This window comes from Pseudomonas bubulae, from assembly GCF_037023725.1.
GTDB lineage: Bacteria > Pseudomonadota > Gammaproteobacteria > Pseudomonadales > Pseudomonadaceae > Aquipseudomonas > Aquipseudomonas bubulae.
Window position 1 is genome coordinate 1,959,741 of sequence record NZ_CP146077.1, and the last position, 112,677, is coordinate 2,072,417.

The window sequence follows — 112,677 nt, forward strand, 5'->3', positions numbered from 1 at the left end:
CAAAACCTTGTCGTAGCGAGCAGGCTCGATGTTGAAGTTCTCTTGCTCGCGCCGAAGCGGCCTACAAAAAAGGCGACCCGAAGGTCGCCTTATTGTTCATTCACTCAAACGTTGCAGATCAGAAATCGTGATCGGCGTTGTCCGGGTTCAGGTCGCTGATGCCCAGCTTGCCAGCGGCTTGCTCGATGGCACCGGTCTGCTTGACCAGGGCAGCGATGGCATCACGCACAACCTGGTTGCCCGCAGCGTTGTCAGCTGCGATCAACTGGTCGTAGTGCTCGCCCTTGTTGGCGCGGTCAACCATGACCTGGATCTTGGCTTCGGTGTCGGCCAGATCGGATTTGAGCGTGGCGTCGGTAGCCGGGTCAATGACCACCACCAGCGACGACAGGCTTGGGCCGGTCATTTTTGTGCCGTCAGCACGCACGTACTCACCCAGATACACGTTGCGAATGCCCTTGGCATCGTAGAAGTGCGAGTTGTGGGTGTTGTCGCTGAAGCAGTCCTGCTCATCTTCAGGGGAGTTGGCTTCCAGGGACACTTTCATCCGCTCGCCGGCCAGTTCGCCCAGCGACAGGCTGCCCATGCCGAACAGCATTTTGCGCAGGCCGTTTTGTACCGGCTCGGCTTCCAGCGTAGCGCGGTAGTTGTCAGCCACGTTTGGTGCCCAGTTGCCGACCATTTCGTTGAGGTCGTTGACCAGCAGTTGGGTCACGGCTTTCAGATAGGCGCGACGACGATCGTTATGACCACCGGTGGCGCCTTCGCCTTCCAGATAGTCCGAAGCAGGACGGTTGCCTGCACCCGGGCCCGTACCGTTGAGGTCCTGGCCCCACAGCAGGAATTCGATGGCGTGGTAGCCGGTGGCTACGTTGGCTTCGGAGCCGCCCAGCTCGTTGAGGCTGGCCAGGGTTTCCGGGGTGATTTCGGTTACGTCGACCTTGTCTTCACCAATCTGGATCTGGGGGTTGGCGATGATGTTGGCGTTGGCACCCGGGTTGCCCAGTGCGCCGGCGTAGTTGGCGTCAACGTAGTCGATCAGGCCTTCGTCCAGGGGCCAGGCATTCACCTGGCCTTCCCAGTCATCGATGATGGTGTTACCGAAGCGGAACACTTCGCTCTGCAGGTAAGGCACGCGAGCTTCAACCCAGGCGGCACGGGCAGCTTTGAGGGTCTCGTCGTTGGGCTTGGCCAGGAATGCATCGATGGCGGTTTGCAGTTTCTTGGCAGTGCTTTCGGCATCGCTGTACACGGCGTGAACCATGTCGGCGTAATGGGCAACGACGGCCTTGGCGGCAGCTTCGTCGACTTTTGCCGCCGTGATGTCAGTGGCAGGCGTCGCGGTACTGGTGGCGGCTGCTGGCGTAGGGGTTGCTGCGGTTTTTTCCTTGTCCTTGTCGCCACAGCCGGCGAGTGAGATAGCAATGGCCAGCAGACTGGCGGTAGCCAGAGGCATACGAATCATGGCGAAAATCCTGCTTCGAGAGGTGGGACAAGCGTGCGGCTGCACGCGAAACTGCCACATGATGCGAAAGATATGCATTTTCTGTAAAGGGCTACTGTTGGAAATATTTCTTATTTACTTCAGCTCTGCCCCGGGTCTTTCGTGAATCTCGAAATAAGGACTTACATAATGACGGCCTTGTTACGTCGGGCCTGCTTGAGATAAGCCACCAACTCCCGTGCCCCAAGGGGTTTGCTGTACAGGTAGCCCTGGCCTTCATGGCAGCCCTCGGCGATCACATAGGCTTCCTGTTCGACCGTTTCGACACCTTCGGCGATGACCTGCATGCCAAGGCTTTTACCGAGCTGGATGATGGCGCGCACGATGGTGGCATCGTCACCGTCATCGATGAGGTCCTGCACAAAGCTTTTATCAATCTTGATTTTGTCCAGCGGCAGGCTTTTGAGGTAACTCAGGGATGAATAACCGGTACCGAAATCATCAATCGCAATCAATGCACCGGAGCGTCGCAGGCTCAGCAGGTGCTGGGCGGCGGTGCTGATGTCTTTCATCAGGCTGGTTTCAGTCACTTCCAGCTCAAGGCTGCGCGGGGCCAGGCGGTGGCGTTGCAGCAGGTTGTTGACCACCCGGGGCAGGTCTATGTGGTGCAACTGCACGGTGGACAGGTTGACGGCCATGCGCAATTCACTGAAACCCAGGTCGTGCCATTCGCGCAGCTGGCCGCAGGCCTGGTCCAGCGCCCATTCGCCAATGGCAATGATGCTGCCGTTTTTCTCGGCCAGCGGAATAAACAGGTCGGGCGGCACCATGCCGTGCTCCGGATGTTGCCAGCGCAGCAGGGCTTCTACGCCGACCACGCGGTGATCGCTGTAGCGGATCTGCGGTTGATAGACCAGGTAAAGCTGGTTGCACAGCAGGGCTTCGCGCAGGTCTTTTTCCAGTTCGCGCATGCGTCGCATCTCGCGGTCGACGCTGGCGATATAAAACTGATAACGGCTGCGCGAATAGCTTTTGGCCAGGGTCATGGTCTGTTCGGCTTTTTGCAGCAACTGCTCAGTGGTATCGCCGTCTTCAGGGAACAGGGTGATGCCGATGGTGGCGCGCAGGCGGATATTTTGCTGGTCAAGGCTGAACGGCGATTCGAGGTCGTCGAGAATGCTCTGGGCCAGTTCGGCAGCCTCATAGGGCTGTTCGATATGGGCCTGAACCAGGGCAAACTGATCGCCGCCCAGACGGCCAAGCGCACCGAGGCTGCCGCTGTGGGCGCGCAAACGGTCGGCCAGGGCCTGGAGCAACTGGTCGCCGGTTTGATAACCAAACTGTTCGTTGATGCCCTTGAAGTCGTCCAGGCCCACGCACAGCACGGCGACGCGGCGTTGCAGGCGGCCTGCATCGGTGAGGATCTTGCCCAGTTGCCCCTGCAATTGCTGGCGGTTGGGCAGGCCGGTGAGAAAGTCGTACTGGGCCATGCGCAGCAACGAGCTTTCGGCTTCGTGGCGCAAACGGTTGTTGCGCTCGATCGAGGCCAGCAACTGGTTGGATGTATTGACCCACACCCCTAGCTCGTTGTGCTCGTGGCCCTTGAGCAGAGGGATCACATGTTCGCTGGGGCGATCGGGATTGATGCTGGTGAGGTGCCCGATGATTTTTGACAGCGGCTTGGTCAGCAGCCAGTGATAGACCAGATACAACACCAGCCCCATGAGCAGAGCGCGCAACAGGCCGGAAAACAGCATCACCGCCGAATCGGTCAACAGGCCCAGACCGTAAGTTGCGGTGTCGAGGGTGATGCTCAGGTCGCCGTAGTACTCGCTGTATGGGCCTTGGCCAACTAACGGAATGCGGAACCTGTGCTCCTGACCCAGTATCAGGTCGGTCACCCAGCGGCTCGATGAGCTTTGCAACTCGCGGTTTTTTTCGGCCAGCGGCGCTTCATTGGGATGGCCGATGGCAGCCTTGCGCACCGCCGGATCCTGGAACAGACCTTCGATAACCTGCATGGCCATATCGCGATCCAGGCTGTAAAGCGCCTGGGTTGAGGGGTCGCGAAACATGTCGAGGATTCGTTCGGCATCTGCCGTAACGGCTTGTCGGACTTTGTAGGCGTCGAACACGATCTGTGCGCAGCTCAGCACGCCTCCAACGACCACTGCTGAAAGCAGCACGATGCGGAGCAACTTGAGTGACAAGCTGTTTTTGAATTGCCGCTTCAAAGCGCTATTCCCTGTTCCTGCCATTAATGCCTGTGGCCTTGTATGTGAACGATTTTTTGCCAGAGTGCAAGTGACCAATGTGCAGCGCTTGTAACGGCTACTGTGTCGGTATCTTCACCTTGAACTTGAGGCGCAGCCTGAAAAATTCCCGCCGCTTTCATACTAGCTGGCCCGGATTGGATGGGCTTTTTAGCAAGCCAAAAAAAACCCGGCAATGCCGGGTTTTTTTATCTGGAGCGAGACTTAGGCAGTGAAGGGTTTGCCTTCGAACTGCTCAGCAACGAACTTCCAGTTAACGAGGTTCCAGAACGCTTCTACATACTTCGGACGCACGTTGCGGTAGTCGATGTAGTAGGCGTGTTCCCAAACGTCGCAGGTCAGCAGCGGGGTGTCGCCGCTGGTCAGCGGGTTGCCGGCGCCGATGGTGCTGGCCAGGGCCAGGGAACCGTCAGCTTTCTTCACCAGCCAGCCCCAGCCGGAGCCGAAGGTGCCGATGGAAGTCTTGCTGAATTCTTCTTTGAACTTGTCGAACGAACCGAAGGCAGCGTTGATGGCATCAGCCAGCGCGCCAGTCGGTTGGCCGCCGGCGTTTGGCGCCAGGCAGTTCCAGTAGAAGGTGTGGTTCCAGACCTGAGCGGCGTTGTTGAAGATACCGCCCGAAGAGGTTTTGACGATCTCTTCCAGGGTTTTGCCTTCGAACTCGGTGCCTGGCACCAGGTTGTTCAGGTTCACGACGTAGGTGTTGTGGTGCTTGTCGTGGTGAAACTCCAGGGTTTCTTTGGAGATGTGCGGCTGCAGGGCATCGTGTGCGTACGGCAGCGGCGGCAATTCGAAAGCCATGATGATTCTCCTAATCAGGTCAGTTGCGATGAGCGCAAGGCCGATCACGGGCGGCCAAACACGCGCCGATGAGTTTTTACTCTTTGCGGCGCAGGGTCAGGATCATAGCACCGGGGTGACGGCATAACCACGCGACAACTGTGTGGGATAGACGTTTCAGCACATGTGGGACTATTTTTTTTTGCCTGTGGGAACAGGGTTATGCTCAGCCCGAAACAATTAACTGCAGCGCCACTGCATACATCATCACCGCTACCAGCAAGTCCAGGATGCGCCAGGTGTTTGGCCGTGCCAGCCACGGTGCAAGCCAGGCAGCACCCAGCGCCAGGGTGAAAAACCACATCAGCGAAGCACTGGCCGCGCCCACCACATAAGCGCCGGGCACGCTTTGCTGGGCGCCAAGGGAACCGATCAGCAACACTGTATCAAGGTAAACGTGGGGGTTGAGCAGGGTGACGGCCAGTGCGCTGAGCATCACTGCCTTGAGCGAGCGGGCAGTCTGGCTGGCAGAATGCTCAAGGCTCGATGTGGAAAACGCCCGGCGCAGCGCCTGGGTGCCGTACCAGAGTAAGAACACCGCCCCGCCCCAGCGCGCAACACTGAGTAATAGCGGGTTTTGCGCCAGAAGGGTCGCCAGGCCAAACACCCCGGCCGCCACCAGCAGGGCATCGCACACTACGCAAAATGCCGCCACGGGCAGGTGGTGTTCACGGCGCAGGCTTTGCGCCAGCACAAAGGCATTCTGGGTGCCGATGGCCATAATCAGGCCGAACGCGACCAACAGGCCATTAAGGTAGCTTTGCCACATAAGGATTACTCGTTGTACTGCAGGCGGGGTTGCTGCTGGCTATTCTCCTGCCCTTGGATGTATAAGAAAAACCAATATTGCTGATCGCTCATTAGGAAAACTGATGTTCGACTATAAGTTGCTCTCGGCCCTGGCCGCCGTTGTGGAACAGGCCGGTTTTGAACGGGCGGCGCAGGTGCTTGGGCTGTCCCAATCGGCCATCTCCCAACGCATCAAATTGCTTGAAGCCCGTATCGGCCAGCCGGTGCTGGTACGCGCCACGCCGCCAAGCCCGACCGAAATCGGCCGGCGCCTGCTCAACCATGTACAGCAAGTGCGTTTGCTGGAGCGTGACTTGCAAAGTGCGGTGCCGGCGCTGGACGATGAAGGTTTGCCCGAGCGCCTGCGCATCGCCTTGAATGCCGACAGCCTGGCCACCTGGTGGGCGCCGGCCGTGGGGGATTTTTGCGCCGAGCAGCACCTGTTGCTGGACCTTGTGGTTGAGGATCAGACCGTTGGCCTCAAGCGCATGCGCGCCGGTGAAGTGGCTGCCTGCCTGTGTGCCAGTGAACGGCCGGTCGCCGGGGCCCGCAGTGTGCTGCTGGGCGCCATGCGTTACCGCGCTCTGGCCAGCCCGGCGTTTATCGCCCGGCATTTTCCGGGTGGCGTCAGCGCCGCGCAGTTGCCCAAGACCCCTGCGCTGGTGTTCGGCCCGGATGATTTTCTGCAACATCGTTACCTGGCGGCACTGGGGGTGGACGGCGGCTTCGAGCACCATTTGTGCCCATCCTCAGAAGGCTTCATTCGTTTGACCGAGGCCGGTCTTGGGTGGGGGCTGGTGCCTGAGCTGCAAGTGCGCGAACAATTGGAAAATGGCAGCCTGGTGGAGCTTTTGCCAGATAAGCCCATCGACGTGCCATTGTACTGGCATCATTGGCGCAATGGCGGACAACTGCTGGGGCAACTGACCGAACATTTATCGCGTTCGGCTAGTGCCTTTGGCCTGATAACCGGCGTTTAAAGAGCAAGCAGCACGAATTACAGCATTTGGAGTGATTGATGAAGATTCTGGTCACCGGCGCAAGCGGCTTCATTGGCGGACGCTTTGCGCGTTTTGCCCTGGAGCAGGGCTTTGACGTACGGGTCAGCGGGCGTCGGGCCGAAGGTGTCGAACATCTGGTGCGACGCGGCGCTGAATTTATCCCGGGTGATTTGACCGATGGCCTGCTGGTGCGCGACTTGTGTGTGGATGTCGATGCGGTGGTGCATTGTGCGGGGCACGTGGGTGCCTGGGGGCGTTATCAGGACTTCCACCGCGATAACGTGCTGGTGACTGAAAACGTAGTTGAAGCCTGTCTGAAACAGCGGGTGCGGCGCCTGGTGCATTTGTCATCGGCAGCGTTGTACTTCGATGGTCGCAACCACACCGACCTGACCGAAGAACAGTTGCCCAAGCGCTTCAGGCACCCTTTTGCCGCCACTAAAAACCTGGCGGAGCAGAAGGTGTTTGGTGCCCAGGAGTTTGGCCTTGAAGTGATTGCCCTGCGCCCGCGTTTTGTGACGGGGGCAGGGGACATGAGCCTCTTCCCGCGATTGATCAAACAGCAGCGCAAAGGTCGTCTGGCCATTGTTGGCAACGGTTTGAACAAGGTCGATTTCACCAGTATGCAAAACCTCAACGAAGCGCTGATGAGCAGCTTGTTGAGCAGTGCAGCGGCGTTGGGCAGGGCCTACAACATCAGTAATGGCACGCCGATACCGTATTGGGATGTGGTCAATTATGTGATGCGCCAGATGAACGTGCCCCAAGTGACCCGTTATCGTGGTTACGCCACGGCCTACAGCCGTGGCGCGCTTAACGAAGCTGCCTGCAAGTTATGGCCGGGGCAGCCCGAACCGTCACTCTCGCGTTTGGGGGTGCAGATCATGGATAAAGACTTTACCCTCGACATCAGCCGCGCCCGGCACTACCTCGACTACGATCCCAAGGTGAGTCTGTGGTCCGCGCTTGATGAATTCTGTGGTTGGTGGAAAGCTCAGGAATCCCCTTACCGCTAACCACTTGCCGCCATTTTTAAAGGTTTACGATGCGTAACGATGCCCGCGACGACTTTGACAATGTGCCGACCCTTCGCGCCGATACCGATGACCATGACGAACCGGCGTCCAGCTTTGGTGCCCGTGAGCGCACTACGGTGTATTCGCGCAATACCCCGGTGATCAAGGTCAAGGGTCCGAGTACCGGGCCTTTGTGGGCCATGATCTGCGCCTTGCTGGTGGCCGTTGGCGGGCTGGGCTGGTGGAGCTTCCAGCAGATTTCGCTGATGGAGCAGCAGTTGGTGGCCACCCAGGAGAGCTTTGCCCGTATCAGCGAAGAGGCAGCCGGGCGCCTGCAGGCCATATCCGGCAAGGTGGTTGCCAGTGAATCGACAATCAACAATGGCAGCGAAGCCTTGAAGTTGCAGATCAAGCAGCTAGAAGAACAGCTGCTTGAGCAGAGCAAGCGTCAGCAAGGGCTGGTGGCGGGGCAGCAGGGGGATCTGGATCAGCGCTTTGAGCAAATCAATGCCGCGATGTTGATGCAAGTGACTGCCCAGAAAGAAAGCCAGGCCAGGCTCGAAGCCGATATCAAGAGTCTGGGTACTGAACTGGCCACGCTCAAGGCAGGTGTCGCCCAACAGGCCACGGATGTGGCGGCCTTGAAGAAACAGGGCAACCCGGGCGCGGCGGTGGAGCGCCTGGAGCAGGATATGATCGTGCTCAAAAGCGAACTTGAGAACCGTCCGGCACCAGCTCAAGGTGCCAATGCTGCCGAGTTCGATGTGTTCCGTGCCCAGATGACGCGCAACATCAACACCCTGCAAAGCCAGATGCAGAACCTGCAGAAGCAGATCAGCGCTCGACCTTGAGCCTGTGCTGAGGGTTTGCCCCTCACCCCGGCCCTCTCCCGCAGGGAGAGGGGGCTGATGTGTGGCGTCAGTCATACCTGCATGTGCCTGTCGGCGGATTTCCGCTTATTGCAACGCTGAAAATCAGCGGATTCCCGCCTACCCATCTCCCGCAAGCCATGTAAACCGTGGTCTCAAGCGTTGGCACAAGTTCTGCTATAGCCCAGCAAGCTCGCGTTTTGACGCGCTATAAAAAAACAATGAAAGAAGGATCCATTCAATGGATAACTCCAGCACCCTGCCTGCCGGGGCCGTGTCTGCGGCGCCTAAAGAAAAGACCACCTCCAGCCGTATCAAATCGATTTTCAGCGGTTCCGTCGGCAATATGGTCGAGTGGTACGACTGGTACGTTTACGCCGCGTTTTCGCTGTACTTCGCCAAGGCCTTCTTCCCCAAGGGCGACACCACCGCACAACTGCTCAACACCGCCGCGATCTTCGCCGTGGGCTTTTTGATGCGCCCGATCGGCGGCTGGCTAATGGGCCTGTACGCGGATCGCAAAGGCCGCAAGGCCGCGCTGATGGCTTCGGTCCTGTTGATGTGCTTCGGTTCGCTGGTAATTGCCCTGTCGCCGGGATACGAAACCATCGGCGTGTGGGCGCCTGTCCTGCTGGTCTTCGCCCGCTTGCTGCAGGGCCTGTCGGTGGGTGGCGAATACGGTACCTCGGCCACTTACCTGAGTGAAATGGCGACCAAGGAACGTCGCGGTTTCTTCTCGAGCTTCCAGTATGTAACCCTGATCTCGGGGCAGCTTATCGCTTTGGGCGTGCTGATCGTGCTGCAACAGACCCTCACCGAAGAGCAACTGTACAGCTGGGGCTGGCGCGTACCGTTCGTGATCGGCGCCCTGTGTGCCGTGGTCGCGCTGTATCTGCGTCGAGGCATGGAAGAAACCGAGTCGTTCAAAAAAACCAGGGTCAAGCCTAAAGAAAGCGCCATGCGCACCCTGCTGCGCCACCCCAAAGAGCTGATGACCGTAGTTGGCCTGACCATGGGCGGCACGCTGGCGTTCTACACCTACACCACCTATATGCAGAAGTACCTGGTGAACACGGTGGGCATGAGCATCTCGGATTCCACCACCATCTCGGCCGCCACGCTGTTTCTGTTCATGTGCATTCAGCCGCTGGTGGGCGCGCTTTCCGACAAGATCGGCCGTCGTCCGATCCTGATCGCCTTCGGTGTACTGGGTACCCTGTTTACCGTACCGATCCTGACCACTCTGCACACCATTACCACCTGGTGGGGTGCGTTCTTCCTGATCATGGCCGCGCTGATTATTGTCAGTGGCTACACCTCGATCAACGCCGTGGTGAAAGCGGAACTGTTTCCCACGGAAATTCGCGCACTGGGTGTTGGTTTGCCTTACGCACTGACCGTGTCGATCTTCGGCGGTACAGCTGAATATATCGCTCTGTGGTTCAAGAGTGCAGGTATGGAAACCGGTTACTACTGGTACGTGACAGCTTGTATTGCCTGCTCGCTGGCGGTGTACGCCACCATGAAAGACACCCGCAAGCACTCGCGCATCGAGACTGACTGATCGCGCAGTAACACTCGTGGGAGCGAGCCTGCTCGCGAATAAACTTCGCGAGCAGGCTCGCTCCCACCATACCGGTTTACGGTCAGGACAGCTCAGCCACCCCAGGCTGGGTTTGTTTGTTTTTCAGATACGCCGCCCCGGCGATCATGGCCACCAATATCCCCGCCAATACCAGCGAAGAGCCGATGGTGCCGAAGTCCAGCCCACCCTTGTCCAGGGGTTTGGTCAGAAAGTCGCCCAGGGTTGCGCCAAACGGGCGTGTCAGCACGAATGCGATCCAGAACAGCAGCACCGACGAAATTTTGCTGAAGTAACGTGCCAGTACCACGACCCCGATGGTCGCCCCGATAAACAGTGCGCCGCCAGCAAAGCCCAGCCCCGAATCATCCGCCAGGTAGTCACCCAAGGCGGTTCCCAGGGTGTTGGAGAACAGAATCGCCATCCAGTAGAACATCTCGCCACGCCGGCTCTGCACCTGGCTGACATTGAGTGACTCGCCGCTCCATTTCCATAACGCGAATATCGCGATCAGCATCGACACCAGAATCAGCGAGCCAGTGGCATAGCCCAGGCCCAGCGTGCGATCCATAAAGTCCGACAGGGTGGTGCCGGCCGTGCTGGTGGACAGAATAACCAGCCAATACAGCACGGGGTTGTAGGTTTTGGAGAACAGCTGAGTCAATAAGGTCAGCACGAACACGCTGATCAGGATCATCGAGCTGATGGCATAGCCCACATTGAGAGTCATCGACAGCAAGTCGCCGGCGGTTTCGCCCAAGGTTGTGGCGCAAATTTTCATCACCCAAAACGCCAGGGTGATCTGAGGAAGTTTGTTCATTCGGTCAAAGCTCCAGTTTTCGAGGGGTGCAAAGCCGTTTTGATATCGGCTTTTTTGCCGGCTGAAGACTGGTGCTCGCGCAGCAAAAAATGGGTAATGGACTGATGAAAGCCTGTCTGTGAGTGCGATTTATTTGAATTAATAGTCAGTTAATTCTGTTAGCCCACTATCAATCTCAGCAACACCTCTATGGCCGGCAGAACATGTGTGCCGCCCCACAGGGAGCCGGACAGCGTCAGAAGCCTGGCTTTGCGTCGGCGTACACATCGAATTAATCGATTCTTTAGCGCTATTTTTTGCGCTTTTTAATCGAATTAATCGGCGTAGTCTTAAACCCATACCCACTGAACACCCCAAACACGAAACAAGGAGCTTTATCATGAAAACCAAACTTATCCTCGCTGCTGCTTTTTCTGCCCTGGCCTTCAACGCTTTTGCCGCCGATGGTTTCGATAAAACCCATTCGTCGAGCTTTGCTGAAGATGGCTACAGCCGTACAGGTTCTGCTGCAGTTGCTGCTGACGGTTATGACCGCACAGGTTCGGCTACGTTTGCAGAGGACGGCTACGACAAAACCGGCTCGGCCATCTTTGCAGAAGACGGTTTCAGCCGTACCAAATCGGACACCTTCGCTGCTGATGGCTACGATCGCACTCACGGCGCCCATTTCAGCTAACACCTGAACCAGGCACTCCAGCCCGGCCTTGGCCGGGCTTAGTCGTTTTTGGGGGTAAGACAGTGGAGATCCAATCCTTAGCAGCCTCGTTCCTACGGCAGTTGCTACAAAACCTCGCAAGCTTTTGTAATCCCGGCAAATGCCTTGCACTATAGGCCCTCTATCTCAGCCGTTTGCGGACACTTCCCATGCATGACGATATCCATTTCTATGAACCTTCCCAGGGCCACGGCCTGCCCCATGATCCGTTCAATGCCATAGTCGGCCCGCGACCTATCGGCTGGATTTCGTCACAGGATGCCCAGGGCCGTCTGAACCTTGCGCCTTACAGTTTTTTCAACGCGTTCAACTACATCCCGCCGATCATCGGGTTTTGCAGTGTGGGCCGCAAAGACAGTCTCAATAACATTGAACAAACCGGCGAGTTTGTCTGGAACCTCGCCACCCGGCCGCTGGCCGAAGCCATGAACCAGAGCTGTGCCATGGTTGGGCCCGAGGTCAATGAGTTCGAGCTGGCCGGGCTGAGCACCGTACCGTCACGGGTGATCAGCGTGCCACGGGTGGCCGAGACGCCGGTGACGTTCGAATGCAAGGTCACCCAGATCATTCAGTTGCAACGGGCAGACAAGGAGCTGGTGCCGAGCTGGCTGATTCTGGGGGAGGTGGTGGCGGTGCATATTGCCAGGCACCTGCTCAAGGACGGGATTTACGATACCGCGGCCGCCGAACCGATCCTGCGTGGTGGCGGCCCGGCGGACTACTTCCAGCTGGGCCCTGAAGCACTGTTCAAAATGCATCGCCCACGCTGATTACCAAACCAGTTCGGCGTCATCAGTGACGCCTTGCAGGGCTTCAAGTTGCTCGGCCGCGGCGGCATCGGCGGCGGTCGCAGTCTTGAAGGTGTGCTCGGTGAGAATTTTGTGAAAGCGCGGCGCTCCACCTTCGTACAAGGCTTTGACCGCAATCGCTGCGTGATAAACGCCGGGCTCAACCGGAACTACAGCTGATACCGCTTCAAACTGTGCAAATTCTTTACGCGCCATGCTTCAACTCCCGGCCTATGGAAAAACCGGCATTCTACCTGTTCAGCCCGCCCACATCGCTGAAGGTCTGAAAATCGAGACTGTCCACCACTTGCTGGTGCACCAGCGCGCCGTATATTTCCATAAGCGATGAATTGAAATACGCGAGCATCGAGGGTTCATCCTGCCAGTAGCCCGCCACCTGCCACAGCTGCGGGTCGTTATCACAATGCTGCAAGGCAAAGTGCAGGCAGCCGGGGGTCTGGAGCGTCGGTTCGATCAACTGGCTCAGGCAAGCCTCGACCCGGGCCGAACACCCTGCGCGGGCGCGAACCAGTGTCAAATGACTGACGGCATTAAGCTGGGGCATGCAGGCCTCCACAAAGCAAAGTGGTGTTGGGGGGAGGTTCAAAGCTTAGGGGCCGGCCCCTGTACGCCGTTAGTCGATTCCTGCCCCAGGCTTGCACGATTCTGCAAAAGCGCACCGAACCGCTGCCTCATGGCATCATCGGGCAAAGGGCCAGTTCATCAGGGTTTCGAGCAAGGTCAAGCGTCTGTAACGGCTTGGGCAGGCCTGTTCCTTCAGGCAATGACAGGATCAGGCAAGACAACGACAGAAATCAGCTACCCCTTGGCCTTGCACAAACTTAAGCTGTGCCTGCCCTGTTGCTTTGATGAGGATGCAACCCATGTCACTGCTGGAACCGCCGCGACCCGCGCTCGAGCCCGCGCTTGAAAAACAGCGCGTGGAACTGGCTGACCTGATTTTTCGCCATGCCCCGCAAGACGGTTCGTTCACCACCGGTGTCGACGCGCTGTTTGTGTCGCGCCACAGTCATCCCAGCGATTTCGCTCCCAGCCTGCCAAAACCCGCGCTGTGCATCATGGCCCAGGGGCGCAAGGAGGTGCGTCTGGCGGACGAGTACTTTGCCTACGACCCGCTCAATTATCTGGTGGTGTCCGTGTCGATGCCGATCAGTGGCCGGGTGCTGGAAATCTCCCCCGAACACCCGGTACTGGCCTTGCGTCTGGATATCGATCCGGTGGAAATCACCACGTTGATCAGCGATGCCGGCCCCCTGGGCGTGCCGTCGCGACCCACCGGGCGCGGGCTGTATGTTGAGCCTATAGACCAGCCAATGCTCGACGCAGTCTTGCGTCTGACACGTCTGCTCGACACACCCAAAGACATTGCCATGCTGGCGCCATTGATTCGCCGTGAGATTCTGTATCGGTTGTTGCGCAGCCCCCAGGGCTATCGCTTGTATGAAATCGCCAGCCAGAACAGCCAGAACCATCGCGTCAGCCGAGCTATTTCCTGGCTTAACGGCAACTTTGAGCAGCCGCTTCGTATCGACAGCCTGGCGCGCGAAGCCAATCTCAGCGTGTCGACCTTGCACCACAGGTTCAAGGCCATGACCGCCATGAGCCCGTTGCAGTACCAAAAGCAGCTGCGTCTCAACGAAGCCCGGCGACTGATGCTCAGCGAGGGGCTCGATGCCTCGGCGGCGGGTTACCGTGTGGGTTACGAAAGCCCGTCGCAGTTCAGCCGCGAGTACAGCCGCCAGTTTGGCGCGCCCCCGGTTCGAGACCTGGCGCGCCTGCGCATGAGCCTATAGCGCCAGCAATTCTTGCCAGCGCGCCTCGTCGATTTCAATCACGCTTGGCCCCAGGCGGTCGGCGGCACTGGCCAGGGCGGCGCGCAATTGCGCCTCGCCCTCGACCACCTGCGCGGCGCAGCCCAGCGCCTTGGCCACAGCGATAAAGTCCGGGGTGTAGATATCGACCCCCACGGGTTCGATGGCGCGATTGAGCATGTATTTTTTGATCTCACCATAGCCCTGGTTATTCCACAGCAGTACGATGATCGGGGTTTGCGCTTCCACTGCGCTGGCCAGTTCGGCGAGGGTAAATTGCAGTCCGCCATCACCTATCAGGCACAGCACCGGGCCACCCGTTTTGCCATTGGCCCGCCGCCCCAGCCAGGCCCCCACTGCCGCGGGCAGGGCGTAGCCGAGGGTGCCGTAGCCGGTCGAGGAGTTAAACCAGCGCCGTGGCTGCTCGGGGTTAAACGTCAGGTTGCCGGTGTACACCGGCTGAGTCGAATCGCCGACGCACACGGCATCCGGTAGAACATCGAAAACCGCCTGCAAAAAACGCGTCTGGGCGCGGGTCGGGGCATCCCATTCGGTGGCCAACTGCGTCTGCAGACGGCTGACCCGCACAGCGCCCCACTGCGGATCCCGTGCTGGCAACTGCGCAAGACTTGCCACTAATGCCTCGCTCGCCAGGTTGGCATCGGCCACCAGCGCCAGGGTCGGCGGGTAATTGCGTACGGTCTGGTCCGGGTCGATATCAATACGCAGCAACGCGCCCGGGATCTCGAAGCCGCCAGCAAAAGTCACATCGTAATCGGTCTCGGCCAACTCGGTGCCGATCGCCAGCACCACATCCGCTTCGGCCACCAGCGCGCGGGTGGCGACCAGGGTTTGGGTCGAGCCGATCAACAGCGGGTGAGAGGAGGGCAGTATGCCCTTGGCGTTGATGGTCAGGGCCACCGGCGCGCCCAGTCGCTCGGCCAGTTGCAACAGGGCTGGCGCTGCATCGATGGCGCCGCCACCCGCCAGAATCAGCGGGTGTTTGGCCTGGGCCAGAAGCTGGCCCATCTGTTCAATGGCAGCAGGCGCGGCGCCGGGGCGGGCAATGCTCACCGGTTGGCTGGCGAGCAGGGCGTCGGCATTCTCCACCAGCACGTCCAGAGGTATTTCAATATGCACCGGCCGCGGTCGGCCGGCCTGAAACAGGGCAAAGGCCCGGGCCAGTACGCCTGGTAGTTCCGTCGCCGACATCAGCGTATGGGAAAACGCCGCCACCCCGGCCACCAGCGCGCTCTGGTTCGGTAGCTCGTGCAGCTTGCCGCGCCCGCCGCCCAGTTGGCTGCGCGACTGCACACTGGAAATCACCAGCATCGGGATCGAGTCGCCATAGGCCTGGCCCATTGCGGTGGTGATATTGGTCATTCCCGGCCCGGTGATGATAAAACACACCCCCGGTTTGCCGCTGGTGCGTGCATAGCCGTCGGCCATAAAGCCAGCACCCTGCTCATGACGCGGGGTGATGTGGTTGATCGTCGAACCGGCCAGCCCTCGATACAGCTCAACGGTATGCACTCCCGGAATGCCGAACACCTGTTCGACCCCGTACGCCTCCAGCAACTTGACCAATACTTCGCCGCACGTCGCCATGTGTCCTGTTCCTTTTTTGTTCTGGAAAAGACCATTGAAACGGCCGGCTGTGGTACGCACAACGCAAACGTGCTCATACTAGCCATGTCCTGGACTCATGGCTGACCATTGATGAAACGCCTTCCACCACTTCCTGCGCTGCATACGTTTTTGATCACGGCCCAGTGCTGCAACTTCACCCGTGCCGGCGAACAGTTGCATATCACCCAAGGGGCGGTGAGCCGACAAATTGCCGGGCTGGAAGAGCATCTGGGTTACCCGCTGTTCCACCGCCAGGCCCGTGGCCTGAGCCTGACCGAGCAGGGCCAGGCGCTGTACCCGCGTATCGAACAGGTATTCGACCTGATTGGCGAGGCCGTGGAATACGCCAGCATTCGCCGTACCCCGCTGCAGATCAAGGCACCCACCTGCATGCTGCGCTGGCTGCTACCCAAATTGCTGCATTGGCAAACATTGCGCCCGGATGTGCCGGTGGAACTGACCAGTAGTGTGCAGCACGGTGTGGATTTTCGCCGTGAGGCGTTTGATGCGGCAGTGGTGTACAGCCCGCAGCCAGGGCCCAAGCGACAGGGCAGGCACCTGTTTGACGAACAACTGACCCCGGTGTGTGCCCCGCAGCTGCTGGAGGGTCGCGATGCCATCAACCAGCTGGGCGATCTGACGCAGCACACCCTGCTACATCCCAGCCGAGACCAGCAGGACTGGACCCAGTGGCTGAATGCGGCGGGGGGCGAGGTGTCGGCGATCCGCAAGAGCCAGTACTTCGACACCCTGGACCTGGCCATGACCGTTGCCGCCCAGGGCAACGGTGTTGCGATAGGCGACTGGTCATTGATTGGCGACGACCTCAAGGCAGGCCGACTGGCCATGCCTTTCGATTTCAAAGTGCATACCGGCGCCGCCTACCTGCTGGTGTGCTCACCACGCCACGAGGCGTCGGCGCCGTTGCGCGAGTTGCTGGACTGGCTGGTGGAGCAGACGCGCTGCACGGATTAACCCTGTATCGATACAGCCCATTCTCCTGGTGCGGAAAAAATCGCTGTAACAGTTTAAAGGGGGTATTTCTTGAGTAAATGGGGTAAAAACAGTCAATAAAGCCCCATTTAATCCTTTGGATTACCCTATTTAAGGACGTTTATGCACTCGCTCACCGTCGAACATCTGACCCAACTTCGCTTTGACGGCCTGCAGCTTTCAACCCTGAGGGCGCTGGGCGAGTACAGGGGCAAGCAAAAGCTGTTTGTCGCCCAATCGGCAGAAGCGCTCGCAGATCTCAAGCAGCAGGCAGTAATTGAGTCCGCAGAATCATCCAGCCGTCTGGAGGGCGTAATCGTTTCGCCCAGCCGCCTGAAATCCTTGATGATCAAAAATGCCCAGCCTAAAAGTCGCTCCGAGCAGGAAGTTGCCGGCTATCGGGATGCGCTGTCGCTGATACACGAAGCCTGCGATGCCATGCCTTTCTCGGAAGGCACGGTACGCCAGTTACATACGATTCTTTATCGATACTTGCCACAAGAGGGAGGCAGCTGGAAATCAACCAACAACGACATCATCGAGCGTCATCCTGATGGCAGTCTCAGGGTGAGATTCACACCCACTCCCGCTCATCTGACGCCGATGGCCATGAGTGATCTGCTAAGCCGCTATTACAGCGCAAATCAGCAAAAACTTGCCGATCCACTGGTTTTGGTTCCGTTGTGTGTTTTGGACTTTTTGTGTATCCACCCCTTTGCAGATGGCAACGGTCGCGTTGCACGCCTGCTGACTCTCTTGCTGCTCTATCAGTTTGATTACGTCGTAGGCCGTTTCATCAGCCTTGAGCGGATTTTTGAAGACAGCAAGGAGAGCTATTACGAAACCCTGGAGGCCAGCTCTGTTAATTGGCATTCAGGCACTCACGATGCAGGGCCTTGGCTCAATTACTTTTGGGGCGCGCTGATCAAAGCCTATAAAGAGTTTGAAGCGCGGGTTGGAACCATCGAGAAAAAGTACGGTAACAAGAGCAGCCGCGTTCGCATAGCCGTACTGAACCGTTCACTGCCTTTTTCAATCAGCGAGATTGAGCAGGCATGCCCCGGTACGAGCCGAGACACGGTGCGCCTGGTGTTACGCGCTTTGAAATCCGAAGGTTTGATTGAGTCCACCGGCAAGGGGCGAAGCGCGAAATGGCGCAATCGCCCCGTACCCTGAAACTTAATACCCCACCGTAAAGCGCTGGCGGGAATGCTTGGGCTGTTCGACCTCATCGAGCATGGCGATGGCAAAGTCGGCGAAGCTGATCCAGCTTTTGCCTTCGCTGTTGATCAGCAGGCGGTCGCTGCCCAGACGGAACTTGCCCGTGCGTTCGCCTTCGACAAATTCGGCCGAGGGTGACAGGAAGCTCCAGTCCAGGTCTTTTTCGCCGCGCAAGGTGTCGAGGTAGACGCCGCCCGCCGTGGCTTCAGGCCGGTATTCGTCGGGGAAGCCCGGGCTGTCGATGACTTTGGTGTCACCCGGCAGCATCAGTGAGCCTGCACCGCCCACAAACAGCAGGCGTTTGACCCCGGCTTTTTTTACCGGCTCGATAATGGCCGAGGCCGGCAGGGTCGAGAAATGCGCGGCGCTGAGCACCGCATCATGGCCAGCAACGGCGTCCTGCAAGGCCTGGGCGTTGTTGACATCGACATCCTTGACCACCACCCCCGCACGCTCACCCAGTTTTTTCGAGGCATTGCGGGCAATGGCCGTGACGCTGTGACCACGACGCAGGGCTTCTTCCAGCAGTTGGCTGCCGGCACGACCGGTAGCCCCGATGATTGCGATTTTGCTCATGATATTCTCCAGTGAGTAGGTAGTAGCGTTCACCACTGCATTTCGCCTTTGGCCACCTTGGCACTCAGTTCCAGCGAAGATTCTTCGCCCAGGTCCGGGTAGCGTTTTTTCATGGCCGCTATCAATTCGCCCGAGTTGCGGGCCTTGAGCGCCTCTTCGTCAAACGCCTTGATGTAGTCGCGGGTGAAGTACACCGCTTTCAACGAGCGGTCGCTGTCACCCAGGTAATGGCCCGGTACCACGATTTTCGGTTGCAGGCTGTCGATACGTTTAAGGGTGGCCAGCCATTGCTTGTGCGATTGCGGTGTCTGGGTGTCGGCCATCCATACGTGCAGGTTGTCGGCCACTACCACTCCGCCCACCACCGCCTTGATGGAAGGGATCCATACAAAGGTGCGGTCCGGTTGACGTCCGCTCAGGCCGACGATATCCAGTTCACGCCCTTCAAGGTCCAGGGTGTTGCCCTTGAGCACCTGCGGCACGATCAACTGTTGCGGCATATCGGCCCCCATCTGCGGGCCCCAGAACGCCAGCTTGGCGTCTTTGGTCTGGTTGATATGCTCAACCACCGGCCCCGGGGCCACCACCTTGGCGTCAGGGAACGCCTGGGTCAGGGTCTCCAGGCCGAAGTAGTAGTCCGGGTCGCCGTGGCTGATATAGATGGTGGTCAGGTGTTTGCCGCTGGCGCGAATCTTGTCGACCACCTGGCGGGCCTGGGCCTTGCCAAATTGGGCATCGACCAGGATGGCGTCCTTGTCACCACTGATCAGCACCGAAGAAACCGGGAAAATCGCCGCTGCACCGGGGTTGTACACGTCAAGGGTCAAAGGCGCCGGGGCCGCCGCCGCATGGGCTGCAAAACCCAGCATTGCAGCGCTGAGGGCAAAACGGCGAAGGGTGGAAAATCCGCTCATGGGTGATTCCTGAATCAGTGGCCAGGGTTGGCGATGGACAGAGCTTAGTTGCCCGATCGCGAACTAAAAATGCGATGCTTGAACATAGTTTGTTTCAGATATCGGGCAGATCATGGATCGTCTTATTGCAATGCGGGTGTTTGTCACCGTCGTCGACCTCGGTAGCCAGTCTGCGGCAGCCGACCACCTGGATCTGTCGCGCCCCGTGGTGTCGCGTTACCTGGCCGAACTTGAAGAGTGGGTGGGCGCACGCCTGATGCACCGCACCACGCGCAAGCTGAGTCTGACGGCAGCGGGCAATGAAACCCTGCCGCGCTGCCGGCAGTTGCTGGAACTGGCCGACGACATGCAGGCCGCGGTGGATGTGCCCAGTGATGCGCCGCGGGGGCTGTTGCGGATCAGCGTCAGCACCTCGTTCGGCCAGGCGCAATTGGCGGCGGCAGTCACCGACTACGTACGGCTTTACCCCCAGGTCAGCATCGACCTGCAGATGCTCGATCGTACCGTGAACCTGGTGGATGAACGCATCGACCTGGCAATTCGTACCAGCAATGACCTGGATCCGAGCCTGATTGCCCGCAAGCTGACCGTTTGTCGCTCGGTGCTGTGCGCATCCCCGGCCTATTTACGCCAACACTCGGCGCCGCAGCAGGTCGATGACCTTAGTGGGCACAACTGCCTGACCCATTCCTACTACGGCAAGAGCATGTGGCATTTCACCTGCGAGGGTGAGGAGGTGTCGGTACCGGTGCAGGGCAATATCAGCGCCAATGAAGCCAGCACCCTGTTGAGTGCCACACTGGCTGGCGCGGGAATTTCGCTGCTGCCCAGCTATCAGGCCGGGGTGTTTGTACAGCGCGGTGAGCTGGTGCGTCTGTTGCCCGAAGCAGAACCGCGCCTGATGAACATCTACGCGGTGTACGCCTCACGTAAACATATGCCGGCCACGCTGCGCAGCATGCTCGACTTCCTCGCCGAGCGCTTTACCGACGAACCGGTGTGGGATAAATATCTATAGATACGCTGTTGCAGATCAAGCCCTATTGTGGGAACGAGCCTGCTCGCTCCCACAAGTGCAGTTTTCCCTCGCTGCAGCGGCTACAGGAATTATATGTCTAGTCCATTTGAAGGATGAAATCGGGCACGACCACTCGTACAACTGGCATGGCAAGAACCTGTGTCTGAACTAGCCTCAAAGCTGTGACGTCAAGGGAGCCAATGCCATGACTACCAAAACAAAAACAACATGTATGACTGTTTTTATCGTTTTCGCTGCCGCTGTCCTGTTTGCAAGCGCTTGCTACCGCGCCGAGCAAACCCGCCAGGCAGCCGGATTGATCGCCAGTTGCAATGGCGCGCACTGCAATGCCATGTTCAGCGCTCTGAGGTAGGATGCCCCGGAGTGTCAGGGCGGGCTGATTATGTCAGTCCGCCCGGTTCGAAAAGTACTGGGTGATGTCCCACTCAGGCGTCGGAAAAACCGCGCAAAGTACGCCGGATCTGCAAAACCCAGTCTATCAGCCACTTCGCTGATGGTCATCGGTGTATAAATCAAATGACGCTTGGCCTCCAATAACAACCGCTGGTGAATGATCTGCAACGCCGACTGTTCCGCCAGCTCGCGGCAGATGCTGTTCAAGTGCGCCACTGAAATCCCCACCTGATGTGCCAACTGCTCAACACTGGGCTGCTGGCGAAACTGCGCCTCGACCCGTTGATTGAACAGGCCCAGATACTCGTGCCCCCGTGGTAGCAACTGTCGCGCCTCACGCCGCTGGAGCACCTGGCGTGCCACCCACACCAACAGCACGCTGACCAGCGACTGCAGCAGCATTTCGCGGGCAGGGCGTACGCTGTCGTATTCGCTTTGCAGCTCACTGAACAGGTTGTTGAGGTAATCACTGTCCTTGCCTGCGGGGTAACTGGCGACCCGCTGCAACAGACTGATGTTGTCGCCCAGCTGGGCTTGCAACTGCGCCACCAACGGCGCGGCCAGGGTCAGGACAAAGCCTTCTACGTTGGGCGAAAACTCAAACCCGTGCACGCACAAAGGCGGGATAACCTGAACCGCCGATTGCTCCAGGATATGGCGCTGCCCCTCGACCTCAACCTGCGCCCGACCCTGGTGGACATAGAGCAACTGGCACAGGTCGGCGTGCCTGTGCGGGCGGATCTCCCAATCGTGGACGCGGCTGCGCAGCGATATGGTTTCGCAGTGCAGCAGATCGGGGCCAAGTCGGTCTTGCTGCTCGCCATAAAGCTTGAACACCGGGACTGAAGGAATCATTGGCGTCGTACCTGTTGTCGTATCGTCGGCCGATAATCGCACTGATTGGCGAAAAGTACCGGTAATCCCAGGGTTATCACCTTCAATTGCTGCTCTCGCAAGCGAAAAATACAGGCACTAACCTATAAGAATCTACTCACCCCTTGGGGTCGAGTCTGCGAGAGACAACAATAATGAGAACTCAAGTCGCTATTATCGGTGCCGGTCCTTCAGGGCTGCTGCTTGGCCAACTGCTGCACAACGCCGGGATTGATAACGTCATTATCGAGCGCCAGACCGGCGAATATGTCCTCGGGCGGATTCGCGCCGGGGTGCTGGAGCAGGGCATGGTCGACCTGTTGCGCCAGGCCGGTGTCAGCCAGCGCATGGACGCCGAAGGGTTGGTGCATGCGGGCTTTGAGCTGGCGCTGGATGATCGCCAGGTGCATATCGACCTCAAGGGCCTGACCGGCGGCAAGACCGTGATGGTCTATGGCCAGACCGAAGTCACCCGCGACCTGATGGACGCTCGCGAGGCCGTCGGCGCACAAACCCATTACAGCGCCAGCAACGTCCAGCCCCACGATATGAAAACCGATACACCTTATGTCACCTTCGATAAAGAGGGCGAAAGCTGGCGCCTGGACTGCGATTACATTGCGGGCTGCGATGGTTTTCACGGGGTGGCGCGCCAGTCGATTCCGAGTGATGTACTGAAAATTTTCGAACGGGTGTATCCCTTCGGCTGGCTCGGTGTATTGGCCGACACTCCACCGGTCAATGACGAACTGGTGTATGCCCGCCACGAGCGCGGTTTTGCCCTGTGCAGTCAGCGCTCGGCCAGCCGTAGCCGTTATTACCTGCAGGTTCCTGCTGGGGAGAAGGTCGAGGACTGGTCCGACCAGCGCTTCTGGGACGAGCTGAAAACCCGCCTGCCCACGGCTCTGGCCGAACGCCTGGTGACCGGGCCTTCCCTCGAGAAAAGTATCGCGCCGCTACGCAGTTTTGTCGTTGAGCCGATGCAGTACGGGCGCCTGTTTCTGCTGGGGGATGCCGCTCATATCGTGCCGCCGACCGGGGCCAAGGGTTTGAACCTGGCGGCCAGCGATGTCAGCACCCTGTTCACTATGTTGTGCAAGGTCTACACCGAGGGCCGCACCGACTTGCTGGAGCGCTATTCCGAGGTGTGCCTGCGGCGTATCTGGAAGGCCGAGCGCTTCTCGTGGTGGATGACCTCGATGTTGCACCGTTTTCCGGACAGCGACGGCTTCAGCCAGCGCATTACTGACAGCGAGCTGGCGTATTTCGTCGACTCCGAGGCAGGCCGCACCACCATTGCAGAAAATTACGTCGGGCTCCCTTACGAAGCTATCGAATAGGATCCTATCGAGTACACTGAGGGCCATCCGATACAAGCTTCGCCTACAGGTGTTCACGTGACCAGTCTGAACCAGCCTCCCCAGGCCAAACCGGCCATTCGCAGCATTTTGATTGCCCTGATGCTGGCGATTTTTCTGGGGGCGCTGGATCAGACCATCGTCGCCGTCTCCATGCCCGCCATTTCCGCCCAGTTCAAGGATGTCAGCCAGCTGGCGTGGGTGATTTCCGGCTATATGGTGGCCATGACCGTGGCGGTGCCGATCTACGGCAAGCTCGGTGACCTGTACGGGCGCCGCCGCCTGATGCTGTTCGGCATGGGCCTGTTTACCCTGGCTTCGCTGTTTTGCGGGCTGGCACAGAACATGGAGCAGTTGGTGCTGGCGCGGATCATTCAGGGCATTGGCGCCGGCGGGATGATTTCTGTCAGCCAGGCGATCATCGGCGATATCGTCCCGCCCCGTGAACGCGGCCGCTACCAGGGGTACTTCAGCAGCATGTATGCCCTGGCCAGCGTTGCCGGGCCGGTGCTGGGCGGTTATATGACCGAGTACCTGTCATGGCGCTGGGTATTCCTGATCAACCTGCCGCTGGGGCTGGCGGCCTGGTGGATCTCTCACCGTACCCTGGTCGGCCTGCCGGTGCCGCAGCGCAAACCCGTGATTGACTACCTGGGCACTATGTTGATGATCCTGGGCCTGACTTCACTGCTGCTGAGCATCACCTTTATCGGTCAGGGCCAAAGCTGGCGTGACCAGCAGGTGGCAGGCTTTCTAGGGGTGGCGCTGATTGCCCTGGCGCTGTTTGTCTGGCATGAACGACGCACGCCAGAGCCGCTGCTGCCCATGCACCTGTTTGCCAACCGCAATGCAGTGCTGTGCTGGTGCACGGTATTTTTCACCAGTTTTCAGGCTATTTCGCTGATTGTGCTGATGCCGCTGCGCTATCAGAGCATCACTGGCGCCGGTGCCGACAGCGCGGCCCTGCACCTGTTGCCGCTGGCCATCGGGTTGCCGATGGGGGCTTATTTTGCCGGTCGCATGACTTCGGTAACCGGGCGCTACAAACCGATGATCTTGAGCGGGGCGGCGCTGATGCCCCTGTCCATTTTGGGCATGGCATTCAGCCCGCCAGGCGCCGAGTTGTTGAGCGGGGTGTTTATGCTGTTCAGCGGGATAGCTTCCGGCATGCAGTTCCCGACGTCACTGGTGGGCGCGCAGAACTCGGTGCAACAGCATGATATTGGCGTGGCGACCAGCACCACCAACCTGTTTCGTGCCCTGGGCGGGGCGATGGGGGTGGCCTTGATGTCGGCCCTGCTGCTGGCATTGCTGCATGACTCGTTACCGGTACCGGTCATGGGCCAGCCGCTGATTGGCGAAGGCAGCTCGGGCAATGTACTGCTCGACAGTCTGAGCGCGGTTCAGGGGCCGGCGCTGCAAAGCCTGAGAGCAGAACTGCTGCTGACCTTCCGTCATCTGTTGAGCATCAGTGCGGCAGTGTCATTGCTGGGGCTGGCGGCGGCGCTGGCGATGCCCGACCAGGTACTGCGCGGGCGTGAGGACAAGGCGCGCTAGGGCTGAACAAAAGCCCCGCGTCCCTCTCCCGAAAGGCCAGGGGGGTGGTTTATTCGGCACTTAAAAATGCTTCACGCGCCAACCCGTGGCGTTGCATTTTCTCATTCAGGGTACGTCGCGGCAGCTGCAGCTCATTGAGCACTGCCTTGATATCACCTTTATGCCGGGTCAGCGCCGCGCGCAGGCACTGCGCCTCGAAGGCTTCCTGTTGCGCCACCAGTGATTGCCCCGCGTCGGTGTCGGGCAATTGCGGCTCGCCCAAACCCAGCACATCCCGCTCGGCTACGTTGGCCAGCTCGCGCACATTGCCTGGCCAGGCATGGCTGAGCAGACGCGACAGCTGCGGGCCGCTCAGCACTTGTGCACTGCGCCCCAGGCGTTCAGCGGCATTGCGTGAAAAGGCGTCGTACAACAAGGGAATATCCTCGCGCCGCTCACGCAGCGGCGCCAGGCGTAATTCGGCCACGGTCAGGCGATAGGCCAGGTCTTCACGAAAGCGTCCGGCGCGAGCTTCGTCGAGCAGGTCGGGTTTGGTGGCGGCAACCACCCGCAAGTTCACGTTGATGCTCTGGTTGGAGCCCAGACGCTCGAGTTTTTGCTCCTGCAGCACTCGCAGCAGTTTGGCTTGCTGGGCCAGTGGCATGCTTTCGATTTCATCCAGAAACAAGGTGCCACCATCGGCGTACTCCAGCTTGCCGATGCGCTTGCCCTGGGCGCCGGTAAAGGCGCCGCTTTCATGGCCGAACAATTCGGCTTCAAACAGTTGCTCGGGGATTGCCGAGCAGTTGAGGGCCACAAAGGGCTTGTCGGCACGTGGGCCAAAATCATGCAGGCAGCGGGCGACCAGCTCCTTGCCGCTGCCGGTCTCGCCGCGAATCAACACATTGACGGGCAGAGGCGCCAGTTCCAGGACCTGACGGCGCAAGGTCTGCAAGCTGCGCGATACCCCAAGCAGGCGCCCGTCGATCTGCTCACGCAGGTCTGCCTGCTCATGCAAGCGGCGGTTTTCCAGTACCAGTTGGCGCTTTTCCAGCGCGCGGCGCAGGCTGCTGAGCAGGGCTTCGGGGCTGAAGGGCTTTTCCAGAAAGTCGTAGGCGCCATCACGCATGGCTTCTACTGCCATGGGTACATCGCCATGGCCGGTCAGCAAGATCACCGGCAAATCCGCGTCCAGTTGCTGCAACCGGGTCAGCAGGGCCAGGCCGCCCATACCCGGCATGCGCACATCGCTGACAATCACTCCGGCAAAATGCGCAGGCAACCGGTGCAGACAGTCTTCGGCGTTGTTGAAAAGCTGCACGTCAAAGCCGCTCAAGCTCAACCACTGTTCGACGGCATTGCGAATACTGGCCTCATCATCGACCACGATCACCGAGTTGAGCATGTCTCAAGATTCCTGTGCGATGGGCAGTGTCAGCGTGAATTGCGCGCCATCAACGTGATTGCAAGCAGTCAGGCGACCACCGATTTCATGAACAATGGCGTATGACACCGCCAGGCCCAAGCCTAATCCATCGCCCACGGGTTTGGTGGTGAAGAACGGGTCGAAAATTTTACCCAAATATTCATCGGCAATTCCGCCGCCGCTGTCAGTGACGGTCAGGCGCCACAGTTGCTGGTCGGCTTCGATACGGATCTCAAGGTGTTTACGCGGTTTGTCGCCCATGGCGTCCAGGGCATTGCGCAGCAGGTTGATCAGTACCTGCTCCAGGCGAATTGCGTCGCCACGCACCCAGGCCGGACGCTGCAGATTGACGCGCAAGTCGATCTGTTCGTCCTTCAGGCGCGGCTCCAGCAGTTGCAGGGACTGATCCACCACATTAGCCAGATCCAGTTTTTCACGCAGGCCGCTGGGGCTTTGCCTGGCGTAGGTTTTCAGGTGGCCGGTGAGGGCGGCCATACGTGTGAGCATCTGCTCCAGGGGTTCCAGGGCTTTGTAGGCGTCATCGATACGACCGTGATCGAGCAACAGGCGCAAGGTCGCCAGCTGCATGCGCTGGGCGGTGAGGGGCTGGTTGATTTCATGGGCCAGCGCCGCTGACATTTGCCCCAGCGCCGCCAGTTTGGCGGATTGCACCAGGCCATCCTGGGCGGTGCGCAGATCCCGGGTACGGGCCTCGACCAGTTGTTCAAGTTCTGCCCGATTGCGCTGGCGCAAACGGGCGAGCCGCCAGCGCTGGAGTAAAAACAGCCCCAGAAATACCAGCGTCAGCCACAGGCCGATTGCCGCCAGGGCGGCATTGCGGCTGTCTTCGGCCGGTATTGCCGGGCGACGCAGCAAGTGCAGCGTCCAGCCCTCGATGTTCAGGGGTTGCGAGCCCCACAGGTAGTCAGCCTGGCCCTGCGGGCCATTGACGCGGCTCATGTAGCTGTTGTCACCAAAACTGTGCAAGGTCTGCGAGGTCATCAGCGTTAGCGGTTGCTTGTCGTATTGTCGCGTCACGCTGATGGCGCTGCGGTCGCGGTCGTTCAGCTCGCGCAGGTGGCGATAGCGCCAGCCGGGCTGATTGGCAATAAATACAATGTCCCGGTTGTCACTGACCAGCAGCGTGTCGCTGCCGTGGCTCCACTCGCGCTCCAGTTCCGGAAACTCCAGTTTGACCACCATGGCGCCCAGAAACCGGCCGTCAGCACCCTGTACCGCGCTGGACATAAAGTAACCCGGTATGCCGCTGGTTACGCCCACGGCATAAAAGCTGCCGGTACCCTGGCTGCGTGTCTGGCTGAAATACGGGCGGAACGCGTAGTTGTGACCGACGTAACTATTGGACGTGTTCCAGTTGCTGGCGGCTACTGCCAGGCCGGTGCTGTCGAGCAACTCCAGTGTCGAAGATTGTGCTGCACCGTTGATACGTTCCAGCTTGCGGTTGAGCAGCGCCTGCACCTGCGGCGTCATGGGGTGCGCCAGTGCGTCCGACAACTCCGGGTCCAGTGCCAGTACGGCTGGCAGGGCGCGATAGCGTTCGATCACCGTGTACAGCGAATTGGCATACAGGCTCAATTGTTCAGGCCCGCGCCTGGCGCTCTCTTCCAGTGCGTGCTGTTTGGCCTGACGCATCGCCCAGCCGCCAGCCAGAATGGCTCCGGCCAGGATCAACAGGCAATACAGCGCCAGACGCAGGGCGCGAGACGTCACAGGCATGGTGGCAAACCGTTTGAACAGGGGCGCGCACGATAGCATGGCGGGCGTATCCCGCGGCCACAGGGCAACGGGGTCAGGCTTTTATCGCCACCACGCTGAGCAGTTGCCCGTCCAGCAGGCAAAACTGCGCATCCAGCTCACTGCCATGTTGCCACTCAGGTGACAAGTCGGTGAGCAGACGCAGGCGTACATGCCCTTGGGGGGTCCAGTTCAACACTTCGGCGTGTTCAAAGTAGAAGCGTTTTTGCACCAGCGGGTATAGCGCCTTGAACAGGCTTTCCTTGACCGAAAACGTCAAGGTGACCAGCAGCGCAATCTGATCTGCAGGCCCGGCGGCCATACGCACAAGCTCATCGGGAGTAAGGATTTCCTTGGCCAGGCGCCTGGCGCGTTCGAGACTGAGCAGGGTTTCCAGGTCGATACCCAGGGCCTGCCAGTCACGTTTAAAGGCTACCAGTGCCCCGGCGCGGCCGTTGCTGTGGGTGATGGCGCCGCTGATATGGTCTGGCCACACGGGCGCGCGGTCTTCACCCAGGCCGGGAGCCACGCAAGTGCCATCCAGTTGCCGCAGCGCTGCGCGGGCGCACAGGCGCCCGGCCAGAAATTCGGCTTGGCGTTTGGCCACTGAGCGTTGAATACTCGCAGGCATATCGATTGCACTGCGGGCAAAGTCGTCGTCTTCAAGCTGTGCCGGGATAAAGTCTGTGCTCAGCCACACACTGGCGGGCAGGACCTCTGGCAAGGGCCAGTCGTCACGCAATGGCGTGCAGCAGGCAGGCAGGGCGGGGAGTCGGTTCATGCCGGGCATTGTGCCGGGGCTTGGCCCGGCTGTGCAATTGTTCAGAGTATGTTCAGGGCACACAACTTACTGTGTGGCTAGGCTGTATGGGACACACGTCCTTCGAGACGCGGATTGGCTTGGGAGAGCGCGATGAAATTGCTGGTGGTTGAAGATGAGGCGTTGCTGCGCCATCACTTGCAAACCCGTCTGACAGAAAGTGGCCATGTGGTCGAAGCGGTGGCCAATGCCGAAGAGGCGCTGTACCAGACCGAACAGTTCAATCATGACCTGGCGATGATTGACCTGGGTTTGCCGGGGCTCGGTGGCCTGGAACTGATTCGCCAGTTGCGTGCCCGGGGCAAGACGTTTCCGATCCTGATTCTCACCGCCCGTGGCAATTGGCAGGACAAGGTCGAAGGGCTGGCAGCGGGCGCTGACGACTATGTGGTCAAGCCCTTTCAGTTCGAAGAGCTGGATGCGCGGCTCAATGCCTTGCTGCGCCGCTCCAGTGGCTTTACCCAGCCGACGATAGTGGCGGGGGCGCTGGTGCTGGACATCAACCGCAAGCAGGCGGTGCTCGACGGCGAGCCGCTGGCGCTGACCGCTTATGAATACCGGATTCTTGAATACCTGATGCGCCATCACCAGCAAGTGGTGGCCAAGGACCGACTGATGGAACAGCTGTACCCGGATGACGAGGAGCGTGATCCGAATGTGATCGAGGTGCTGGTCGGGCGCCTGCGACGCAAGCTGGAGGGGGCAAACGGCTTTAAGCCAATCGATACGGTGCGCGGCCTGGGGTACTTGTTTACTGAGCGCTGCCGATGATTCGTTCGCTTCGCGTTCGATTGATGCTGGCGGCAACCCTGTTGGCCGTGTTGTTTATGCTGGCGCTGTTGCCGGCGATGCAGGGAGCGTTCAGTCTGGCGCTCAAGGACGCCATAGAGCAGCGCCTGGCGTCAGATGTCACCACGCTGATTTCAGCGGCAAAGATGGAAAAGAACCGCCTCAAGATGCCGGCGTTGCTGCCCGATGAGCAGTTCGATCTGCCGGACAGTCGCCTGCTGGGTTATATCTATGACCGCGACGGGCACCTGGTGTGGCGCTCGCGGGCCACTCAGGAAGAAACCATCAATTACCGGCCGCGCTATGACGGGCGCGGCAACGAGTTTGCAAGTATTCGCGAAGATAACGGCGAAGAGTTTTTTGTCTACGACGTTGAGGTCAAGTTGCTCGGTGGCAAAAGTGCTGCCTTCAGCTTTGTCGCCCTGCAACCGATGCGCGAATACAACCGCACACTGGAAGGCCTGCGGGAAAATCTTTATCTGGGGTTCGGCGCAGCTTTGATTGTGCTGCTGGCATTGCTATGGATTGGTCTGACGTGGGGGTTACGTGCCTTGCGACGTTTGAGTCAGGAACTGGATGAAATCGAAACCGGCGAGCGCGACAGCCTCAGCGAGCAGCACCCGCGTGAGCTGCTGCGCCTGACCGGCTCGTTGAACCGCTTGCTGCAAAGCGAGCGCGAACAGCGTTCGCGTTATCGCGATTCCCTTGATGATCTGGCCCACAGCCTGAAAACCCCGCTGGCAGTTTTGCAGGGTGTGAGCGAAAGCATGGCCCAGCGCCCAGCCGACCGTGAGCAGGCCTGGGTCCTGCAAAGCCAGATCGAGCGCATGAACCAGCAAATCGGCTATCAGTTGCAGCGTGCCAGCTTGCGCAAGAGTGGTCTGGTACGTCACCAGGTCGAACTGCTGCCGGTGGTACAGAGCTTGTGCAATACGCTGGACAAGGTCTATCGCGACAAGGGGGTCAAGGTCAGCTATGACATCCCTGAGCTGAGCCATGTGCCGATTGAGCAGAATGCCTTGTTGGAATTACTGGGCAACTTGCTGGAAAACGCCTACAGGCTGTGCTTGAGCCAGGTACGTATCAGTCTGCACCGTAACGTTCACGGCATTGAGGTCTGCGTCGAAGATGACGGTCCTGGAGTGCCGCCGGATCAGCGTGCGCGCATCCTGCAGCGCGGCGAACGGCTTGACCGCCAGCATCCGGGGCAGGGCATTGGTCTGGCGGTGGTCAAGGACATCATTGAAAGCTATGACGCCACCTTGACCCTGGAAGATTCCTCGTTGGGCGGCGCGGCGTTCAGGATTTATTTCCCGGCGGGCTAATCGACGAACCCTGGTAGCTGCTACGGGAGTACGTGGGGTTCAGGCGGATATCCGCCACCTTCTGCGTTTCAACACGCCCAATGGGCGGAATCCCGCCAAACCCTGACCTGCAAAATATATAAGAATTTTCCTTCAAACTCAGGCGCCATGGGCTATTGCGCGGCATTTGCGCAATGTGGCCCACGGCTTGCATTAAGTGCGAGAGGGCTGCCGTAAGAGCAGCCCCAAAAACAAATCCCTCCAAGTACAGGAGGGTTCGCGCTTTAGGTGTCACCAGTCTCAGACGGAATGATGATTGAGTGATGCACTTGAGGAACTTTGCAATGACGACTCGTCAGCCACTGTACAAATCCCTGTATGTGCAAGTAATCGTAGCGATCGCTATCGGTATCTTGTTGGGCCATTACTACCCGGAAACCGGTGTTGCCCTCAAGCCGTTGGGTGATGGCTTTATCAAACTGATCAAGATGGTCATCGCGCCCATTATTTTCTGTACGGTGGTGAGCGGTATTGCCGGCATGCAGAGCATGAAATCGGTCGGCAAGACCGGCGGCTATGCCTTGCTCTACTTCGAAGTCGTGTCGACTATCGCGCTGTTGATCGGCCTGGTCGTGGTTAACGTGGTTCAGCCTGGCGCAGGCATGCATATTGACGTGTCGACCCTGGATGCCAGCAAAATTGCCGGTTACGTGTCGGCAGGTGCAGACCAGAGCATCGTAGGCTTTATCCTCAACGTGATCCCGTCGACCATTGTTGGCGCCTTCGCCAATGGCGATATCCTGCAAGTGCTGATGTTCTCGGTGATTTTCGGTTTCGCCCTGCATCGCCTGGGTGCCTACGGCAAGCCGGTACTGGACTTTATCGATCGCTTCGCTCACGTGATGTTCAATATCATCAACATGATCATGAAGCTGGCGCCCCTCGGTGCGCTGGGCGCAATGGCCTTCACCATCGGCGCTTACGGCGTAGGCTCGCTGGTTCAGCTGGGTCAGTTGATGATCTGCTTCTACATCACTTGCGTGCTGTTCGTGCTGATCGTGCTGGGCGGTATTGCCCGCGCTCACGGTTTCAGCGTTTTGAAGCTGATCCGCTACATCCGTGAAGAGCTGCTGATCGTACTGGGTACGTCCTCGTCGGAATCGGCCCTGCCACGCATGCTGGTGAAAATGGAGCGCCTGGGCGCGAAGAAATCGGTAGTGGGTCTGGTGATCCCGACCGGTTACTCGTTCAACCTCGACGGTACTTCGATCTACCTGACCATGGCGGCCGTGTTTATCGCCCAGGCGACTGACACCCATATGGATATCACGCATCAGATCACTCTGTTGCTGGTGCTGTTGCTGTCGTCCAAAGGTGCTGCTGGCGTCACCGGTAGTGGTTTTATCGTACTGGCGGCAACCCTGTCGGCTGTAGGGCACTTGCCGGTAGCCGGTCTGGCGCTGATCCTGGGTATCGACCGCTTCATGTCCGAAGCCCGCGCCCTGACCAACCTGATCGGTAACGCGGTAGCAACCCTGGTGGTGGCCAAGTGGGTCAAGGAACTGGACACCGACACCCTGCAAACCGAGCTGAACTCTGGCGGCCGTCCGCTGGAGGATACCCGTCCGCAAGATGATCTGGGTGTGGCTGAAGGCCCGGCCCCGGTGTTGCTCAAGTAAGTTTGAGTGCATAAAAAAACCCGTCTTCGGACGGGTTTTTTTATGCCTGCTCATTCGACCCGGGTCAGGCCGCTGAACACCAGGGGGTTACGGCAGCGTCGACACAGGTAGCCGCGGCCTTGTTTGACCAAAGCGTGACGCTGGGCCGAGAACGGGAAGTCGCTGTCAGGGCAGGGGCAACGGTAGATATAGCGGGTGGCGCTGCGACGCTTGATGGCGTAGGTATGACAGCGATTGGGCGGCAGTTCGTACACCCCGCGCATGATTAATTGCCATTCTTCGCCGTGGGGCGAGATGCGCTCGCCAAACAGTTGATGGGCAACCAGGTGCGCCACTTCATGGGGGACGGTCTGCTTGAGGAAGTCTTCGCTGTTTTCACGGTACAGCTGCGGGTTGAAGCGCAGCAGGTTTTCATGCAAATGGGCGACCCCGGCTTTTTGCCCGCGCAGTTTGAAACTGACGACGGGGCGTTTGAAGGGGCGTTTGAAAAACACTTCGGCCTGTTGGAAACAGTCTTCGACGCGGGTATTGAGCAGCTCGGGCATGCGGTTCGGTTCTCCAGAGCCGGCGATTATGCCGCAAGCGCTGGGGTTGCGAACCTGTTGGCGCCCAATGGTCTTCATGAGCCCGTGGAAGCGAGCCTGATCGCGAACAGCAATCACGAGCAGGTTCGCTTCCACGGGTTGTGGCCTAGTTGGTGTAGATCGGCCCGACGCCCAGGCCCCAGACGATCACGGTGAATGCCATGATCGCCACCAGCACCACCAGGCCCACCGCCAGCACCGAGCTGGAAAACAGGAAGCCTTCGTCCGGGTCGATGCTCATAAAGGTAGGCAGGCCCACGTACAGCAGGTACACCGTGTAGCAAATGGCAGCGGTGCCCACCATCATGCCCAGCCACATATGCGGATACAGCGCCGCCAGCCCGCCGATAAACAGCGGGGTGGCCGTGTAGGTGGCAAAGGCCACGCATCGCGGCAGGCTGGGTTGTGCATCGTAGGTACGGGCCATCCAGTGAATGAATGCGCCCATCACGGCCACGCCCACCAGCATGGCGGCGTAGGACAGCAGGGTCATCCACAGGGCGCTGTCCAGAGTCAGCATCACCGGCGCGCGGTTACCGATTACCCAGCCCACCTGGGTAGTGCCAATAAATGCAGAAATGGCTGGAATCGCTGCCAGAATTAACGTGTGCGTGAAATACATATGGCCGATGCTTTCTTCGGCATCACCACGGATTTCGCGCCACTCTTTATCGGGGTGGGTGAAAAGGCCCACAACGTGATGGATCATGGCTGTCGCTCCTGTATAAGACGCATCGCCCCCAGTGGGACGCGTGCCGGTCGCGCAGCCAGAACGTATTGAGAAGCAGACAGGCGTGCGGCCTTGATGACAAGTATAGGAAACCTGCCGCCCCATAACCTCGGCTCCTTAGAGCTTATTGTGCTGTCAGAGGCGGTCTTATCGCATTGGCGTCTTTAGGCAGGCAAGGGGTTCGTTGACCGGGTATTTTTCGGTAAAATCCCCGGCTTTTGGTCTTAACTCGCGGAATTGAAGCGCTATGGGCACTCACTCGGTCTCTCAAATCAAACTCCAGAAACGCCTGCGTCGATTGACCGGTGAGGCAATTGCCGATTTCAACATGATCGAGCATGGCGACAAGGTGATGGTCTGCCTGTCGGGCGGCAAGGACAGCTACACCCTGCTTGATGTGTTGCTGCACCTGCAGAAAGTCGCGCCGATCCAGTTCGAGATCGTGGCCGTGAACATGGACCAGAAGCAGCCGGGTTTCCCCGAGGACGTGCTGCCGGCTTATCTAAAGTCGCTGGGTGTGGAATACCACATCGTTGAAAAAGACACTTACTCGGTGGTCAAGGAGCTGATCCCCGAAGGCAAGACCACCTGCTCGCTGTGTTCGCGCCTGCGTCGCGGCACCCTGTACACCTTTGCCGATGAAATCGGTGCGACCAAGATGGCACTTGGGCATCATCGCGATGATATCGTCGAAACCTTCTTCCTCAACATGTTCTTCAATGGCAGCCTCAAGGCGATGCCGCCCAAGCTGCGCTCAGATGACGGGCGCAATGTGGTGATTCGTCCGCTGGCGTACTGCAACGAGAAGGATATCCAGGCCTATTCCGACTGGCAGCAGTTCCCGATCATCCCGTGCAACCTCTGTGGCTCCCAGGAGAACCTGCAGCGCCAGGTGGTCAAGGACATGCTCCAGGAGTGGGACCGCAAGACGCCGGGCCGCACCGAGAGTATCTTTCGCAGCCTGCAGAACGTGATCCCGTCTCAGTTGGCGGACCGTAACCTGTTTGATTTCGCGAGCCTGAAGATCGACGAAAGCGCAACGCCGCGTTTCGTCAACCTGCTCAATCTGTAAATTGCCGAGAGGAGAGGGCATGCGCGACTACAAATGGCTGCACGAATACTGTCTGAACCGCTTTGGTTCGTCAGCCGCACTTGAAGCCCAATTGCCTGTCCCGAGAACTGCGGAACAGTTGCGCCATATCAGCGATGATCGCTACCTGTCGACCCTGGCCCTGCGGGTGTTCCGTGCCGGGCTCAAACACAGTGTGGTTGATGTCAAGTGGCCGGTATTTGAAGAGGTTTTTTTCGGTTTCGACCCGGAGAAAGTCGTGCTGATGGGCGCCGAGCATCTGGAGCGGTTGATGCAGGATGCGCGGATCATTCGCCATCTGGGCAAGCTTAAAAGCGTGCCACGCAATGCCCAGATGGTGCTCGACATTGCCCACGAGTACGGCAGTTTTGGCGCGTTTATCGCCCAGTGGCCAGTGACTGATATCGTCGGTTTGTGGAAGTACCTGGCCAAGCATGGGCATCAGTTGGGTGGTTTGTCGGCTCCACGCTTTTTACGCATGGTTGGCAAGGACACCTTTGTGCCAAGTTATGACGTGGTGGCCGCGCTGAACGCGCAGAAGCTGGTGGACAAGGCACCCACCAGCCTGCGTGACCTGGCGATTGTGCAGAACGCCTTCAACCAGTGGCACGCCGAAAGTGGCCGGCCGATGTGCCAGCTGTCACAGATGCTGGCGTTTACGGTGAATCACTAAGCCGCCGAGCAACTTCAATTGTGGGAGCGAGCCTGCTCGCGAAGGCCGTTCGCGAGCAAGCCCGCTCCCACAACAGCTGCATCACTCGCCGCTCAGGCGTCGATCCAGCTGGTAGCGCCAGCGCACAAACAGCAATGCACTGACAAATACCGCCACGCTGGCCGCGATCTCCATCAGGCCGAACACCTGACGGTTCGGGTCGAATGCCGCCAGCGCGCCCTTGATCAGGTACAGGTTGACCACATAGCAGGTGAACGAGTGCCCACGGGGGCTGCCCATCAGCATGCCGGGTACCACAAACATCAAGGGCACCAGCTCGATCAGCAGGATCACCCACGGGCGCGCGCCGTGCAGGTTGGCAAACATCAGGTAATAAACACACAGCAGGGCGATCAGGCCAAAGAAGCACGCCAGGCTCACTACCCGCATCAGCCTTACCCGCGGCTGCAGCCACTCGATGGGCGGCAGCACTTTTGGCTTTTTAGCCACGGTTGCTCTCCAGTTTGCGGGCAATGGTGGCCAAACGCTGACCCAAGGCCCGGCACAGGGCGATTTCGTGCTCGTCCAGCCCGCGTTTGCCGTCGGCACCTGCGTGATGGCTCGGGCCATAGGGCGTTCCGCCTGCCGTGGTGTGCAGCAGGGCCGATTCGCTGTAGGGCAGGCCGGTGACCAGCATGCCGTGGTGCATCAGTGGCAGCAGCATCGACAGCAAGGTACTTTCCTGGCCGCCATGCAGGCTGGCAGTGGAGGTGAACACACCGGCCGGCTTGCCCACCAGCGCGCCGGTCAGCCACAGGTTGCTGGTGCCATCCAGGAAGTACTTGAGCGGTGCGGCCATGTTGCCGAAACGCGTCGGGCTGCCCAGGGCCAGCCCCGAGCAGTTTTTCAGGTCGTCGAGGCTGGCGTACATCGCGCCTTCGTCCGGAATGGCAGGGGCCACGGCTTCACATTCGGCAGAAATGGCCGGCACTGTGCGCAGGCGCGCCTCGAGGCCGCCCTGTTCGATGCCACGGGCAATTTGCCGGGCCATTTCGCTGGTCGAACCGTTGCGGCTGTAGAACAGAACCAGAATATAAGGCGCACTCACGACAGGATCTCCAGGACTTTTTCCGGTGGGCGACCAATCACGGCTTTGTCGCCTGCGACCAGGATCGGCCGCTCGATCAACTTGGGATGTGCAGCCATGGCGTCGATCAGTTGCGCGTCAGTGAGACCGCTGTCTGCCAGGTTGAGGGCCTTGTACTCGTCTTCGCCGCTGCGCAGCAATTGCCGTGCGCTGATGTTCAGCTTGGCCAGCAGGTCGCGCAGTTGGGCGGCGCTCAGCGGCGTTTCGAGGTAGCGCACCACGGTAGGGGTCAGGCCGCGGGCTTCGAGGAGTTCGAGCGCACCGCGGGATTTCGAGCAGCGCGGGTTGTGATAAAGCGTCAGATCGGTCATGTGCGGGTCGCATCTTGCGTAAGGTGGCGGCTATTCTACCTGCCTGACGGGCGCGCCTGAACCGTATGCGGTAAATGGCCGCTCGCTGATGTATTTTTGTATGTATTTACCGGGAAGGATCAACGCATGTTTAAGCGACTCATGGCAGCAGTTACCGTCTGCGCCACATTATTGCTGGCCGGCTGCGGAAATGATTATGGGGTCGATCAGCACGGACAGAAGATCGCCTCGGAGCGTCTGGACAAGCAATGGAAGGTCATCAACTACTGGGCCGAGTGGTGTGGCCCGTGTCGTATCGAGATTCCTGAACTCAACTCGCTGGAAAAACAGCTGCAGGGGCAGTCGGTGGGAGTGTTCGGGGTCAACTACGATGGTTTGCAGGGCAAGGAGCTGAGCGACGCGAGTACCGCGCTGGGCATCACCTTTACCGTGCTGGCGCAGGATCCGGCGGAGGTGTTCGATTTGCCACGCAGCGAAGCCTTGCCGGTGACTTATATCCTGGATGAGAAAGGCAAGGTGCGGGCAACGTTGATGGGCGAGCAGACCGCGGCCGGTGTGTTGGCGAAGATCAAGGAATTGAGAGGGGCCTGAGTCGAAGCCATCGCGAACAAACCCGCTCCCACAGGCTGGCACCAGTCTGTGGGAGCGGGCTTGCTCGTGATTCAAGCGCCGCGGTATCAGCCTTCTTCAGGCCAAAGCCGCAGCGGCTTGCCCTGTTCAGGCCAGAATCGCACCTGCTCGATCGGCGATATGTCCCAGCGCTGTACGGTCTGCAAGGCCTCGAAGAATCGCTGCTCCTGCTCCATCAACGCCGGCGCACAGGCCTTGCGGGTACTGCCTACGCCACCAAAGGTCAGCTTGTCGCCGTCGAGGGTGTAAGGTGCGAACCAATGGTTGCAACCGCCACTGCCATAGGCCCGGCCAGCATCGTCCAGGGTGACGGTCAGGTGGCTGTTGTCGATCAGCGGTCGTTCGCCGATCCACTCCAGCACGTAGGTGTGGTTTTGCTGCAACTTCACCGGATCACCCGCACACCCCGTCAGGCTTGCGCCCAGCACGGCCAGCAGGATCAAGCGTTTCATTGCGCGGCCTTTTGGCATTGCGGGCACAGGTGCTTGCTGCCTTCAGTGCTCCAGCCCAGCTCGGCAATCCGCGCCGTGGCTGCGGGCTTTTGCGCCTTGGTGCCGAGTTTGGCGTCGACTGCGAACTCGAACTTCAGCTCTTTGGCGCAAGCATCGCAGTTGACCTGCCATTCATGAATCGCCAATTCGCCGAACACCGGCCCTTTGGTGACTGCAACCCACTGGCCACGCGGGTTGATCAGGTGGCGCACCTTGTCGACGCTCAAACGCATGGACAAGGTCTTGCTGCCCTTGAGGGACACAATCAGCACGTCACCGGCTTGAATCGAGCCGCCGTTGCCGGTGACTTGATACAGGCCCGGCGCCAGAGCGCGGCATTCAATCAGGGTGTGCTGCGGGTTAAGCAGGCTGTAGCGGAAATCGTGTTCGACCATGGGTCCTCCAAGTAAGTCGCTATGCTAGCACGCAGGCATCAAAGTCCAGACTCAACCTTCGATCAGGTTTTGCGCCGTACCGTTTCTCCAGGCTGCGATATTGCTCAGGGTCGTGCTGGCAATTGCATTCAACGCCTCGCGGGTCAGAAACGCCTGATGGGCCGTGATGATCACATTGGGGAAAGTCAGCAGCCGGGCCAGCACGTCATCCTGCAAGGGCAGGTCGGAGCGGTCCTCGAAGAACAGTTGGGCCTCTTCTTCGTACACATCCAGCCCAAGATAGCCCAATTGGCCACTTTTCAGCGCCTCAATCAGCGCCGGCGTGTCGACCAGCGCCCCCCGTCCGGTGTTGATCAGCATGGCGCCGTGCATGAGGGTGGCCAGGCTGGTGGCGTTGATCAGGTGCTTGTTGTCTGCGGTCAACGGGCAGTGCAGGGAAATGATATGCGAACCGGCCAGCAGTTCGGGCAGGCTGACGTAGCGAGCGCCCAGCGCCAGCAGTTCGGCGTTTGGATAAGGGTCGAAGCACAGCAGCTTGCAGCCGAAACCGGCCATGATCTTGCCGAACGTGGCGCCGATCTGGCCGGTGCCCACCACGCCCACGGTCTTGCCCACCAGATCGAAACCGGTCAGCCCGTGCAGAGTGAAGTCGCCTTCGCGGGTGCGGTTGTAGGCGCGGTGCAAGCGGCGGTTGAGCGCCAGGATAAGGGCCACGGCATGTTCGGCGACGGCGTGGGGGGAGTACGCGGGGACGCGCACCACACTCAGGCCCAGGCGTTTGGCGGCGGGCAGATCCACATGGTTGTAGCCGGCCGAGCGCAGGGCGATCAGGCGGGTGCGGCCAGCAGCCAGTTGCTCCAGCACCGGGGCGCTGAGGTCGTCGTTGATAAACGGACAGATCACTTCGTAGTCATGGGCCAGTGCTACGGTGTCCAGGGTCAGGCGCGCGGGCTGGAAATGCAGCTCGTTACCGTCGTCTTGTGCGGCCGCGATGAAACTGTCGCGGTCGTAGGTCTGGCTGCTGAAAAGAATCGTGCGCATGGGGTCTTCCTTGGTCTGTAACTACAAATCGGCTTTTGTGGGAGCGGGCTTGCTCGCGATGGCATCACGGCGGTTTACCTGACATACCGCGCCGCCCGAATCGCGAGCAAGCCCGCTCCCACACCATGATTTTGCTATGCCGTACTCCGTGCCTCTTTGGCCAGACGGGTGATGGCCAGGTCCAGTTCGTCGAGGGCGGCATCGGCGTTGGGGCTGGTTTGCTTGAGCAGGGTCTCGCTGCGCTGGCAGGCCGCACGCAATTGCGGTACGCCGCAGTAACGGGTTGCGCCGTGCAAGCGGTGGACGCGCTCGATCAACGCGTTGTTGTCTCTGGCCTCACGGGCCTGGCGGATAGCGTCGCGGTCGGCTTCCAGCGAAGCCAGCAGCATGGCCAGCATGTCGATGGCCAGGTCCGCCTTGCCTGCCGCCAGTCGCAGCCCCTCATCGTGGTCGAGGACGAGCAGTTGCGTGGTGTGACGGGCCGGTTCGTGCGAGTTGTCGCTGGCCTGATTGCGCAAGGCCAAGCCCGTCCACTTCAACACCACTTGGGCCAACTGCCGTTCGCTGATCGGTTTGGTCAGGTAGTCGTCCATGCCGCTTTGCAGCAAGGCGCGTTTTTCGTTGGCCATGGCGTGGGCTGTGAGTGCAACGATCGGCAGCGGCGTACAGTGGCGCTCGCTTTCCCACTGGCGCAGGACTTCGGTGGTCTCGCGCCCGTCCATGCCGGGCATTTGCACATCCATCAGCACCAGATCGAAATCGTGTGCCTTGACCGCATCAATGGCGGCATAACCGCTGTCCGCTGCAGTCACCTTGGCGCCCATGCCTTCAAGCAGGGTTTGCACCAGCAGCAGATTGGCCGGGTTGTCATCCACACACAGAATGCGCGGCGCGCGGCTGGCCAGCGGTTCGCCGGGCTCGCTGCGGGTTTGTCGCGGGCTGACCAGGTCGGCCAGGGCCCGACGCAGTTTGCGGGTGCAGGCGGGTTTGGCCTGGAGCTGGCTGTGGGGGTTGTCCACCACCGCGTTGAACAGGCCCTGCTCGGTGGTCGGGCACAGAACCAGTACCTTGCAACCCAGGTGCTCGAGATCCCAGATGTGCTGGTTGAGACGCTCTGGCGGGGTGTCATTGGCCGTTACGCCCAGAACTGCCAGATCAATAGCCTGGGCGGTCTGGTGAGCGCCGGTCACACAATTGGTGAGGTTTTCCAGAGTAGTGCAGGGCGTGACTTCCAGGCCGCAGTCTTCCAGTTGATGGTGCAGGGCCTGGCGGGCCAGGTCGTGTTTTTCCAGGATGGCTACGCGCCGGCCCAGCAGCGGCGCGCCGGGCAAGTCTTCGACATCATCGCGAGCCTTGGGCAGCCTGACGCTGATCCAGAACACCGAGCCTTCGCCAGGGGTGCTTTCAACGCCGATTTCGCCGCCCATCTGTTCGACCAGTCGCTTGGAAATCACCAGCCCCAACCCGGTGCCGCCGGGCTGGCGAGACAGTGAGTTGTCAGCCTGGCTGAAAGCCTGGAACAGGGCGCGGATATCCTGGGCGGTCAGGCCGATGCCGGTGTCCTGCACGCTGATGCGCAGTTGCACACTGCCGTCGGTTTCATTTTCGTCCTGGTCTTCAAGCATGGCCCGCACCGCGATGGTGCCCTCGCGGGTGAACTTGATGGCGTTGTTGATCAGGTTGGTGAGGATTTGCTTGAGCCGCAGCGGGTCGCCGATCAGCGACAGCGGGGTGTCGCGATACACCAGGCTGACCAGTTCCAGGCCTTTGTCGTGGGCCGAAGGGGCGAGGATGGTCAGGGTGTCCTGCAGCAGGTCGCGCAAATTGAACGGAATGCTGTCGAGCACCAGCTTGCCGGCTTCGATTTTCGAAAAATCGAGAATCTCGTTGATGATGCCCAGCAGGTTGTCGGCCGATTTTTCGATGGTGTTCAGGTAGTCGAACTGGCGCGGGGTCAACTCGCTTTTTTGCAGCAGGTGGGTAAAACCGAGGATACCGTTGAGCGGGGTGCGGATTTCGTGGCTCATGTTGGCCAGAAACTCGGACTTTATACGGCTGGCCTCCAGGGCTTCCTTGCGGGCCAGATCGAGTTCAAGGTTCTGGATTTCGATGGTTTCGAGATTCTGGCGCACGTCTTCGGTGGCCTGGTCGACGCTGTGCTGCAGTTCTTCCTGGGCATTGTGCAGGGTTTCGGCCATGCGGTTGATGCCCGAGGCCAGTTCGTCAAGTTCGTGGCTGCCCAGTGGCGGCAGGCGGGTTTCCAGATGCCCGTCCTTGAGCTGGGCCACGGCTTGTTTGATTTGCCCCAGCGGTGCGTTGATGGTGCGGCTCATGCGCAAGGCCAGCAGGGTGGTCAGCACCAGCCCGGTGACGATCAGCAACAGGCTGGCAAACAGGTTGCGATAGCTGCGCAGCAGCATGCCGTTATGGGACAGCTCCAGTTCGACCCAGCCCAGCAGGCGATGGGCTTCGTTAGGGATCACATCCCCGGCCAGGTTGCGATGGCGGCCAAATACCGGCAATAAATAGCGCGTGGCATCGTTGTCGGTACGCTGTTGCAGATGGGTACTGCTGCCCAGTGGAGCCTGATTGAGCATGATCGGCCCGGCATGGGCCAGCGGTTCGTGGTTGGCGTTGAGGAACGCCACGGCGCGCACATCCTGTTGTTCCAGAGATTCGGTGGCGATACGGGCCAGCAATGCGGTGTCGTGGCGCCCCATGGCGGGGGCGACCAGGGGGGCGAGTTGTTCGGCGATCATTTCCCCGCGCTGCAACAGTTGCGATTGCAGTTCGGACTGTTGCAGCCAGGTGAAATAGCCGCCGAGCACGCTTGCCATCAAACTGACGGGCAATAGCGTTAACAGCAATACGCGGCCTTTGATACCGAGGTTTTTAAGCACACAACTCTCCAGCCCTGCATTCTTTTAAGAGTGATCCGGGCTTCCCGCCCGGATCAGGTGGCAGTGTAGCCATATGGTGCCCGGCAAATCTTTGAAAATTTGCCATCAATTTCGGTTTATCAGACGGGGTAAAGCCCGTGCCGGTTGCCCGCAGGGGCTCAATCTTGAATAATCGCCGATTGAGAATTACTTGCAGACGCTAATGAATCCCGTAGCTGTTAGCCCCTCGCGCCTACTGACCATTGAAGACGACCCCGTTCTGGGCGCCTATCTGCACGAGCAACTGGGGCGTTGCGGGTTTGACGTTATCTGGTGCCAGAATGGCCTGGAAGGTCTGGCCCGTGCCCGCCAGGAGCACTTTGACGTGGTGCTGATGGATATCCTGCTGCCCGGCATGAATGGCTTGCAGGTGCTGACGCAACTGCGTCAGACCCACGCTTTGCCGGTGATCCTGATGTCGGCGCTGGGTGCCGAGGCCGACCGTATCAGCGGTTTCCAGCTGGGCGCCGATGATTATTTGCCCAAGCCGTTCAGCATGGCCGAACTGCGGGTGCGCATTCAGGCCATCCTGCGTCGCGTGGCCCTGGATCGCATGCCTGGCGCCCCAACGGTGCAGGAACTGCCACCGGCCGAGAGCGGTTTGCTGTTCGACGACGAGGCGTGCGATGTGCGCCGGGGCGAGCAATGGGCCGGGTTGACCCGCAGCGAGTTCCGTCTGCTCGATACCCTGCAGCGCAATGCCGACGAAGTGTTGAGCAAGGCCTTTCTCTATCAGCAGGTCTTGCAGCGCGGCTATGCAGCCCATGACCGCAGCCTGGACATGCATATCAGCCAGATCCGGCGAAAGCTCAAAACTATCGGCTATTACCAGCATGAAGTACGCACGGTGTGGGGCAAGGGCTATGTCCTTAGTGCCAGCGATGCCCCGTAAGGTGCCCGGCAAGAATTCGGTGTTCTGGAAGCTGGCGTGTTTGCTGGTGGTTTTCTGCTTGCTGATGATCTGGCTCAGTTGGTCCTGGGGTCGCTATATGGACAAGCGCACCGGCTTTTTGTCCGAGCAGGCCCACGGCACCCTGGTGCGCTATGCCGGTGAGGCCGAGCGCGCCTGGGAGAGCGCTCAGCAAGCCGGCGTCGACCAGTGGTTGCAGGGCATTGGGCACAGGGAGCCGGGCTGGGTCGGGGTGATTGGTCAGGACCTGCAGTCGCTGAGCAGCTACCCGCTGAGTGATCGAGAAAGTGAGCGGCTGACCTTTTTGCGCGGCCTGGACTGGCCCATCAGCCATATCAAGACGGCGCGGCCATGGATAAAGGTGCCCTTTCCCCGCGACCCGTCGGCGGGCAGCCTGGTGATCGAGTTGCCGCAACGCTTTATGCCCGGGCGCTCCCAGGTGATCTGGCGGATTGTCACCAACGGCGTAATTCCTGGCTTGTTGACCCTGTTGCTGTGCGTGGGCCTGTACCGCGTGCTGATCGTGCCGCTTAACCATCTTCGCGAACAGGCCAATGCCTGGCGGGCTGATCAACTGGGGGCGCGGCTATCGAGCCAGATCACCAGCCGCCAGGACGAACTGGGTGAGCTGGCGCGGGCGTTCGATCAGATGTCCGAGCGCTTGCAGAGTACGGTCTCGCAACAGCAGCAATTGCTCCGCGACTTGTCCCATGAGCTGCGCACGCCCTTGAGCCGTTTGCGGGTAGCCTGTGACAGCGAGCAGGGGGGCGAGGCCTTGCGTGAGCGCCTGGGCCGTGAAGTCGACGGCATGCAACGGCTGGTCGAAGACACCTTGCAACTGGCCTGGCTGGATGCCGAGCGCGGGCCGCTGCCGGTGGAAGACATTCAGGTGCAGGCGCTGTGGGAGATGCTCACCGAAAACGCCCGCTTTGAAAGTGGCTGGCCGCAATCGCGACTGCCTTGTCTGGTGGATGAGCATTGCTGGGTGCGCGGGCATCTCAACAGCCTGGCTCAAGCCATGGAAAATATCCTGCGCAATGCCATTCGCCATTCACCACCCGAGGGTATCGTCAGCCTTGATGGCCGGCGCGAAGGCAATATGTGGCACCTGTGGCTCGATGACCAGGGCGCAGGTGTGGCACCTGAAGAACTGGAGCGGATCTTTGCGCCTTTTACCCGCCTTGATGGCTCGCGTCCCGGCGATGGCGGCTTTGGTCTGGGCCTGAGTATTGCGCGCAATGCCCTGCGGCTGCAGGGTGGCAGTTTGTGGGCAGAGAACCACGGCGGCGGGTTGCGGGTGCATGTTCGTTTGCTTGCCGGACATGCCGCGTAAACGCTCAGGCCGCGGCTGTATAGACATCCCTGTGGGAGCGGGCTTGCCCGCGATGGTATCAGTCCGTTTTACCTGACAGACCGCGGCGTCAGAATCGCGGGCAAGCCCGGCTCCCACAGGAATTATTGTGATGGGCTTGCGGCGCTTATAGCCTTTAACCATAAGCACCGTACTTTGCGTGATATGGGCTGTCGGCGTTTGTCGGTATGATGTGCGACCCCGCGGTCTGGATTGCGAATACGCCATGACATTGCAGTACCCAACTATCGCCGATTGCGTCGGCAACACTCCACTGGTGCGCTTGCAGCGCCTGGCTGGAAACACTACCAACACCTTGTTGCTCAAGCTCGAAGGGAACAACCCTGCAGGCTCGGTCAAGGACCGTCCGGCTCTGTCGATGATTGCCCGCGCCGAAGCGCGCGGCCAGATCCAGGCTGGCGATACCCTGATTGAAGCCACCTCGGGCAATACCGGGATTGCCCTGGCCATGGCCGCGGCGATCAAGGGCTACAAGATGATCCTGATCATGCCCGACAATTCCAGCGCCGAGCGCAAGGCTGCCATGACCGCCTACGGTGCCGAGCTGATCCTGGTCAGTCAGGAAGAGGGCATGGAAGGCGCCCGCGACCTGGCCGACAAGATGCAGGCCCAGGGCCTGGGCAAGGTGCTCGACCAGTTTGCCAACGGTGACAACCCCGAGGCTCACTACACCGGTACGGGCCCGGAAATCTGGCGTCAGACCAACGGTACCATCACCCACTTCATCAGTTCGATGGGTACTACCGGTACCATCATGGGCGTGTCGCGCTACCTCAAGGAGCAAAACCCGGGCGTGCAGATCGTCGGTTTGCAGCCGATGGAAGGCGCTGCCATTCCGGGCATCCGCCGCTGGCCGACCGAGTACTTGCCCAAGATCTACCAGGCCGACCGCGTAGACCGCATCGTCGACATGGCCCAGCGCGAAGCCGAAGACGTCACCCGCCGACTGGCCCGTGAAGAAGGCATTTTCTGTGGTGTGTCCTCGGGCGGGGCGGTGGCAGCGATGCTGCGCCTGAACCAGGAAGTCGAAAACGCGGTGATGGTCGCGATCATTTGTGACCGAGGCGACCGTTATCTGTCGACCGGCATTTACGATGCGCCCAACTGATGGCCAAGCAAGAGAGAGGCCTGCGCTTCCAGCCTGCTGGCGGCACCAAGGCTGCGCAAGTGCCTGCGGGCAAGAAACAGCGTTTGAATATCGAGCGCCTGGCCAACGACGGCCGCGGTATTGCCTTTATTGAAGGGCGTACCTGGTTTGTTTCGGGGGCTCTGGCCGGTGAAGAAGTCGAAGCCCGGGTGCTGGGTGCCCATGGCAAGGTCGTTGAAGCCCGTACCGAGCGTGTTTTCAAGGCCAGCGAGATCCGTCGCCAGGCACCCTGTGCCCATGCGGGCAAGTGCGGCGGCTGCAGCGTGCAGCATTTGCCCCATGAAGAGCAGCTTGCACTGAAACAGCGCATGCTCGCCGAGCAACTGTCCCGCGTGGCCGGTGTCGAACCTCAAGAGTGGGCAGCGCCGCTGACCGGTCCCGAGTTTGGCTACCGCCGCCGGGCACGTATCGCCGTGCGCTGGGATGCGCGGGCCAAGCACCTGGACGTGGGTTTCCGTGCTGCTGGCAGCCAGGACATCGTCGCCATCGATCACTGTTTGGTTCTGGTACAGGCTTTGCAACCTATCATGACCGGGCTGCCCGCCATGTTGCGTCAACTGGGCAACCCCAAGGCACTGGGCCACGTGGAGTTGTTCAGTGGTTCGGCGATTGCGGTTTTGCTGCGCCATATGGCGCCGCTGAGCGCTGCCGACATGCAGGTCCTTGAGGCATTTTGCATTACCCATAACGCCCAATTGTGGCTGCATGGCGAAGGCGAGCCACAGCCGGTCGATTTGACCCGGGCCTTGGGCTATCGTCTGGAAACATGGGATTTGCAGCTGGCGTATCGCCCCGGGGATTTTGTCCAGGTCAATGCCGGCGTCAACGAAGCCATGGTGGCTCAAGCCATAAAGTGGCTTGCGCCACAAGCTGACGAACGGATTCTTGACTTGTTCTGTGGGCTGGGTAACTTCGCATTACCACTGGCACAAAAAGCGCGTGAAGTCGTGGCTGTTGAAGGTGTTGCGACCATGGTCGAACGCGCCGCGCAAAACGCGGTCAGTAACAGCCTGCATAATGCAGTGTTTTTTCAGGCCGACCTGTCACAGCCGCTGGTGGATGCAACCTGGGCCAAAGCCGGCTTCAGTGCCGTACTGCTTGATCCGCCTCGCGACGGCGCTTATGAAGTGGTACGAAAGTTGTCTGGCCTGGGTGCCAAACGTTTGGTGTATGTGTCGTGCAACCCGGCCACTCTGGCGCGCGACACGGTTGAACTGATTAAACAGGGTTACCGGTTAAAACGTGCCGCAATCCTCGACATGTTCCCGCAAACAGCGCATGTCGAGGCGATGGCGTTATTTGAAGCAGACTAGGATGTCTGTCTATTTCAACGGGCCCGCAACCCGCGACGCTATGCCCTGTAGCGCGCGGTTGGGATCAGGGCCTGTGATTTCGGCGCATTGAACCTGCGCTGTAGGGAAGGTAAGCAAGATGGTACAGGTCAGAGCACACCAGCCGATCAACACCGACGGCAGTCTCAACCTCGAGGCATGGCTGGATCATGCGGTGAGTGTCGATGTGGCGCTGGACCGTGAAGCCTTGAAAGAAGCGTGTGAGTTTGCACGCGAGGCCGAGCAGCAAGCCAATGCGGCGAAAAACCTGTGGGCCGAGGGCACCTCAAGCTTTCGTACCGGGTTGGAAATCGCCGAGATATTGGCCGATCTGAAACTGGATCAGGATTCCCTGGTTGCCGCGATTCTCTATCGTTGCGTGCGCGAAGGGCAGGTGCTGTTGCCTGCCGTCAGCCAGCGCTTCGGTCCGGTGGTGGCCAAACTGATTGATGGTGTACTGCGCATGGCGGCCATCAGTGCCAGCCTCAGCCCCCGTCAATCGATGGTGCTGGGCACCCAGGGCCAGGTCGAAAACCTGCGCAAGATGCTGGTTGCCATGGTTGATGACGTGCGCGTGGCACTGATCAAGCTGGCTGAACGTACCTGCGCGATTCGCGCAGTCAAAAATGCCCCGGACGAGAAGCGCAACCGCGTCGCCCGCGAGGTGTTCGATATTTATGCGCCATTGGCGCACCGCCTGGGCATCGGCCACATCAAGTGGGAGCTGGAGGACCTGTCCTTCCGCTATCTGGAGCCCGAGCAGTACAAGCAAATCGCCACCTTGCTGCATGAGCGCCGCCTCGATCGAGAGCGCTTTATCAGCGATGTGATGAACCAGTTGCGTACCGAGCTGGAAGCCACCGGCGTGACCGACGCCGACATCAGCGGCCGGGCCAAGCACATCTACTCGATCTGGCGCAAAATGCAGCGCAAGGGCCTGGCCTTCAGCCAGATCTATGACGTGCGTGCCGTACGGGTACTGGTGCCGGAAATGCGCGACTGCTATACCGCGCTGGGCATCGTCCACACCCTGTGGCGACATATTCCCAAGGAGTTTGACGACTATATCGCCAACCCCAAGGAGAACGGCTACCGCTCGCTGCATACTGCCGTGATCGGGCCTGAAGGCAAGGTCCTGGAAGTGCAGATTCGCACCCATGCCATGCACGAAGAGGCCGAGCTGGGGGTTTGCGCGCACTGGCGCTACAAGGGCACTGACGTCAAGGCCGGGTCCAACCAGTACGAAGAGAAAATCTCGTGGCTGCGCCAGGTGCTGGAGTGGCACGAAGAACTGGGCGATATCGGTGGCCTGGCCGATCAGCTGCGCGTCGATATCGAGCCGGACCGGGTGTATATCTTCACCCCTGACGGGCATGCCATCGACCTGCCCAAGGGGGCGACGCCGCTGGACTTTGCCTACCGGGTTCACACCGAGATCGGCCACAACTGCCGTGGTGCCAAGATCAACGGGCGCATCGTGCCGCTCAACTACAGCCTGCAGACCGGTGAGCAGGTCGAGATCATCACCAGCAAGCATGGCACACCGAGCCGCGACTGGCTGAACCCGAACCTGGGCTATGTCACCACCTCGCGGGCGCGGGCGAAAATCGTCCACTGGTTCAAGTTGCAGGCGCGCGATCAGAACGTCGCAGCCGGCAAAACCATGCTCGAGCGCGAACTCGGCCGTTTGGGCCTGCCGGCGGTGGATTACGAGAAGCTCGCCGACAAGGCCAACATGCGAACCGCCGAGGACATGTACGCGGCGCTCGGGGCTGGCGACTTGCGCCTGGCGCAGTTGATCAACCTGGCCCAGCAACAGGTCGAGCCTGAGCGCGGCAGCGAGCAGATGGAGCTGATCCCGCGTAAGGCCACGGGCTACAAGCCGGGCAAGCGTGGAGACATCCAGATCGAAGGCGTCGGCAACCTGCTGACCCAGATGGCCGGGTGCTGTCAGCCGCTGCCGGGGGATGCGATTGTCGGTTACATCACCCAGGGCCGTGGCGTCAGCATTCACCGCCAGGACTGCGCCTCGGTGCTGCAACTGGGCAGTCGTGAGCCGGAGCGGATGATTCAGGTCAACTGGGGGCCGATCCCGGTCTCGACCTATCCGGTGGATATCGAAATCCGCGCCTACGATCGTTCGGGCTTGTTGCGTGATGTGTCGCAGGTGTTGCTCAACGAACGGATCAACGTGCTGGCGGTCAACACCCGCTCGAACAAGGAAAACAACACCGCGTTGATGACCTTGACCATCGAGATCCCGGGGCTGGATGCGCTGGGGCGTTTACTGGGGCGGATCTCGCAACTGCCGAACATCATCGAAACCCGTCGGATCGGGCGTAGTGAGCCGCGCTGATCCTTTGTGGTAGCGGGCTTGCTCGCGATTGCATCTCCTCGGTGAGTCAGCTGTACCGGGGTGTTCATATCGCGAGCAAGCCGCTCCCACAGGGTGTGGTTAGCGTGTGCCAAAGGATTACAGATGTACAACCTCGACGACCTGCTGCACCTCATGGCCCGCCTGCGTGACCCGCAGTACGGCTGCCCGTGGGATATCAAGCAAACGTACGCCACTATCGTGCCTTATACCCTCGAAGAGGCCTACGAGGTCGCTGACGCCATTGAGCAGGGTGACTTCGAGCACCTGCAGGGCGAACTCGGCGATTTGCTGTTTCAAGTGGTGTATTACAGCCAGCTGGCTCGGGAAGAAGGCCGTTTCGAGTTTGCCGGGGTGATCGACAGCATTACCCGCAAGCTGATCCGCCGTCACCCCCATGTCTTTCCCACCGGTGACCTGTATGCGCCGCTGGATGTGCCGCGCTTGAGCGAAGAACAGGTCAAGGTACGCTGGGATGAGATCAAGGCCGAGGAGCGCGCAGAAAAGTCTACCGCCCCCGAGCAGTTGTCCTTGCTTGACGATGTGCCCGTCGCCTTGCCTGCCCTGTCCCGCGCCGCCAAGCTGCAAAAGCGCGCCGCCCAGGTCGGTTTTGACTGGCCAGCGGCATTGCCGGTGCTGGACAAGGTGCGTGAAGAGCTGGATGAAGTGCTGGAGGCCATGGCCGACAACGATTCGGCGGCCATTCATGACGAAATCGGCGACCTGCTGTTTTCCGTGGTCAACCTGGCCCGTCATCTTAAAGTGGACCCGGAAACCGCCTTGCGTGGTGCCAATGCAAAATTTGATCGACGTTTCCGGTTTATCGAGCAGGCATTGCGCGATACCCTGCGTCCCATTGAAAGTTGCACCCTTGAAGACCTGGACGCCCTGTGGGGTGAAGCCAAGCGCCAGGAAAAGAATTTGCCCAGCTGCGGCTGAGTTTGCCTAAGTGAGTAAGTAGATGAGCATTTCCCTACGCGACCAGTTGCTCAAAGCCGGACTGGTCAACGAGAAGCAGGCCAAGCAGGCCGGCAAAGAAAAACAGAAACAACAGCGTCTGGCCCACAAAGGCCAGATCGAACTGGACGACACCCAGCAGCGTCTGGCTGCCGAAGCCAAGGCCGAGAAGGTCAAGCGCGACCAGGAACTGAACCGCCAGCAGCAGGAGAAGGTCGAGCAAAAAGCCCGTGCTGCGCAGATCAAGCAATTGATCGAAGTATCACGTCTGCCCAAGCTGACCACTGAGGACTACTACAACTTCGTTGATGACAAAAAGGTCAAGCGCCTGTCGGTCAACACCCTGATGCGCAACAAGCTGGCCAATGGCTCGCTGGCGATCGTGCAGCACCAGGGCGGCTACGAAGTCATCCCCCGTGAAGCTGCACTGAAGATCCAGGAGCGCGATCCGCGCCGGATCGTGCAGCTGAATATCCTGGTTGAGCCGAAAACCCCGGAAGAAGACGATCCGTACGCGGCCTATCAGATCCCTGATGACCTGATGTGGTAGTGCTGGCATAACCTGTGGGAGCGAGCCTGCTCGCGAAAGCGTTCGCTGCTCTTCGCGAGCAGGCTCGCTCCCACAGAGTGTTGCGTTGGCGCATAACAAAACAAACCCCGCTTCGGCGGGGTTTGTGTTTTTCAAGACAGTAGTTTCTTCTGCTCAGGCCTGGCGTTTCTGCGCTTCCAGCTTTTCCAGCTCAGCCTTGTAGCTGTGAGCGTCGCTTTCGCGGTGGAACATGCCTACCAGTATGTCTTCTTGATGCACATCCCATAGGTGTACACCGTGGGCTACCAGTTGGTGGAACATACGTGAATCGTCGCGCTCAGTTACTTTGATAGTCATCTGCTTGCTCCAAATTCTGATGAGGGCCTGCGGCAAGGCGTCGCAGGACTTCTTTATAGAATCTGTTAGCTTCCTAAGTAAATAGCTGATTGTCGCGCTGTCATCTTGCAGAAAATCCTTAAACCCTGCAGCCCTTTAAGCACGGGGTGTTTACGGATTTGTTTAATAGTTTTATGAAAAATGTTTCATGTTTTTGGTGTGTTACAGACCAAAAAAACCTCGCCGAAGCGAGGTTTTTTTGAGGCTTGCAGCTAAAGGCTTGTCGCTTAGTTGCCCTTGACCGTTTTGCCATCCACCGTGCCGTCCAGCAGCATGATGTTGTATTCCTTGCCGTCTTTTTCGACCTGGCGCAGTTTGACCAGCAGCGAACCCCAGTTCTTGGCGAACCACATTTCAGTGATGCGCTTGTTCTGTGTCGGGTCGCGTACGCGCTCAACCTTGATTGCGTCGACCTTGCCAGCCTTGGTTTCAACCACTTCAGGGCCGATCACGCGAAAGTCATAGGTGTCGACGTCATTGCCATCAACCACCTGGTAGCTCATGGACTTTTTGCCGGCTTCTACGTCACGCTGCAGTGCCAGCTGGTAGGTGGACTTGTCGAGCATGCCGCTGAGCAAGGGTACTTTGACAGCGTCGCCCTGATCGGTGCCGGTGACCATCTTGGCCGCCCAGTCGAAATCCAGATCGATCTTCTTGGCTTTTCCCAGGCCGCCACGTTCAAAGTGGTAGGTCAGCGGGATCAGCGTGTTTTTCTCGATTTTGAGGGTGCTTTCTTCGTTCAGGCTGGCTACCAGCATTGAAGCCTTGAAATTCAAGGTCCAGATACCATTGTCACCCTTGGTCAGGCTGCGCTCGGCAGAACCGCTCATGGGCAGCTGTTTCCAGTCTGCGGTGTAGCTGGCCTTGAAAGGCTGAAGATCGGCCGCTTGGACTGCTGGAATAGCCAGCAGGCTAAGGGCGAGAAGCAGGGCACGACGCATAAGTTCTCCTAGGTTCGTATCAAGTGGCCGCTGGCCGCAAGTAATTGACCGTCCAATAATGCGCCTCGCTCGTCAAGTGACAAGCGACCTTCGGCAAACCAGCGCACTGCAAGCGGATAAATCCGGTGTTCCTGGGCGTGAACCCGTTGCGCCAGGCTATGTGGCGAGTCATCGGACTCTACCGGTATCACTGCCTGTACGACCAGAGGTCCGCCGTCGAGTTCCTCGGTCACAAAGTGCACGCTGCAGCCGTGCTCACCGTCTCCTGCTTCCAGCGCCCGCTGGTGCGTGTGCAAGCCCTTGTATTTGGGGAGCAGGGAAGGGTGGATATTCAGCAGGCGACCCTGATAGTGACGCACGAATTCTGCGCTGAGAATGCGCATGAACCCGGCCAGAACCACCAGTTTCGGTTTGAATTCGTCGATGACTTTGATCAATGCAGCATCGAAGGCCTCGCGGCCCTCGAATGCCTTGTGATCCAGTACGCGGGTATCGATACCCGCGTCTTTGGCGCGTTGCAGGCCGTAGGCATCTGCGCGGTTGGAGATCACCGCGCGGATTGATGCCGGGCTGGCCTTGACGTCATCGCTGTCGATCAAGGCCTGCAAGTTGCTGCCGGTGCCGGAAAGCAGCACCACTACATCACAGGTATCAGGCATTAGTGCGCCTTGATGTTTTGCAGCTCAACTTGCGCAGCGCCTTCAGCGGCGGTTGCGATCTGACCGATGACCCAAGGCTGCTCGCCCGCTTCACGCAGTACGTTCAGCGCAGTTTCAACGTCAGCCTGAGCTACGCAGATGACCATGCCAACGCCGCAGTTCAGCACGCGGTGCATTTCGTGCTCGTCCACGTTGCCTTTTTCCTGCAGCCAGTCGAAGACGGCAGGGCGCTGCCAGCTGGCAACGTCAACCACCGCTTGTGCACCTTTTGGCAGTACGCGCGGGATGTTGTCGAGCAGGCCGCCACCGGTGATGTGGGCCATGGCCTTGACTACGCCGGTTTCCTTGATCAGCTTGAGCAGCGGCTTGACGTAGATGCGGGTCGGCGCCATCAGCAGGTCGGTCAGTGGCTTGCCGTCGAGCTGGATGTTTTCGATGTCGGCACCCGACACTTCGATGATCTTGCGGATCAGCGAGTAGCCGTTGGAGTGCGGGCCCGAGGACGGCAAGGCGAGCAGGGCGTCGCCGGCAGCGACCTTGGAACCGTCGATGATCTCGGATTTTTCTACAACGCCAACGCAGAAGCCGGCCAGGTCGTAGTCTTCGCCTTCGTACATGCCTGGCATTTCAGCGGTTTCGCCGCCAACCAGCGAGCAACCGGACAGTTCGCAGCCAGCGCCGATACCGGTCACCACCTGGGTCGCGGTTTCAACGTTGAGCTTGCCGGTGGCGTAGTAGTCAAGGAAGAACAGAGGCTCGGCGCCGCATACGATCAGGTCGTTGACGCACATGGCAACCAGGTCGATACCGATGCTGTCGTGCTTGTTCAGGTTCAGGGCCAGGCGCAGCTTGGTGCCGACGCCGTCAGTGCCGGAAACCAGAACAGGCTGCTTGTAGCCAGCCGGAATTTCGCAGAGGGCGCCAAAACCGCCGAGGCCGCCCATCACTTCCGGGCGTGCAGTGCGCTTGGCCACGCTCTTGATGCGTTCGACCAATGCTTCACCGGCGTCGATGTCTACACCGGCGTCTTTGTAGCTCAGGGATGGTTGCTTGCTCATAATCCAGGCCTTTAGGGGGGATTCGGGGGTATCGACCGAGTTCAGGGGGCAGGCTTGCAAGTGCTCAAGGATTGCACCAGAGCATTTGCAGGGTGCCCGGCTGTTGGCGGTCTGCGAAGGCGCGCGATTTTATCAGGCTTGAAGGGCAGCGGCCATCCTCGGGCCGACAGGCAGGGTTATATCTGGCGAAAAAAACCTTTTTTAGTCGTACTTGGGTCTGCGAACAGGCCTGTATAAGGTATAGAGAGGTTGTGTGACCGCGTGAAAACGCGAAACGGGCGTGAATGATTTGGCCGTGGCCGTGTCAGAAGTCTGTTCGAGTGTTTTTATGGCGTCCTTAATAGGCTGCTTTTTGTCATCGGGAATCTTTCATGCGTTTTAGCCAATTTTTAGCCGTGGGCTGTCTGTCTTTTTTCAGCCTGGCCAGTCATGCCGAAATCCTCACCGGTCTTTATCAGGTGCTCGAGCCAGTCACCACCCAGTCACCTGATGAGCGCACCCAGGCTACGCAAAAGGCCCTGGAAACCCTGGTGTTGCGTCTGACCGGAGATGCCGCGGCGATTAAGAGTCCGGCGCTGGAGGCGATTCGCAAAGATCCGCAGCAAATCATCAGTCGCTACGGCTATGACGCCGGCCCGCCGCAAAGCCTGCAAGTGGACTTCGATCCGGTGAGTACCGATCGTGCGTTGCATCAGGCCGGGCTGTCGCTGTGGGGCAGTAATCGCCCTGCGCTGCTGGGCTGGTGGCTGAATGACTCGGTCGAAGGTTCGAGCCTGGTGGGGGACGGTCAGTCAGTGGCCGAGCCGTTGCGTCGTGCCGCGCAGCATCGGGGTTTGCCATTGCGCTTGCCGTTGGCAGATTTGAGTGAACAGCTTGTGGGTACGGCTGAAAATCTTGAGGGCAGCAATCCTGCGCCTTTAAAAGACGCTTCCGAGCGTTATGGTGCGGACGCATTGCTGGCGGTGCATGCTCGTGAAGATGACGGGCAGTGGAGCGCCAAATGGCGTTTGTGGGTAGGTGATCAGCAGGAGCAGGGCAGCGCTCAGGCTCCTGATCAGGCAGCGCTGGCCGATGCCGTGATGCTTGCGGTCAGCCAGCGTCTGGCGCCGCGCTATGCGGTCAAGCCCGGGGTTTCTTCCGAGCAGTTGCTCGAAGTGCAAGGCATGACGTTGCAGCGATATGCGCAGCTGGGGCATTTGCTTGAGCCTTTTGGTGCGCAACTCAAGAGCGTTGACGGTGATCGTGTTGTGTACCTGGTAAACGGCAGCGCCGAGCAGTTGCGTTCGCAATTGGGGCTGGCGCAGTTGCAGGAAGTACCGGCGGGGCAAGTGCCTGTTGCGGCTGATGGGGGGCAGGCGTCAAGTGTTGCCTCAGGCCCTGCGGCGCAGTTGCGGTTTCGCTGGTAGGTTGATGTCTTCTTTATATAAGGATGGGGTGGCTCATGGCTGATTCGCGACGGTGGGTGTGGTGGGGCGTGGCGTTGGGATTCGCCCTGTTCGTGTATTTCCTGCATCCGATACTCACGCCTTTTCTGGTCGCCATCGTCCTGGCCTATATGTTCGACCCGGTGGTCGATCGACTGGAAAGGTTCGGACTTTCAAGAACCTGGGGTGTGGTTGCGGTCTTTACCGTGTTCACTGTCATTTTGATGACATTGCTGCTGGTACTGGTGCCGCTGCTGGCCAAGCAACTGTTGAAGCTCTATCAGTTGGCACCGCAGATCCTCGACTGGCTGCAGCACACGGCTATGCCGTGGGTGCAAGCCAAGTTCGGCTTGAGTGATAGTTTCTGGAAGTTCGACAAGATCAAGGCGGCGATCACCGAGCATATGGGGCAGGCCACTGACATTGTCGGAATCGTCCTGTCCAAGGCCACGGCTTCCAGTCTGGCGCTGATCGGCTTTTTGGCCAATCTGGTGTTGATTCCGGTGGTGGCGTTCTACCTGTTGCGTGATTGGAACATCATGATGGCCAAGATTCGCGGTCTGTTGCCGCGGGCTCGGGCAGATCAGATCGTATCACTGGCCAAAGAGTGCCACGACGTGCTCGGCGCGTTTGTGCGCGGTCAGTTGCTGGTGATGCTGGCGCTGGGGGTGATCTACTCGGCGGGCCTGATGCTGGTCGGCCTCGAGCTGGGGTTGTTGATCGGCTTGATGGCGGGTATAGCGGCCATCGTGCCGTATATGGGCTTTATTGTCGGCATCGGTGCGGCGTTGGTTGCCGGGTTATTCCAGTTTGGCGGGGATCTGTACCCGATGCTCGGCATCGTGGCGGTGTTTATGATCGGCCAAGCCCTGGAGGGCACCGTGCTTACCCCGCTGCTGGTGGGTGACAAAATCGGTATGCACCCGGTGGCGGTGATCTTTGCGATTCTGGCTGGCGGTGAGCTGTTCGGTTTTACCGGTGTATTGCTGGCCTTGCCGGTAGCGGCCGTGATCATGGTGCTGGTGCGCCATGTGCAGGATTTGTATAAGGATTCCCAGGTCTATAAAGGCAGTGAGGATCCGCAGTTGTAGAGGGTGGGTTGTGAAGCGGCGGGGTTGTCGCGAGGCGGCCCGGCCTTCTTTGTGCGTTCGAGGCGGCTCGCAGGCGCCAGAAAAAGCCCAATCAATCCAAGACCTTAACGCAAACCTTTGATTTTGCTCGTGGTCTGTTACATTGTGTGCCCGGCGACACGGGTATAAACTTTTCAAACCTTACACAGAGGCCACTAACGGTTCGCTTGAACTGTTCAGTCAGCATGAAACCGATTCAGCTGCCCCTAGGTGTGCGTCTGCGTGATGACGCTACCTTCATAAACTACTATCCAGGCGCCAATGCCGCTGCACTCGGCTATGTCGAACGTCTGTGCGAAGCCGACGCCGGCTGGACAGAAAGCCTGATTTACCTGTGGGGCAAACATGGCGTAGGGCGTACGCACCTGCTGCAGGCCGCTTGCCTGCGCTTTGAGCAGATGGGCGAACCGGCGGTTTACCTGCCGCTGGCCGAGTTGCTGGATCGCGGCATAGAAATCCTCGATAACCTTGAGCAGTACGAGCTGGTTTGCCTGGATGACCTGCAGGCGGTGGCCGGGCGTGCTGATTGGGAAGAGGCGCTGTTCCATCTGTTCAACCGGCTGCGTGACAGCGGCCGGCGCCTGTTGATTGCAGCCTCCACCTCGCCTCGAGAATTGCCGATCAAACTGGCAGACCTCAAGTCCCGCCTGACCATGGCGCTGGTTTTCCAGATGCGCCCCCTGTCCGATGAGGACAAGCTGCGGGCTTTGCAGTTGCGTGCTTCACGCCGTGGCCTGCACCTGACTGACGAAGTCGGGCATTTCATTCTCACGCGCGGTACCCGCAGCATGAGTGCCTTGTTTGATTTGCTCGAGCGGCTCGATCAAGCGTCCTTGCAGGCGCAGCGCAAGCTGACCATTCCCTTCCTGAAAGAAACCCTTGGCTGGTAGCTCAGCCCTTCAAAAATAAGGGTTGTAGCCGGTTTTGACAGTTTCCAGGCGCCAAAAATCCTGCGCGGCCAAAGGGCTGTGGGCGCAAAATCTGTCGTCAGGGGTGTAAAGCCTTAGATGTCACGACAAAACCATCAAGTCACATTTAGATCGATTGAATTTGCAAATGAGGATCATAGAAGGCATAGTCGCGGCTACTTTTTCTAATAAGCCACGGTCGTGCCCATGCTAAAGCGCTTCGCACCCCTCGTGCCCCTCGCACTCGTTACCCTGTTGTTTGGTTGTGCTGCTCACACGCCAGTGTCGCAGCAAGTCGTCCAGGCTCAGGTTCAAAAGTCATCTTCGGTCTCGCAAACTTCCGCTCTTTATCAGGAAGAACTGGCAACCGAAAAAGAACTGGCTGAGTTTTCTGCCAACAGCAAGCCTTATGAATTGCCAGCTCTGGCTGACAGCATTCTAGAGCGCGGTATGTCCTTGATCGGTACCCGTTACCGTTTTGGTGGCACCTCCGAGGCAGGCTTCGATTGCAGCGGCTTTATCGGTTATCTGTTCAAGGAAGAGGCGGGCATGCAATTGCCGCGCTCAACCCGCGAAATGATCAACGTAAAAGCACCGCTGGTCGCACGGAATAATTTGAAACCGGGTGATTTGCTGTTCTTCAGCACCAATGGTCGTGGCCGTGTGAGCCATGCCGGGATTTACCTGGGTGATGACCAGTTTATTCACTCCAGCAGCCGCCGCAGCGGTGGTGTGCGGATTGATAACCTGGGTGACAGCTACTGGAGCAAGACCTTTATTGAGGCCAAACGCGCCCTGGCGATGGCCCCTGCGAGCGTCGTAGCCCGCAAGTAAAGTTAATGTGTTACTTGAAGTTCTGCAGCTAAGAGCTAGAATTAAGTCGCAATGTTAAATTTCTGAAGCCGCGAAGGTGCCCCCTCTCGCGGCTTTGGGGTTCGCGGCCTGAGTTGCCGTATCCAGAATCAGGAACATTCTGTTTATGTCGATCATGGCCCGCGTTGCTCTCCTCACTTTAGCAGCACTGCTCAGTGCCTGCGCCAGCCGCACCCCGCCAGCCCCCGTGGCACAAAAGCCGGTTGTGTTTATCACTCATCCCGAAGAAACCTCGCCGGTTGCCGCAGATGTGCTTTTTCGCGCCCTTGGTCTGGTAGGTACGCCTTATCGCTGGGGCGGCAATACCCCGGATTCGGGGTTTGATTGCAGTGGCCTGATCAAGTACGTGTACAACGACGCCGCGGGTATTTCGTTGCCGCGCACTACGCGCGAGATGATCGTGATGCGTGCGCAGAGCATCGGCCAGGACAAGCTGCAAACCGGTGACCTGCTGTTCTTTGCAACCAATGGTGGCTCCCAGGTCAGTCACGCCGGGATCTACGTAGGCGAAGGGCGCTTTGTCCATGCGCCGGCCACGGGCGGTACGGTCAAGCTGGACAGCCTGAACAAGGCCTACTGGCAGAGGGCTTATCTGAATGCCAAGCGCGTGTTGCCGACCGAGCAGCATTTGGCACGTTTGCCCTAGAGCCCCTCAGCCCAGCCCTCTCCCTCCGGGGAGGGCTAGGGTGAGGGCGGCTCTTGATTAGAAAGCCTATTTTCCCGACACCCGCCAAACCTTGTTGCCTACATCATCGGCCACCAACAAGTCACCTTGCTTGTCGATCACCACGCCCACTGGCCGGCCCATGGCTTTTTCGTCGGCGTTAAGAAAGCCGGTCAGCACATCGATCGGCATGCCCTCCGGTTTGCCGCCGGCAAAAGGCACGAAAATCACTTTGTAACCACTGTGGGGTTTGCGGTTCCAGGAGCCGTGCTGGCCGATAAATGCACCCTGGGTAAAGCCGGGTAAATGGCTGCCTTCGGCAAACGTCAGCCCCAAAGACGCCGTGTGTGGCCCAACGGCGTAATCCGGGGCAATGGCCTTGGCCACCAGTTCAGGGTTTTGCGGGTTGACCCGCACATCCACATGCTGGCCGTAGTAGCTGTAGGGCCAGCCATAGAAGCCGCCATCCTGGACTGATGTGATGTAGTCGGGCACCAGGTCACTGCCGATTTCGTCACGCTCATTAACTGCTGTCCAGAGTTTGCCGGAGGTGGGCTCCCAGTCCATGCCATTAGGGTTGCGCAGGCCCGACGCAAAAATGCGGTGGCTGCCGGTGGCCGGGTCGACTTCCCAGATCGCGGCGCGACCTTGCTCCTTGTCCATGCCATTTTCGCCCACATTGCTGTTGGATCCGACGGTCACATATAACTTGGTGCCGTCCTTGCTGGCGATCACGTTTTTGGTCCAATGGTGGTTCAGAGGCCCGCCGGGTAAGTCCACCACCTTGACCGGTTTGGCGCTGATGCTGTTTTCACCGGCTTGATAGGGGAAGCGCAACAGCTTGTCGGCATCTGCCACATACAGATCGTTACCCACCAGCGTCATGCCAAAGGGAGAGTTCAGGTTCTCGATAAACACGGTGCGGGTTTCGGCGACGCCATCGTGGTCCGCGTCGCGCAGCAGGGTAATCCGGTTTGCACTTGGCACTCCGGCCCCGGCGCGGGACATGACCTTGTCTGCGATCCAGCCCTTGATGCCCTTGCTGTCATCCGGCTTGGGCGGCGAATTGGATTCGGCCACCAGCACGTCGCCGTTGGGCAGTACATAGAGCCAGCGCGGGTGGTCGAGGTTCTGGGCGAAAGCGGCGACGTGCAAGCCGTGGGCAGCCACTGGGGTGGCATTATCGGGCCAGCCGATGGCGGGGGCGATATTGACCGTTGGAATCAGGGTTTTATTGGGTTCGGGAAGCTTGGGTGATGGGCCGGTTCCCTCACTGACTTGCAGGGTCGAGCTTTCGCCGCAAGCGACCAATCCTGCGGCAAGAACAATAACAACGGCGTGCTGGCGCTTGAGCATGTGGTTCTCCATAAGATCTTGTCTGATAGTAGAGAAGCGTAGCTGTTTAAAGGTTCAGCCCGGGCGCCGGATAAAGCCTTTAGGCGCCGGCTTTAATTGACGCTCCACCCCCAACCCTCTAACCTTCGCGGCTTGTTTCAGGTGCTCTGTGGCCATGGGTCGACAGAGTGAAACAGGGAAGCCGGTGAGGGCGTGTTGGACCTACACAACCGCCACGATCCCGGCGCTGCCCCCGCAACGGTAAACGAGTCAAAGCCACGCTCAGTGCCACTGTGTTTTTTGCACGGGAAGGCGCGTGGACAAGGGTGCACCCTACAGGTGCCGCCCGCTTGTGAGCCCGGAGACCGGCCTGATCCATCCACCACTCTCGCGGCGGGCGATGCAGTGTGTTTTTTTAATTTCCCCCGCCTCCCGTTTGCATCATCGAACCCAACGGAGAGTTGCCATGAATGAATCCCCCGAACGCGACGAACGCCATCAGGCGCGCATGCTGCGCAAAAAAGCGGTTATGGACGAGCGCATTGCCAGCTCGCCCAATGAATGCGGACTGCTGCTGGTATTGACCGGCAATGGCAAAGGCAAGAGCAGTTCTGCGTTTGGCATGCTGGCCCGCGCCATGGGCCACGGCATGCAGTGCGGCGTGGTGCAGTTCATCAAGGGTCGCAACAGCACCGGTGAGGAGATTTTCTTCCGCCGTTTTCCCGAGCAGGTGCGCTACCACGTGATGGGTGAAGGCTTTACCTGGGAAACCCAGGACCGCCAGCGCGATATCGCCGCCGCCGAAGCCGCGTGGGAAGTGTCCCGCGAGATGCTGCGCGATCCGTCCATTGGACTGGTGGTGCTCGATGAGCTGAATATCGCGCTCAAGCACGGCTACCTCGATCTGGAACAGGTGCTCGCCGACCTGCAAGCCCGTCCGCCCATGCAGCATGTGCTGGTCACCGGCCGTGGCGCCAAACCTGAATTGATTGATCTGGCTGATACCGTGACTGAGATGGCGGTGGTCAAACACGCTTTCCAGGCCGGGATCAAAGCCCAGAAAGGCATCGAATTGTGAGTGTTGAAGTATGAGAGCGTCACGTCATTGCCCGGCGGTGCTGATCGCCGCGCCGGCTTCCGGTCAGGGCAAGACCACGGTTACAGCGGCTTTGGCCCGGTTGCATCGCAATCAGGGGCGCAAGGTGCGGGTATTCAAGTGCGGCCCGGATTTTCTCGACCCCATGATCCTGGAGCGCGCCAGCGGTGCGCCGGTGTATCAGGTGGATTTGTGGATGGTGGGCGCCGAGGAAAGCCGTCGCCTGCTGTGGGAAGCCGCCGGTGAGGCGGACCTGATTTTGATTGAAGGTGTGATGGGGCTGTTTGACGGCACGCCTTCCAGCGCCGATCTGGCACGGCATTTTGGCGTGCCGGTGTTGGGGGTGATTGATGGCACTGCCATGGCCCAAACCTTTGGTGCGCTGGCCCTTGGTTTGGCGCGATATCAGCCGGATCTGCCGTTTGCCGGGGTGCTGGCCAATCGAGTTGGCACCGTACGCCATGCACAGTTGCTCGAAGGCAGCCTGACCGAAGGCTTGCGCTGGTACGGCGCGCTGTCCCGCGAAACCGGCATCGAACTGCCAAGCCGTCATCTGGGACTGGTGCAGGCCAGCGAGCTGAATGATCTGGATGCGCGCCTGGATGCGGCGGCCAATGCCCTGGCCAGCACCTGTGAGGTAGCGCTGCCACCGCCGGTTGAATTCGCTGCGCCTGAGCCGGTGGCCGTCGAGCCGCTGCTGGCAGGTGTGCGAATTGCCGTGGCCCGCGACGAAGCCTTTGCCTTCACTTATGGCGCCAGCCTCGCGTTAATACGTGATATGGGCGCCGAACTGCTGTTTTTCTCACCGATCCGTGACAGTCAGCTGCCTGAAGCAGACAGCCTGTATTTGCCCGGTGGTTACCCTGAACTGCATCACCTTGAGCTGTCGCGCAACGTGCCGATGCTCATGGCGATTCGCGCACACCACAGGGCCGGTAAACCGCTGCTGGCCGAGTGCGGTGGCATGCTTTACCTGCTCGATGCCCTGACCGATGTCGAGGGCCAGCGCGCCGAACTGGTTGGCTTGCTGGCAGGGGAGGCGACGATGCAAAAGCGCCTGGCTGCCCTGGCGCTGCAAGCTGTGGACATGCCTGAAGGGCTGTTGCGCGGCCACACCTACCACCACTCGCTGACCAGTACCGAACTTGAGCCTGTTGCTCGCGGCCTGAGCCCCAATGGCGGGCGCGGCGCCGAAGCGGTGTATCGCGAAGGGCGAATGACCGCTTCTTATGTACACTTTTACTTCCCGTCCAATCCTCAGGCCATTGCCGCGTTGTTTGCGCCATGTGCCGTGAAGGTGCCATGAGCGATAACGCATTCAGCCCGCAAGAACGCGCCGCCGTGTACCGCGCCATCGCCGAGCGTCGTGATATGCGCCACTTCAGTGGTGGCACTGTGGCACCCGAGTTGTTGTCGCGTTTGCTGGAAGCGGCGCATCAAGCCCCGAGCGTGGGCTTGATGCAGCCGTGGCGGTTTATCCGCATCACTGACCGCGAGCTGCGCGGCAAGATCCAGGGTCTGGTGGAAGAAGAGCGGGTACGCACCGCGGATGCCCTGGGCCAGCGCTCCGATGAATTCATGACGCTCAAGGTCGAAGGTATCAACGATTGCGCTGAGGTGCTGGTGGCTGCGTTGATGGATGACCGCGAAAAGCACATTTTTGGTCGACGTACGCTGCCGGAAATGGACATGGCGTCCTTGTCCTGTGCCATTCAAAATCTGTGGCTGGCGGCCCGGGTCGAAGGGCTGGGCATGGGCTGGGTGTCATTGTTCGAACCGCAGGCACTGGCTGATCTGCTGGGGTTGCCTGCCGGCGCCAAGCCGCTCGCTGTACTGTGCCTGGGCCCGGTCGAGGCGTTTTATCCGGCGCCGATGCTGGTCCTGGAAGGGTGGGCGCAAGCGCGTCCGCTCAGTGAACTGGTGTACGAGAATTATTGGGGAGTGAGTCCATGAGTGTGGCGTTGCTGTGCGTTGCCGGGGTGGCGCTGGATGCGTTGCTCGGCGAGCCCAAACGCTGGCATCCGCTGGTTGCCTTTGGCCGTATGGCCGAGCGTATTGAGCAGCGTTTCAATTCCGGCGGCCGTGGCTGGCGCAGTCATGGTGTCACGGCCTGGGTACTGGCAGTGCTGCCGCTGACGATCCTGGCCACGGCCCTGTCCTGGCTGCCTTATATTGGCTGGCTGGTGGACATTGTGGCGCTGTATTGCGCACTGGGCATGCGCAGCCTCGGTGAGCACGTACAACCAGTAGCCGAGGCATTGCGCGCCAATAACCTGGATGAGGCGCGCACGCGGGTGGGTTATCTGGTCAGCCGTCAGACCAGTGAGCTGGATTCTACCGAAGTGGCCCGCGCCGCCACCGAGTCGGTGCTGGAAAACGGCAGCGATGCGGTATTTGCCGCGATTTTCTGGTTTGTGGTCGCGGGTGCGCCAGGGGTGGTGCTCTATCGTTTGAGTAATACCCTGGATGCCATGTGGGGCTATCGCAACGAACGCTTTGAGCGTTTTGGCTGGGCTGCGGCGCGGATCGACGATGTTCTTAACTATATTCCTGCAAGGTTGGTTGCGCTGACCTATGCCGCTTTGGGTAAAACCCGACTGGCCCTGAAGAGCTGGCGCAAGCAGGCACCGCTGTGGGACAGCCCCAATGCCGGCCCGGTCATGGCTGCTGGTGCCGGAGCGCTGGGTGTTGAGTTGGGTGGCCCGGCGATTTATCACGGCGAACTGCATGAGCGCCCGCAATTGGGCGAAGGTGCACCGGCGGACGCCGAGTCGATCGGCCGTGGCTGGCAACTGGTGCAGCGTGGCGTATGGCTGTGGCTGCTGATCCTGTGTGTCTGGAGTGAATTCTATGCTTGAGCACGGTGGGCGTTTGCGCAAGGCGGCGTTGCACTACGGCATTGCCGAGGCGGACTGGCTGGACCTGTCCACCGGCCTGGCGCCCTGGCCCTTTGCTATCCCCCAGGTGCCCGAACGTGCCTGGGCGCGCTTGCCTGAGGCCGATGACGGCCTTGAGCAAGCGGCCTGCGCCTATTACGGCGCGCCGCATGTGCTGGCGGTACCGGGTTCACAGTGTGCCATTCAGTTGCTGCCGCGTTTGCGCCGTAGCGGCAAGGTTGGCGTGCTGTCGCCGTGTTACGCCGAGCATGCCCATGCGTGGCGGCGCAGCGGGCATATCGTGCGGGAAATCATGGAGCAGGAAATCGACTTCTACATCGACACACTGGATGTGCTGGTGGTGGTCAACCCCAACAATCCCACGGGCTTGAGTCTGACCCCGGAACGCCTGCTGGAGTGGCATGCGCGGCTGATGCAGCGCGGCGGCTGGCTGGTGGTGGACGAAGCCTTTATGGACAACACGCCGCAACTGAGCCTGGCCGCGCATACCCAGCGTACCGGGTTGATCGTATTGCGCTCTTTCGGCAAGTTTTTTGGCCTGGCGGGCGTTCGGCTGGGTTTTGTGCTGGCTGAACTCAAGTTACTCAAGTTGCTGGCCGAGCAAGTCGGTCCCTGGGCGGTCAGCGGCCCGACGCGGATTGTCGGCCAGGCCTGCCTGCTCGACTCCGAGGCCCAAGCTCGTCAGCGCGAACGCAGCGAACTGGCCAGCGGGCGTCTGGAACGTCTGTTGGGCTTGCATGATCTGCCGCCGCAAGGGGGCTGTGCGCTGTTCCAGTGGTTGATCACCTCCCATGCCGATAGCCTTTACGAGTTTATGGCGCACCGCGGCATTTTGCTGCGCCTGTTTACCCACAACAGCAGCGTGCGTTTTGGCCTGCCAGCCGAAGAAGCTGACTGGCTGCGCCTGGAGCAGGCTCTGGCGGCGTACACCAAGGAATCCTTATGAGTACGTTGATGGTGCAGGGCACCACGTCCGATGCCGGTAAAAGCACCCTGGTGACGGCCCTGTGCCGCTGGCTGACCCGTCAGGGCGTGGCGGTGGTGCCGTTCAAACCACAAAATATGGCGCTCAACAGTGCCGTGACTGCAGAAGGCGGTGAAATCGGTCGCGCCCAGGCAGTACAGGCACAGGCAGCCGGGCTGGCACCGCACACGGATATGAACCCGGTGCTGCTCAAGCCCAATAGCGACACCGGAGCCCAGGTAATCATTCATGGTCGTGCTGTCACCAGCATGAATGCCGTGGCGTATCACGATTACAAGGCCATCGCCATGCAGGCCGTTCTGGCCTCGCACCAGCGTTTGAGTGCGGCGTACCCGGTGGTGATGGTAGAAGGCGCCGGTTCGCCGGCCGAGATCAATCTACGGGCCGGTGATATCGCCAACATGGGCTTTGCCGAGGCGGTGGACTGCCCGGTGGTGCTTATCGCCGATATCAATCGTGGTGGCGTGTTTGCTCATCTGGTCGGTACTCTGGAATTACTCTCGGACACCGAGCAGGCGCGGGTCAAGGGCTTTATCATCAACCGCTTTCGCGGCGATATTGCGCTGCTCCAGCCCGGCCTCGACTGGCTGGAGCAGCGCACCGGCAAACCGGTGATCGGTGTGCTGCCCTATGTTATGGACTTGCACCTCGAGGCCGAAGACGGCATCGACCAGCGCCAGACCGACAAGGCCGACCAGGTGCTCAAGGTGGTGGTGCCGGTGCTGCCGCGCATCAGCAACCACACCGACTTCGACCCGCTGCGCCTGCACCCGCAAGTGGACTTGCAGTTTGTCGGGCCGGGGCAGCCTATCCCGCCTGCCGACCTGATCATCCTGCCCGGTTCCAAAAGCGTGCGCAGTGATCTGGCCTATTTACGCGCCAATGGCTGGGACACGGTCATCAGCCGTCACTTGCGCTATGGCGGCAAGCTGCTGGGCATTTGCGGCGGTTTGCAGATGCTTGGTGAGCAGGTGCACGACCCGCTGGGCCTTGAAGGCACTGCGGGCAGCAGTGCCGGGCTGGGCTTGCTGGCATTCAGTACCGAACTGGCTGCCGAAAAACAGTTACGCAATGTGCGCGGGCACCTGGCCCTGGAAAACGCCGAGGTCATGGGTTACGAAATCCACGCGGGCGTGACGACGGGAGCTGCTCTGGAGCAACCGGCAGTGCATCTGGATGACGGACGCCGTGAGGGTGCACAAAGCGCGGACGGGCAGATTCTCGGTACTTACCTGCATGGCCTGTTCGAATCCCCTGCCGCTTGCAGCGCGTTGTTGCGCTGGGCCGGTTTGCAGGATGTGCAGGCCGTGGACTACCACGCCCTGCGCGAGCGGGATATCGAGCGGCTGGCGGATCTGGTGGAAAACCACCTGGATACGGCGTACTTGCGCGAACTGTGCGGAATTTGAATCGTGTGGGAGCGAGCCTGCTCGCGAACAATGCCACTTCGCGAGCAGGCTCTCTGCCACAGTGGACTTGCCGCATTTCCAGAGGTTAATTGACATGCTGCAACTGATTTTGGGTGGCGCCCGTTCGGGCAAGAGCCGTCTGGCTGAAAAGCTCGCGGCCGAGTCTGGCTGTGCTGTTACCTATATCGCCACCAGCCAGCCGCTGGACGGCGAGATGAATGAGCGCGTGCGTCATCATCGCGAACGCCGCCCTGAACATTGGGCGCTGATTGAAGAACCGATCGAATTGGCCCGCGTACTGCGCGACAACGCGCGCGCCGATGCTTGCCTGCTGGTTGATTGCCTGACGCTATGGCTAACCAACCTGCTGATGCTTGAAGACCTTCAGCGCCTGAACGCCGAGCGTGATGCGCTGCTGGAATGCCTGGCTGAGCTGCCGGGCGAAATCCTGTTTGTCAGCAACGAAACCGGAATGGGTGTCGTACCGCTGGGCGAATTGACTCGCCGCTATGTCGATGAAGCCGGTTGGTTGCATCAAGCCCTGGCCGAGCGCTGTCAGCGAGTCGTGTTGACAGTGGCTGGCCTGCCCCTGACGTTGAAAGGAACTGCACTATGAGCACCCCCTGGTGGCTGAAGCCCTGCAAACCCGTTGATCGTGACATGCAAGCTGCTGCGGGCGAGCATCAGCAACAACTGACCAAACCCGCGGGCTCGCTAGGTCAACTTGAGGCGCTGGCAGTGCAACTGGCCGGGTTGCAAGGGCGGCTCAAGCCCCGTGTCGATCAACTTTGGATCGGCATTTTCGCCGGCGATCACGGCGTGGTTGCCGAGGGTGTCTCGGCTTATCCGCAGGCGGTGACCGGGCAAATGCTGCATAACTTTGTCAGCGGCGGCGCGGCGATCAGCGTGTTGGCCCGTCAGTTGGGTGCGCAACTGGATGTCGTGGACCTGGGCACGGTCACGCCGATGCTGGAGCTGGCCGGGGTGCGGCACCTGCAGTTGGGTGCGGGTACGGCCAATTTCGTCCAGGCCCCGGCGATGTCTGACAGCCAGGGTTTGAGAGCCCTGCAGGCCGGGCGCGACAGCGTGCTGCGGGCGCAGGCGGCAGGCAGTGAAGTGTTTATTGGCGGTGAAATGGGCATCGGCAACACGGCGTCCGCGAGTGCGGTGGCCAGTGCGTTGCTCGCTTGTCCGGCTTCGCTGTTGACCGGGCCGGGCACTGGCCTGGATGCGGCGGGAGTGAGCCACAAGGCACGGGTGATTGAGCGGGCGCTGGCGTTTCACGAGGGGCATCTCGATGATCCGCTGCAGACCCTGTTTCGTCTGGGTGGCTTTGAAATTGCAGCCCTGGTCGGTGCTTATGTGGCCTGCGCTCAGGAGGGGATTGTAGCGGTGGTCGATGGCTTTATCTGCACCGTTGCGGCCATGGTCGCCGTGCGCCTGAATCCACAGTGTCGTGAGTGGCTGGTGTTCAGCCACCGCGGGGCAGAGCAGGGCCATCGTCATGTGCTCGAGAGCCTGCAGGCCGAGCCATTGCTTGATCTGGGATTGCGCCTGGGCGAGGGCAGCGGTGCTGCGCTGGCGGTGCCGTTGATGCGTCTGGCCTGCGACCTGCACGGGCAGATGGCGACGTTTGCCCAAGCCGCAGTGGCAGATCGCCCGGCATGACCGTACAGCTGGATTTGCTGCGTCATGGCGAAACCGAGCTGGGAGGCGGTTTGCGCGGCAGCCTGGACGACGCCTTGACGGCTCTGGGCTGGACGCAAATGCGTGATGCGGTCCAGGGCAAAGGGCCGTGGGATCGTATCGTCAGCTCGCCGTTGCAGCGTTGTGCATTGTTTGCCCGGGAGTTGAGCGTGCAGCTCGATATTCCCGTGTCTTTCGACAAAGATCTGCAAGAGCTGCATTTTGGTGCGTGGGAAGGGCGCAGTGCTGCGGCGCTGATGGAAACCGACGAGCAGGCCCTGGGCTTGTTCTGGGCTGACCCCTATGCTTTTACTCCGCCCGAGGGTGAGCCAGTGCTGGCGTTTTCGGCGCGTGTGCTGTCTGCCGTCAGCCGTTTGCAGCAGCAGTTCGCCGGTGAGCGGCTGCTCGTGGTGTGCCATGGCGGGGTGATGAAACTGTTGCTGGCCCGGGCCCGTGGCTTGCCCCGTGAGCATCTGTTGCAAGTGCCTGTGGGCCACGGCGCGCTCATTGGTTTGCGGGTCTGTGCGGATGATCAGTTGCTCGAGGTCGGCGAGTGATGTTGCCGTTCTGGATTGCCCTGCAGTTTTTAAGCAGCTTGCCGATTCGCTTGCCCGGGATGCCCCAGCCTCAAGAACTGGGGCGCTCTTTGTTGTTTTACCCACTGGTGGGATTGTTGTTCGGCCTGCTGCTGTACGGCGTTAGCGGGCTGTTGTCCGATGCGCCGTTGATGTTGCACGCCGCCTTGTTGCTGACCCTTTGGGTGTTGCTCAGTGGCGGTTTGCATCTGGACGGCCTGGCTGATAGTGCAGATGCCTGGTTAGGCGGTTTTGGTGATCGTGAGCGTACGCTGACCATCATGAAAGATCCGCGCAGCGGGCCGATTGCGGTGGTTGTGTTGATTCTGGTGCTGTTGCTCAAGTTTTGCGCGCTGCTGGCGTTGCTTGAGCAGGGCAACGGTACTGCCTTGCTGATTGTCCCTTTGATCGGGCGCAGTGCTTTGCTGGCAGTATTCCTGACTACGCCCTATGTGCGCGCGGGTGGCTTGGGGCAGGCGCTGGCTGATCATCTGCCACGCAAGGCAGGCTGGTGGGTGCTGGGGCTTAGTGCCCTGGTTTGTGTACTGTTGGTCGGTTATTCGGGGTGGTGGGCGCTTGGCCTGGCAGCGCTGGGGTTCGTTTGGTTGCGCAGGGTGATGATCCGTCGTTTGGGCGGCACTACCGGTGATACCGCCGGGGCGCTGCTGGAACTGCTCGAAGTGCTGGTGCTGGTAGGATTGGCGCTGATCTGACGGTGCACGTGCCCGCTCCCACAAAAAACCGGGCGGGTGGCGTTACATAAATCTTGATTGTCTTTTATTGCGGGTATATACATACAAAATGTTACCAACCCAGTGTTTATGTACCAATCTGCGACGTGCTGCACGTGGCGTGAGCAGGCATTACGACGGCGCTCTCGATGGCTTCGGGATCAACGTCGCCCAGTATTCCTTGCTGTGCAATCTCAAGCGGCTCGATCAACCGAGCATTTCCACCCTGGCAGAAGCCATGGGGCTGGATCGCAGTACCTTGGGGCGTAATGTGCGGGTGCTTGAGGGCGCCGGGTTGCTGAAGATGACTGAGGGCGCAGACCAGCGTAACCGGCTGGTGTGCCTGACTCGGGCAGGTGAGGACTGCCTTGCGGCTGCCTTGCCGGCCTGGGAGGCCGCCCAGCAGCGCTTGATGGACCGTTTGGGCGAAACCAGGCGTGCGCAGCTGTTGCAACTGTTGGATGAGCTGGCGGGTAAAGACTGAAACTCAGTCGTTGGACTTTAAATGGGTATATACCCGCTTCCGGAGAATAATAATGACAACGGTGTGGCGCAACAGCGCTTGGGTTCTTCTTGGCAGTGCGCTCATTCTGGCATTGTCGTTGGGTGTCAGGCATGGCTTCGGGTTGTTTCTGCCGCCCATGAGCGCGCAGTTTGGCTGGGGGCGCGAGGTGTTTGCATTTGCCATCGCCCTGCAAAATCTGATCTGGGGCTTGGCACAGCCCTTTACCGGGGCGTTGGCTGATCGCTTTGGCGCGGCGAAAGTGGTGATCGTTGGCGGCGTGCTGTATGCCGTAGGGCTGTTGCTGATGGGGTTGGCAGACTCACCGCTGTCGCTGTCGTTGAGTGCGGGGTTGCTGATTGGTATCGGCCTGTCGGGCACATCGTTCTCGGTAATTCTGGGGGTGGTTGGCCGTGCCCTGCCTGCAGAAAAACGCAGCATGGGCATGGGCATCGCCAGTGCCGCAGGGTCTTTCGGTCAATTTGCCATGTTACCCGGCACCCTGGGCCTTATTGGCTGGCTCGGCTGGTCGACGGCGCTTTTGGTGTTGGGCGTACTGGTAGCGATGATTGTGCCATTAGTGGGCATGCTCAAGGATCGTCCGCTGCCAAGCCTGGGCGGTGAGCAAACCCTCAGGGAGGCCCTGCGTGAGGCCTGCTCGCATTCGGGCTTCTGGCTGCTGGCGTTGGGTTTTTTTGTTTGCGGCTTTCAGGTGGTGTTTATCGGTGTCCACCTGCCAGCCTATCTGGTGGATCAGCATTTGCCGGCGACAGTTGGCACCACGGTGCTGGCGCTGATCGGTCTGTTTAATATCTTCGGTACTTACACGGCTGGCTGGCTCGGCGGGCGCATGTCCAAGCCGCGCTTGCTGACGGCCTTGTACCTGGCGCGGGCGGTAGTGATCGTATTGTTTTTGTGGGCGCCGATCACACAACTCAGCGCTTACCTGTTTGGCATGGCCATGGGCTTTTTGTGGTTGTCGACGGTACCGCTGACCAATGGCACGGTGGCGACCCTGTTTGGCGTGCGTAACCTGTCGATGCTGGGCGGGATCGTATTTCTCTTCCATCAGCTGGGGGCTTTTCTGGGCGGCTGGCTGGGTGGCGTGGTCTATGATCAGACAGGCAGCTATGATCTGATCTGGCAAGTCTCGATTTTGTTGAGCCTGTTGGCGGCTGCCTTGAACTGGCCCGTGCGCGAGCGCCCGGTGGCCCGTTTGCAGGCGCAAGGGAGTTTAGGATGAGTGCAAGCTGGATCTGGTTGGGTGCAGTCAGTGCCGGTGCCTTGTTGCTGGCTCTTGTCTGGTGGGGCTGGCATCAGGGTGGGCTGGCCTTGATGCAGTTGGGTATGGGTGCTTGCTAGTGTAGCGGCGGATGAGTAAGTTCTGAGCTTGCCTCTTTCTCAAGGACACCGATGATGCTTAAGCGCTGGATTGCGATGCCTGTATTGCTGTTGGCCTGCGCCGGTTCGGTCTGGGCGGCGGATTGCCCGCCTTTACTGGAGGGCTCGTTGCCCAAGTTGCGGGCCAAGGAATCGATTGATCTGTGCCAGCGCTTTGCCGGTAAACCGCTGTTGATCGTCAATACCGCGAGTTTTTGCGGATTTGCTCCGCAGTTCAAGGGGCTTGAGGCGTTGAACCAGCGCTACAAGGGCCAGGGGCTGGAGCTGATCGGCGTGCCTTCAGACGACTTCAAGCAAGAGGCCAAGGATGGTGAGGAGACGGCAAAGGTCTGCTACGTCAATTACGGCGTGACCTTTACCATGATCGATCCTCAGCATGTGCGCGGGCCTGATGCCGCGCACCTGTTCAAGGTACTGGCCGAGCAGAGTAACGCGCCGAAGTGGAACTTCTACAAGTATGTGGTGGATCGCCAGGGCAATGTGATTGCCAGCTTCTCCAGTTTAACCAAGCCCGACAGTCCTGAATTGATCGAGGCCATCGACAAGGCCATTGCTTCAAGGCCTTGAATCGAAGCCATTAAAAATCCCCGCCTCGGTAACGAGAGCGGGGATTTTTTTGATTCAGCTGGCGAGGGGATTACCCTCGCGGAGAATCAGAACTTGTAGGTTGCACCTACAGCAAAACCGTTAGCACTGTTTTCATATTTGGAGCTGTAGTAACTACCGATCTGAGGTTTGGCGTCATCAACCTTGACGGACTCTTCCTTGAGGTAGGAATAAGCCACGTCAATGTTCAGGTTGTCATTGACGGCATAACCGGCACCCAAGCTGAAAATTGTACGGTCGCCGGTAGGGATACGTGGCGAGCGATTTTCATTGTTGGTAGGCGACTGGTCCCAGGTCAGACCGGTACGCAGTACCCACTGCTTGTTCAACTGGTACGAAGTACCGATGGCGTATGCCCAGGTATCGTGCCAGTTCTGCTCTTCCTTGATGGTGCTGAACAGTGCGGGCGATGCGGCGCCGCCGGCAGCGGCAGTTACGCCTTCGTTCTCTACGGTGATGTCTTTCAGGCGGCTCCAGCGAGTCCAGGTAGTACCTGCATAAACCTTCCACGCGTCATTGATTTCTTGTGTAACCGACAGGTCCCAGGATTCAGGGGTGTCGATTTTCAGCGAGGCGTCATAACGGTTGCTTTTCAGGCGGGCAGCCGTGAACGGGTCGCTGCTGGCCGTGACGTTAGTGTGGCCTTCGAGCTTGTATTTAACCTTGGAGTGGTAAGTCAAACCAACGCGAGTGGTATCGGTAGCCTGTACCAATACACCAACGTTAAAGCCCAGAGCGGTATCGTCGCCCTTGATTTTTACATTGCTGTCGCCTGCCCCGGCCAGTGGGTTCGGGGTCAGTCTGACTTCGGACTCGAGTGTACCGGCGATGCGGTTAATGGTCGGGCCAAAGCCGATCGATACCTTGTCGTTGAATGCATAGCTGACGGTAGGTTGCAGGGTTACAACTTTTACTTCGCTTTTGCTGCCGAAGCCGCGGCCCTGGAAGCTGCTTTCGTAGTCGGTCACAAGGCCGAACGGAGCATAAACACCGAAGCCTACGGCCCACTCGTCATTGAGCTTGTTGGTGTAAAAGCCCATAGGGACGGCAGTAAATGGAACCATGTCGCCTTTATTGGTACCCGAGATGCTGCCACGGGCATCCTTGATATCGGTCGAAGCATCAATAACAGCGATACCGCCTGTTACTTGCTGGCCGCTGAGGCGGGACATACCGGCAGGGTTACCGAAAACGGTACTTGCATCGTCGGCAGAAGATGAACGACCTGCGAAGCCGGTCCCCATACCGCTGACGCTTTGTTCGTTGAGTGCGAAGCCGCTAGCGAAAATCTGGCTGGAAGCCAAAGTGACGGCGAGGCCAAGTGTGGTCTTGAGCATTACTTTTTTCATTATTAGAACTCCTTATGATCACCGGACGAAAACTACCAACATTTTTGTGGTTGCGCTATAGGCTAAATCGAAGAAGATAGCGATGTTTTGTAGGACAATCCGACCGGTTTTAAATCATTTACACGTTGTTATAGTAGGTGGGAATCTCAAGCAATCTGGTTGAGAGGTGAGACGCAGCTGTGCCAGGCGTGGGCAAAATCGCGCAAACGTCCATGTGGTTCAAAGGCTTGGCGCCAGATCCTTGCCATGCCCAATAAATCGTCAGCCGCGGGGACAACGACTTTGTGTTGCTCTATCAACAGCCAGGCAATGGCGGTGGCGTAGCGCAAATTAACCGTGAGCTCGATATGAGGGCTGCACAAAAACGCATGCTGACTGGCCAGCCCGCGAACCAGGCTCGCCAGATCCGGGTCGTGGGCCAGGTATTGGTCCCACAGGTCCGCATGGCGTATCTCACGTATGCAATAAAGGCCGTGACCGTGGCGATCGTGCAGGGCCGAGCCCAGGTGCGACTGGCTGACCGCAATACCTAGCAACAAAGCTTCTGCATCCGGGTTGTCTTGCCCCAGATACAGAAGCGTTGGCCGGATCACGTAATGGCTCAACTCTCTGGCAGCGATACCCATAAAGTCCTCGAGGCCTGAAAATGACCAGCGAGGCCCATGCGCTTGGCAGCAGTGGATCGGAAGGGGTCGCTGGAAGCGGATCATGCCGCTTGAGTTGAAGTGTAGTGTCAGATTCTCGCTGTAAAGTTATGTTTTTAAAACATTTAAAGCTTCGGTCAGCGGGCTATATATCCGCAAGTAATTAAACAATGCCGGATATTTCTTAAAGTGCAGGCAATAAAAAGCCCTGCTAATCAGGCAGGGCTTGATGTGTAGCGCTCAAGCTGTCAGGCAATCAGGGCCTGACGGGTACGCTCGATCACAGCTTGCAGAGGTTCTGCGCTGGAATACTGGTCGGGGTACAGGCGTTCGCTGTGACGGGCAATACCGTGTTCGTTGACCAGGGTGAAACTGAAGCATCCTTTGCGAGCGGCCATAATCAGGCAGTTCATTGGGGCAAAGGCGTTGGTTAGGGTGCGAATGGCATCCTGAGTATGGATTTGAGTAGACATAGTTATTAGGTGTTCCTACAAATGACACGGAATCTGATCCGTGCTGCGTTAAAACGTTCCAGTGACGTCGAGCCATTCTTTGGCTGGACGAAGAACCTGACTGGAACAAAGCCGCCAGTTGGAGCGCATTAAGTATGTGGCGCTTGGGCTGGCAGGTAGGTACTTAGGAGGGCAGGCAGTCACAACAGGAGCTAAGGTTCCGTGCTCCGGGTGAAGATCCTGATCAATTTGCAGGTTGGTTCGGTCAGAGTAAAAGAACTTCGCGATACCCTGTGCGTTTGTGCAGAGGCCGTATCGTCGCAAGATTTACCTGGAAACCATCGAGGGGGTCGATCCCGTTTGTTCAGCTTACGTTCGCTTTTTGCGAGGTGCTGGAGGGATTTGTTCGGCCCGAATTGACTTTCAGCTTGGTACTAACGCTGCGGATACTAACGGGTTGAATTTTTAAACGCAAGTATGCTAGCAAAAATACTTTATGTGGCCATGCCGCAACCTCAGGTTGGCGTGTGGCGCTGACTAGTACATTTCAGCGGTTTCGCCAGTAGCGCGGTGTGTGTGTTCTGTCGGCAACAAGCCCCTTGAATGAAGCGCCGCAGCGGTGCGTCAGCGTGCAAGCCGTGCCCGGTAAAGGCCCGATTTTTTGCTCTGAATGTGAGCTTGTGCACATTAACAGTGCTGGTGGCAAAATCAGCGCAGATACCCGTGTTTTGCTCTTGCTAGCCTGCCTTGTAAATTTAAGTCAATGAAAAACATCGTTTTTTTTAATTGGTGAAAAAATCGACAGTTTGACCTGAGGCCGCGCGGGGTGGGCGTTTGCGGGGGTTAAAGCAAGGTTGTCCACTGACTTATCCACAGGATCTGTGGATTGTCCAAAGCGCTTGCTCTAGATCAAGGGTATCGACTTTTTTGGGCTTTACCCGGACGAAAAAAGGAGTAGAGTGGCGCGCCTTCTGTTCTGCCCTACAGTGTCGTATGAAGTTCCGCACCGCTACTTCCTCTGTTGCTCGTCCCAATACATCCACTGAAGCACCCAAACGCTTTTCTTTGCGGGTCGCGATCTGGCTGCTGGATAACCCGCGCCTGAGCGCCAGCCCCAGCGTCAAACACGTTGCCGGTCATTTGCTCAAGCAACCTGCCCGCCAGGGCGTGGTGCTGGCGCAAAGCCGTTTGGGCCAGTTGATGTGCCGTGAATGCGGCAGCGCCCGCGATCAGCGCATTGGCCACGAACTGTTGCGTCAGGCCGCTCGCGCCGGTGATCGTCTGGCCCAGCAGGAATTGAACAAGACCCAAGACTGAGCTGTCTTCGGCGCGGCCTGTTGGTTAACCTTGTTCTTTTACCTCGTGCGGAGGGTTTATGGCCCTGGATCTAAGCAGCCTGTTGCTTGGCCTGGCAGCAGCGGGCGTGCCGTTGCTGGCGTTAATCTGGCAGTTGCAACGCAAACTCGGCAGCCATCCCGCTGAGCTGGCGTTGCTCAACGAGCGTTTGAATACGGCGCAGTTGGCCCAGGAAGGTCTGGGCGCCCAGCTGGATGCCTGTCGCGACGAGGTCAGTGACCTGGGTCAGGCCAATGCCGCCAAGCAGGCCGAGCTGGCAGCATTGAGCCGCGAAGTAGAGCTCTTGCAGGTGGAGCGCGACAATGGGCGCGACGCCGCCCATGCCTGGAACCTGGAGCGCAACCAGAAAGAAGTCGAACTGCGGCGCCTGGATGCCCATGCGTCTGGGCTGGCTGCAGAGTTGCGTGAACAGCAAGACAGCCATCAGCAACGACTGAACGACCTGCAGGGTTCCCGGGACGAGCTGCGGGCCCAGTTTGCCGAGCTGGCGGGCAAGATCTTTGATGAGCGCGAGCAGCGTTTCGCCGAAACCAGCAATGAGCGCCTCGGGCAGTTGCTCGATCCGCTTAAAGAACGCATTCAGTCGTTTGAAAAGCGCGTCGAAGAAAGCTATCAGCAGGAATCGCGGGAGCGCTTTTCCCTCGGCAAAGAACTGGAGCGCCTGCAACAGTTGAATTTGCGCCTGAGCGATGAGGCGACCAACCTGACTCGCGCCCTCAAAGGCCAGAAGACCCAGGGTAACTGGGGTGAGTTGATTCTGGAGCGGGTGCTGGAGCACGCGGGGCTTGAGAAGGGCCGCGAGTACCAGACTCAGGTCAGCCTCAAGGGGCCGGACGGAGAGCGTTTCCAGCCAGACGTATTGATCATGTTGCCCGGTGACAAGCAGGTGGTGGTCGACTCCAAGGTCAGCCTGACGGCTTATCAGCAATATGTGGGGGCTGACGACGACGTGATCGGGCAGGCGGCGCTCAAGCAGCATGTGCTATCGCTGCGCAATCATGTGAAAGGGTTGGCCAGCAAGGACTACAAGCGTCTGGAGGGGTTGCACAGCCTGGATTTCGTGTTGTTGTTCGTGCCCATCGAAGCGGCTTTTTCGGCGGCGTTGCAGGCCGAGCCCAACTTGTTTCAGGAAGCATTTGATCGTCATATCGTGATCGTCAGCCCAACCACGCTGCTGGCCACCTTGCGGGTAATCGACAGCCTCTGGAAACAGGAGCGCCAAGGCCAGAACGCCCGCGAAATTGCCGAGCGTGCCGGTTGGCTGTACGACAAGTTTGTTTTGTTTATTCAGGATCTGGATGAAGTGGGCAATCGCCTGCAGCAGCTGGACAAGGCCTACAGCTCAGCTCGTAATAAGCTGACGGAAGGCCGCGGCAATCTGGTCAGCCGCAGCGAACAGCTCAAGCTGCTGGGGGCCCGGGCCAGCAAGAGCCTGCCAGCCGACCTGCTGGAGCGGGCCATGACCGACGAAGAGGGTGTCGCCCACCCGGCGGAATAAGCGGTGTGCAAGGCTTTGTGGGGGCGGGCTTGCTGCGATGGCATCAACCAGGCTCTGCAAGTAAACCGAGTTGGCACTATCGCGAGCAAGCCCGCTCCCACAAGGGCGCTCAGCTAGAGCGGCACATGCCTGCTCAGCAGCGCCCGCAGCACGGCGGGCTTGACCGGCTTGGGCAGATACTCAAGACCGGCCGCATGCACCTCGGCGATCATCTCGGGGCGGCCATCGGCGCTGATGACCACGCCCGGTACAGGCTCGCCCAACTGGGCTCTTAGCCAGCGCATCAGCTCTGTCCCGACCTCGCCATCATCCAGATGGTAATCAACCAGTACCAACTGCGGCCGCACGCCTTCATTGAGCAACGCCGCGCATTCTTCGCGGTTGCGCGCTGTCCAGACCTGGCAGCCCCAGCGTGTCAGCAGGCTTTGCATGCCGATCAGGATGCTGTCTTCATTGTCGATACACAGCACTCGGGCGCCTGTTAGCGGTTGGCCATTCTGCTCGGCGACCACCGGCTGCGGTGCGGCCTGGCTCTTTGCCATCGGCACGCGCACGCTGAATACGCTGCCAAAGCCGGGCCATGAGCGCACTTGCAGGCTGTGCCCAAGTACGTGGCACAAGCCGTCGGCGATGGCCAGGCCCAGGCCCAGGCCTTTTTCGGCGCGGGTCTGGTGGCTGTCGAGGCGTTTGAATTCTTCAAAAATGACCTGCAGTTTGTCTTCCGGGATGCCCGGGCCACGGTCCCACACCTCAAGGCATAGCTCACTGCCGCGTCGGCGTACGCCCAGCAATACCGGGCCCTTGGCGTAGCGGAAGGCATTGGTGAGGAAATTTTGCAGGATCCGGCGCAGCAGTTTGATATCACTGTTGACCCGCACGCGGCTACCGTGAACCCGGAAGCTCAGGCCCTGTTCCTGGGCCTGTGCAGTGAACTCATTGCCCAGGGTTTCGAACAGGTCATTTATGGCAAAAGGCTTGATGTCGGGCGTGATCTTGCCGTTTTCCAGGCGGGAAATATCCAGCAGGTCGCTGATCAGGTCTTCAGCCGAACGCAGTGAGCTGTCCAGATGCTGCACCAGCTTGCGGGCTTCGGCGCTCAAGCCTTCCTCTTGATGAGAAAGAGCAGACGAGAACAGGCGTGCCGCGTTCATGGGCTGCATCAGGTCATGGCTGACTGCTGCCAGAAAACGGGTTTTCGACTGGCTGGCTGTTTCAGCCACGCCTTTGGCTTCGGTTAACGCCTGATTCAACTGCGACAGTTCAAAGGTGCGCTCGGCAACACGTTGCTCCAGGCCTTCATTGGCTTCGGTCAGGGCCTGTTCAGCTTCGCGGAACGCGGTGATGTCGGTGAAGCTCATGACGAAACCGCCGCCGGGCATCGGATTGCCGATCAGCTCGATGACGCGGCCATTGGGGAACAGGCGCTCGGAGGTATGCGCCCGACCCTGGCGCATCCAGTGCAGGCGCCGGGCCACATGCACTTCGGCTTCGCCGGGGCCGCACAGGCCGCGTTCAGCGTTGTGGCGGATAATGTCAGCAATCGGGCGCCCCACGCTGATCAACCCCTCCGGGTAGTCGAACAATTCCAGATAACGTCGGTTCCAGGCCACCAGCTTAAGTGACTGGTCGACCACGCTGATGCCCTGGGTGATGTTTTCAATGGCGCCCTGGAGCAAGGCGCGGTTGAACTGCAGTACTTCGGACGCTTCGTCGGCAATCCGCACCACGTCTTCCAGCTGCATTTCCCGGCCTTCAATCGCCGCTTTTACTACCGCACGGGTAGAGGACGCGCCGAGCACACCGGCCAGTAGCCGTTCGGTGTGGGCGATCCATTCGCCATTGGCGTTCTGGTTAGGGTTAAAGCCCTTGCCCTGACGGTAGGCGAAGCGAATAAAGCTCTGGTGCGCGCGTTCTTCGCCGACAAAGCGTGCGGCGAGGGCCAGCAGGTCATTGATCTGTACCGACAGCATCGAACGACCGCTGGGGTGGCTGCTCAGCTCCTGGCCGATAAAACGTCCGGCCTGCCAGTGTTCTGACACGCGGGTTCGCGACAGCACCGAAACCCAGGCAAACAGGGTGAAGTTGCCTGCCAGTGACAGCACTACACCCTGTGTCAGCGGGGTGATCGAAAGGCCCAGCGGGTTACTGTGCAGCCACGCCAGCCCAGGGAAGTGGCTCAGGTGCCAGCCAAAGCTGTGGGCGATGATCGGCAGTACCAGGGTGTAAAACCAGATAAAGGTGCCCGTCGCCAGTCCGGCGAAAACCCCCCGGCGGTTGGCCTGCTTCCAGTACAGGGCGCCGAGCATGGCCGGCGCCAGTTGGGTGACGGCAGCGAAGGCAATCTGGCCAATGGTGGCCAGGCTGGCGGTCGAGCCCAGCAGGCGGTAGCTGACATAGGCCAGCAGCAGAATCACCACAATCGACACGCGCCGCACCGAAAGCATCCAGTGGCGGAACACCTCGAACGGGCGCTCGGCGTTTTTGTGGCGCAACAGCCATGGCAGCAGCATGTCGTTGGAAACCATGGTCGACAGCGCCACGCTGGCCACGATGACCATGCCGGTGGCCGCCGATGCACCGCCGATAAAAGCCAGCAAGGCCAGCGCCGGGTGGGCCTGGGCCAGGGGCAGGCTGATCACGAATGAATCCGGTAATACCGAGCTTGGCAGCAACATTTGCCCGGCCAGGGCGATGGGCACTACAAACAGCCCGGCCAGAATCAGATAGGCCGGGAACACCCATTTGGCCAGTTGCAAGTCCTGGGGTTCGATGTTTTCAACCACGGTAACGTGGAACTGACGGGGCAGGCAGATAATCGCCATCATGGCCACGCCAGTCTGGACGATCATCGAGGGCCAATTGACGGTTTCTTTCCAGTACTCCTCAAGCCGCGGTGCGAGCATGGCTTGATTGAACAGATCGTCGAAGCCGTCATACAGCCCATAGGTTACGAAGGCGCCGACGGCGAGAAAGGCGAACAGCTTGACCAGCGACTCAAAGGCAATCGCCAGCACCATGCCGCGGTGGTGCTCGGTGGCATCGAGGTTGCGGGTACCGAAGAGGATGGTGAACAGCGCCAGCACCAGGGTCACGATCAGCGCCGTGTCCTCGACCCTCGAGCCGGTTGCATCGGCGCCGGCGCCGATCAGCAGGTTGACCCCCAGCACAATGCCTTTGAGCTGCAGGGCGATATAGGGCAGTACGCCCACCAAGCAGATCAATGCCACCACAATGGCCAATGACTGGGACTTGCCGTAGCGGGCGGCAATAAAGTCGGCAATCGAGGTGATGTTCTCCTGTTTGCTGATCATCACCATCTTTTGCAGCACCCAGGGCGCGCATACCAGCAGCAGTACCGGCCCCAGGTAAATCGGCAGGAATGCCCAGAGTTGTTCGGCGGCCTGACCAACGGCGCCGAAGAACGTCCAGCTGGTGCAGTACACCGCCAGCGACAGGCTATACACCCACGCGCGAACCCGCGGCGGCAGTGGTTTGCTGCGCCGGTCACCATAAAAGGCAATGGCAAACATAATGGCCATATAGGCCAGGGCAACGGCGGCAATCAGCCCGCTGGACAACGACATGGACGCTCCTGAAGGTATAAGGCCGCAAGCAATCCCGCTTGAGACAGCTAGTCTCGCATGATGTTCGGAGCGCGTCAGTGTCGACCATGGTCTGAGCGCGGCCTGGTGTCGCAGGGTTTGAAGTTGGTCGATATGATCTTATATAGGTGTAGTAGATAACAGTTAGAGAAATTACCCGTTATATAGATATTCGATTTGGTTCTACTCTAATTGCACCTCAAACGAGGCTCAGGAGGAACCCATGACTTGCCCAAACAAAGCCAAAGCCGCTTTTCGGCCATTTAGCCACTTGCAGCACCCTCGCGAAGTGATCCGCCAGTTCACCCCGAACTGGTTTGCCGCGACCATGGGTACGGGGGTTTTGGCCTTGGCCCTGGCTCAATTACCGGTGCATATTCCCGGTGTACATGCCTTTGCCGAAGGGTTGTGGTTGTTCAATATCGGTCTGTTTATTCTATTCAGCGTGCTTTATGGCGCGCGCTGGATGTTGTATTTCGACGAGGCGCAGCGCATTTTCGGGCACTCCACAGTGTCGATGTTCTTTGGCACCATCCCCATGGGCCTGGCCACCATCATCAACGGTTTTCTGGTGTTCGGCGTGCCGCGCTGGGGTGACGGCATGGTGCAGGTGGCCGAAGTGCTGTGGTGGATCGATGTGGCCATGGCGCTGGGCTGTGGCGTGCTGATCCCCTACCTGATGTTTACCCGTCAGGATCACAGCATCGACCAGATGACTGCTGTCTGGCTGCTGCCGGTGGTGGCCGCTGAGGTTGCGGCAGCCAGTGGCGGTCTCTTGGCACCGTATCTGAGCGATACCGTCACGCAGTTTCATGTGCTGATTACCAGCTATGTACTGTGGGCGTTTTCGGTGCCGGTGGCATTCAGCATCCTGACCATTTTGATCCTGCGCATGGCGCTGCATAAACTGCCCCACGAGAGCATGGCTGCATCCAGCTGGCTGGCGTTAGGCCCTATCGGTACGGGTGCACTGGGCCTGCTGTTGCTGGGTGCCGATGCCCCGGAAATTTTTGCGGCCAATGGCCTGGCACGAATCGGTGAGATTGTCGAAGGTCTGGGCCTGATCAGCGGGGTGATTCTGTGGGGTGTGGGCTTGTGGTGGATTGTGATGGCGGCATTGATCACTATTCGCTACTTCCGCTCGGGCATCCCGTTCAACCTGGGCTGGTGGGGCTTCACCTTCCCGCTGGGGGTGTACTCGCTGGCCACCCTGCGCCTGGGCAGCATGCTGCACCTGAGCTTCTTTGATGTAGCCGGTTGCATCCTGGTGCTGGCACTGGCGCTGATGTGGCTGTTGGTCGGCAAGCGCACCGTGCAAGGGGCTTATCGCGGCGAGTTGTTTGTCTCGCCCTGCATTGCCGGGTTGAAGAAGTAAAACGTACCCTCGGGTTCTGTGCGCCTTTGCACAGAACCCGAGCAAGGTTGTGCCCTGAGTGTTACAACGGCCCTCCAAAGAGAAAGCCCTTCAGCGCAACGTGAGTACATGGATGATGAGTCACCCCTCGCAATTCAGCTTGCTAGGCAAGCGCCGCTTCCTGCCTTTTTTCGTGACCCAGGCCCTGGGCGCGCTCAATGACAACCTGTTCAAGCAATCGCTGATTCTGGCCATCCTTTATAAGCTCAATATCGAAGGTGACCGGGGTATCTGGGTCAATCTGTGCGCGTTGCTGTTTATCGTGCCTTTTTTCCTGTTCTCGGCCCTGGCCGGTCAGTTTGGTGAAAAGTACGCCAAGGACCGTCTGATTCGTCTGATTAAGCTGGGCGAAATCGCCATCATGGTGGTTGCAGCCATTGGCTTTGCATTCGACCACCTGGCATTGATGCTGGTCGCATTGTTCGCGATGGGCACCCATTCGGCGCTGTTCGGCCCGGTCAAGTACTCGATACTGCCGCAGACCCTGCGGCCAGAAGAGCTGGTGGGTGGTAATGGCCTGGTGGAAATGGGCACTTTTCTGGCGATTCTGGCGGGCACCATTGGCGCCGGGATCATGCTGTCCTCCGGCAATTACACGGTTATCGTTTCGCTGGTGATTATCGCGGTCGCAGTGCTGGGGTACCTGGCCAGTCGCGCCATTCCGTCTGCGCCGGCAGATACGCCGCAGTTGCGGCTGAACTGGAATATTTTCAGCGAATCCTGGGCCACTCTGCGCCTGGGTCTGAATCAGACGCCTGCGGTATCCCGTTCCGTGGTGGGCAATTCGTGGTTCTGGTTTGTTGGTGCGATCTACCTGACGCAGATCCCGGCCTACGCCAAGGACTGGCTGTCTGGCGACGAGACCGTTGTGACGTTGATCCTTACAGTGTTTTCAGTGGGTATCGCACTGGGGTCGTTGTTGTGCGAGAAACTGTCGGGGCGCAAGGTCGAAATTGGGCTGGTGCCCTTTGGTTCGTTTGGCTTGACCGTATTTGGCCTGTTGCTGTGGTGGCATTCGGGGCTGATGCCGCAAAACATCCAGGCCAACGACTGGCTGGGCGTGCTGGGTTTCAGCCAGGCCTGGTGGGTGCTGCTGGATATTCTTGGGCTCGGCGTGTTTGGCGGCTTCTATATAGTGCCGTTGTATGCGCTGATCCAGTCGCGCACCTCGGAGAGCGAGCGGGCGCGGGTGATCGCGGCCAACAATATCCTCAATGCGCTGTTCATGGTGGTGTCGGCACTGGTCACCATCCTGTTGCTCAGCGTGGCCGGGCTGACGATCCCCGAGTTGTTTCTGGTGGTGTCGTTGATGAATATTGCGGTCAACGCCTACATCTTCAAAATCGTGCCTGAATTCAGCATGCGCTTCTTGATCTGGCTGCTGGGCCATTCCATGTACCGCGTGCAGCACAAGCACCTGGAGCTGATCCCGGATGAGGGTGCGGCGTTGTTGGTGTGCAACCATGTGTCATATGTCGATGCATTATTGATAGGCGGCGCGGTACGTCGTCCGATTCGCTTTGTCATGTATTACAAAATTTACGATTTGCCGGTTCTGAACTTTATCTTTCGTACTGCGGGGACCATTCCCATTGCCGGTCGGGGGGAAGATGAAGCAATCCATGATCAGGCATTCGACAGGATTGCCCGCTATCTGGCTGACGGCGAACTGGTGTGCATCTTCCCTGAGGGCAAGCTCACCACGGACGGACAGATCGACGAGTTCAAGGCGGGGGTGATGCGGATTCTGGAGCGCACGCCGGTGCCGGTGATTCCGATGGCGTTGCAGGGGCTGTGGGGCAGTTTTTTCAGTCGCGATCCGCACAAGGGCTTTTTCCATCGCCTATGGTCGCGGGTGACGCTGGTTGCCGGTGCGCCGATAGCGGCTGATGAGGCTACGCAAAAGCTGTTGCGTGAGCGGGTGATGGCGTTGCGCGGGGCTGTGCAGTAAATCAAAAACACTGTGGGAGCGAGCCTGCTCGCGAAGGGGGACTTGAATACCAGGTCGGCCCAATCGCGAGCAAGCCCGCTCCCACAGTTTTTCGTGCTATGTGCTGACTTTAAGGCCCACCAGGCCGGCAATGATCAGGGCAACACTGGCCAGCCGGAACAATGCCATGGATTCACCAAACAGGATGATCCCGGCAATCACCGTGCCCACCGCGCCAACGCCCGTCCAGATGGCGTAGGCAGTGCCCAGCGGCAGTTCTTTCATGGCCAGGCCCAGCAAGCCAAGGCTGATGATCATGGCGCCTACAGTCAGGGCCGTCGGCAACGGGCGGCTGAAACCGTCGGTGTACTTAAGGCCTACAGCCCAGCCAACTTCAAACAGGCCGGCGAAAAACAGAATGATCCAGGACATGGTCTTCTCCATCAACTGATGGGGTCGTCCCCGGAATAATCACTCGATGAGTCGCGAGGTCGTCCTCGCAGTGCGCAGTATATTGCACATGATTATTCCCGCAGGCAACCCCGATTTTTCACTCAATAGCAGCCTTGGCTGCTGCCAGGCGATCTTCTTTTTCGCTCATGCGCCGGAAATAGGTCGACAGCAGCGCTCCCGAAATATTGTGCCAAACGCTGAACAGCGCACTGGGCACGGCCGCCAACGGCGAGAAGTGGGCGCTGGCCAGAGCCGCGCCCAGCCCCGAGTTCTGCATGCCGACTTCCAGGGCCAGGGATTTACGCTGGGCCAGGGGCAATTTGAACAGACGGCCGGTAAAGTAGCCGAGCAAATAGCCGAAACTATTGTGCAGTATCACCACGGCCATAATCAGCAAGCCGGACTTTGCGATTTGCGCCTGACTGGCCGCCACCACGGCGGCGACGATAATCACGATGCTGACCACTGACACCAGCGGCAGCACATCGACGGCAAAGCGCACCCGTGCGCCAAGCAGGCGCTGGGCCAGTACGCCGAGCACAATCGGTAGCAGCACAACCTGCAGGATCGACCAGAACAGCTCCATAAACGAAACCGGCAGCCAGGCCGACGCCAGCAGCCAGATCAGGGCCGGGGTCAACAAGGGGGCGAGGAGGGTGGTTACGGCGGCAATCGCCACCGACAGCGCCAGATCGCCCCGGGCCAGCCAGGTCATGACATTGGACGAGGTGCCGCTTGGGCAGCAACCGACCAGGATCACCCCAACGGCGATTTCCGGTGGCAGGTGGAACACCTGGCAAAGCAACCACGCCACGCCGGGCATGATCACGAAATGTGCAACCACACCCAGCGCCACACGCCAGGGGTGACGGGCGACTTCGGCGAAGTCATCGAGTTTGAGGGTCAGGCCCATGCCGAACATCACCACGCCAAGCAGCGGCACGATGTAGCCTTTAAGGCCAACAAACCAGGCTGGCTCAAGAAACGCCAGCACGGCAAAAATCAGAACCCAGTAAGCAAAGGTATTACCGACAAAGCGGCTTAAGGCAGCAAGTGCGCGCATGGTGGTCCTTATTGTGGTTGTTCTGGTGGATATGATTGTGGGAGCGAGCCTGCTCGCGAAGATCTCGTGAGCGCCGTGGCGCTACTTTCGCGAGCAGGCTCGCTCCCACAAAAAAACGATTGCAGCGGGTGTTTAGATGCCCTGTGGGATCTCTTCGCCGCCCAGTGCTTCAAACAGCTGTGGCAAGAACTCGCCGAAGGTCAGCATCATCAGGGTGAAGCTGGCGTCCTGCTGGCCCAGATCGTCATCACCGCCGTCCTGTTCGGCCTGGTCTTGCAGCAGGTCTTCGAATTTCAGGCGTTTGACCACCAGTTTGTCGTCCAGTACGAACGACAGTTTGTCCTGCCAGGCCAGCGACAGCTGGGTTACGACTTTGCCAGTGCTCAAGTGCAGCTGGATTTCGTCGCTGGTCAGGTCCTGGCGCTTGCAGCGGATGATGCCGCCATCTTCATGGGTGTCGCGCAGCTCGCATTCGTCGAGGACAAAGAAGTTGTCGGCGGCTTTCTGGGTCTTGACCCATTCCGTCATCACCGCACTTGGTGCAACCTTGACTGCCAGTGGGCGAACCGGCAGCGAGCCGATCACTTCACGCAGGGTGGACAGTAAATCCTCGGCGCGTTTCGGGCTGGAGGCGTTGACCAGGATCAGGCCCTGTTTTGGCGCGATGGCGGCAAAGGTGGCGGAGCGGCGGATAAAGGCGCGGGGCAGAAACGCCTGGATGATTTCATCCTTGAGCTGATCGCGTTCCTTTTTGTAGACCTTGCGCATTTGCTCGGCCTCGATCTCTTCGACCTTCTCCTTTAATGCATCACGCACCACGCTGCTCGGCAGGATGCGCTCTTCTTTGCGGGCGGCAATCAGCAGGAAGTCCTGGCTGACGTGAACCAGCGGGGCGTCTTCGCCTTTGCCGAACGGGGCAACGAAACCGTAGGTGGCTACTTCCTGGCTTGAACACGGGCGGGCCAGTTTGGTGGCCAGTGCAGTTTCCAGCACCTGTGCATCAAATGGCAGATCTTGGGTCAGGCGATAGATAAGCAGGTTTTTGAACCACATGGGGTGAATCACTCCTATATACAAAGACGCATTATTCGCTTGATAACCTTAATAGGCCAACCCTGCGCTAAGCCTTTGTAGTGCTTGGGAAAATTATTTTAAAAAGTACTTGCCAGACTATAAGTCGCTCCGTAGAATGCGCGCCACACCGAGAGTGAAAGGGTGATTAGCTCAGCTGGGAGAGCATCTGCCTTACAAGCAGAGGGTCGGCGGTTCGATCCCGTCATCACCCACCATTCGCTCACAGTGTTACGCGCAGCGGTAGTTCAGTCGGTTAGAATACCGGCCTGTCACGCCGGGGGTCGCGGGTTCGAGTCCCGTCCGCTGCGCCATTTTTGTTGCCATAAGCCCCTTGAACGCTTGTGGTTGGGATAAGCCTGATAAATGCAGGTTTACCCGAAAGGCTTCGGTTTGGCAGTTCGCTGCGAAATCAAAGATGCAGGGCGATGGAAACGGATGTTTTTACAAGGTTTTGAAAAAAACCAAATAAAAACAACCACTTACACAAATAGTGTGAGAGAATGCGCCCCGCAACGAAAGCGAAGTACAAGGGTGATTAGCTCAGCTGGGAGAGCATCTGCCTTACAAGCAGAGGGTCGGCGGTTCGATCCCGTCATCACCCACCACTTGCTTTCAATGTTACGCGCAGCGGTAGTTCAGTCGGTTAGAATACCGGCCTGTCACGCCGGGGGTCGCGGGTTCGAGTCCCGTCCGCTGCGCCATATTCTGAACACAAGCCCCTTGAACGCTTGTGATCAACAAAAAGCCTGCCTTGTGCAGGCTTTTTTGTGTATGCATGTTTTCTTTGATTGATAAAAAATTCAAATAAAACAACCACTTACGCAAATAGTGTGAGAGAATGCGCCCCGCAACGAAAGTGAAGTACAAGGGTGATTAGCTCAGCTGGGAGAGCATCTGCCTTACAAGCAGAGGGTCGGCGGTTCGATCCCGTCATCACCCACCACTTGCTTTCAATGTTACGCGCAGCGGTAGTTCAGTCGGTTAGAATACCGGCCTGTCACGCCGGGGGTCGCGGGTTCGAGTCCCGTCCGCTGCGCCATATTCTGAACACAGGCCCCTTGAACGCTTGTGATCAACAAAAAAGCCTGCTTAGTGCAGGCTTTTTTGTGCGCGGGTGTTTTGTGGTGTGTGGGGTTTAGAAATCCCAGCGCGTGGTCACCATCACATTGCGAGGGTCACCGTAGTACGACGAGTTATAAAAACCGATATTGGTGTAATACGACTTGTCGAATGCGTTGTTCAGATTGACCGTGGCCGACAGGTTTTTCGAAATCTGATAGCGCGCCATCAGATCAACCAGCCAGTATGGGTCCTGGGAGAATTTTTCCACGGTGCCGCCCTTGTTCCAATTGGTCAGCATCTGCCAGCCGGTGCTCTGCCAGCGAACGCCGCCGCCCAGGGTCAGTTTGTCCAGATCGCCGGTCAGCTTGTAGCTGGTGTACAGGTTGATCTGGTCTTCCGGTTCCCAGGTCGAGACCTTTGTGCCGCTCTGGTCACGGCTGACCTTGTGGGTGTACCCCGCCTGCAATTGCCAGCCTGGCATCAGTTCACCGGAGATCTCTGCTTCGTAACCCTTGGTCGTGGCCTTGATACCCTTGTAGGCGTAGTCGATGTCCGGGTTGGTCGGATTGCCGTTGTAGGCCATGTCTGCTTCAGGACGGTTGTCCTGATGCACTTCAAAGTAGGCCAGGCTTGAATTCAGGCGGCCATCAAAGAACTCGCCTTTCAGCCCCAGCTCGTAGTTGGTGCCTTCATCCGGCTCAAGCATCTTGTTGTCGCGATCGCGGTAATACGACTGCGGCAGGAAAATCTCTGTGTAGCTGGTATAGGCCGAAATATTGTCATTGATGTCGTAGATCAGGGCTGCGTAGGGCAGCACTTTGCCCGTGTCCTTGGCCTGGCTGGTGCCGGTCAGGGTGTAATTGGCCACCCGGGTGCCCAGCATCAGTTTGAGGTCGTCGGTCAGGCTGAAGCGGCCGGTCACGTAGGTACCGGTCTGGCGTGTTGTTTCATCGTTGTATGAAGTGACATTGCCCCAGTCCGGCTCAAGGCTGTTGCCTTTCCAGTTGTAGTAGTCGTAGGCGTTGTTGACCATATTGGCATTGGTATAGTCCTTGCCAGTCCAGTGCGATTTGGACACCGAACCACCGACGACCAGTTCATGTTCGCGCCCCAGCAGGCTGAACGGACCGGTGGCAAATAGGTCACCGCTGTCGCTGACGTATTCGCCGGTGTATTTGCGGGCGAGCATTTTTGCCAGCCCGGTAGTGGCGTCCGGGTCAAGCAGGGCGCCCAGCGGGGCGTTATAGCCGTTGATCTGGTGGTTGTACTGGCCTTTGACTACCCAGCCGTTGGCAAAGTTGTGTTCCAGGGTTGAGAACACCGTGCGGGTGTATTGCTCCCAACTGCTCCATTTGGCGCCATTGTTGAATGAGCGCGGGGTGCTGATCCGGTCACCTTTGGAATTGAACAGTGATGCGCTGCCTGACCAGCTGGAACCTTTGGGGTTGTTGTCCTGATAATCGGCACCCAGGGTCAGCAGGGTGTCGGGGCTCAGATCCACTTCAAGAATGCCGTAGTAAACCTCGCTGTCACGCTTGTAGTGATCCATGAATGAGTGCTTGTCCTGGTAAGCCGCCACGGCCCGACCACGCACATTGCCGCTCTCGGTTAATGGCCCGCTGACATCGATTTCGGAGCGGTAGTTTTCCCAGGAGCCTGCGCCCACATCGATATGGGCCTTGAATTCGCGGGTCGGTTTTTTGCGCACCATATTGATGGTACCGCCCGGTCCGCCAGCGCCGGTGAGCAGGCCGGTTGCGCCTTTCAGGATTTCGACCCGGTCATAGATGGCGGTGTCAGTCAGGGTGTGCCCGGCCGAGTACTGCGGGTCCTGCAAGATGGGGATGCCGTCGTACTGGAAGTTCTTGATCGCAAAACCACGGGAGTAATAGCTGGTGCGATCACTGTCATAGGTGGCCACGGTGATGCCGGGAGTGTGGCGCATCACGTCATCGATGGAGTTCATGCCGAAATCGTCCATGGCCTGGCGGGTCACCACGGAAATGGACTGGGGGGTTTCCCTTGGCGTCAGCACCATGCGTGTTGCTGTCGCGATGGAGCCGGGGGTGTAGGAACCGGTGCCTTCGGTGATAGTCCCGAGCTGGTTGGCGCTGACCTGGGTGGCGCCCAACTCCAGTGCGCCGCCTGCCGCGGGCAGGGCGTCGAGCCTGTAGCCGTTGGCGCCTTTGACCATGGTATAGCCGCTGCCCCGCAACAAGGCTTCGAATCCGTCATGTTCGTTGTAGGCACCCTGCAGGCCCGGAGTCGACAGGCCTTCCAGGTTGCTCGACTGAAAAATGATCGCCACGCCGGCTTGTTGCGCGAAGCGGTTCAGTGCGTTGCTCAGCGGGCCTGCGGGTATGTCGTAGCTCTGTACGGCTGCAGTTTGTGCCTGGGCAGTGGCGGCGTATGCCACGCCAGCCGCCGACGCAACGATCAAGTGAATCGCCAGCGCAAGGGGTTTGTAGGAGGTCAGCATGGAAGACGTAGTCCTTTATGAGTCGTTGTTACCTACCTTGACGGCTGACTCGACAAAAGCGGAACGAATGGGAATTATTATTTTTCAGGGGGGTGCAACTGGCTGATCACAACCAGCCAGGGTGTGTAGGTTTTGATCTGCAGGGGCAAGGTGTCGGCGATCAGTTGCAACGCCCGGTCGGTATCGTCCAGAGGCAGTACAGCCGAGACGCGCAGGCCGGCCAGGGTGTTGCGATCAAACTGCAGGTGCCCGCGTCGATGGCGGGAAATTTCATCAAGCACCTGAGGCAGCGGCTGATCTTCAACCACCAGTTGATGGCGCTCCCAAGCCCGATCGATGCTGGCCGGGGAGATGCTGCCAGCCAGTTCGACCGAGCCCTGGCGAATCAGCGCCCGGGAGCCTGCACTCACCTCCAGGGTTTGCTGCTCGTTCGCGCTTTGCGCGGCGACGCGAGACTGCAACATGCTCAATACGGTGGTGTCACCCTGGCGCTTGACTACAAAGCGGGTGCCCAGGGCGCGCATGCTGCCTTGGGCTGTTTCCACGAAAAATGGCCGGGCGCTGTCATGGGCGACGTCGACCAGTACTTCACCTTGCAGTAGTTCAATGCGCCGCGCCTGGCCGTCAAAATGTACATTGAGCGCGCTGGTGCCGCTGAGGGTAATGCTCGAGTTGTCGGCCAGGCGCTGTGTTTTCCAGTCATTGGGGCCGGTGCTGATATCGGCCAGCCATTGCTCGGGATAATGGTTTTGCACCAGCAGGGTGGCCGGCAGGGCCAGGCAGCCGGCAATCAGCAGGGCGCGCAAGGCATGTTTGCGTCGGGTGACTGCCTTGCGCCCGGCAAATGCGGCATTGAGCGCTGCCTTGGCTGGCGTCGACTGCTGGCGCAACGCCTGTAGGCGGTTGATGACATCTTGCATGCGCCGGGCTGCGGCGGCGTGTTGCGGGCTTTGCTGTTTCCAGCGCTCGAATTCCAGGCGCAAGCCCTCGCTGAAGCCTTCTTCGTGCAGGCGAAGGATCCATTCGGCGGCTTGTTCGTCTATTGAATCGGGCTGTTCGGGCATGCGGGCTCAGGTGTTCAGGCTGTGGCTGCAATGCAGCAGGGCCTGGATAAGGTACTTGCGCACGGTGCGGTCAGACAGGCCCAGTTGCCGGGCGATTTGGCACTGGGTCAGGCCGTCCAGGTAATACAGCACAAAGGCCTGGCGGGCTTTGTCCTGCATGCCTTCAAGAATAAAGGCGATCTGCTCCAGGGCTTCCAGGGTGGTAAGAATTTGCTCGGGTGATTGATAGCCTTCGAGTGCCTCGGCGGTCAGCGCAAGTTCTTGCAAGTAGGCGTTTTCTATCTGTTTGCGGCGCACCTGATCGATGATCAGGCGGCGTGCCGTGGTGCTCAAAAAGGCCCGGGGCTCGCGCAGGGTGGCTACCGACTCGCGGGCATTGAGAATTCGGGCGAAGGTGTCCTGGGCCAGATCGGCGGCATTTTGCGCGCAACCGAGCTTTCTGCGTAGCCAGCCAAACAGCCAGCCGTGATGCTCGCAGTACAGTTCGGTAATAGCGCTCTGGTAGGACGGTTCACCCGAAGACATAGGACGCTGCCTAAATGTTATTGAGAATAATTACCAATTCTCAACGAAAGTCCGGGGTAAACGCAAGGCGGGCGATGAAATGTAACGGTCACTTGCAACTGTGGGAGCGGGCTTGCTCGCGATGGGATCGCCTCGGTGTGGCAGGTACACCGCGTTGTATCCATCGCGAGCAAGCCCGCTCCCACAGAGTGTGGAGGCGGGTGTTTTAGTTCTTCGCGATCAAATTGCCGGCATGCAGCCCGCATTCTTTTTGCGTGGCTTCTTCCCACCACCAGCGGCCTTCGCGCTCGTGCTGGTTGGGCAGTACCGGACGGGTGCAGGGCTCGCAGCCGATGCTGATAAAGCCGCGTTCATGCAGGCTGTTGTAAGGCAGCTCCAGCATGCGGATATAGCCCCAGACTTCCTCGCTGGTCATTTGTGCCAACGGGTTGAACTTGTACAGCGTGCGCTCGGGTGTGGAGAACGCGCCGTCAATTTCCAGGGCGGCAACCTGGCTGCGGGTGCCGGGGCTCTGGTCGCGGCGCTGGCCGGTGGCCCAGGCCTTGACCGTCGACAGCTTGCGTCGCAGCGGCTCGATCTTGCGTATGCCGCAGCATTCGCCATGGCCGTCTTTATAGAAGCTGAACAGGCCTTTCTCTTTGACGAAGGGTTCGAGCTTGCTTTGATCCGGCGAGATCAGCTCGATCTGGATCTTGTAATGTTCACGTACCTGTTCGATAAACCGGTAGGTCTCGGGGTGCAGGCGGCCGGTGTCGAGGCTGAACACCTTGACGTTCTTGTTGAGCTTCCAGGCCATGTCTACCAGCACCACGTCTTCGGCGCCGCTGAAGGAGATCCAGAGTTCGTCGCCAAAATGTTCAAAGGCGAGTTTGAGAATATCTTGCGGGGACTTGCTGGCGTATGTCGCGGCGAGTTCGGCGACGTCAAACGGATGGCTCATCAGGCGGCTTCCTGCAGTGAATGGCGCTGGGCGCTCTCTAGTCTCGTGATCTTATCAAAAAGCGCGGGCTACAGGGTTTGCAGCGTATCGAGCAGTACCTTCACTTTGGTGATGGATTCCTGGTATTCATCCTGCCAGTCGGAGTCGGCCACAATGCCGCCGCCGCCCCAGCAACTGATGCGCCCGTCCTTGACCAGCAGGCTGCGGATGGCGATGGAGCTGTCCATTTCGCCACGCACGTCGAGGTACAGCAGAGAGCCGCAGTAAATGCTGCGTCGGGTGGGTTCCAGCTCGTCGATGATCTGCATGGCGCGGATTTTCGGGGCGCCGGTAATCGAGCCGCCCGGGAAGCTGTCGCCAATCAGGTCCAGGGCGTCTTTGCCATCGGCCAGTTCGCCGATCACGCTGCTCACCAGGTGATGGACGTTGGGATAGCTTTCGAGTGTAAACAACTGCGGCACGCTCACCGAACCGGTGCGGCAGGTGCGCCCCAGGTCGTTGCGCAGCAAATCGACGATCATCAGGTTTTCTGCGCGATCCTTGGGGCTGGCCAGCAGTTCGGCGGCGTTGGCTGCATCTTCGCGGCTGTCTTTGCCCCTTGGGCGGGTGCCTTTGATCGGTCGGGTTTCCACTTGATTCTGACTTATCCGTACAAAGCGCTCAGGAGAGAGGCTCAGGATCGCGTTGTCGCCCGCCAGGCTCATAAAGCCGGAAAAAGGTGTGGGGCAGGCCGCGCGCAATGCGCCATAGGCACTCCAGGCATCGCCCTCGCACTGGCCGCTGAAGCGCTGGGTGTAATTGACCTGATAGCAGTCGCCCGCCTGGATATACCGATGGATCTGTTTCAGAGCCTGCTGGTACTGGCTGGCGCTGATATCCGGTTGCATCGGTTGCTTGAGATTGAATGGCTTGTTGTGCGACGGGGCAGGCTGGCTGAACAACTGGATCAGGCGCTGGCGCTCTGCTGTTTCGAGGTTTGGGTGAAATACAAGCTGGCTGGTGGCTGCATAATGGTCACTGATCAGCGCCCAGGCATACAGGCCCAATTGCGCTTCGGGCAGGTGCAGGTCATCCCGGGCGTTGGCGGGCAGCTGTTCGAGTTGTCGGCCAAAGTCGTAACTCAGGTAACCGATCAGACCGCCAGCAAACGGCAGCTCGTATTCGTCCGGGAGGCTGGCAGCGCCCAGTTGCTTGAGGCCTTCACGCAGGCGTTGCAGAAAGTCTCGTCCCGACTCGTCTGGCTGCAGGGTCAGTTCTGCCTCAGGCCATGCGCTCATCAGGTCAAAGCGACCACGGTCTGCAGTGGGGCGGCCACTGTCGAGCAGCACGGCGCCGGGTGCATTGCGAATGGCCGAAAAATAGTCGGCAGGGTTGGCGAGGTAAGGCAGCGGGTGTACGGAGCAGGTCAACATGCGCAGCAAATCAGCCATCGGAGCGGGGGGCTGATTGTAGTCCTGTGCAGGGTTGCAAATCTATGCGGCTTGTGGGAACTGCGAGAACTGTGGGAGCGGGCTTGCTCGCGATAGAAGTGACGCGGTTTAGCAGGTAAAACGCGTTGATAGCATCGCGAGCAAGCCCGCTCCCAAAGGTGTGAAAACGCTTATTCGGGCGGGTGAATATGGCCGAACAGTTCCTGGGCAAAGCGCACGCGCTCTTCCGGTGTTTCCTTGATGCCTTTGGCGGCCAGTTCTTCGAGGTGGGCCTCGACTGCGTGGGTGCGCAGGGTCAGGCCGCAATCGTTGGCAATCTGGATATTCAGCCCCGGACGGGCGTTGAGTTCCAGAATCAGCGGGCCTTTATCCTGATCGAGAACCATGTCCACGCCGATGTAGCCCAGGCCGCACAACTCGTAGCAACCGGCCGCCAGCTTCATGAAACCGTCCCAGTTGGGCAGTTGCACGCCGTCCACCGCGTTGGTGGTGTCGGGGTGCTTGCTGATGATGTTGTTCAGCCAGGTGCCACGCAGGGTCAGGCCGGTGGCCAGGTCGACGCCAACACCGATGGCGCCCTGGTGCAGGTTGGCCTTGCCGCCCGATTGCCGGGTAGGCAGGCGCAGCATGGCCATTACCGGGTAACCCATCAGCACGATGATGCGGATATCCGGCACGCCTTCGTAGCTGATGCTTTTGAAGATCTGGTCCGGGGTTACCCGGTATTCGATCAATGCCCGGTCCCGGTGACCACCCAGGGAGTACAGGCCGGTGAGGATGCTGGAAATCTGATGTTCGATCTCTTCATGGCTGATGATCTTGCCCGAGACGGTACGGAAGCGGTCTTCGAAGCGGTCCGCGATCACCAGAATGCCGTCACCGCCCGCGCCTTGTGCGGGCTTGATCACGAAGTCGTTGCGGTCACCGATGATGTCATCCAGCTTTTCGATTTCTTTCTCGGTGGAAATCACGCCGTACATCTCAGGTACGTGAATGCCCGCTTTGATTGCACGTTCCTTGGTGATGATCTTGTCATCCACAATCGGATACAGGCTGCGTTTGTTGTACTTGAGTACGTAGTCCGCATTGCGCCGATTAATGCCCATGATGCCCCGGGCTTCCAGGGCCTTCCAGGTCTTCCAGAAGCCGAACATCAGGAGTCAGCCTTCAAGAATGCTTTGAAACGCACCAGTTCGGTCAGGCGGTAGCCACGATAGCGACCCATTGCCAGCATGAAGCCCACCATGATCAGCAGGATCGCCGGGAAGGTGAACACGAAGTACACCAGTTCCGGCACGCTCATGACCAGATACGCCAGGGTGGCTGCGAACAGGGTGCCGATCGCGACCTTCATGGCATGCCCGCCACCGCGCTCTTCCCAGGTGATCGACAGGCGCTCGATGGTCATCGTCAGAATCACCATCGGGAACAAGGCGACTGAAAGCCCGCGCTCCAGACCCAGCTTGTGGCTGAACAGGCTGATGGCCGCGATCAGGATAACGACAAAGGTCAGTACTACAGACAGGCGTGGCAGCATCTGCAGCTTCAAGTGTTCAAGGTAGGAACGTAGCGTCAGCCCAAGTGCGGTGATCACCGTAAAGAGGATGATGCCGAAGCCCAGTTGGGTCTCGCGGAAGGCCAGGGCAATCAGTACCGGGGTGAATGTGCCCAGGGTTTGCAGGCCGATCAGGTTGCGCAGAATCAGGATCACCAGTACCCCGATCGGGATCATGACCATGATCATGAAGGTTTGCTGGGTCTGCAGCGGCAAGCCGTACAGTGAGTATTCGAGGAAGTTGGCGTCGGTGTTTTCGTCGGTCAGCTTGGCCAGGCGAATGGCGTTCATTTCGCTGTTGTTCAGGCTGAAAGTAACGTTGGCTTTTTTGCCGCCATCGACGGTTACCATCGGTTCGTCGCCGATCCACCACAGCAGGCGGTCGGATGGCAGGCCCTGTTCGCCGGTTTCCGGGTTGAAGTACAGCCAGTCGTTGCCGTTAAAGCTGCGCAGCCACAGTTCCGGGGTTTGCGGCTGATCGGCTACCAGGCGGATGGTGTGGACTTTTTCCATTGGAACGTGGGCAATCGACAGCAGCAGCTCGATGATTTGTGCCTTGTGCGCAGTCGAAGGATCACCCGCCAGCAGCAGTTTCACGTTGTCATCATTGGCATTGCTGACGCGCTTGATGGTTTCGCTGATAAAGGTTTCGACATCGGCCGAGTGCTGGCGGATAGGTGCAAGCAAGGCTTCGGCGGCGATTTTTTCCGGGCCTTCCACGGCGATGCTGTCGCGGAACACCGGGCCTTTGACCTTGGTCTTGTCGCCCGAGTAGCGCTTGGTCAACACCAGGCGGTAGTACAGGGTTTGCTTGCCACTGACCCGGCGTGCCGACCAGGTGACCTTGCGGTTGCCGTCAACCCGGTTGACGCTCACCCCGTAGTTGTTGGAGATAAAGCTCTCGTTGAGGCTGACGTAGTCGCGGTTAAGCGGCGGCACGAACATCTGGATCTTGACCGGGTCTTTGGAGCTGGCGACGAACTCGACCTTGGCGTCGATATTCCACAAGTCGTCCGTGGCGTCTTCGGTCACAGGAATGCCGAGGACGAAAATCTGATAGGCCGTAATCGAAATGCCCAGCACCACAAGGATGGTGATCAAGATTTTCAGGTGAAGGGTAAGAGCGCGCATTTCAATTACTCTGCGGTTTGAGCGTTGGCGACGCAGGCAGGTTTGCCAGCAGCGTATTTAAGGCTTGGGTCGACCAGCGCATCAAAGCGTTTGAGCGCTTCGGAGCCAATCAACAGCGGGTATTGGAACGCACTTCTATCGGTCAAGTTCACTTCGATGGTGCGTAAAGCCTTGCCCATGCAGATTTCCAGGGAAATAACCGGGCGCGAGGTGTAGTTCTTGTCGGACTCAGGATCGTAATCACCCGAGCGTCGCTTGATCTTGCTGACACGGGCCAGCGGGCGTTCGATGGGGTGCGAGTGGGCATCATCGATGGCCAGGTAAAAGCGTACCCAGCTCTCGCCATCACGCTTGAAGCGCTTGATATCTCGGGCGCTGAGCGAGGCGGTCTTGGCGCCGGTGTCGAGTTTGGCCGCCACCTGCAGGTCGATACCTGCCAGTTCAGCGTATTCGTTGAGGCCGTACACGGTTTTTTCGCCAGCCAGGCTCAGGCCGGGTATGCACAGCAGGAAGGCGAGGATATAGAGGGGAAGCAATTTCATAAATCGAAGCACGTCTCTTGCAATCTTCAGTTCAAGGCGACTGGCAGGAGCGCAAGTTTCCTCGTGCGGCTGCCCTATGGATGAGGGCAGGGCGGATGCGGTCGGCATTCTAACATGATGGTTTTATGGCGCCAGCGCCGAGGCGCTTGCAAGCGGCGATCAACCCTGTCGATACAACCAAGGTCGTATTCTTGGATTGTCGACAATGTCGATTTATTCTTTGACTATCAGGGCTGAAATGGCTAATTTCAGCACTAATGATTTTCAAGGTGTCGACAATATGCTGCAAGCACTGGAGCCTGCCACGATCGCCCAGGACGACTCGGAAACCCTTTCCGAGAACGTTTTTCGGCGCATTCAGGCGGCTATTGTCAAAGGCGAAATCGCCCCGGGAAGCAAGATCTCCGAACCCGAACTGGCGCGCACCTACGGCATCAGCCGCGGGCCATTGCGCGAAGCCATCCATCGCCTTGAAGGCCAGCGTTTGTTGGTGCGCGTCCCCCATGTCGGGGCGCGGGTCGTGTCGCTGAGCCATGCCGAGCTGATCGAACTCTACGAAATTCGCGAGTCCCTGGAAGGCATGGCCTGCCGCCTGGCCGCCGAACGCATGAGTGACGAAGACATCGCCGAGCTACGCCAGGTGCTCGAAACCCATGAGCGCGATGAGGCGTTTCAGGCGGGCGTCGGTTACTACCAGCAAGAAGGCGACTTCGATTTTCATTACAAAATTATTCAGGGCAGTGGCAATCGCACCCTGACGCAAATGCTCTGTGGCGAGTTGTACCAGTTGGTGCGCATGTACCGCATCCAGTTTTCCGCCACGCCCAACCGTCCACATCAGGCGTTTGCCGAGCATCACCGGATTCTCGATGCCATTGCCGATCGCGACGGCGAACTGGCCGAATTGTTGATGCGCCGACATATCGGCGCATCTAAACGCAATATTGCCCGTCATTACCAAGACGGTGCCCAGCAGACAGCCACTCCACGAGGTGAGTCATGAGCAATAAGAACAGTCCAGGCCAGCGTTTCCGTGATGCAGTTGCAAGCGAACATCCTTTGCAAGTGGTGGGTGCGATCAACGCCAATCATGCGCTGCTGGCCAAGCGTGCGGGTTTCAAGGCCATCTATCTATCGGGTGGAGGCGTCGCAGCCGGGTCGCTGGGCGTACCTGATCTGGGTATTACGGGTCTGGACGATGTACTGACTGATGTACGACGCATTACCGATGTATGTGATCTGCCATTGCTGGTGGACGTGGATACCGGCTTCGGCTCTTCGTTTTTCAACGTGTCCCGCACGGTCAAGTCGATGATCAAGTTCGGCGCTGCGGCGATTCACATTGAAGACCAGGTAGGCGCCAAGCGTTGCGGTCATCGCCCGAACAAGGAAATCGTTTCGCTGCAGGAAATGGTCGACCGTATCAAGGCCGCCGTCGATGCGCGTACCGATGACAGCTTCGTGATCATGGCGCGAACCGATGCGCTGGCGGTGGAAGGGCTTGAGTCAGCCCTGGAACGTGCCGCGGCCTGTGTTGAAGCGGGTGCTGACATGGTGTTCCCGGAAGCCATTACCGAGCTTGAGATGTACAAACTGTTTGCCAACCGGGTCAAAGCCCCGATCCTGGCCAATATCACCGAATTCGGTGCCACGCCGCTGTACACCACCGAGCAACTGGCCGGTGCTGACGTATCGCTGGTGCTGTATCCGCTGTCGGCATTCCGGGCCATGAACAAGGCGGCCGAAAACGTCTACACCGCGATCCGCCGCGACGGCACCCAGCAAAACGTGATCGACACCATGCAAACCCGCATGGAACTTTACGATGCCATCAACTACCACGAGTTCGAGCAGAAACTCGATGCGTTGTTTGCCGCGAAGAAGTAACAGAACACTGTGACTCTGTGGGCGCGGGCTTGCTCGCGATAGGGTCACCGCAGTGATTCAGGCAAACCGTGTTGCCTGAATCGCGAGCAGGCTCGCTCCCACACAGGTATGTATTGAACCCAGTAGTTGCCGAATCCCTAACAAATTCAAGATTGGAGAAGCGCAATGGCCGAAGCAAAAGTATTGAGTGGTGCCGGACTACGCGGCCAGGTGGCCGGGCAAACGGCCCTGTCCACCGTAGGCCAGGAAGGCGCAGGCCTCACTTATCGTGGTTATGACGTACGTGAACTGGCGGCCGAAGCACGCTTTGAAGAAGTGGCTTACCTGCTGTTATATGGCGAACTGCCGACCAAGACCCAACTGGCTGCCTACACGGCCAAGCTGCAAAAGCTGCGCGATCTGCCCCAGGCATTGAAAGAAGTGCTGGAGCGCATTCCCGCCGACGCCCACCCGATGGACGTGATGCGCACCGGTTGCTCGTTCCTGGGCAATATCGAGCCGGAGAAAGACTTCGCCGAGCAACAAGACAAGACCGACCGCCTGCTGGCTGCCTTCCCGGCGATCATGTGCTACTGGTATCGCTTCAGCCATGACGGCAAGCGCATTCACTGCGTAACCGACGAGGAGTCGATCGGCGGCCACTTCCTGCACTTGCTGCACGACAAAAAACCGAGCGAGTTGCACGTCAAGGTGATGAACGTGTCACTGATCCTTTACGCCGAGCACGAGTTCAACGCTTCGACCTTTACTGCCCGTGTTTGTGCTTCGACCTTGTCCGACCTGTATTCATGCATCACTGCAGCGATCGGCTCGCTGCGCGGCCCGCTGCACGGCGGCGCCAACGAGGCGGCGATGGAAATGATCGAACGTTTCGGTTCAGCAGAAGAGGCGGTGCAAGGCACCCTCGGCATGCTGGCGCGCAAGGACAAGATCATGGGCTTCGGCCATGCGATCTATAAAGACAGCGACCCGCGTAACGAAGTGATCAAGGGCTGGTCGAAAAAACTTGCCGACGAAGTGGGCGACACCGTGTTGTTCCCGGTCTCCGAAGCGATCGACAAAACCATGTGGGAACAAAAGAAGCTGTTCCCCAACGCCGATTTCTACCATGCCTCGGCGTATCACTTCATGGGTATCCCGACCAAGCTGTTTACCCCGATCTTTGTCTGCTCACGCCTGACCGGCTGGGCGGCGCATGTGTTCGAGCAGCGTGCCAACAACCGCATCATCCGTCCGAGCGCCGAATACATCGGCGTAGAACAGCGCAAGTTCGTGCCAATCGAACGTCGCTGAGTGAGGCCACTGGCTCCCGCTGAAGGTGGGAGCCGGTTCCCTCTTTTGTAACTACCGTGATCGAGTCCTGCGCCAATGAATACTGAATTTCGCAAAACATTACCGGGCACCCGGCTGGATTATTTCGACACCCGTGCGGCCGTCGATGCGATCAAGCCCGGTGCGTACGACACATTGCCTTACACCTCCCGCGTACTGGCCGAAAATCTGGTACGCCGCTGTGATCCTGCCACCCTGAATGCATCGCTGAGCCAGTTGATCGATCGCAAGCGCGATCTCGACTTTCCGTGGTTCCCGGCGCGTGTGGTGTGCCACGACATTCTCGGCCAGACCGCGCTGGTCGACCTCGCCGGCCTGCGTGACGCCATCGCCCAGCAGGGTGGTGACCCGGCCCAGGTCAATCCGGTAGTGCCGACCCAACTGATCGTCGACCACTCGCTGGCGGTGGAATGCGGCGGCTACGACCCCGAGGCATTTGAAAAGAACCGCGCCATCGAGGACCGTCGCAACGAAGACCGCTTCCACTTTATCGAGTGGACCAAAAAAGCCTTTAAAAACGTTGATGTGATCCCGCCGGGCAACGGCATCATGCACCAGATCAACCTGGAGAAAATGTCTCCGGTGATCCAGGTGCGCGACGGTGTGGCCTTCCCGGATACCTGCGTAGGCACTGACAGCCACACCCCTCACGTGGATTCGCTGGGCGTGATCGCCATTGGTGTCGGTGGCCTTGAGGCCGAAAGCGTGATGCTTGGCCGTGCCTCGTGGATGCGCCTGCCGGAAATCGTCGGCGTCGAACTGACCGGCAAGCTGCAACCGGGCATTACTGCCACCGATATGGTGCTGGCGCTCACCGAGTTCCTGCGCAAGCAGAAAGTGGTCGGTGCCTGGCTGGAGTTCTTCGGTGAAGGTGCCGCAGCGCTGACCCTGGGCGACCGTGCCACCATTTCCAACATGGCTCCGGAATACGGCGCCACGGCTGCGATGTTTTACATCGACCAGCAAACCATCGACTACCTCAAGCTGACTGGTCGTGAAGATCAGCAAGTGCAACTGGTGGAGAACTACGCCAGGGTCAGCGGCCTGTGGGCCGACAGCCTGAAGGGTGCGCAGTACGAGCGCAGCCTGAGCTTTGACCTGTCGTCGGTAGTGCGCAACATGGCCGGACCGAGCAACCCCCACGCGCGCGTGGCCACCACTGACCTGGCGGCCAAAGGCATCGCCGGTCAATGGGACGAAGTGCCGGGGCAAATGCCCGACGGCGCGGTCATCATCGCGGCGATCACCAGCTGCACCAATACCAGCAACCCGCGCAACGTGATCGCTGCGGGCTTGATGGCGCGCAATGCCAACCAGCTTGGCCTGAGCCGCAAACCGTGGGTCAAAACCTCGCTGGCACCGGGCTCCAAAACCGTGGCCCTGTATCTGGACGAAGCCGGTTTGACCCATGAACTGGAAAAACTGGGGTTTGGCGTGGTGGCATTTGCCTGCACCACCTGCAACGGTATGTCCGGTGCCCTGGACCCGGCCATCCAGCAGGAAATCATCGACCGCGACCTGTACGCCACGGCTGTACTGTCGGGCAACCGCAACTTTGACGGGCGTATTCACCCTTACGCCAAACAGGCGTTTCTCGCCTCGCCGCCGCTGGTGGTGGCCTACGCGATTGCCGGCACTATCCGCTTCGATATCGAGAAAGATGTATTGGGCCTGGACGCCAATGGCAAGGAAATCCGCCTGAAAGACATCTGGCCGAGCGATGAAGAAATCGACGCCGTGGTCAAGGCCGCCGTGAAGCCGGAGCAGTTCCGCCAGGTGTATATCCCGATGTTCGCCATTCATGAAGACACCGGCCCGAAAGTCGAGCCGCTGTATGACTGGCGCCCGCAGAGCACGTACATCCGCCGTCCGCCGTACTGGGAAGGTGCGTTGGCCGGGGCTCGTCCGCTCAAGGGCATGCGCCCGCTGGCGGTACTGCCGGACAACATCACCACAGACCACTTGTCGCCCTCCAACGCCATCATGCTCGACAGCGCCGCAGGCGAATATCTGGCGAAAATGGGCTTGCCGGAAGTCGACTTCAACTCATACGCAACGCACCGCGGCGACCACCTGACGGCCCAGCGCGCGACCTTCGCCAACCCGAAACTGTTCAACGAAATGGTGATCGAGGACGGCAAGGTCAAACAGGGCTCCCTGACTCGCCTTGAGCCCGAAGGGCAGGTGATGCGCATGTGGGAAGCCATCGAAACCTACATGGAACGCAAGCAGCCGTTGATCATTATCGCGGGCGCCGATTACGGTCAGGGTTCGTCCCGTGACTGGGCGGCCAAAGGGGTGCGCCTGGCAGGGGTCGAGGCCATTGCGGCCGAGGGCTTTGAGCGTATTCACCGTACCAACCTGGTGGGCATGGGCGTGTTGCCACTGGAATTTTTGCCGGGCACCAACCGCAAAACCCTGCAAATCGACGGCAGTGAAACCTACGACGTGATCGGCGAACGCACCCCGCGTGCCACGCTGACCCTGGTGATCACCCGCAAAAATGGTGAGCGCTTGGAAGTGCCGGTGACCTGCCGCCTGGATACTGCGGAAGAAGTCTCGATCTACGAAGCAGGCGGCGTGTTGCAGCGTTTTGCCCAGGACTTCCTGGAATCGGCGACAGCCTAACCCCAGCGCCGGGGCCACGAGCCCCGGCAACTACAGGACTCAGTGATATGGCCTACGCAGCGCAAATCAGAATTCCCGCGACCTATATGCGTGGCGGCACCAGTAAAGGCGTGTTCTTCAGTCTGCTGGACCTTCCCGCCGTGGCTCAGGTACCGGGTGCCGCCCGTGATGCCTTGTTGTTGCGCGTGATCGGTAGCCCAGACCCTTACGAAAAACAGATCGACGGCATGGGCGCGGCCACTTCCAGCACCAGCAAAACCGTGATCGTCAGCAAAAGCCTGCGTGCGGATCATGATGTCGATTACCTGTTCGGTCAGGTCGCGATCGACAAGCCCTTTGTGGACTGGAGCGGCAACTGCGGCAACCTGTCTGCGGCGGTCGGGTCGTTCGCGGTCAGCAGCGGCCTGGTGGATACCGCTCGTATCCCCCGCAATGGTACGGCGGTGGTACGTATCTGGCAGGCCAATATTGGCAAGACCATCATTGCCCATGTGCCGATCACCGACGGTGCGGTACAGGAAACCGGCGATTTTGAACTCGACGGCGTGACCTTCCCGGCCGCAGAAGTGCAGTTGGAATTTATCAGCCCGGCAGCGGATGAAGAGGGGGCAGGCGGTTCGATGTTTCCAACCGGTAACCTGGTGGACGACCTCGAAGTACCGGGTGTCGGCACCTTGAACGTGACCATGATCAATGCCGGGATTCCGACGATTTTCGTCAATGCGCGGGATATCGGTTACAGCGGTGCAGAGCTGCAGAGCGACATCAACAGCGACCCTAAAGCCCTGGCCATGTTCGAAACTATCCGTGCTCACGGTGCGTTGCGCATGGGCCTGATAGACAAGCTTGAAGACGCGGCCAAGCGTCAGCACACGCCCAAGGTCGCCTTTGTTGCCGGGCCTGCGGACTACGTGTCATCCAGCGGCAAGCCGGTCAGTGCTCAGAGTGTGGATTTGCTGGTGCGGGCCTTGTCGATGGGCAAGTTGCACCACGCCATGATGGGCACCGCTGCGGTGGCCATCGGTACGGCTGCGGCGATCCCGGGCACGCTGGTCAACCTGGCGGCCGGTGGTGAACAGCGCGATGCCGTGCGCTTTGGCCATCCCTCGGGCACCTTGCGCGTGGGTGCCGAAGCCCGGCAGGTTGACGGCGAATGGACCGTGACCAAAGCCATCATGAGCCGCAGTGCGCGGGTACTGATGGAAGGCTGGGTGCGGGTGCCGGGTGATTCTTTTTGATCGGGTGAACCCTTTGCCCTCACCCTGACCCTCTCCCTCGGGGAGAGGGCCAGGGGCTAGGGGCTTTTGATTCTGATACATCAAACGGGCATTTAGACCCGCAAAATCACGATGAACCTGAGGATGGACACGACCCTTACCCACTCTTTGGAGACTGCCCCATGAGCGCCAACGTCGACCTCAACAACCGCCCCGATTACGACAAGGTTTTGCAGGACATTGCCGATTATGTCCTGACCTACACCATCACCTCCCCCGAAGCCCTCGATACTGCCCGCAACTGCCTGATGGATACCTTGGGCTGCGGCCTGCTGGCGCTGCGTTTTCCGGAGTGCACCAAGCACTTGGGGCCTTTCGTCGAGGGCACGGTTGTGCCTTTTGGCGCGAGGGTCCCAGGTACTTCGTTTCGCCTGGACCCGATCAAGGCGGCATGGGACATCGGCTGTATCGTGCGCTGGCTGGACTACAATGACACCTGGCTGGCGGCGGAGTGGGGCCATCCTTCGGATAATCTGGGCGGTATTCTGGCGGTAGCCGATCATCTGTCGCAAAAACGTGTAGCCAATGGCGAAGCGCCGATGACGATGCGGGCGGTGCTCGAAGCAATGATCATGGCCCATGAGATTCAGGGCGTGATTGCCCTGGAAAACTCTTTCAATCGTGTTGGCCTGGACCATGTTCTGCTGGTCAAGGTCGCCTCGACGGCGGTGTGCGCCAAACTGATGGGCGCCACTCGCGAGCAGTTGCTGTCGGCGCTGTCCCATGCTTTTGTGGATGGGCAGGCGTTGCGCACCTATCGTCATGCGCCGAACGCCGGATCGCGTAAATCCTGGGCTGCCGGGGATGCGTCGAGTCGCGGGGTGCGTCTGGCTGACATTGCGTTACGCGGTGAAATGGGCATCCCCGGGGTGCTGACTGCGCCGCAATGGGGCTTCTACGATGTGCTGTTCAGCCATACCAACAAGGATCTGGCGCTCAAGCCCGAGGACCAGCGCCAGTTCAGCCTGAGCCAGCCCTATGGCACCTATGTAATGGAAAACGTGCTGTTCAAGATCAGCTTCCCGGCCGAATTCCATGCGCAGACTGCGTGCGAAGCAGCAGTGACCTTGCATCCCCAGGTCAAGGACCGCTTGCACGATATCGAGAAAATCGTGATTACAACCCACGAATCGGCGATTCGGATCATTTCCAAGCAAGGCAAATTGGCCAACGCGGCGGACCGTGATCACTGTATTCAATACATGACCGCGGTACCGCTGGCGTTTGGCAATCTGATAGCAGAACACTACGAAGATGATTTTCACGCGGCCCACCCGATCATCGACCAATTGCGGGAAAAAATGGTAGTGGTCGAAAATCCGCGCTACACACGCGAGTACCTGGAGGCAGACAAACGCTCAATTGCCAATGCCATCGAGGTTTTTTTCAGCGATGGCACCAGCACCGGGCAGGTGGAAGTGGAATACCCCATTGGCCATCGTCGGCGTCGTGATGAGGGGATTCCATTGCTGGAGGACAAGTTCAGGGCCAACCTGGCCACCCGTTTTGTGAGCCAGCGGTGTGCGCAGATTTTTACCCTGTGCAAGGATCAGCAGGCGCTGGAGGCCACGCCGGTTAACCGGTTTGTGGACCTGTTGGTGATTTGAGCCAGAAGTGGGAGCGAGCCTGCTCGCGAAAGGGCTTTACCGGCTTCGCGAGCAGGCTCGCTCCCACAGGTTTCATGTGTTCAGGGCTGTTATTTGAACCGCCGCTCCACGCCTTTTTCGACCAGGATCTTGGCCGATATTTCTTCCACCGAGAAATGCGTGGAGTTGATATGCGGAATGTTTTCGCGCTGAAACAGGCGTTCAACTTCGCGCACTTCAAATTCGCACTGGGCAAAGCTTGAGTAGCGGCTGTTGGGCTTGCGTTCGTTGCGGATGGCCGTCAGGCGGTCCGGGTCGATGGTCAGGCCGAAGAGCTTGTGTTTGTGTTCACGCAGGGCAGCCGGCAGCTTGAGGCTTTCCATGTCGTCATCGGTCAGCGGGTAGTTGGCAGCGCGGATGCCGAATTGCATCGCCATATAAAGGCAGGTCGGGGTTTTGCCGCAACGGGACACGCCAACCAGGATCAGGTCGGCCTTGTCGTACTTGTGTGTGCGGGCGCCGTCATCATTGTCGAGGGCAAAGTTCACCGCCTCGATGCGCTCCATATAGTTGGAGTTGTGGCCAATGGAGTGGGACTTACCCACCGAATACGAGGAATGTTCACCCAGCGCCTGCTCCAGTGGAGCAAGGAAGCTGGAGAAGATGTCGATCATGAAACCATTGGACGTGGCGAGGATTTCGCGAATGTCCTGATTGACGATAGTGTCGAAAATTATCGGGCTGAATCCGTCTTTTTCGGCGGCGTTATCGATTTGTTGTACCATTGCCCGCGCTTTTTCCACGCTGTCTATGTAGGGGCGCGTGAACTTGCTGAAGGTCACATTTTCGAATTGTGCCAGCAAACTCTGGCCCAGGGTTTCGGCAGTAATACCGGTGCCATCGGATATAAAGAAAGCAGATCGTTTCATTTGCGCCTTGGGCCTTAAGCTGGTGACGATTCTTGGATATGATAGGCGCGCTTTTGTCGCGCTACATGACAGGCAGTGTCACTTATTTTCCAGGTCCAGGCCACAATCGCTGTGATGCCTCATGATGAGGGTCCAGCGCCCTGAGCTTTTCCCAACACCGTTAGTGGAGAGATCACCTTGGTAGAGTACGTAGTTTCCCTCGATAAGCTCGGCGCCCATGACGTGGAGCATGTGGGGGGCAAGAACGCATCCCTCGGCGAGATGATCAGTAATCTTGCAGGCGCTGGTGTTTCAGTTCCCGGTGGCTTCGCCACGACTTCTCAGGCATATCGTGATTTTCTCGAACTGAGTGGTTTGAACGACCAGATCCACGCTGCGCTGGATGCGCTCGATGTAGATGACGTCAATGCCCTGGCCAAAACCGGTGCCCAGATCCGTCAATGGATCATGGAAGCCGAGTTCCCGGAGAAGCTTAACGCCGAAATTCGTACCGCCTTTGCCGCTTTGTCCCAGGGCAACCCTGACATGGCCGTTGCCGTGCGCTCCTCGGCCACCGCCGAAGACTTGCCGGACGCGTCCTTTGCCGGTCAGCAAGAAACCTTCCTGAATATCCGTGGCGTTGAAAACGTCATTCGTGCGGCCAAGGAAGTATTTGCCTCCCTGTTCAACGACCGCGCTATTTCTTACCGCGTGCACCAGGGCTTTGACCACAAACTGGTCGCCCTGTCTGCAGGCGTACAGCGCATGGTGCGCTCCGAAACCGGCACCGCGGGCGTGATGTTTACCCTGGACACTGAATCAGGCTTCCGTGATGTAGTGTTTATCACCGGCGCCTACGGCCTGGGTGAGACCGTCGTGCAAGGTGCGGTAAACCCGGACGAATTCTACGTTCACAAACAAACCCTGGAAGCGGGTCGCCCGGCTATTTTGCGCCGCAACCTGGGCAGCAAAGCCATCAAGATGATCTACGGCGACGAAGCCAAGGCCGGCAAGTCGGTCAAGGTGATCGACGTTGAAAAGGCCGATCGCGCGCGTTTCTGCCTGACCGATGCTGAAGTCAGCGAACTGGCCAAGCAAGCCATGATCATCGAGAAGCACTATAAGTGCCCGATGGACATCGAGTGGGCCAAAGACGGCGATGACGGCAAGCTGTACATCGTACAGGCGCGCCCGGAAACCGTGAAAAGCCGCAGCGCCGGCAATGTCATGGAGCGCTACCTGCTCAAGGAAACCGGTACGGTACTGGCTGAAGGCCGCGCCATTGGCCAGCGTATCGGTGCAGGCAAGGTCCGCATCATCAAGGACGTGTCGGAAATGGATAAAGTCCAGCCGGGCGACGTACTGGTCTCCGACATGACCGACCCGGACTGGGAACCCGTGATGAAGCGCGCCAGCGCCATCGTCACCAACCGCGGCGGTCGTACCTGTCATGCGGCGATCATCGCTCGCGAGCTGGGTATCCCGGCCGTGGTGGGTTGCGGCAACGCCACCCAGCTGTTGAAAGACGGCCAGGGCGTTACCGTTTCGTGCGCTGAAGGCGATACCGGGTTTATCTTTGAAGGCGAACTGGGCTTCGATATCAAGAAGAACTCCGTGGACGCCATGCCGGACCTGCCGTTCAAGATCATGATGAACGTCGGCAACCCGGACCGTGCCTTTGACTTCGCGCAATTGCCGAACGCCGGTGTGGGCCTGGCCCGTCTGGAGTTCATTATCAACCGCATGATCGGTGTACACCCCAAAGCCCTGCTGAACTACGATGGCCTGCCACAGGAAATCAAGGACAGCGTCGACAAACGCATCGCCGGCTACAACGATCCGGTGGGCTTCTACGTCGAAAAACTGGTTGAAGGCATCAGCACCCTGGCCGCCGCTTTTGCACCGAAAAAAGTCATCGTGCGCCTGTCGGACTTCAAGTCCAACGAATACGCCAACCTGATCGGCGGCAAGCTGTACGAGCCTGAGGAAGAGAACCCGATGCTGGGCTTCCGCGGTGCTTCGCGTTACATCAGTGAAAACTTCCGCGACTGCTTCGAGCTTGAATGCCGTGCGCTCAAGCGTGTGCGTAACGAAATGGGCTTTACCAACGTTGAAATCATGGTGCCGTTCGTCCGTACCCTGGGTGAAGCGAGCCAGGTGATAGATCTGCTGGCGGAAAACGGCCTCAAGCGTGGTGAAAACGGTCTGCGCGTGATCATGATGTGCGAACTGCCTTCCAACGCGATCCTGGCTGAAGAGTTCCTGGAGTTCTTCGACGGTTTCTCCATCGGTTCCAACGACCTGACTCAGCTGACCCTGGGTCTGGACCGCGACTCCGGTGTCATTGCGCACCTGTTTGATGAGCGCAACCCGGCGGTTAAAAAGCTGCTGTCCAACGCCATTCAGGCGTGCAACAAGGCTGGCAAGTACATCGGTATTTGCGGCCAGGGCCCGTCCGATCACCCGGATCTGGCGCTATGGCTGATGGAGCAGGGTATCGAAAGTGTTTCCCTGAACCCGGACACCGTTCTGGAAACCTGGTTCTTCCTTGCAGAGGGTCAGGCGCAGGCTTGAGTCGTTGAGCGTGGAGCAGGGCAGCCAAAGGGCTGCCCTGCTCTTTATAGGCAATGGTAGGGCGAGTTCCTGTGTGAAATCGCCCTTTTTTGTGCAAGAGCATTATGCAAAGCAGCAGTCTCCTTTTTCCCGTTGCCCTGATCAGCGCTGAGCGTCGGGGCGATCTGAGCGAAGACGTTTATCGCTTGAAACCGGCCAACAGCCCGGATATTTCCGTTGAGCTGGTGGTGACCCGCCTGGGGATGGCCGACGACAGCCAGGTACGCGGCGTGCCGGTCATCCTGTTGCATGGCAGTTTTTCCAATCGGCGCTTTTGGTACTCGCCCAAGGGGGCAGGGCTAGGGGCGTTTTTGGCGCGTGCCGGGTTTGATGTGTGGCTGCCCGAAATGCGTGGCCATGGTCTTTCGTCACGAAATATTAGCTGGGCTAAAAATCGCGTGGCGGACTATGCCCGCTACGACTTGCCAGCCATAGCGGCATTTGTTCGCGAGCAAAGCGGGCAAGTTCCGCACTGGCTCGGCCATTCTCAGGGTGCCATCAGTTTGGCCGCGGCCTTGGGGGGCAAGTATCTGAGTGAACCGGATGTGGCGTCGGCGGCGTTTTTTGGCTGCCAGATCAATCGCCGTTACTGGTCACTGAAAATTCCTCCGATTGAGTGGGGTGCCTATCTGTTGTTGAAGCGCTTCAAGCAACTGTCGGGGACGCGACTCAAGCGTGGCCCGGAAGACGAGCCGGTCAGCATCGCCCTGGAAACCCTGCGCTGGAATGGTTTTATGGGGCGTTTCAAGGACGCCGAGCGCGACTGGTGGGCCGGTTTGGCCGAGGTTCAGGCCCCGGCACTGGTGGTGGCAGCGGTGGGTGATCGGCAAACGCCGGAGTGGGCGTGTCGCAAGCTGTTCGACCAGTTGGGCTCAGAACAGCGCAAGTTCGTGTCCCTTGGCCGTGAGCATGGCTTCAGCTCTGATTACAGTCACGTTGAAATGCTGGTCAGCCAGGCTGCGCAGCAGGAAGTGTGGCCATTGGTGCGTGATTGGCTACTAAAAGGCACGACGAAATCGTTGTAGATACTCTGTTGCAGGTCAAGCCCTCTATTGTGGGAGCGAGCCTGCTCGCGAACGATCTTCGCGAGCAGGCTCGCTCCCACAGTTGCAGTGTTTCTGCAGCTGCCTCGTTCATACGGCAGCTGCTGCGGATGGCGTGTGACCCGATATCGCAAGGTGGTCATAACGTGTTCTTTTATGTGATATTGGTTGCCGCTCGAGGCTTGGACGACTTTTAAAGCCGGGCTTGTCCAAAGCGTCTATAACCCATAGTGCTATCGTTGTTTTCACTGTTGTGCCCACCCTGAACAGGAGCTTTCCCGTGAATCACTACATCACCCCCGATCTGTGCGATGCCTACCCTGAGCTGGTGCAGGTACTTGAGCCCATGTTCAGCAATTTCGGCGGGCGCGACTCCTTTGGCGGCGAGATCGTGACCATCAAGTGCTTCGAGGACAACTCCCGGGTCAAGGAACAGGCTGAACTCAGCGGTGAAGGCAAAGTGCTGGTGGTCGATGGGGGCGGTTCCCTGCGTCATGCCTTGCTGGGCGACATGATTGCAGACAGGGCGGCAAAAAATGGCTGGGAAGGTATTGTTATTTACGGCTGCATTCGCGACGTCGATGTGCTCGCGCAAACCGATCTCGGCGTGCAGGCTTTGGCCAGTCATCCGCTCAAGAGCAACCGTCGCGGTGTGGGCGATGTCAACGTGCCCGTGACGTTTGCGGGTGTCACGTTCCGCCCCGGTGAATTCATTTATGCCGACAATAATGGCGTTATCATTTCGCCAACCGCTCTGAAAATGCCGGGCTAAACGCATTACCACTAAGGATCACGGATGTTCGAGGAAGAAAACGCTCAATGGGGGCTGGTGCATGCGCTGGTGCTGGATGGTGAAGGCGGCGCACGTTCGATTGCGCGCACCGAGCTGAACGACCTTCAGTTGCAGGCCCACGAAAGCCTCTGGCTGCATTGGGATCGCAGTCATCCGCAAACCCAGAGCTGGCTGCGTGATTCCAGTGGCTTGAGTGATTTCAACTGTGATCTGCTGCTTGAAGAAAATACCCGTCCGCGCCTGGTGCCTGCCCCCAACAATGAGCTGCTGCTGTTTATGCGCGGGGTCAACCTGAACCCCGGCGCAGAGCCTGAAGACATGGTTTCACTGCGTATTTTCGGCAGTGCGCAGCGCTTGATCTCATTGCGCATGCGACCATTGCGGGCCACCGATGAGTTGCTCAGTGAGTTTTCCCAGGGTGAAGGCCCGAAAAATCCCTCTGAATTGATCCTGTACCTGGCCCAGCACCTGACATTGAAGGTGCAGGACTTGATCGGCGAACTGTCAGAAATCGTCGATGACGAAGAAGATAAAATAGATGCCGACGAACGGTACACACCTGATCACAACAGCCTCTTGCAGGTTCGTCGAAGGGCAGCCGCCTTGCGTCGATTCCTGGCACCTCAGCGGGATATTTTCGGTCAGCTTACGCGTATCAAATTACCCTGGTTCAGTGCCGATGATGCCGACTACTGGAACGAACTGAACAACAGCCTGACCCGCTATCTGGAGGAGCTCGAACTGACCCGCGAGCGCGTGGGGCTGGTGCTCGAGTCTGAAGACCGGCGTTTGAACGTGCGTATGAGCCGCATCATGTATCGCTTTGGCGTGCTGACGGGGATCTTTCTGCCGATCACCTTTATTACC

The 112,677-nt window shown here is 59.2% G+C and carries 102 protein-coding genes, 6 tRNA genes and 1 riboswitch (1 of these 109 cut by a window edge); of the genes, 64 read left to right on the top strand and 44 right to left on the bottom strand.

Annotated features, from left to right (window positions below):
* Positions 1-118: 118 nt before the first annotated feature.
* From V6L81_RS09100 to V6L81_RS09115, 4 genes are all read right to left on the bottom strand, one after another.
* A complete protein-coding gene (locus V6L81_RS09100) occupies positions 119-1,465 on the bottom strand; it encodes an imelysin family protein (protein ID WP_095003032.1) in 1,347 nt (448 codons plus the stop codon).
* 161 nt (positions 1,466-1,626) lie between these two features.
* Complete coding sequence (locus V6L81_RS09105) at positions 1,627-3,702, bottom strand: putative bifunctional diguanylate cyclase/phosphodiesterase (protein WP_404824666.1); 2,076 nt, start codon at positions 3,700-3,702, stop codon at positions 1,627-1,629.
* A gap of 219 nt (positions 3,703-3,921) precedes the next feature.
* Entirely contained in the window at positions 3,922-4,518 is a 597-nt protein-coding gene (locus V6L81_RS09110) for a superoxide dismutase (protein WP_095003034.1), read from the bottom strand.
* A gap of 205 nt (positions 4,519-4,723) precedes the next feature.
* Complete coding sequence (locus tag V6L81_RS09115) at positions 4,724-5,326, bottom strand: LysE/ArgO family amino acid transporter (protein ID WP_095003035.1); 603 nt, start codon at positions 5,324-5,326, stop codon at positions 4,724-4,726.
* A gap of 103 nt (positions 5,327-5,429) precedes the next feature.
* Between V6L81_RS09115 and V6L81_RS09120 the strand changes: the two genes are divergently transcribed.
* The 4 genes from V6L81_RS09120 to V6L81_RS09135 all read left to right on the top strand — a co-directional run bounded on the left by V6L81_RS09120 (position 5,430) and on the right by V6L81_RS09135 (position 9,796).
* Complete coding sequence (locus V6L81_RS09120) at positions 5,430-6,326, top strand: LysR family transcriptional regulator ArgP (RefSeq protein ID WP_240882002.1); 897 nt, start codon at positions 5,430-5,432, stop codon at positions 6,324-6,326.
* Positions 6,327-6,364: 38 nt separating this feature from the next.
* Positions 6,365-7,363 carry an NAD(P)-dependent oxidoreductase gene (locus tag V6L81_RS09125; protein WP_095003037.1) on the top strand — a complete coding sequence of 333 codons (999 nt, stop codon included), beginning with the start codon at positions 6,365-6,367 and terminating at the stop codon, positions 7,361-7,363.
* 29 nt (positions 7,364-7,392) lie between these two features.
* A complete protein-coding gene (locus V6L81_RS09130; RefSeq protein WP_095019405.1) occupies positions 7,393-8,214 on the top strand; it encodes an ATPase in 822 nt (273 codons plus the stop codon).
* 259 nt (positions 8,215-8,473) lie between these two features.
* Positions 8,474-9,796, top strand: coding sequence for an MFS transporter (locus V6L81_RS09135; protein ID WP_095003039.1), 1,323 nt, complete (start codon positions 8,474-8,476; stop codon positions 9,794-9,796).
* Positions 9,797-9,878: 82 nt separating this feature from the next.
* Here V6L81_RS09135 and V6L81_RS09140 read toward each other — a convergent pair whose 3' ends face one another.
* Positions 9,879-10,634 carry a hypothetical protein gene (locus tag V6L81_RS09140; protein WP_095019407.1) on the bottom strand — a complete coding sequence of 252 codons (756 nt, stop codon included), beginning with the start codon at positions 10,632-10,634 and terminating at the stop codon, positions 9,879-9,881.
* Between the two features lie 379 nt (positions 10,635-11,013).
* On the opposite strand from V6L81_RS09140, the gene V6L81_RS09145 reads away from it, so the two are divergent.
* A complete protein-coding gene (locus V6L81_RS09145) occupies positions 11,014-11,310 on the top strand; it encodes a hypothetical protein (protein WP_095019408.1) in 297 nt (98 codons plus the stop codon).
* Positions 11,311-11,498: 188 nt separating this feature from the next.
* Positions 11,499-12,119 (top strand): flavin reductase family protein, encoded by a 621-nt coding sequence (locus V6L81_RS09150; protein WP_338660626.1) that lies wholly within the window; start codon positions 11,499-11,501, stop codon positions 12,117-12,119.
* Here the strand turns inward: V6L81_RS09150 and V6L81_RS09155 are convergent, their stop codons facing one another.
* Both V6L81_RS09155 and V6L81_RS09160 read right to left on the bottom strand, forming a co-directional pair.
* Positions 12,120-12,353 carry a hypothetical protein gene (locus tag V6L81_RS09155; protein WP_095003042.1) on the bottom strand — a complete coding sequence of 78 codons (234 nt, stop codon included), beginning with the start codon at positions 12,351-12,353 and terminating at the stop codon, positions 12,120-12,122.
* 34 nt (positions 12,354-12,387) lie between these two features.
* A complete protein-coding gene (locus V6L81_RS09160; protein WP_095003043.1) occupies positions 12,388-12,702 on the bottom strand; it encodes a putative quinol monooxygenase in 315 nt (104 codons plus the stop codon).
* 319 nt (positions 12,703-13,021) lie between these two features.
* Between V6L81_RS09160 and V6L81_RS09165 the strand changes: the two genes are divergently transcribed.
* Positions 13,022-13,951 carry an AraC family transcriptional regulator gene (locus V6L81_RS09165; protein ID WP_095003044.1) on the top strand — a complete coding sequence of 310 codons (930 nt, stop codon included), beginning with the start codon at positions 13,022-13,024 and terminating at the stop codon, positions 13,949-13,951.
* Here the strand turns inward: V6L81_RS09165 and V6L81_RS09170 are convergent.
* The gene (locus V6L81_RS09170; RefSeq protein WP_315265942.1) at positions 13,946-15,577 is read right to left on the bottom strand and encodes a 5-guanidino-2-oxopentanoate decarboxylase; all 1,632 of its coding nucleotides are present in this window, start codon (positions 15,575-15,577) and stop codon (positions 13,946-13,948) included. The two genes, V6L81_RS09165 and V6L81_RS09170, sit on opposite strands and share 6 nt — an antisense overlap.
* 111 nt (positions 15,578-15,688) lie before the next feature.
* Between V6L81_RS09170 and V6L81_RS09175 the strand changes: the two genes are divergently transcribed.
* Positions 15,689-16,573: a LysR substrate-binding domain-containing protein gene (locus tag V6L81_RS09175; RefSeq protein WP_095025568.1), complete on the top strand. Its 885-nt coding sequence runs from the start codon at positions 15,689-15,691 to the stop codon at positions 16,571-16,573.
* Between the two features lie 141 nt (positions 16,574-16,714).
* Positions 16,715-17,767 carry a Fic family protein gene (locus tag V6L81_RS09180; protein WP_095003047.1) on the top strand — a complete coding sequence of 351 codons (1,053 nt, stop codon included), beginning with the start codon at positions 16,715-16,717 and terminating at the stop codon, positions 17,765-17,767.
* Between the two features lie 3 nt (positions 17,768-17,770).
* Here V6L81_RS09180 and V6L81_RS09185 read toward each other — a convergent pair whose 3' ends face one another.
* The gene (locus V6L81_RS09185; RefSeq protein ID WP_338660627.1) at positions 17,771-18,388 is read right to left on the bottom strand and encodes an NAD(P)-dependent oxidoreductase; all 618 of its coding nucleotides are present in this window, start codon (positions 18,386-18,388) and stop codon (positions 17,771-17,773) included.
* Positions 18,389-18,417: 29 nt separating this feature from the next.
* Complete coding sequence (locus V6L81_RS09190; protein WP_130871929.1) at positions 18,418-19,302, bottom strand: MBL fold metallo-hydrolase; 885 nt, start codon at positions 19,300-19,302, stop codon at positions 18,418-18,420.
* A gap of 112 nt (positions 19,303-19,414) precedes the next feature.
* Here V6L81_RS09190 and V6L81_RS09195 point away from each other — a divergent pair, with 112 nt between their 5' ends.
* Positions 19,415-20,320, top strand: coding sequence for a LysR family transcriptional regulator (locus V6L81_RS09195; protein ID WP_095003050.1), 906 nt, complete (start codon positions 19,415-19,417; stop codon positions 20,318-20,320).
* A gap of 387 nt (positions 20,321-20,707) precedes the next feature.
* Here the strand turns inward: V6L81_RS09195 and V6L81_RS09200 are convergent, their stop codons facing one another.
* Entirely contained in the window at positions 20,708-21,589 is an 882-nt protein-coding gene (locus V6L81_RS09200; RefSeq protein WP_338660628.1) for a helix-turn-helix domain-containing protein, read from the bottom strand.
* 173 nt (positions 21,590-21,762) lie between these two features.
* Between V6L81_RS09200 and pobA the strand changes: the two genes are divergently transcribed.
* Both pobA and V6L81_RS09210 read left to right on the top strand, forming a co-directional pair.
* Positions 21,763-22,947: a 4-hydroxybenzoate 3-monooxygenase gene (gene pobA, locus V6L81_RS09205; protein ID WP_095025570.1), complete on the top strand. Its 1,185-nt coding sequence runs from the start codon at positions 21,763-21,765 to the stop codon at positions 22,945-22,947.
* A gap of 57 nt (positions 22,948-23,004) precedes the next feature.
* Entirely contained in the window at positions 23,005-24,522 is a 1,518-nt protein-coding gene (locus V6L81_RS09210) for an MDR family MFS transporter (protein WP_095003053.1), read from the top strand.
* A gap of 49 nt (positions 24,523-24,571) precedes the next feature.
* Here the strand turns inward: V6L81_RS09210 and V6L81_RS09215 are convergent, their stop codons facing one another.
* From V6L81_RS09215 to V6L81_RS09225, 3 genes are all read right to left on the bottom strand, one after another.
* The gene (locus V6L81_RS09215; RefSeq protein WP_095019414.1) at positions 24,572-25,906 is read right to left on the bottom strand and encodes a sigma-54 dependent transcriptional regulator; all 1,335 of its coding nucleotides are present in this window, start codon (positions 25,904-25,906) and stop codon (positions 24,572-24,574) included.
* Between the two features lie 3 nt (positions 25,907-25,909).
* Positions 25,910-27,664, bottom strand: a complete 1,755-nt coding sequence (locus V6L81_RS09220) for an ATP-binding protein (RefSeq protein ID WP_338660629.1) — start codon at positions 27,662-27,664, stop codon at positions 25,910-25,912.
* Positions 27,665-27,737: 73 nt separating this feature from the next.
* Positions 27,738-28,463, bottom strand: a complete 726-nt coding sequence (locus V6L81_RS09225) for a 4'-phosphopantetheinyl transferase (RefSeq protein WP_095003055.1) — start codon at positions 28,461-28,463, stop codon at positions 27,738-27,740.
* Between the two features lie 132 nt (positions 28,464-28,595).
* On the opposite strand from V6L81_RS09225, the gene V6L81_RS09230 reads away from it, so the two are divergent.
* The 3 genes from V6L81_RS09230 to V6L81_RS09240 all read left to right on the top strand — a co-directional run bounded on the left by V6L81_RS09230 (position 28,596) and on the right by V6L81_RS09240 (position 32,274).
* Positions 28,596-29,273 (top strand): response regulator, encoded by a 678-nt coding sequence (locus V6L81_RS09230; RefSeq protein ID WP_016779832.1) that lies wholly within the window; start codon positions 28,596-28,598, stop codon positions 29,271-29,273.
* A complete protein-coding gene (locus tag V6L81_RS09235) occupies positions 29,270-30,616 on the top strand; it encodes an ATP-binding protein (protein ID WP_095019415.1) in 1,347 nt (448 codons plus the stop codon). The genes V6L81_RS09230 and V6L81_RS09235 overlap by 4 nt, the downstream gene beginning before the upstream one ends.
* Before the next feature lie 323 nt (positions 30,617-30,939).
* Positions 30,940-32,274: a dicarboxylate/amino acid:cation symporter gene (locus V6L81_RS09240; RefSeq protein ID WP_095003057.1), complete on the top strand. Its 1,335-nt coding sequence runs from the start codon at positions 30,940-30,942 to the stop codon at positions 32,272-32,274.
* Between the two features lie 50 nt (positions 32,275-32,324).
* Here the strand turns inward: V6L81_RS09240 and V6L81_RS09245 are convergent, their stop codons facing one another.
* Both V6L81_RS09245 and V6L81_RS09250 read right to left on the bottom strand, forming a co-directional pair.
* The gene (locus V6L81_RS09245; RefSeq protein ID WP_095019416.1) at positions 32,325-32,819 is read right to left on the bottom strand and encodes a SprT family zinc-dependent metalloprotease; all 495 of its coding nucleotides are present in this window, start codon (positions 32,817-32,819) and stop codon (positions 32,325-32,327) included.
* Positions 32,820-32,964: 145 nt separating this feature from the next.
* Positions 32,965-33,567 (bottom strand): Yip1 family protein, encoded by a 603-nt coding sequence (locus V6L81_RS09250; RefSeq protein WP_095003059.1) that lies wholly within the window; start codon positions 33,565-33,567, stop codon positions 32,965-32,967.
* Positions 33,568-33,835: 268 nt separating this feature from the next.
* Here V6L81_RS09250 and ttcA point away from each other — a divergent pair, with 268 nt between their 5' ends.
* Positions 33,836-34,660: a tRNA 2-thiocytidine(32) synthetase TtcA gene (ttcA, locus tag V6L81_RS09255; RefSeq protein WP_095003060.1), complete on the top strand. Its 825-nt coding sequence runs from the start codon at positions 33,836-33,838 to the stop codon at positions 34,658-34,660.
* 19 nt (positions 34,661-34,679) lie between these two features.
* Positions 34,680-35,351 (top strand): DNA-3-methyladenine glycosylase I, encoded by a 672-nt coding sequence (locus V6L81_RS09260; protein ID WP_338660630.1) that lies wholly within the window; start codon positions 34,680-34,682, stop codon positions 35,349-35,351.
* Between the two features lie 81 nt (positions 35,352-35,432).
* Here the strand turns inward: V6L81_RS09260 and V6L81_RS09265 are convergent, their stop codons facing one another.
* From V6L81_RS09265 to arsC, 3 genes are read right to left on the bottom strand one after another with little or no spacing between them, the layout of a single operon-like run.
* The gene (locus V6L81_RS09265; RefSeq protein ID WP_338660631.1) at positions 35,433-35,840 is read right to left on the bottom strand and encodes a DUF2069 domain-containing protein; all 408 of its coding nucleotides are present in this window, start codon (positions 35,838-35,840) and stop codon (positions 35,433-35,435) included.
* A complete protein-coding gene (gene wrbA, locus V6L81_RS09270) occupies positions 35,833-36,438 on the bottom strand; it encodes an NAD(P)H:quinone oxidoreductase (protein WP_095003063.1) in 606 nt (201 codons plus the stop codon). The genes V6L81_RS09265 and wrbA overlap by 8 nt, the downstream gene beginning before the upstream one ends.
* The gene (arsC, locus tag V6L81_RS09275; protein ID WP_095019417.1) at positions 36,435-36,788 is read right to left on the bottom strand and encodes an arsenate reductase (glutaredoxin); all 354 of its coding nucleotides are present in this window, start codon (positions 36,786-36,788) and stop codon (positions 36,435-36,437) included. The genes wrbA and arsC overlap by 4 nt, the downstream gene beginning before the upstream one ends.
* A gap of 126 nt (positions 36,789-36,914) precedes the next feature.
* On the opposite strand from arsC, the gene V6L81_RS09280 reads away from it, so the two are divergent.
* Positions 36,915-37,379 carry a TlpA disulfide reductase family protein gene (locus tag V6L81_RS09280; protein ID WP_095003065.1) on the top strand — a complete coding sequence of 155 codons (465 nt, stop codon included), beginning with the start codon at positions 36,915-36,917 and terminating at the stop codon, positions 37,377-37,379.
* Positions 37,380-37,465: 86 nt separating this feature from the next.
* On the opposite strand, the gene V6L81_RS09285 is transcribed toward V6L81_RS09280, so the two are convergent.
* From V6L81_RS09285 to V6L81_RS09300, 4 genes are all read right to left on the bottom strand, one after another.
* Positions 37,466-37,870 carry an META domain-containing protein gene (locus tag V6L81_RS09285; RefSeq protein ID WP_095003066.1) on the bottom strand — a complete coding sequence of 135 codons (405 nt, stop codon included), beginning with the start codon at positions 37,868-37,870 and terminating at the stop codon, positions 37,466-37,468.
* Positions 37,867-38,304, bottom strand: a complete 438-nt coding sequence (locus V6L81_RS09290; protein WP_095003067.1) for a hypothetical protein — start codon at positions 38,302-38,304, stop codon at positions 37,867-37,869. Before V6L81_RS09290 ends, V6L81_RS09285 begins: the two co-directional genes overlap by 4 nt.
* A gap of 51 nt (positions 38,305-38,355) precedes the next feature.
* Entirely contained in the window at positions 38,356-39,345 is a 990-nt protein-coding gene (locus V6L81_RS09295) for a 2-hydroxyacid dehydrogenase (RefSeq protein ID WP_095003068.1), read from the bottom strand.
* A 134-nt stretch (positions 39,346-39,479) separates the two neighbouring features.
* Positions 39,480-42,245: a response regulator gene (locus tag V6L81_RS09300; protein WP_095003069.1), complete on the bottom strand. Its 2,766-nt coding sequence runs from the start codon at positions 42,243-42,245 to the stop codon at positions 39,480-39,482.
* A 202-nt stretch (positions 42,246-42,447) separates the two neighbouring features.
* Between V6L81_RS09300 and V6L81_RS09305 the strand changes: the two genes are divergently transcribed.
* The 7 genes from V6L81_RS09305 (at position 42,448) to V6L81_RS09335 (ending at position 50,925) form a co-directional block, all read left to right on the top strand.
* Entirely contained in the window at positions 42,448-43,176 is a 729-nt protein-coding gene (locus V6L81_RS09305) for a response regulator transcription factor (protein ID WP_095019419.1), read from the top strand.
* The gene (locus tag V6L81_RS09310) at positions 43,166-44,527 is read left to right on the top strand and encodes a sensor histidine kinase (protein WP_338660632.1); all 1,362 of its coding nucleotides are present in this window, start codon (positions 43,166-43,168) and stop codon (positions 44,525-44,527) included. The genes V6L81_RS09305 and V6L81_RS09310 overlap by 11 nt, the downstream gene beginning before the upstream one ends.
* A 244-nt stretch (positions 44,528-44,771) precedes the next feature.
* Positions 44,772-45,674: a cysteine synthase CysM gene (gene cysM / locus V6L81_RS09315; RefSeq protein WP_095003072.1), complete on the top strand. Its 903-nt coding sequence runs from the start codon at positions 44,772-44,774 to the stop codon at positions 45,672-45,674.
* On the top strand, positions 45,674-47,026 hold the full coding sequence (rlmD, locus tag V6L81_RS09320) for a 23S rRNA (uracil(1939)-C(5))-methyltransferase RlmD (RefSeq protein WP_095019421.1): 1,353 nt from the start codon (positions 45,674-45,676) through the stop codon (positions 47,024-47,026). The genes cysM and rlmD overlap by 1 nt, the downstream gene beginning before the upstream one ends.
* A gap of 118 nt (positions 47,027-47,144) precedes the next feature.
* Positions 47,145-49,400 (top strand): GTP diphosphokinase, encoded by a 2,256-nt coding sequence (gene relA, locus V6L81_RS09325; protein WP_095003074.1) that lies wholly within the window; start codon positions 47,145-47,147, stop codon positions 49,398-49,400.
* Positions 49,401-49,523: 123 nt separating this feature from the next.
* Entirely contained in the window at positions 49,524-50,357 is an 834-nt protein-coding gene (gene mazG / locus V6L81_RS09330) for a nucleoside triphosphate pyrophosphohydrolase (RefSeq protein WP_095003075.1), read from the top strand.
* A gap of 22 nt (positions 50,358-50,379) precedes the next feature.
* Positions 50,380-50,925, top strand: coding sequence for a DUF2058 domain-containing protein (locus tag V6L81_RS09335; protein WP_019827734.1), 546 nt, complete (start codon positions 50,380-50,382; stop codon positions 50,923-50,925).
* Positions 50,926-51,078: 153 nt separating this feature from the next.
* On the opposite strand, the gene V6L81_RS09340 is transcribed toward V6L81_RS09335, so the two are convergent.
* The 4 genes from V6L81_RS09340 to purM form a co-directional block, all read right to left on the bottom strand.
* Positions 51,079-51,261 (bottom strand): hypothetical protein, encoded by a 183-nt coding sequence (locus tag V6L81_RS09340; RefSeq protein WP_016779856.1) that lies wholly within the window; start codon positions 51,259-51,261, stop codon positions 51,079-51,081.
* Between the two features lie 266 nt (positions 51,262-51,527).
* Positions 51,528-52,241, bottom strand: a complete 714-nt coding sequence (locus V6L81_RS09345; RefSeq protein WP_095019423.1) for a DUF3108 domain-containing protein — start codon at positions 52,239-52,241, stop codon at positions 51,528-51,530.
* A gap of 8 nt (positions 52,242-52,249) precedes the next feature.
* A complete protein-coding gene (gene purN / locus V6L81_RS09350) occupies positions 52,250-52,900 on the bottom strand; it encodes a phosphoribosylglycinamide formyltransferase (RefSeq protein ID WP_095019424.1) in 651 nt (216 codons plus the stop codon).
* Complete coding sequence (gene purM / locus V6L81_RS09355) at positions 52,900-53,958, bottom strand: phosphoribosylformylglycinamidine cyclo-ligase (RefSeq protein ID WP_016779859.1); 1,059 nt, start codon at positions 53,956-53,958, stop codon at positions 52,900-52,902. The genes purN and purM overlap by 1 nt, the downstream gene beginning before the upstream one ends.
* Positions 53,959-54,329: 371 nt before the next feature.
* Here purM and V6L81_RS09360 point away from each other — a divergent pair, with 371 nt between their 5' ends.
* The 5 genes from V6L81_RS09360 to V6L81_RS09380 all read left to right on the top strand — a co-directional run bounded on the left by V6L81_RS09360 (position 54,330) and on the right by V6L81_RS09380 (position 58,939).
* Positions 54,330-55,364, top strand: coding sequence for a DUF2066 domain-containing protein (locus tag V6L81_RS09360; protein WP_095003078.1), 1,035 nt, complete (start codon positions 54,330-54,332; stop codon positions 55,362-55,364).
* A gap of 35 nt (positions 55,365-55,399) precedes the next feature.
* Positions 55,400-56,473 carry an AI-2E family transporter gene (locus V6L81_RS09365; protein WP_095003079.1) on the top strand — a complete coding sequence of 358 codons (1,074 nt, stop codon included), beginning with the start codon at positions 55,400-55,402 and terminating at the stop codon, positions 56,471-56,473.
* A gap of 224 nt (positions 56,474-56,697) precedes the next feature.
* Positions 56,698-57,402, top strand: coding sequence for a DnaA regulatory inactivator Hda (gene hda / locus V6L81_RS09370; protein ID WP_016779862.1), 705 nt, complete (start codon positions 56,698-56,700; stop codon positions 57,400-57,402).
* Between the two features lie 225 nt (positions 57,403-57,627).
* A complete protein-coding gene (locus V6L81_RS09375; RefSeq protein ID WP_095003080.1) occupies positions 57,628-58,254 on the top strand; it encodes a C40 family peptidase in 627 nt (208 codons plus the stop codon).
* Between the two features lie 145 nt (positions 58,255-58,399).
* On the top strand, positions 58,400-58,939 hold the full coding sequence (locus tag V6L81_RS09380) for a C40 family peptidase (RefSeq protein WP_095019425.1): 540 nt from the start codon (positions 58,400-58,402) through the stop codon (positions 58,937-58,939).
* A 66-nt stretch (positions 58,940-59,005) separates the two neighbouring features.
* Here V6L81_RS09380 and V6L81_RS09385 read toward each other — a convergent pair whose 3' ends face one another.
* Positions 59,006-60,313 carry a sorbosone dehydrogenase family protein gene (locus V6L81_RS09385; RefSeq protein WP_095003082.1) on the bottom strand — a complete coding sequence of 436 codons (1,308 nt, stop codon included), beginning with the start codon at positions 60,311-60,313 and terminating at the stop codon, positions 59,006-59,008.
* Between the two features lie 122 nt (positions 60,314-60,435).
* A riboswitch (cobalamin riboswitch) is annotated at positions 60,436-60,681 on the top strand.
* Between the two features lie 77 nt (positions 60,682-60,758).
* Here V6L81_RS09385 and cobO point away from each other — a divergent pair.
* The 14 genes from cobO to V6L81_RS09455 all read left to right on the top strand — a co-directional run bounded on the left by cobO (position 60,759) and on the right by V6L81_RS09455 (position 72,141).
* A complete protein-coding gene (gene cobO / locus V6L81_RS09390; protein ID WP_095003083.1) occupies positions 60,759-61,370 on the top strand; it encodes a cob(I)yrinic acid a,c-diamide adenosyltransferase in 612 nt (203 codons plus the stop codon).
* Positions 61,371-61,380: 10 nt separating this feature from the next.
* Positions 61,381-62,694, top strand: a complete 1,314-nt coding sequence (locus V6L81_RS09395) for a cobyrinate a,c-diamide synthase (RefSeq protein ID WP_338660633.1) — start codon at positions 61,381-61,383, stop codon at positions 62,692-62,694.
* Entirely contained in the window at positions 62,691-63,341 is a 651-nt protein-coding gene (gene bluB / locus V6L81_RS09400; protein ID WP_095003085.1) for a 5,6-dimethylbenzimidazole synthase, read from the top strand. The genes V6L81_RS09395 and bluB overlap by 4 nt, the downstream gene beginning before the upstream one ends.
* Positions 63,338-64,246: an adenosylcobinamide-phosphate synthase CbiB gene (cbiB, locus tag V6L81_RS09405; RefSeq protein WP_095003086.1), complete on the top strand. Its 909-nt coding sequence runs from the start codon at positions 63,338-63,340 to the stop codon at positions 64,244-64,246. Before bluB ends, cbiB begins: the two co-directional genes overlap by 4 nt.
* A complete protein-coding gene (cobD, locus tag V6L81_RS09410; protein WP_095003087.1) occupies positions 64,239-65,231 on the top strand; it encodes a threonine-phosphate decarboxylase CobD in 993 nt (330 codons plus the stop codon). Before cbiB ends, cobD begins: the two co-directional genes overlap by 8 nt.
* Positions 65,228-66,679 carry a cobyric acid synthase gene (locus V6L81_RS09415; RefSeq protein WP_095019428.1) on the top strand — a complete coding sequence of 484 codons (1,452 nt, stop codon included), beginning with the start codon at positions 65,228-65,230 and terminating at the stop codon, positions 66,677-66,679. Before cobD ends, V6L81_RS09415 begins: the two co-directional genes overlap by 4 nt.
* 94 nt (positions 66,680-66,773) lie before the next feature.
* Positions 66,774-67,295, top strand: a complete 522-nt coding sequence (cobU, locus tag V6L81_RS09420) for a bifunctional adenosylcobinamide kinase/adenosylcobinamide-phosphate guanylyltransferase (protein WP_095024311.1) — start codon at positions 66,774-66,776, stop codon at positions 67,293-67,295.
* On the top strand, positions 67,292-68,347 hold the full coding sequence (cobT, locus tag V6L81_RS09425; protein ID WP_095003090.1) for a nicotinate-nucleotide--dimethylbenzimidazole phosphoribosyltransferase: 1,056 nt from the start codon (positions 67,292-67,294) through the stop codon (positions 68,345-68,347). Before cobU ends, cobT begins: the two co-directional genes overlap by 4 nt.
* On the top strand, positions 68,344-68,922 hold the full coding sequence (cobC, locus tag V6L81_RS09430) for an alpha-ribazole phosphatase family protein (RefSeq protein ID WP_338660634.1): 579 nt from the start codon (positions 68,344-68,346) through the stop codon (positions 68,920-68,922). Before cobT ends, cobC begins: the two co-directional genes overlap by 4 nt.
* Positions 68,922-69,653, top strand: a complete 732-nt coding sequence (locus V6L81_RS09435) for an adenosylcobinamide-GDP ribazoletransferase (RefSeq protein WP_095020937.1) — start codon at positions 68,922-68,924, stop codon at positions 69,651-69,653. The genes cobC and V6L81_RS09435 overlap by 1 nt, the downstream gene beginning before the upstream one ends.
* A gap of 88 nt (positions 69,654-69,741) precedes the next feature.
* On the top strand, positions 69,742-70,155 hold the full coding sequence (locus V6L81_RS09440; protein WP_095003093.1) for a MarR family winged helix-turn-helix transcriptional regulator: 414 nt from the start codon (positions 69,742-69,744) through the stop codon (positions 70,153-70,155).
* A 52-nt stretch (positions 70,156-70,207) separates the two neighbouring features.
* On the top strand, positions 70,208-71,416 hold the full coding sequence (locus V6L81_RS09445) for an MFS transporter (RefSeq protein ID WP_095003094.1): 1,209 nt from the start codon (positions 70,208-70,210) through the stop codon (positions 71,414-71,416).
* Positions 71,413-71,535, top strand: a complete 123-nt coding sequence (locus V6L81_RS09450; RefSeq protein ID WP_254925250.1) for a hypothetical protein — start codon at positions 71,413-71,415, stop codon at positions 71,533-71,535. Before V6L81_RS09445 ends, V6L81_RS09450 begins: the two co-directional genes overlap by 4 nt.
* A gap of 54 nt (positions 71,536-71,589) precedes the next feature.
* Positions 71,590-72,141 (top strand): glutathione peroxidase, encoded by a 552-nt coding sequence (locus tag V6L81_RS09455; RefSeq protein WP_165446506.1) that lies wholly within the window; start codon positions 71,590-71,592, stop codon positions 72,139-72,141.
* 86 nt (positions 72,142-72,227) lie between these two features.
* Here V6L81_RS09455 and V6L81_RS09460 read toward each other — a convergent pair whose 3' ends face one another.
* The 3 genes from V6L81_RS09460 to V6L81_RS09470 form a co-directional block, all read right to left on the bottom strand.
* Entirely contained in the window at positions 72,228-73,529 is a 1,302-nt protein-coding gene (locus tag V6L81_RS09460) for an OmpP1/FadL family transporter (protein ID WP_095003096.1), read from the bottom strand.
* A 146-nt stretch (positions 73,530-73,675) separates the two neighbouring features.
* Positions 73,676-74,155, bottom strand: a complete 480-nt coding sequence (locus V6L81_RS09465) for a hypothetical protein (RefSeq protein WP_338660635.1) — start codon at positions 74,153-74,155, stop codon at positions 73,676-73,678.
* Positions 74,156-74,421: 266 nt separating this feature from the next.
* A complete protein-coding gene (locus V6L81_RS09470) occupies positions 74,422-74,646 on the bottom strand; it encodes a hypothetical protein (protein WP_019407963.1) in 225 nt (74 codons plus the stop codon).
* A 972-nt stretch (positions 74,647-75,618) separates the two neighbouring features.
* On the opposite strand from V6L81_RS09470, the gene V6L81_RS09475 reads away from it, so the two are divergent.
* Both V6L81_RS09475 and rmuC read left to right on the top strand, forming a co-directional pair.
* Positions 75,619-75,942, top strand: a complete 324-nt coding sequence (locus V6L81_RS09475) for a hypothetical protein (protein WP_095003098.1) — start codon at positions 75,619-75,621, stop codon at positions 75,940-75,942.
* Positions 75,943-76,114: 172 nt separating this feature from the next.
* Positions 76,115-77,479, top strand: a complete 1,365-nt coding sequence (gene rmuC / locus V6L81_RS09480) for a DNA recombination protein RmuC (protein WP_165446514.1) — start codon at positions 76,115-76,117, stop codon at positions 77,477-77,479.
* Positions 77,480-77,592: 113 nt separating this feature from the next.
* Here the strand turns inward: rmuC and V6L81_RS09485 are convergent, their stop codons facing one another.
* Complete coding sequence (locus V6L81_RS09485) at positions 77,593-81,063, bottom strand: PAS domain-containing hybrid sensor histidine kinase/response regulator (protein WP_095003100.1); 3,471 nt, start codon at positions 81,061-81,063, stop codon at positions 77,593-77,595.
* Between the two features lie 241 nt (positions 81,064-81,304).
* Between V6L81_RS09485 and V6L81_RS09490 the strand changes: the two genes are divergently transcribed.
* Together V6L81_RS09490 and V6L81_RS09495 are read left to right on the top strand one after the other, a co-directional pair.
* On the top strand, positions 81,305-82,456 hold the full coding sequence (locus V6L81_RS09490; protein WP_095003101.1) for a TDT family transporter: 1,152 nt from the start codon (positions 81,305-81,307) through the stop codon (positions 82,454-82,456).
* A gap of 115 nt (positions 82,457-82,571) precedes the next feature.
* Positions 82,572-84,446, top strand: coding sequence for an MFS transporter (locus V6L81_RS09495; RefSeq protein WP_095039251.1), 1,875 nt, complete (start codon positions 82,572-82,574; stop codon positions 84,444-84,446).
* 96 nt (positions 84,447-84,542) lie between these two features.
* Here V6L81_RS09495 and sugE read toward each other — a convergent pair whose 3' ends face one another.
* The 3 genes from sugE to rdgC form a co-directional block, all read right to left on the bottom strand.
* Positions 84,543-84,857: a quaternary ammonium compound efflux SMR transporter SugE gene (gene sugE / locus V6L81_RS09500; RefSeq protein WP_095003103.1), complete on the bottom strand. Its 315-nt coding sequence runs from the start codon at positions 84,855-84,857 to the stop codon at positions 84,543-84,545.
* Between the two features lie 118 nt (positions 84,858-84,975).
* A complete protein-coding gene (locus V6L81_RS09505) occupies positions 84,976-85,941 on the bottom strand; it encodes a bile acid:sodium symporter family protein (protein ID WP_095003104.1) in 966 nt (321 codons plus the stop codon).
* A gap of 132 nt (positions 85,942-86,073) precedes the next feature.
* A complete protein-coding gene (gene rdgC / locus V6L81_RS09510) occupies positions 86,074-86,994 on the bottom strand; it encodes a recombination-associated protein RdgC (protein WP_088379231.1) in 921 nt (306 codons plus the stop codon).
* A 160-nt stretch (positions 86,995-87,154) separates the two neighbouring features.
* Between rdgC and V6L81_RS09515 the strand changes: the two genes are divergently transcribed.
* The 6 genes from V6L81_RS09515 to V6L81_RS09540 all read left to right on the top strand — a co-directional run bounded on the left by V6L81_RS09515 (position 87,155) and on the right by V6L81_RS09540 (position 88,054).
* Positions 87,155-87,230: transfer RNA gene (locus V6L81_RS09515), tRNA-Val, on the top strand.
* Between the two features lie 19 nt (positions 87,231-87,249).
* Positions 87,250-87,326: transfer RNA gene (locus tag V6L81_RS09520), tRNA-Asp, on the top strand.
* A 218-nt stretch (positions 87,327-87,544) separates the two neighbouring features.
* Positions 87,545-87,620, top strand: a tRNA-Val gene (locus V6L81_RS09525).
* A gap of 19 nt (positions 87,621-87,639) precedes the next feature.
* Positions 87,640-87,716, top strand: a tRNA-Asp gene (locus V6L81_RS09530).
* Positions 87,717-87,882: 166 nt separating this feature from the next.
* A tRNA-Val gene (locus V6L81_RS09535) sits at positions 87,883-87,958 on the top strand.
* Between the two features lie 19 nt (positions 87,959-87,977).
* A tRNA-Asp gene (locus V6L81_RS09540) sits at positions 87,978-88,054 on the top strand.
* A 96-nt stretch (positions 88,055-88,150) separates the two neighbouring features.
* Here the strand turns inward: V6L81_RS09540 and V6L81_RS09545 are convergent.
* The 8 genes from V6L81_RS09545 to V6L81_RS09580 all read right to left on the bottom strand — a co-directional run bounded on the left by V6L81_RS09545 (position 88,151) and on the right by V6L81_RS09580 (position 97,743).
* On the bottom strand, positions 88,151-90,556 hold the full coding sequence (locus tag V6L81_RS09545; RefSeq protein ID WP_301448457.1) for a TonB-dependent siderophore receptor: 2,406 nt from the start codon (positions 90,554-90,556) through the stop codon (positions 88,151-88,153).
* Between the two features lie 77 nt (positions 90,557-90,633).
* Positions 90,634-91,620, bottom strand: coding sequence for a FecR family protein (locus V6L81_RS09550; RefSeq protein ID WP_338660636.1), 987 nt, complete (start codon positions 91,618-91,620; stop codon positions 90,634-90,636).
* A gap of 6 nt (positions 91,621-91,626) precedes the next feature.
* Positions 91,627-92,145, bottom strand: a complete 519-nt coding sequence (locus V6L81_RS09555; protein WP_095003108.1) for a sigma-70 family RNA polymerase sigma factor — start codon at positions 92,143-92,145, stop codon at positions 91,627-91,629.
* 205 nt (positions 92,146-92,350) lie between these two features.
* Positions 92,351-93,085, bottom strand: a complete 735-nt coding sequence (locus V6L81_RS09560) for a phosphoadenylyl-sulfate reductase (protein ID WP_095003109.1) — start codon at positions 93,083-93,085, stop codon at positions 92,351-92,353.
* A gap of 68 nt (positions 93,086-93,153) precedes the next feature.
* Positions 93,154-94,497, bottom strand: coding sequence for an aminodeoxychorismate synthase component I (pabB, locus tag V6L81_RS09565; protein WP_095032475.1), 1,344 nt, complete (start codon positions 94,495-94,497; stop codon positions 93,154-93,156).
* 188 nt (positions 94,498-94,685) lie between these two features.
* Positions 94,686-95,669: an alpha-L-glutamate ligase-like protein gene (locus V6L81_RS09570; protein WP_095003110.1), complete on the bottom strand. Its 984-nt coding sequence runs from the start codon at positions 95,667-95,669 to the stop codon at positions 94,686-94,688.
* Complete coding sequence (locus V6L81_RS09575) at positions 95,669-97,201, bottom strand: inactive transglutaminase family protein (RefSeq protein ID WP_095003111.1); 1,533 nt, start codon at positions 97,199-97,201, stop codon at positions 95,669-95,671. The genes V6L81_RS09570 and V6L81_RS09575 overlap by 1 nt, the downstream gene beginning before the upstream one ends.
* Before the next feature lie 5 nt (positions 97,202-97,206).
* Positions 97,207-97,743, bottom strand: a complete 537-nt coding sequence (locus V6L81_RS09580; protein ID WP_095003112.1) for an ATP-dependent zinc protease — start codon at positions 97,741-97,743, stop codon at positions 97,207-97,209.
* 280 nt (positions 97,744-98,023) lie between these two features.
* Here V6L81_RS09580 and V6L81_RS09585 point away from each other — a divergent pair, with 280 nt between their 5' ends.
* From V6L81_RS09585 to prpD, 6 genes are all read left to right on the top strand, one after another.
* Positions 98,024-98,746 (top strand): GntR family transcriptional regulator, encoded by a 723-nt coding sequence (locus V6L81_RS09585; RefSeq protein WP_095003169.1) that lies wholly within the window; start codon positions 98,024-98,026, stop codon positions 98,744-98,746.
* Entirely contained in the window at positions 98,743-99,630 is an 888-nt protein-coding gene (gene prpB, locus V6L81_RS09590) for a methylisocitrate lyase (protein WP_019827683.1), read from the top strand. Before V6L81_RS09585 ends, prpB begins: the two co-directional genes overlap by 4 nt.
* Before the next feature lie 165 nt (positions 99,631-99,795).
* Complete coding sequence (gene prpC, locus V6L81_RS09595) at positions 99,796-100,923, top strand: 2-methylcitrate synthase (RefSeq protein WP_095003113.1); 1,128 nt, start codon at positions 99,796-99,798, stop codon at positions 100,921-100,923.
* Positions 100,924-100,998: 75 nt separating this feature from the next.
* Positions 100,999-103,590 (top strand): Fe/S-dependent 2-methylisocitrate dehydratase AcnD, encoded by a 2,592-nt coding sequence (acnD, locus tag V6L81_RS09600; RefSeq protein ID WP_095003114.1) that lies wholly within the window; start codon positions 100,999-101,001, stop codon positions 103,588-103,590.
* A gap of 47 nt (positions 103,591-103,637) precedes the next feature.
* Entirely contained in the window at positions 103,638-104,828 is a 1,191-nt protein-coding gene (prpF, locus tag V6L81_RS09605; protein ID WP_095021006.1) for a 2-methylaconitate cis-trans isomerase PrpF, read from the top strand.
* A 161-nt stretch (positions 104,829-104,989) separates the two neighbouring features.
* Entirely contained in the window at positions 104,990-106,474 is a 1,485-nt protein-coding gene (gene prpD, locus V6L81_RS09610; protein WP_337859284.1) for a 2-methylcitrate dehydratase, read from the top strand.
* 89 nt (positions 106,475-106,563) lie between these two features.
* Here prpD and V6L81_RS09615 read toward each other — a convergent pair whose 3' ends face one another.
* Positions 106,564-107,382 (bottom strand): pyruvate, water dikinase regulatory protein, encoded by an 819-nt coding sequence (locus tag V6L81_RS09615; RefSeq protein WP_016779906.1) that lies wholly within the window; start codon positions 107,380-107,382, stop codon positions 106,564-106,566.
* Between the two features lie 177 nt (positions 107,383-107,559).
* Between V6L81_RS09615 and ppsA the strand changes: the two genes are divergently transcribed.
* The 4 genes from ppsA to V6L81_RS09635 form a co-directional block, all read left to right on the top strand.
* Positions 107,560-109,935, top strand: coding sequence for a phosphoenolpyruvate synthase (gene ppsA / locus V6L81_RS09620; RefSeq protein WP_095003117.1), 2,376 nt, complete (start codon positions 107,560-107,562; stop codon positions 109,933-109,935).
* Between the two features lie 104 nt (positions 109,936-110,039).
* Positions 110,040-110,999: an alpha/beta fold hydrolase gene (locus tag V6L81_RS09625; protein WP_095003118.1), complete on the top strand. Its 960-nt coding sequence runs from the start codon at positions 110,040-110,042 to the stop codon at positions 110,997-110,999.
* 298 nt (positions 111,000-111,297) lie between these two features.
* A complete protein-coding gene (rraA, locus tag V6L81_RS09630) occupies positions 111,298-111,789 on the top strand; it encodes a ribonuclease E activity regulator RraA (protein ID WP_095019625.1) in 492 nt (163 codons plus the stop codon).
* A 24-nt stretch (positions 111,790-111,813) separates the two neighbouring features.
* On the top strand, positions 111,814-112,677 hold the 5' portion of the coding sequence (locus V6L81_RS09635; RefSeq protein ID WP_095021009.1) for a CorA family divalent cation transporter. Its footprint extends 132 nt past the window's final position; the window shows 864 of its 996 coding nt (coding positions 1-864); its start codon is at positions 111,814-111,816; its stop codon lies off the right edge, out of view.

Coding starts and splice junctions, on each gene's coding strand:
- V6L81_RS09100 (WP_095003032.1), bottom strand. CDS start 1,465: ATGATTCGTATGCCTCTGGCTACCGCCAGTCTGCTGGCCATTGCTATC.
- V6L81_RS09105 (WP_404824666.1), bottom strand. CDS start 3,702: ATGGCAGGAACAGGGAATAGCGCTTTGAAGCGGCAATTCAAAAACAGC.
- V6L81_RS09110 (WP_095003034.1), bottom strand. CDS start 4,518: ATGGCTTTCGAATTGCCGCCGCTGCCGTACGCACACGATGCCCTGCAG.
- V6L81_RS09115 (WP_095003035.1), bottom strand. CDS start 5,326: ATGTGGCAAAGCTACCTTAATGGCCTGTTGGTCGCGTTCGGCCTGATT.
- V6L81_RS09120 (WP_240882002.1), top strand. CDS start 5,430: ATGTTCGACTATAAGTTGCTCTCGGCCCTGGCCGCCGTTGTGGAACAG.
- V6L81_RS09125 (WP_095003037.1), top strand. CDS start 6,365: ATGAAGATTCTGGTCACCGGCGCAAGCGGCTTCATTGGCGGACGCTTT.
- V6L81_RS09130 (WP_095019405.1), top strand. CDS start 7,393: ATGCGTAACGATGCCCGCGACGACTTTGACAATGTGCCGACCCTTCGC.
- V6L81_RS09135 (WP_095003039.1), top strand. CDS start 8,474: ATGGATAACTCCAGCACCCTGCCTGCCGGGGCCGTGTCTGCGGCGCCT.
- V6L81_RS09140 (WP_095019407.1), bottom strand. CDS start 10,634: ATGAACAAACTTCCTCAGATCACCCTGGCGTTTTGGGTGATGAAAATT.
- V6L81_RS09145 (WP_095019408.1), top strand. CDS start 11,014: ATGAAAACCAAACTTATCCTCGCTGCTGCTTTTTCTGCCCTGGCCTTC.
- V6L81_RS09150 (WP_338660626.1), top strand. CDS start 11,499: ATGCATGACGATATCCATTTCTATGAACCTTCCCAGGGCCACGGCCTG.
- V6L81_RS09155 (WP_095003042.1), bottom strand. CDS start 12,353: ATGGCGCGTAAAGAATTTGCACAGTTTGAAGCGGTATCAGCTGTAGTT.
- V6L81_RS09160 (WP_095003043.1), bottom strand. CDS start 12,702: ATGCCCCAGCTTAATGCCGTCAGTCATTTGACACTGGTTCGCGCCCGC.
- V6L81_RS09165 (WP_095003044.1), top strand. CDS start 13,022: ATGTCACTGCTGGAACCGCCGCGACCCGCGCTCGAGCCCGCGCTTGAA.
- V6L81_RS09170 (WP_315265942.1), bottom strand. CDS start 15,577: ATGGCGACGTGCGGCGAAGTATTGGTCAAGTTGCTGGAGGCGTACGGG.
- V6L81_RS09175 (WP_095025568.1), top strand. CDS start 15,689: ATGAAACGCCTTCCACCACTTCCTGCGCTGCATACGTTTTTGATCACG.
- V6L81_RS09180 (WP_095003047.1), top strand. CDS start 16,715: ATGCACTCGCTCACCGTCGAACATCTGACCCAACTTCGCTTTGACGGC.
- V6L81_RS09185 (WP_338660627.1), bottom strand. CDS start 18,388: ATGAGCAAAATCGCAATCATCGGGGCTACCGGTCGTGCCGGCAGCCAA.
- V6L81_RS09190 (WP_130871929.1), bottom strand. CDS start 19,302: ATGAGCGGATTTTCCACCCTTCGCCGTTTTGCCCTCAGCGCTGCAATG.
- V6L81_RS09195 (WP_095003050.1), top strand. CDS start 19,415: ATGGATCGTCTTATTGCAATGCGGGTGTTTGTCACCGTCGTCGACCTC.
- V6L81_RS09200 (WP_338660628.1), bottom strand. CDS start 21,589: ATGATTCCTTCAGTCCCGGTGTTCAAGCTTTATGGCGAGCAGCAAGAC.
- pobA (WP_095025570.1), top strand. CDS start 21,763: ATGAGAACTCAAGTCGCTATTATCGGTGCCGGTCCTTCAGGGCTGCTG.
- V6L81_RS09215 (WP_095019414.1), bottom strand. CDS start 25,906: ATGCTCAACTCGGTGATCGTGGTCGATGATGAGGCCAGTATTCGCAAT.
- V6L81_RS09220 (WP_338660629.1), bottom strand. CDS start 27,664: ATGCCTGTGACGTCTCGCGCCCTGCGTCTGGCGCTGTATTGCCTGTTG.
- V6L81_RS09225 (WP_095003055.1), bottom strand. CDS start 28,463: ATGAACCGACTCCCCGCCCTGCCTGCCTGCTGCACGCCATTGCGTGAC.
- V6L81_RS09230 (WP_016779832.1), top strand. CDS start 28,596: ATGAAATTGCTGGTGGTTGAAGATGAGGCGTTGCTGCGCCATCACTTG.
- V6L81_RS09235 (WP_095019415.1), top strand. CDS start 29,270: ATGATTCGTTCGCTTCGCGTTCGATTGATGCTGGCGGCAACCCTGTTG.
- V6L81_RS09240 (WP_095003057.1), top strand. CDS start 30,940: ATGACGACTCGTCAGCCACTGTACAAATCCCTGTATGTGCAAGTAATC.
- V6L81_RS09245 (WP_095019416.1), bottom strand. CDS start 32,819: ATGCCCGAGCTGCTCAATACCCGCGTCGAAGACTGTTTCCAACAGGCC.
- V6L81_RS09250 (WP_095003059.1), bottom strand. CDS start 33,567: ATGATCCATCACGTTGTGGGCCTTTTCACCCACCCCGATAAAGAGTGG.
- ttcA (WP_095003060.1), top strand. CDS start 33,836: ATGGGCACTCACTCGGTCTCTCAAATCAAACTCCAGAAACGCCTGCGT.
- V6L81_RS09260 (WP_338660630.1), top strand. CDS start 34,680: ATGCGCGACTACAAATGGCTGCACGAATACTGTCTGAACCGCTTTGGT.
- arsC (WP_095019417.1), bottom strand. CDS start 36,788: ATGACCGATCTGACGCTTTATCACAACCCGCGCTGCTCGAAATCCCGC.
- V6L81_RS09280 (WP_095003065.1), top strand. CDS start 36,915: ATGTTTAAGCGACTCATGGCAGCAGTTACCGTCTGCGCCACATTATTG.
- V6L81_RS09285 (WP_095003066.1), bottom strand. CDS start 37,870: ATGAAACGCTTGATCCTGCTGGCCGTGCTGGGCGCAAGCCTGACGGGG.
- V6L81_RS09290 (WP_095003067.1), bottom strand. CDS start 38,304: ATGGTCGAACACGATTTCCGCTACAGCCTGCTTAACCCGCAGCACACC.
- V6L81_RS09295 (WP_095003068.1), bottom strand. CDS start 39,345: ATGCGCACGATTCTTTTCAGCAGCCAGACCTACGACCGCGACAGTTTC.
- V6L81_RS09305 (WP_095019419.1), top strand. CDS start 42,448: ATGAATCCCGTAGCTGTTAGCCCCTCGCGCCTACTGACCATTGAAGAC.
- V6L81_RS09310 (WP_338660632.1), top strand. CDS start 43,166: ATGCCCCGTAAGGTGCCCGGCAAGAATTCGGTGTTCTGGAAGCTGGCG.
- cysM (WP_095003072.1), top strand. CDS start 44,772: ATGACATTGCAGTACCCAACTATCGCCGATTGCGTCGGCAACACTCCA.
- rlmD (WP_095019421.1), top strand. CDS start 45,674: ATGGCCAAGCAAGAGAGAGGCCTGCGCTTCCAGCCTGCTGGCGGCACC.
- relA (WP_095003074.1), top strand. CDS start 47,145: ATGGTACAGGTCAGAGCACACCAGCCGATCAACACCGACGGCAGTCTC.
- mazG (WP_095003075.1), top strand. CDS start 49,524: ATGTACAACCTCGACGACCTGCTGCACCTCATGGCCCGCCTGCGTGAC.
- V6L81_RS09335 (WP_019827734.1), top strand. CDS start 50,380: ATGAGCATTTCCCTACGCGACCAGTTGCTCAAAGCCGGACTGGTCAAC.
- V6L81_RS09340 (WP_016779856.1), bottom strand. CDS start 51,261: ATGACTATCAAAGTAACTGAGCGCGACGATTCACGTATGTTCCACCAA.
- V6L81_RS09345 (WP_095019423.1), bottom strand. CDS start 52,241: ATGCGTCGTGCCCTGCTTCTCGCCCTTAGCCTGCTGGCTATTCCAGCA.
- purN (WP_095019424.1), bottom strand. CDS start 52,900: ATGCCTGATACCTGTGATGTAGTGGTGCTGCTTTCCGGCACCGGCAGC.
- purM (WP_016779859.1), bottom strand. CDS start 53,958: ATGAGCAAGCAACCATCCCTGAGCTACAAAGACGCCGGTGTAGACATC.
- V6L81_RS09360 (WP_095003078.1), top strand. CDS start 54,330: ATGCGTTTTAGCCAATTTTTAGCCGTGGGCTGTCTGTCTTTTTTCAGC.
- V6L81_RS09365 (WP_095003079.1), top strand. CDS start 55,400: ATGGCTGATTCGCGACGGTGGGTGTGGTGGGGCGTGGCGTTGGGATTC.
- hda (WP_016779862.1), top strand. CDS start 56,698: ATGAAACCGATTCAGCTGCCCCTAGGTGTGCGTCTGCGTGATGACGCT.
- V6L81_RS09375 (WP_095003080.1), top strand. CDS start 57,628: ATGCTAAAGCGCTTCGCACCCCTCGTGCCCCTCGCACTCGTTACCCTG.
- V6L81_RS09380 (WP_095019425.1), top strand. CDS start 58,400: ATGTCGATCATGGCCCGCGTTGCTCTCCTCACTTTAGCAGCACTGCTC.
- V6L81_RS09385 (WP_095003082.1), bottom strand. CDS start 60,313: ATGCTCAAGCGCCAGCACGCCGTTGTTATTGTTCTTGCCGCAGGATTG.
- cobO (WP_095003083.1), top strand. CDS start 60,759: ATGAATGAATCCCCCGAACGCGACGAACGCCATCAGGCGCGCATGCTG.
- V6L81_RS09395 (WP_338660633.1), top strand. CDS start 61,381: ATGAGAGCGTCACGTCATTGCCCGGCGGTGCTGATCGCCGCGCCGGCT.
- bluB (WP_095003085.1), top strand. CDS start 62,691: ATGAGCGATAACGCATTCAGCCCGCAAGAACGCGCCGCCGTGTACCGC.
- cbiB (WP_095003086.1), top strand. CDS start 63,338: ATGAGTGTGGCGTTGCTGTGCGTTGCCGGGGTGGCGCTGGATGCGTTG.
- cobD (WP_095003087.1), top strand. CDS start 64,239: ATGCTTGAGCACGGTGGGCGTTTGCGCAAGGCGGCGTTGCACTACGGC.
- V6L81_RS09415 (WP_095019428.1), top strand. CDS start 65,228: ATGAGTACGTTGATGGTGCAGGGCACCACGTCCGATGCCGGTAAAAGC.
- cobU (WP_095024311.1), top strand. CDS start 66,774: ATGCTGCAACTGATTTTGGGTGGCGCCCGTTCGGGCAAGAGCCGTCTG.
- cobT (WP_095003090.1), top strand. CDS start 67,292: ATGAGCACCCCCTGGTGGCTGAAGCCCTGCAAACCCGTTGATCGTGAC.
- cobC (WP_338660634.1), top strand. CDS start 68,344: ATGACCGTACAGCTGGATTTGCTGCGTCATGGCGAAACCGAGCTGGGA.
- V6L81_RS09435 (WP_095020937.1), top strand. CDS start 68,922: ATGTTGCCGTTCTGGATTGCCCTGCAGTTTTTAAGCAGCTTGCCGATT.
- V6L81_RS09440 (WP_095003093.1), top strand. CDS start 69,742: ATGTTACCAACCCAGTGTTTATGTACCAATCTGCGACGTGCTGCACGT.
- V6L81_RS09445 (WP_095003094.1), top strand. CDS start 70,208: ATGACAACGGTGTGGCGCAACAGCGCTTGGGTTCTTCTTGGCAGTGCG.
- V6L81_RS09450 (WP_254925250.1), top strand. CDS start 71,413: ATGAGTGCAAGCTGGATCTGGTTGGGTGCAGTCAGTGCCGGTGCCTTG.
- V6L81_RS09455 (WP_165446506.1), top strand. CDS start 71,590: ATGCTTAAGCGCTGGATTGCGATGCCTGTATTGCTGTTGGCCTGCGCC.
- V6L81_RS09460 (WP_095003096.1), bottom strand. CDS start 73,529: ATGAAAAAAGTAATGCTCAAGACCACACTTGGCCTCGCCGTCACTTTG.
- V6L81_RS09465 (WP_338660635.1), bottom strand. CDS start 74,155: ATGGGTATCGCTGCCAGAGAGTTGAGCCATTACGTGATCCGGCCAACG.
- V6L81_RS09470 (WP_019407963.1), bottom strand. CDS start 74,646: ATGTCTACTCAAATCCATACTCAGGATGCCATTCGCACCCTAACCAAC.
- V6L81_RS09475 (WP_095003098.1), top strand. CDS start 75,619: ATGAAGTTCCGCACCGCTACTTCCTCTGTTGCTCGTCCCAATACATCC.
- V6L81_RS09485 (WP_095003100.1), bottom strand. CDS start 81,063: ATGTCGTTGTCCAGCGGGCTGATTGCCGCCGTTGCCCTGGCCTATATG.
- V6L81_RS09490 (WP_095003101.1), top strand. CDS start 81,305: ATGACTTGCCCAAACAAAGCCAAAGCCGCTTTTCGGCCATTTAGCCAC.
- V6L81_RS09495 (WP_095039251.1), top strand. CDS start 82,572: ATGAGTCACCCCTCGCAATTCAGCTTGCTAGGCAAGCGCCGCTTCCTG.
- sugE (WP_095003103.1), bottom strand. CDS start 84,857: ATGTCCTGGATCATTCTGTTTTTCGCCGGCCTGTTTGAAGTTGGCTGG.
- V6L81_RS09505 (WP_095003104.1), bottom strand. CDS start 85,941: ATGCGCGCACTTGCTGCCTTAAGCCGCTTTGTCGGTAATACCTTTGCT.
- rdgC (WP_088379231.1), bottom strand. CDS start 86,994: ATGTGGTTCAAAAACCTGCTTATCTATCGCCTGACCCAAGATCTGCCA.
- V6L81_RS09545 (WP_301448457.1), bottom strand. CDS start 90,556: ATGCTGACCTCCTACAAACCCCTTGCGCTGGCGATTCACTTGATCGTT.
- V6L81_RS09550 (WP_338660636.1), bottom strand. CDS start 91,620: ATGCCCGAACAGCCCGATTCAATAGACGAACAAGCCGCCGAATGGATC.
- V6L81_RS09555 (WP_095003108.1), bottom strand. CDS start 92,145: ATGTCTTCGGGTGAACCGTCCTACCAGAGCGCTATTACCGAACTGTAC.
- V6L81_RS09560 (WP_095003109.1), bottom strand. CDS start 93,085: ATGAGCCATCCGTTTGACGTCGCCGAACTCGCCGCGACATACGCCAGC.
- pabB (WP_095032475.1), bottom strand. CDS start 94,497: ATGTTGACCTGCTCCGTACACCCGCTGCCTTACCTCGCCAACCCTGCC.
- V6L81_RS09570 (WP_095003110.1), bottom strand. CDS start 95,669: ATGTTCGGCTTCTGGAAGACCTGGAAGGCCCTGGAAGCCCGGGGCATC.
- V6L81_RS09575 (WP_095003111.1), bottom strand. CDS start 97,201: ATGCGCGCTCTTACCCTTCACCTGAAAATCTTGATCACCATCCTTGTG.
- V6L81_RS09580 (WP_095003112.1), bottom strand. CDS start 97,743: ATGAAATTGCTTCCCCTCTATATCCTCGCCTTCCTGCTGTGCATACCC.
- V6L81_RS09585 (WP_095003169.1), top strand. CDS start 98,024: ATGCTGCAAGCACTGGAGCCTGCCACGATCGCCCAGGACGACTCGGAA.
- prpB (WP_019827683.1), top strand. CDS start 98,743: ATGAGCAATAAGAACAGTCCAGGCCAGCGTTTCCGTGATGCAGTTGCA.
- prpC (WP_095003113.1), top strand. CDS start 99,796: ATGGCCGAAGCAAAAGTATTGAGTGGTGCCGGACTACGCGGCCAGGTG.
- acnD (WP_095003114.1), top strand. CDS start 100,999: ATGAATACTGAATTTCGCAAAACATTACCGGGCACCCGGCTGGATTAT.
- prpF (WP_095021006.1), top strand. CDS start 103,638: ATGGCCTACGCAGCGCAAATCAGAATTCCCGCGACCTATATGCGTGGC.
- prpD (WP_337859284.1), top strand. CDS start 104,990: ATGAGCGCCAACGTCGACCTCAACAACCGCCCCGATTACGACAAGGTT.
- V6L81_RS09615 (WP_016779906.1), bottom strand. CDS start 107,382: ATGAAACGATCTGCTTTCTTTATATCCGATGGCACCGGTATTACTGCC.
- V6L81_RS09625 (WP_095003118.1), top strand. CDS start 110,040: ATGCAAAGCAGCAGTCTCCTTTTTCCCGTTGCCCTGATCAGCGCTGAG.